This window comes from Devosia enhydra, from assembly GCF_900119845.1.
In the GTDB taxonomy this organism is placed as follows: Bacteria; Pseudomonadota; Alphaproteobacteria; order Rhizobiales; family Devosiaceae; genus FPKU01.
In genome coordinates, this window is sequence record NZ_FPKU01000004.1 from 112,108 (window position 1) to 227,450 (window position 115,343).

Below are 115,343 nucleotides of genomic sequence, written 5' to 3' on the forward strand. Positions count from 1 at the left end.
GGCCGTGCTGCTTCGGCGCTATGTCGCCGCGTCCTAAGGCCCCTACTGTGCTCGGCGTATCGCGCAGGGCATTAATTGGACGGCGGGACAGGTTGGGTGATGAAGCGCAGAAAGGCGTCGCCGAGAGCGGTCGTCATCTTTTGGCCCACGCCCTGCTTCGTCATCATGGCATTCAGGCTTCCTTGGGCAAAACCGTTAGTCTGCAAGTCACCCAGAATGAACTCGAGCGCGTCGCCCGCCAGTCCCATGGTGGCAAATTCCTCAGCGTAAAGGCCCTTAGGAGCACCCATATAGAAGGACTGATAAGCGCGCTGAACGGAGGGTCTGGACATAGGGTCTGACAGAAGTTTCAGGACGTCGATGTGCCCGACAGAGAACTGGTCCAGAGTAGCTAAAAAGCGGCCGCGCACAGCATCGTCGAGTTTAAACCCCGCGGCGGTATTTAGCACCGTGTTCGCAAAGGCGGCACGCTTGGTTTCGCGATGCGTTTTGATGGCCAACGGCGTGGTCTCGATTATGGCAGAGATAAACTCTTCGCTTTCGACTAGCCGCGTCGGAGCCGCGGCCTCAAAGCGGCCCTCGAGGTCTTTCAATCCCTCTGCCAAGCGCTGGTAAAATTCAATCTGGCGTTTCAGCAAAGGGTCAGGGATCGTCCGTTCGGCGAGCTTCTGCGCGCTATAGCCGAGACCAGGAAAAACAATATCCAGAAATCCGAGTGCCGTTTGGCTAACGTGCCAGCCTAGAGCGGTGCGATCCTTTTGAGGATAGCGCCAAGGGTCTTCATCGTCTTCGCCATCTCCCATCTTGTCCTCCTTAGATTTCGATTGTCACAGATTCCCTTGGGCTGGCGCTTATTGCCCTGCTCTTCCGAGGGCCAAGCCGATCTCAGAGATCGCCCCTGCGGCGACGGCGATCCCAGCTACAAGCATGCCTCGATTAATGGCTTCGCCCGTGGTGCTGGCGATGCTGTAGCGCCCCATCAGCTCCATCGGGATAAACTCAAGAGCGAAGGCAAAGCCCAAGGCCGTTTGAAACAGGCCGAGGATGAGGCCCAACCAGGCCCCCATTCTGAGCAAATGGCAGAAGATCAAGGGTCGGTAATCCTAGTGGCAGTGCACGTAGCCAGCCTTGTTGTCCATGTGACAGCACTGGCCCTGCGGTGAACTCTTTCGGCAACCGCCGCCATGAGCCTGTGCAACCACTGTACTGGCAAGCACTGTCGCAACGACCACCGAAATAAAAATGCGCATCGAGATCCCCCATCGAGTGTTGATCGATAAGGTGGTGGTCCTAGGCGTGCGTCAAGAAAGATATCGATGATCACCCAGGCGAGGCTTTGGAAATCCGGGAGCGCAGCAGCCTAGGGCGCTGAGCGACTGCGCGAAGAGACTTTATCGCGCAAGGCTGGATCGGTGTCCCGTCGCAGAGCAGATCACTCCCGTGACCGGACCGTTACCCAGGCGGGCGCATGATCGCTGGCGCCCGGCATGCCACGGACGTCCCGATCGACATCGGCCGAGACCAGGCGACGGGCCACCTGCTTGCTCAGCAGTAGATGGTCGAGGCGCAGTCCCGCATCCCGTTCCCAGCGCTGCCGCATGTAATCCCAGAATGTGTAGATGGTCTCGCGTGGATGCTTCTTGCGCAGCGCGTCAGCCCACCCTTGATCGAGCAGGCGCTGATAGAGGGCCCTGCTCTCGGGCTGCACGAGAGCGTTCTCGTCATAGGAACGGGTCGGGTAAATGTCCCTCGGCTCTGGCACGATGTTGAAGTCGCCGGCCAGCACCACTGGAACCTTCATTGCCTCCAGCTCGGCGGCCCTCGAGATCAGCCGCTCGGTCCATGCCAGCTTGTAATCGTACTTGGGCCCGGGTCGCGGATTGCCGTTTGGAGCATAGAGCGACGCGATCAGAACACCGCCGACGGCCGCCTCAATATACCGGCTGTGACGATCGGCAGGATCGCCCGGAAGCGACGTCGCCGTGACGATAGGCTCTGCGTCTCGTGCCAGTATAGCGACACCATTCCAACGCGGCTCACCGACCCACACCGCGCCATAGCCTGCCGCCTCGATTGCTGCGGCTGGGAACTGCTCATGGCGCGCCTTCAACTCCTGCAGGCAAACGACGTCCGGCTCGGCCGCCTTGAGCCAGGCGAGCAGATTGTCCAGCCGGCGGTTGATGCCATTGATGTTGAACGTCGCAATCTTCATCGCCAAGGAATGGCCGGCAGGCCCGACGGTTGCGTTTCGTGCGGCAGCCTTGTCGTAGGAACGTTTCAAGAACACCCTATGGCCGGGAAGGAGATTCGTATGTCCCGACGCAAAGGCGAGCTCACCACCGGGATGATCGACCGCGATTTCCCGCACCAGGTCTGCATTCCGGCTTCACTGGCACAAGGCCCCGGAACAGGACAGTTCTGCACCTATCATGAGCTCAAGGTCGCGCCGCGCAGGCATTCGGTGGTGTGGCGCGACGAATGGCATGTGGTCTATTGCTTCGCCCGTGCAGATCATGCCGCCATGTTCCGGGCGGCCTTCGATGGCTACCGAATGGATCCGAAAGATCGCGGCCACAAGATCTGGTTCCGCTGGACACCGAAGTCTGAACCGCTCACCTATACCCAAGAGCAGATGATCGCGGACGGGAGCATGTGCAATCTCTACAGCCACACCAGCAACCGGCAGGCGATCATCGACCTGGCGCGGGCTTGGCGCACCACGCCGGAGATTGGCAATCTGCCTCCCCAGCCCGGCATCTTCCCGGACTACGCGGCGCCGATCGTACGCAACACCGGCGAAGGTCGAGAACTGGCTATGGCACGATGGGGGCTCCCCTCGCCCCAGTTCGCACTCAAGGGTCGCAGCACGGATCCAGGCGTGACCAACGTGCGCAATGTCGCAAGTCCGCACTGGCGCCGCTGGCTGGGAGAGGTCAATCGGTGCCTCGTGCCTTTCACCAGTTTTTCGGAATACGAAACCTTGGCTGACGGTAGGAAGGAAGTCGTTTGGTTCGCAATCGACGATCGCCGGCCTCTGGCGTTCTTTGCCGGCATTCACGTGCGCGCCTGGGCCTCCACCCGCAAAAAGGCAGAGGGCGAGGTCACGGCTGACTTGTTCGCCTTCCTCACGAGTGAGCCTAACGCCGAGGTGGCGCCGATCCACCCCAAGGCCATGCCCGTCATCCTGACGACGGACGCCGAGCGCGAGGCATGGATGACAGCGCCATGGGCTGAAGCAGCGGGGCTACAGCGGCCGTTGCCCGACGGTTCGCTGAGGATCGTGGCGAGAGGGAGCAAGGAAGATGGCGTCGTTTGAGGAGATCATCGACGAACTGTTTCCCGACTACCAGGTGGTTACGGTTAGGTCGGACTGGAAAAAGTCGACGCCCGAAGAACATGAGGCGGCGCGCCGGCACCTCGAGGAGCTCGATCGGCAGTTTGAAGCGCGGAAAGCCGCGCAGCAGCAGGGTCGGAATGGATTCGTAACAGCCGGATTGACCCGGTCATGCGAAACCAGTTCAGCGTGCATTAGGAATGCATCATGGCGGACGACAAGAGAAGACGGGCACGCAGGATCGGAAGCGCGTAGCTGCTAACCATCACTGCGAGGTCGAGGATTTCGCGCAGAAGTACCGCATCAGCGCTGCCGATGGGCGAGAGGTTAATTCGGAAGGCCGCGGGCAGCCGCGACCAGGCCAATGAGATCGATTAAGCGATGAAATGGCGTTGAAGTGCGCGCTCCCGATTATGTGGCTCACCCATCGTTGGCTCATGGGAAAAAGCCAAAAGCAGGCTGCCATTTGTCGGTGAATCTGGTTAGCTCTCGACTTCCGAAGATGAGTAGCAGCCAGTGGTTGTGCCGATCAAAGCAGAAGCCGAACCGAAACGGCAGAAGGCGGGCAAGCATTTCCGCCTTCCTTGGGTTAAGGCGGACCCGAGGGAGGTGCTTGTTCATTGCAGCTGGCAGGAGCTAAAGGGCACCTACAAAGTCTCGGAGAGGGATGCGCCGGTTAAGCAAGCTAGGTATGAGGCCGCCAAACGTCGTTTCGATCACGCAGCAGCGGCAGAAATAGTGGGGGAGCTGATAAGCGACGCAATCATCGACCGGGTGATTGATGCGCTCATCACGACGAATATGCCTCCACTGATCGTGGTGCCACACCCGGAATATGATCCCGACGAGCCCAAAAGCTCTCCACTGCCGATCACAAATGCGTTGCCTTTTGCTATCGCGGGCCGTTTGGCAGCCGAACTGGATTGCGAAATTGACAAGGAAATCATTGAGGTAGCGCGTCCAGGCAGGACCGCGTTAAACAGATTCCAACGTTTTCTGTGGCAGCCTCGCTTTCAGGGTGCGGTTAGGTCAGATCGTGCCTATATCCTTGCCGACGATACCTGCACACTAGGCGGCACCTTCGCCGCTCTTCGGCATCACATCGTTGAGCAAGGCGGAACGGTCATCGCCGTGACGGCATTGTCACTAGGGAATGGCGATTGTGTTCCATTTCCTATTGCCGACAGGACCAAGGGCGTGCTTTTGTCGAAATATGGTCCTGAGTTGTCAACCCTATGGAGAGAGGAGATCGGACATGACGAACAATCTCTTACAGAGGGCGAGGGGGCTTTTCTCGTCGATTGGGCCGAAAAAGAACACCCCGGCCGAGACCAGAGCGCCCTACTTCAGCGACTCAGAGATCGCCTCGCTCAAGCAGCAGGCAACGGCGGCTAAGGATGCTGCTATCGCTGAGCAGAAGCAACGCGGCCAAAAGATCAATCCCCGCATAATCGCAGCGAGGAAGGCCGGGGCGACGATTTAGCTGGGTCTAGCATCCTTTGTTTTCGAAGGCGCCTTTGCGGGCGCCTTTGTTGTTTTTGCATTGCGGCGGTGCGGGGTACAGTCCGACATCTGTGACTGTGGGCTGCGCAAGCTGGTGTCCTGGTCATTGAAACGCCGGAGATGGAGTGACGGAACTTAAATGAATGTTCACGATCCCCTTAAACTGCTCGAGTACCTCTTAAGTCTCGGCAGAGAGACCGAATGGCTGGAGTTCAAACGCAACAACGCGGATCCCGATAACATCGGCAGATACGCGTCCGCCCTAGCAAATTCGGCCATGCTGGTAGGAGAGGAACATGGCTACCTCGTTTTCGGGATCGAGGATGTGACCATTGAGCCGGTCGGCACGGAGCTAAGACTTCGGCAACTCAAGGTTGGAAACGACACTTTTCTATATTGGCTTAGTCGGCGGCTTGAGCCTCATATAACGGTAGACATCTGTGAATTTGATAATGACGGCAAACATTTTGAAATACTGATCATTCAACCTGGTTTCCAACAGCCAGTGCGGTTTAACGGCCAAGCGTTTGTGCGGGTTGACACCTCGCTCCAGCCTTTGAATCAATATCCTGATCGCGAACGGTCAATCTGGGCAGCGGCCTCTCGTTTCACCTTTGAAGAGGCAGTCGCCAAGCCGAACCTGTCGACCCAGCAGATACTCAAGGACTTCGAACATACTTCGCTCTTCGAAGCGCTCGGACTAGGCGCCAGGTCGCCGGCTGGCATTGTCGCCACTTTAGAGAGCGAGCAACTCATCAAGAATAACCGACAGGGCGGTTACGACGTCACCAATCTTTTCGCCCTTGTAGCCGCATCAGATTTGAACGAATGGTCAACAGTCGCCAACAAGGCGCCAAGGGTTGTTACTTACAAGGGAAGTAGCAAAATCACAGCCGAGGCAGACGTGACAGGATCTTTTGGATATGGTATCGCGTTTCCTAAAATGCTGGCATATATTATGGATCGCGTTGAACAGAGTGAAAAGATTATTCATGGCGTCAGAAGGAAGCAATTCGCGATTCCAGAGATTGCTGTAAGAGAATTACTTGCGAACGCGCTTATACATCAAGATATGACCAACTCTAACGATGGGCCACTTGTAGAAATATATCCAGATCGGATCAAAATAATTAATCCTGGAACGCCTCTGGTCGATCCAGACCGATTTATTGACTCGCCTCCGAAATCTCGAAACAAAAGGCTTGGTGCGCTGTTGAGGAGGATGGGGCTCTGCGAGGAGAGGGGTAGCGGCGTAGACCGAGCTTTGGCCGCCATTGAAGACGCAATTCTGCCCGCACCCCTATTCCAAGTCGTCGAGGGATTTACCGTTGTCACCGTCTATGGCGCTAAGGCCTTCGCGGACCTTTCCCGTGAGGACCGTGTACGCGCCTGCTACCAGCATGCCTGCGTGGAATTCGAGGCGGGGCGGCAGATGAGCAATAGCTCGTTGCGCAAGCGGTTTGGTCTTACGGATCGCCAGTACCCACAGGTCTCCAACGTCATTAAAGAGGCGTTAGAGTCGGGAAGGATCCGACCGCTGAATGACAATCAAGGCAATCGATATGCGCGATACCTGCCATACTGGGCTTAATGTAATTCGCTCGCTGCAAACCCAACTTTATCCAAGGAAATCATAGGTTTGATATGTATCGCACTCAGCAGATGGCTTGAATGCGGTCGGACCAGCAACGGCCCGGCAAGACCTTGGAGCGTAGTGCCCTTCACTGAGCTCCGCTCTATGACCGCCGAGTAAGGGTCGATATAAGCTCACAGCTCAAGCCGGCACCACCGCTCCGGCAATCACCTGCCCCAGATACTCCGCGGCGCTGACGACAGCCTTCTCCGCCTGATAATCGACCCACTTGCGCTTTCGTCGGGTCATCGGCGCGTGGCAGAACGCGTAGTTCCGGTGTCGCTTCACGCTCCGCCGTAGACGCCTCGCGTTGAAGTGCTCCGGGCACACCTTCCCGCGCAACTTCTCCGGGATCCTCGGGGACGACCAGCCAGGCCTGGGCAGATGCCCATGCGCCCTTAGAAGGCCGGCGAGCGCGTCTCAACGAAAGCCAACCCGCCCCGATACCGATGGGTTGCCAGGGTCTTCTAATTACCATCGGTTCACGGGCCCGAGACGCTCAAATCGGCCGAGTCAGTCGACCCGCCGCTCAGACGCAGTCGGCACGGGCCCGCTTCCATAAGGCGGCGTCGCCTTCGTTTAGCACAGCCAGCAGCGCGAGCTTTTCTCGACGATAGACCCGCCAGAACGCCGGATCCATAGCACGGATGGTGCGCGTGTTGTCGATCAGATCGGCCAGCTTGATCGTCTTCGCTTCCGCAGGGGCCCGCGCGCTGTGCTCGAGGTCTTTCCGCTTGCGAACTGCCCGGTTCCCGTCCTGCAGCTGCGAGACATCCGTCAGCCATCCCACGAGCTCGCCGACGTCGTTCCCGAACTCGGCCTCTATTTCCTCAATCGTCACAGGCGTGTCTTCCACGACGTCGTGTAGGAGCGCCGCGGCAATCATGGCCTCGGTGTGCGGCACCGAGCGAACCAGCTCTGCAACCGCTATTGGGTGAACGATGTACGGCTCGCCCGTATACTTGCGCCTTTGATCGATCGCTCCATGCGCTGCGGTTGCGAAGGCGAGCGCCCGTTCTTCCAGCCATGACCCCATCTCGCACCTCTTCGACCCCAAGCCCCCAATATGCCCGGGGCATTGGCTCTGCGCGATACGGAAAAGGGCCTCCGCTGCGTTCAAAAGTTCCAGCGAGGCGCGATTTTGTACGGCCGGGGGCTGAGCCTGTCGCTCGCTGCGCCGGACTGCCGCCAGGGGGTGGGTCGGGGGCCGGGTGAGGGTCTTCCCATGATGCGAACAGACACCCTCCAGCGCGCCCTCGAGCGCCCCTCGGACTCATCAGCCTGCCATCTTAGTTCAGGCGCCCGTGAGGACGAACGGCATCGACTGGCCAAGCTATCACAGCGCTGGAGGCAGGGCATTGTCTGAAGACGCGCCAGCTGCTCCACGCTCTGCCGGCCGGGCTGGCGTTTCGCAGAGGCCACACATCCGGCCGGCATAAAGCCGCTTGGCAAAGGCGCTGTTCACCGCTCGACGCTGTCCGAAAGGGTATAGGCATGCGAACAGCGAAAAAAGTTACGAAAAGGATGTCCGATAGGATTGACGATGAAAATCGGACATGCTTTCATCGGGCATCAACACAACGGACATGCCTAGGGGAATGAAATGACCGAGTTCACTTACTTCTTCCGCTCCAGTGTCGCCCTCCATGACGCCATTCGCCACAACGACGCTGAGGCGAAGGCTGACGCGCTCGAAGACCTGATCGCCATTTGGCTACACTCGCCAAATCTCAAACTCCGGGCCCGGTGCGCGTCCTTACTTCAGGCCAACGGTATGCAGGCCGACATGGATGAACTCTGCACGCTATGGGCGACTTTTTAGTCGCCCTCCCACCTCGGAGAACTGCCATGCGCACCATCTTCTATGCGCGCGTTTCGACGCGCGACCAGACCATAGGGCACCAGAAAACCCAGGCCGAAGCCGCCGGCTATGTCATCGATGAAGTTGTGACAGACCATGGCGTGTCGGGGGTGTCGACAAGGCTCGCTGAGCGCCCCCAAGGGCGCCGGCTTTTCGATCTTTTGCGGGCTGGGGACACGCTCCTTGTCCGTTGGGTCGACCGATTAGGTCGCGACTATCAGGACGTCAGCGACACAATCCGTGAATTCATGCGGCGCGGGGTGCTGATCCGGACAGTCATCAATGGGCTGGTGTTCGATGGCACCACGAAAGACCCGATGCAACAAGCCGTCAGAGACGCACTAATTGCGTTCATGGCCGCGATCTCCCAAGCCCAGGCCGACGCGTTGCGAGAGGCGCGACTGGCCGGCATTGCCCATGCCAAGGCGCTCGAGGATGCGGGCCGAAAGTATCGCGGGCGCAAACCCAGCTTTTCAAAGGCGCAGTTCCAGACCGTGTGCCGCATGCTGGACGAGGGCGAGGGCGCGTCAGCCATTGCGCGCGCCACCGGGCTGACACGTCAAACCATCCTACGCATCCGGGCCGATCGGGATGGGGCTGCCGCTGCTCTGGCGCTCTGGGACGACTAGAGCCCGACGGGCTTTAGATCTGGCACCAACCCAGAGAAAGGCGAGGCGCACTGTGGCGAGCCCAGAGGCCTTGCCGCTCTGGCGGCTGGCCTGCCGCAGTGGCGACTAGGCGAAGATGCCCTCATCCGTTTCGGCCGGGAGGCCTTTCGCTCGCCGCTCGAGCAAGGCGATCTCCTGAGCCAGTTCTTCAGAGCTCATTTCGTGCGGCTCCTTCGGCCTGTCGTTGGCGTCCTTCCGATCGAACAGCCCGGCCACGCGGAAGAGCGTTGCGGACGCGGTGGCCCGTGCAGGGGCAGGGGCTTTAGGGTCGCGACAGATGGCAAGGGCCGCTTCATAGGCCGCCGTAATGCCCTCAGTTTGGACGCGCTCGAGCAAATCGCGGCGAGCCTCATCGACGCTGTTTCGTCTCATCCGAAGATCCCCAGTTCTTCTATGGTGGCTGCGGTGTCTGCACGCTTGGCCATAAGCGCGGCGGCCTGCTCTTCGAGGCGCCTAATCTTCTCGTCCAGCCGCAGGAGCTCCGGATCGGCGCTGTCTCTCCCGGCCGCATGCGCCAAGGCCGCCTTGGCCTCCTGAGCCTGCCGCTTGCGCTCCCTGTATGATATGCGCGCCGCCTGAGATGGCTGCCTCGCCTCATGCCACTTGCGATAAGCGGCGCGCTCGGCTGGCGTCATGGTGGCAAGGCGCTGGGCCCTCTTCTGCCTGGCTCGCTCAAGATCGTAGAGCTTGCGGTTCAGCTTGTCCTGCCCGCCTGGCGTCTTGCCGTCAGAGAACACCGGCTTGTGCCAGTCCGCACCCTTCGGCGTCTTACCCCCGTGGAAGCGGCAGCGCCCGTTTGCCAGCGCCACCATGCGGCAGGGGCCGCCATGCAATTTCGTCTTCGCCCCGCAACGGGGCCGCGACCAGAACTCCAAAGCCATGGCCCGGGCGATCGGTCTCTGACGTTCCCGCCACTCGCGGGTTTTCCAAAGCGGGTTGCCTTTCTGGCTCACAGCGCACGCTCCGTCGCAGTTGATGTTTGAGGTATGGCAATCTGGACCGGCTGAGTCCCTGACGCCTGGCCTCCGCGATGCTTGCCCATTCGATAGACAAGATGGCTTCCATAACTTTCGGCGCTGTCAGCGCCGAAGCTCAAGCGGGAGGAGGGCGCACCCCTTGCGGGTGCGGTGCGCCCTCTATAGAGCCGCAACACCCGCAAGGCCGCAACCGTTGATTTCATTGGGTTTTTTCCTGCCTTGCAGGTTGCGGGGTGACCCGCAACGACCCGCAACGAGGCGCTTTCGCAACAAATCATTGAAATTGAAAGGAAAATCGTTGCGGGCCGCAACGGAGCCGCAACGGGCTGCAAGCTCATTTGGCCACCGCCTGCGGCTCTACGATGGTCCGCTGTAATTGCCACGGCGCGTTGGTGAGGTGCCCCTTTTTCGCGGCCCGTACTCGGACAATTTGTCCTCTGTGAGAGGTTTGCGCCCCAGGTCCTGCAAGATTGGTGGAAAGCACATGCGTGATCTCTTGGCGCGAAGTCGCGACGGAAAGGCCGGCCTCACGCATACGATCGCCCGCAGGGAATATGATCTCGGACAGGCCGACGGTGTCCCTGTCGTCCATTAGCTGGCTGACGATCTCAGCGATTGCAGTTGCCTTGCTTTCGTCCCTCGGGCGGGCTTTGACAGCGGCAATCAGGGCCTTGGTGTCGACCACCTCGAGCACTGGCGCCTCGTCCCCAGCGATGCGCAGCGCCTCGGCAGGGTTGGCGTCGAAGAGGGCCACGGCATCTGCTGGTCGCATGCCGCTGCCATTGCCGACCGGGCAGCTCTTCCGCTTGAAGACGATCGGATCGGGCGGTTTGCGATCGTGAGACACCTTCGCGTAGTCCAGCCGGATAAGCCCATCGCGAGACGAGACGCCCCAAGCCTTTTCTTCGTCTTCGCCTGTCACGTGCACCAATGTGAATGCGCTGCGAACCTTGCCCACCGCGGCGAAGCCACCGCGCCCGGCCCCCATGTCGCCCTTGGCGCTGCGCGTGTGTTTGGCCGTGTGATGGATCACCATCACTGCCGTCGATAGACGCGACGCCATCCGCGCCAGATACTGGAAGACGGCGTCTTGATCGTCGTTGCTGTTTTCGCTGCCTCCCGTCACCAGGCTAATCTGCGGATCCAGGATCGCGAGCACGGCACCGTGGTCTTGAATGGCCGCCTCGAGCTCAGCAGCGCCGGGCGCCAGCTTCAATGCATCGCCGTCCTTCCGGCGCTCCATCAGGGTCAGCTTCTGCTGGTCAATTCCGGACCATAGGATGATGGGATGGGGCATGGCGCCATCCACGCCGTGGTGACGCTGAGCTGCGGCAAGCCTTCGCTCCATCTCGTCCAGCCGATCTTCAGCGTTGTAGACAATGACGGGCCCCGGCCGGTGCAGCCGCTCCATGGTGATCGGGCGGCTGGTGGCATCTACCCCGCGCAAGATGTCCTCGCGTCCCGTGGCGATCGCCAGAGCGTCCCGAAGTGCAAAGGTCGACTTGTTCACACCAGGTTCGCCAACGCACTGCGCCACGTCTCCGATCGGCAGTCTGGGTTGGATCAGCCAGCGGCGAACCGGAAGCGCAGCGGGCTCGATGCGGCCGGATACGACCTTCAACTGGACCCGGTTCGAAGTGGGAAAATCGCTGGTGTCTTCAGGCTCATCGCCGAGATCCTCGAACCAATCTGACGGGTCGAGCTCGGGTCGTAGCTCCGGAGAATTTACCCAGCACCGCGCAATATCACGCTTCGGATCTTCGCATTCATCGATACGTGGCTTTCCTGGGCTGGTCGCATGCTCCCATACCCAAAGCAGTGCGCCGAACTCATTTATATTCAGGCCGGCCCGTTTCGCCCGGCTGGCCAGCTCGAAACGGGCGCCTGATGCGGACTTGTCGCGGCCCGAGGGCATTCCAGATGTCCAAAGGCGATCAAGCGCGCGATCACGTCGCCTGGCTTCTCCGAAGCGCACGCGCAACTCCGGGTCAAGTTCGGGATAGGTGTCCGCCTGGCCGATAGCGTGAATATCGATCTCGGCCATCGCGGCCTGAATATGGGGGTTCTTGTCGCGCTCAATGTTTGGCAGCGCTGGGGGGTAGACGCGCGCGATCTGCTCGATCGTGAAGCGCCCACCGCTGTTCTCGAGCAACATTGCCCGTTTCTCTACCTGCCCCCTAAGCCGCTTGGCGGGCGATGGAATGTTGAGCGTGCCGGGAAGGCGCATGATGCGATCGATATTCTGCACCGCATCGCCGTCCAGAGCCTGACTTATGCCGGCACCCAGTGCTTCAGCCTCTTCGCCACAGTCTGCGGCGCTCATCTTGTCCGCGAGGATCCAGAACGCCTGCACGCCACCGCCGCTGTCGACCAGCAGGGTAGGTGGGCACTGCTGGCCCTTCAGCGCCTCAGCCTTCGCCAGCAAGCTCGTCCGCTCAGCCTTAAAATGCTCGGCAGGGTCCGCCCCCGCTTCCGGTTTGGCTGGATCGAGATCCAGGCAGACAGCGCGGATCTGCGAGATATGCCTCTTGGCAAGCTTACCGTCCGGCGCCCCGGTCATTGGCTCGTTGACACTGAAATAGAGGTTCCGGCTGCCGTTATGAGCTCGGATGTAAGCTTCGATTTCAGCCCACTGCCCAGGCTCAAAGGTCCGGCCAATCAAGGGAAGCTTGTCCGTAGGATCTATGGCCACGATGTTGTGCCGCCCGTCGGGATCCATATGCTTAAGGAACACGATCGCGTCAGACGCGTCCGCGGCGATCGGTGGGCCGCTGGAAGCCGGCTCGGGCTCATGGGCGGTAACAGGAGCTGATGGCGCCGCGCATATGCGGGCTGCACGTTGTTGGTCAAAGCCGCCCGCCAATTGCGGACGCTGAGCCACTGTGCTATGTATTTCCATGTTCTGTGACGCCTTATTCGGCCGGCTGCCCATGCCAGTGGGCGCCGGCTGCTTTATTTGGTGTTGTCGACGGCGAGGTAGATACTCGGGCGCTTACGCTTTTCGCGCAGCAGCGCGTACAAGCTCTCAGCGGTGATGGCCTGCCTGCCGTTGATCTCCGTGGGGACAAGAGGGCCGAACTGGCGATGGTCGCGTATCCACGTCACCGAGCGACCTGCTATCCGTGCCGCATCTTTTAGAAGAATGGCGGCATCTGAAGACGGCGGGTTGTCCCGTCGAAGAGTTCCCATGGTTCACCTTCGCGATTTGGCGGTTCTGGCACGGTGCGCAAGTTAGGACCGCGAAGCTAGCGTGCTTTTCGTGGGCACTTTCACGCTGCTCGGCGGGCTTGCAGCAGTTTTGACCACTCTTTGATCGCTCGACTGTCGAGCGCGCAGACGGCCGAGATCGACAATCGGGCGGTCGGATCTTGTTCCGCCTCGCGGCGCCAATCGAAGATAAGGCGCGATCGCGTAGCTTTTCGCAGGTGGTGGAGGGTCAAGTGCTCGGGTTTGTAATAATCTCGCGCTCGCAGCCAAACCCCGTTTAGTACAGACCACTCCTGCGCGATTTCTTCTAACGCCGCTGTTTGGACATCCGCTGCCTGCTGAAGTATGCGGGCTCCGTCTTTGAGTACAAAGCTGTTTAGTGCGTTTCGAATGTGGCTGGCGCTGAGATTGCGCTCTCTGCCCATACCTCGGTTCATCAAAGCAGCCGTCATGCCCATAGCCTTCCACGGCTGGCTGGCATCTGGTACGGTCAAGAAGGCCCCGGTAATAATTCGTACAACCGTACTGCGCATTGGTCGCCAGTCTGCATGCGCCAAGCCCGAAGGGCTCTTCCCGTTGTATCGAAGCGCGGCGACTTCATTCCTAGCCAGCGATCCTAGTGCAGCGACAGCTGCGTAGTGACGAAGAAACCGCTGCCCTTCCTCGCTTGCTATGCTTTCGGAAGGTACGAAGGCCTGCAGTAATTGCCGCCCTACATTCTCGTATGCGGCTCGCAGGAACTCGGTGCGCTGTGCGCTATATTCCAGTATAATACTTTCTGAACCATCCGCCGACGGGGGCAAAGGTAGAGGCTCGCCTGTATAGATGCGCCGCTCGGTCTCAGAGAACAGCTCGCTAAGATAATAAAAGTGCGTCGAGGCTGCCTCTTCTGGATACACCTTTTTGCTCATGTTCATGACATCCAGTTCTGCGCCGCGCGGGCCGATCGCTTCGCCCTAGCTGCTGCGCCTTGCTGCGATGGCGTCCACGGCTCTGCGCTTTCCATGAAGCGGATCAGGCTGTCGGTGGGGACCATGGTACGGCCGCCCAGCCGTTTGAATTCCAGCCGCCCTTCGGCCTGCGCCCGGTAGAGCGAAGCGGCCGATAGGCCCGCAATCTCACAGGCCGCGTTCATGTTCTGAAGGGGGCGGGATCGCCAGTCGAGGGTTTCATGCGCCATTTTTCACTCCGAGTTGCTACGGAGTGCAAGTAAGGCATAGTCAAAACTGTTGTAAAGCCGGAATTTAATGCAGGTGCGCAAAGTATTGCCATACAACCTGTATGGCAATACTTGCTTTCTGAGGCGCCAAAACGGAGTAGTCCTAGATAACGCTTTGTTTTGAATATCAAATTTGATAATACAAATTGTCCGATTGGCGCTCAGAACGAGATTTGAGCCCTTCGAGATAAATCTTCTGTGACGTCGACGATGAATGCGGAGTAATGGCGCTCCACCATCTCCGAGCTGGTGTCATGCAAGGCCGCAACGAGGCGAACGGGCAAGCCAGCGCGCAGCCCCCGGACGATTGACGAGTGCCGCAGTGCATAAGGGATGGTGCCTTCTGGCATCTCAGCCTTAGCGCATGCCAATGTCCACGGCTTGTCCATCTCGTGCGCCGTGCCCCAGGCGCGGCGTCGGTCCTTTTCCCATCTCACAGAGCCGATCTTGCGATAGCCCCACCTCTCAAGCAGGGGCGCATCAACCGGCCGCCCGTCTGCTGCCGGGCCCAAGCGGGCCATCACATCGTCAGCTAGAGGGATTGCAACTGGAGGCTTTGCTGTCGCAGCGCGCCCCTTCTTTGAGCTCGGCATCAGGATGCGGCGCTGCTGTTGCTGCAGGGAACCAACGGTAGCCGCTGCCAGCTGCGAAAATCTGGCTCCCGTCGCCGCGGCTAGCAACACCAAGCGGCCGAAATCCCCATCGGGGTCCACGTCGAACGAGGCCGCAACGAGACGCTGGACCTGGGCATCAGAAAGGATCTGCTTTCTCGCTTCACCGGTCACCGTGTGGGCACGCGTGCCGATCCTGATCTCGTCGAGCAGGTTGGCGGGAAGTTCCCGCCGCCTCTCCTCCACGGCCGCGTTCAGCGCCGCGCGGAGATCGTTCAGGAGCCGGTTGACCGTCGAAGCCGCCAAGGGCTCTATCTCCCCGTCCTCTGACTTCGATTTTGCCAGTCCTTCCCGCCACTCTGCGATTGTGCCGGCCCTAAGCCGGGAGAGTGGAGTGGCTGCGAACTTGCTATCTGCCAAAACATGCTTGGTAAGCCGGCCGGTGGCGTTCTTGCCGTCACGGGCAGAGCGGCGCTCCCGCACCTTGCCGTATGCCTCCACCGCCGTTCGGACGGTGGGCCCGGTCGCGTCGCCCGCTCTCGATGCGGCTATTGCGTTGGCCTGCCGCTGGCCCCAGTCCAATGCGGCAGTGACGGCCTGCCGAAATTTGAGGGCGCCCGCCGGAGCGCCGTCGTCATCTGCCAGTCCCAGGCGCTCCTCGAGCCGCTTCTTGTCCAGAATGATCTTTGCAACCCATACCCCGGCGCCGCTCGCGCCCTTACGGTATCCGAGCGACACGCCGCCTCGGCCGCCGCTCACGCCCTGCCAGTATGGGTTCTTTCGAGGCGCCAACTTGGCCCGCTTGGCGATAGTGTCGATCTCTGAAGCCATGTTTCCCACACATACGTCCCACAGTGCCGTGTGGGATAGCATGCAAAGCAGAAAGGGCCAACGCTTGAAAAGCCCGGGATCCCGGTGGATTATGGCTCTATCTTTTATCCAAGGCGCGAGGTATGAGGTTATGTATTGCCTTCACACGGCAGGGGTCACAGGTTCAATCCCTGTCGCACCCACCATCGGTCGATCGCCTGACCCAGGCATTCAGCCCCTCTTTGTGCCTGTCTTACACCCCTTGGTGAGTTGACGGCGCGCGTAACGGCCTTATGCTTAAAGCACTTTTTGCGTGAGGTCCGATGGGCGCCTATATCGTCAGACGCCTTTTGCTGATGATTCCGACGGTGCTCGGCATCATGGCGATCTCGTTCGTCGTGGTGCAGTTCGCGCCGGGCGGGCCGGTGGAACAGGTGCTGGCGCAGATTTCCGGCTCGAGCTCTGGCGCCCTTGGCCGCGTCACCGGCACGGCGGGGGGTGATTTCGAGGGCCAGAGCGCGGCAACGCCTTCGCCTCAGGGCGAGGCCAGCCAGTATCGCGGCTCGCGCGGGCTGTCGCCCGAATTCGTGGCATCGATCGAGCGGCAGTTCGGCTTCGACAGGCCACCGCTCGAGCGGTTCGGCAAGATGCTGTGGGATTATCTGCGCTTCGATTTCGGCCGCTCCTATTTCCGCGATATCGCGGTGGTCGACCTCATCATCGAAAAAATGCCGGTCTCGATTTCGCTCGGGCTCTGGATGACGCTCCTGAGCTACGGCATCTCGATTCCCCTGGGCATCGCCAAGGCGGTGCGCGACGGCAGCCGGTTCGACGTCTGGACCTCGGGCGTCATCATCATCGGCTACGCCCTGCCGGGGTTCCTGATCGCTATCCTGCTGGTCGTGCTGTTTGCCGGGGGCAGCTTCTGGTCGATCTTCCCGTTGCGCGGATTGACGTCGGACAATTTCGCCAGCCTGCCCTGGTACGGCCAGATCCTCGATTATGCCTGGCACATGACGCTGCCAGTGGTGGCGATGGCTTTCGGGGCCTTCGCGACCTCGACGCTTCTGGTCAAGAACTCGTTCCTCGACGAGATCCGCAAGCAATATGTCACCACCGCCCGCGCCAAGGGGCTGACGGAGCGGCGGGTGCTTTACGGACACGTCTTCCGCAACGCCATGCTGCTGGTCATCGCCAGCTTTCCCGCCGCGTTCGTCGGTGCGTTCCTGGGCGGATCGCTGTTGATCGAGACGATCTTCTCGCTCGACGGGCTCGGGCTCCTGGGCTTTGAATCGGTGGTCAACCGCGATTATCCGGTGGTCTTTGCCACGCTCTACATCTTCTCGCTCATCGGCCTCGTGGTCGGGCTCATCTCCGACCTCGCCTATATGTGGGTCGATCCGCGCATCGATTTCGAGGGGCGGGGCGGCTGATGGCTGAGGCTGCGCTGGAGCGGCGTCCGCGTCTTTCGCCCATCAACCAGCGGCGATGGCGGGTCTTTCGCGCCAATGGCCGCGGGTTCTGGTCGCTCATCCTGTTTGCCCTGCTGTTCTTCGTGACCCTCGGCGCCGAATTCGTCGCCAATGATCGCCCGATCGTTGCGAGCTACAAGGGCGAGCTGCTGTTTCCCGCCTTCGTCGATTATCCGGAAAGCAAGTTCGGCGGCTTTCTCGCCTCCACCGCCTGGCGCGATCGCTTCATCATCGAGGAAGTCGAGGCCAATGGCTGGATGCTCTGGCCGCCGATCCGCTTTTCCTATCGCACGGTCGACGAGGCCCTGCCTGTTCCGGCGCCCGCCCCGCCCTTCTGGACAATGGACCGCTCCGAACTCTGCCAGCGCATGCCGCTGGGCGTCGGCGACCCGGGCTGCACGATGGGCAATTTCCACTGGCTCGGCACCGACGATCAGGGCCGCGACGTGGTGGCCCGCCTCATCCACGGCTTCCGCATCTCGGTGCTGTTCGGACTGGTGCTGACCGGCCTTTCCAGCGTCATCGGCGTCGCGGCCGGGGCGGTTCAGGGCTATTTCGGCGGCTGGATCGACCTTCTAGCGCAGCGCTTCATCGAGATCTGGACGGCGATCCCGGCGCTTTATCTGCTGCTGATCATATCGAGCGTCATCGCCCCGAGCTTCTGGGTGCTGCTGGGCATATTGCTGCTGTTTTCCTGGGTGGCACTGGTGGGCGTGGTGCGGGCCGAATTCCTCCGGGGGCGCAATCTCGAATATGTGCTGGCGGCCCGCGCGCTGGGCGTGCCCGATCGCACCATCATGTGGCGCCATGTGCTGCCCAATGCGATGGTGGCGACGCTGACCTTCCTGCCCTTCATCCTCGGCGGATCGATCACGACGCTGACCTCGCTCGACTTTCTCGGCTTCGGACTGCCGGCGGGCTCGCCCTCGCTCGGCGAACTCCTGGCGCAGGGCAAGAACAACCTGCAGGCCCCGTGGCTCGGCATTTCAGGCTTCGTGGTCATCGCGCTCATGCTCTCGCTGCTCGTCTTCATCGGCGAAGCGGTGCGCGATGCCTTCGATCCACGCAAGGCGCTGCGATGACCATGGCGGCGCCCCTGCTTTCGGTCGAAGGCCTCGCGATAGACTTCCGCGATGGCGAGCGGATAACCCCCGCCGTGCGTGGCATCGATTTTTCCATCGCGCCGGGCGAGACGCTGGCGCTCGTGGGCGAATCAGGCTCGGGCAAGTCGGTGACGGCCCTTTCGATCCTCAAACTTTTGCCGCCCAGTGCCGAAGTTTCGCCGGCCAGCCGCGTGCTGTTCGAGGGGCGCAATCTGGCCACGGCCTCCGAGCCGGAACTCCGCGCCGTGCGCGGCAACCGCATTGCCATGATCTTCCAGGAGCCGATGAGTTCGCTCAATCCGCTGCACACGGTGGAGCGCCAGATCGGCGAAATTCTGTCGGTGCATCGCGGGCTGGGCCGGGCGGCGACCCGCGCCCGCACCCTTGAACTGCTGGCGCAGGTCGGCATTCCCGATGGCGAGGCGCGGCTTGCGAGCTTCCCCCATCAACTCTCGGGCGGGCAGCGGCAGCGGGTGATGATCGCCATGGCGCTGGCCAATGAGCCGGCTCTGCTGATCGCCGACGAGCCGACCACCGCCCTCGACGTCACCATCCAGGCCCAGATCCTGTCCCTGCTCAAGCAGTTGCAGCGCCAGCTGGGCATGGCGATGCTGTTCATCACCCATGATCTGGGCATCGTGCGCCGCATGGCCGACCGGGTCTGCGTGATGCAGAAAGGCGAGATCGTCGAGACCGCGCCGACGGCACGGCTCTTTTCCGCCCCCACCCATCCCTACACACAGCATCTGCTCGATGCCCAGCCGCATCCGGCCCCGCTACCCCTGGCGGCCGACGCCCCCGTCCTCGCTGCGGTCAGCGATCTCAAGGTCTGGTTCCCGGTGCGGCGGGGCCTGTTCCGCCGGGTTGTGGGCCATGTGAAGGCTGTCGATGGGGTGAGCTTTTCGGTGCGCGAGGGCGAGACCCTCGGCATCGTGGGGGAATCGGGGTCGGGCAAGACGACGCTGGGGCAGGCGCTGCTCGGGCTCGTGCCCTCGACCGGCGAGATCCGCTTTGCCGGCGCCCCGCTGCCCACCGGCAAGAAGGGCCTGCGCGCGGCGCGACGGCACATGCAGATCGTCTTTCAGGACCCGTTCGGCTCGCTGAGCCCGCGTCTGCCGGTCAGCGATATCGTCGAAGAAGGCTTGCGGGTGCATTTTCCCGCTCTCGACGCAGCCGAGCGCGACGCCAAGGTCGTGGCGGCGCTCGCCGAGGTCGGGCTCGATCCGGCGCAGCGCTTTCGCTATCCGCATGAATTTTCGGGCGGGCAGCGCCAGCGCATCGCCATTGCCCGGGCGCTGGTGCTCGAGCCGCGCCTCATCGTGCTCGATGAACCCACATCGGCGCTCGATGCCAGCGTGCAGGTACAGGTCATCGCGCTTCTGCGCAGCCTGCAGCAGAAAAAGCGCCTCGCCTATGCCTTCATCTCGCATGACCTGCGGGTGGTGCGTGCCTTGTCGCACCGGGTGATGGTGATGCAGGCGGGCCGGGTGGTCGAAGAGGGCGATGCCGAGAGCCTCTTTGCAAGGCCCAGGGCCGACTACACCCGGCTCCTGCTCGCGGCCGCGCTCGACCCCTCGTCGAGCGGGGACGACGACAGGCCCCGGACGGGCTATACTCCCCAAAACTCGGATGGTTCGGAGACCCCATGATCAAGCGGCTGCGTGCATGGCCCCTCGCCCTTTTGACCGCCGGCCTGCTTCTGGCCGCCTGCGACTCGAGCCCCCCGCCATCCCCGCCCGCCAACACCCAATCGGCTCCGGCGACGCCGGCCAACGCGCCAGCGCCCGCCAACAGCACGGCATCGGCTCCCGTCATGCCGTCGAACAGCCCGGCGCCCCCGGCTCCGGGAAATGCAGCGCCGGCAAATGCGGGCCCGGCCGTTCCGCTGGCTCCCGCCAATGCGATGAGCGCGCCACAGCCAGCCGGTCCGCAGACTGCCCCTGCCACAGCGGGTCCGGCGAATGCAGCGCCCTCCGCTCCTCCTGCGACTGCTGCGCCGCCCTCCGCCGGCCCCCAGGCCGACACGGTCGTGCCCGAGGTTTCGCGCATGGCTGTGCCCGCCGCGGCCGCTGCTCCGGCAGGCGACCGCGTCTGGCGACATGCGGTGTCGCTGATGGGCGAGCCGAAAATGCCGGAGGGCTTCGAGCGCTTCCCTTACGTCAATCCCGAGGCGCCCAAGGGCGGGCAGGTGCGGCTTTCCGAACTGGGCAGCTTCGACACCTTCAATCCGCTGCTGCCGCAGGGCGAGGTGGCGAGCGGGCTTGGCCTCGTTTTCGAGCCGCTGATGCGCGCCTCGGACGATGAGGTCTCGACCATGTATGGCGGGCTCGCCGAAGCGCTGTCCTTCCCCGATGATTTCTCGTCGGTGACCTTCCGGCTCAACCCACGGGCGCGCTGGCACGATGGCGAGCCGGTCACGGCCGAGGACGTCGTGTGGTCGTTCGAGCAGGCCATCGCGCTCAACCCGAGCCAGGCCAACTACTATTCCCATGTCGAAAGCGTCGCGGTCACCGGACCGGGCGAGGTCACCTTCACCTTCGACGAGGTGGGCAATCGCGAACTGCCCTATATCGTGGGGCAGGTGCTGGTGCTGCCCAGGCATTGGTGGGCGGCGACGGGTCCCAACGGACAGCCGCGCGCCATCGGCGCGTCGACGCTGGAACCGCCGCTCGGCTCGGGCCCCTACCGCATCGGCGCGTTCCAGGCGGGTCGCTCGGTCGCCTTCGAGCGCGTCCCCGACTATTGGGGCGCCGACGAGCCGGCCAATATCGGGCAGAACAATTTCGGCACCATCCGGTATGAGTACTTCCGCGACACGACGGTCATGTTCGAGGCCTTCAAGGGCGACCAGTTCGACTGGTGGACGGAGAACATCGCCCGGCGCTGGGCGCGGGAATATAATTTCGCCGCCGTCACCGAAGGCCGCGTCGTCCAGGAGCTGTTCGAAAACCCCTATCGCAGCCTCGGCGTGATGGTCGGTTTCGTGCCCAATCTGCGGCTCGAGAAATTCCAGGACCCGCTGGTGCGCGAAGCGCTTTCCTATGCCTTCAATTTCGAGGAGCTCAACCAGATCCTGTTCTTCGGGCAGTATGAGCGCATCAACTCCTATTTCTACGGCACCGAACTGGCGTCGAGCGGCCTGCCGGAAGGCGAGGAACTGGCAATCCTGCAATCGGTACGCGACGGGGTTCCCCCCGAGGTCTTCACCGAGTCCTACACCAACCCGGTCGGCGGCGATGCGAGCCAGCAGCGGACCCTGCTGCGCCAGGGTCTCGCGCTCCTGACCGAGGCGGGTTACCGGCTCGACGGCAATCGGCTCGTGGATGCGTCTGGCCGGCAACTGGCGTTCGAGGTGCTGCTCAACGGACCCACCATCGAGCCCGTCGCGCTGCACTGGCAGACCAACCTGCGGGCCATGGGCATCGAGATGACCATCCGCACCGTCGACAGCGCCCAATATGTGCAGCGCGTGCGCTCGCGCGACTACGAGGTCATCTATGGCAGCTGGGGGCAGTCGCTGTCTCCAGGCAACGAGCAATATGACTATTGGGGCTCGGTCTCGGCCAACGCGCCCGATACGCGCAATTATGGCGGCATCGCCGACCCTGCTATCGACGAGCTGATCCGGCAGGTGGTCTTCGCCGATGACCGCGAGACGCTCGTCGCAGCGACGCGCGCGCTCGACCGGGTGCTGCTGCACCATCATTTCGTGCTGCCCACCTACACCTTGCGCAGCGCGCGCGTGGCGCGGTGGGACCGGTTCAGCCACCCCGAAATCCTGCCCGAATACGATATCGGCTTTCCCGCCACGTGGTGGTGGGACGAGGCCAAGGTGGCGCGCACGGGCGCCCCCCGCTAGCAGCTAGGCGAGACGGACAGGCTGACAAGGAGAAGCGATTTCCGTCTCACGAAACGGGCGCGGGTTTACAGGCGAGAGGGGCTGAGGCCTGCTAGGGGCAGCAGGCTGGCAGGGCGACCGGGGAGGGGCGCACTGCCGGCGTCACCCTCGATGGAGACCCGATATGAGCAAGCCCGTCGCGTTCGATCCGGCCCTTTCCGGCGCCGCTGAGCCTTTCGCACTGTCGCGCCGCAGCGTGCTGCGCATGGCGCTGATGACCGGCGCGATGCTGGCGGTTCCGGGCGTCTTCGCGCAAGGCGCCAGCCCGCAGCGCGGCGGCACGCTCACCATCGGGGCCGATGCCGATCCGATCGGGCTCGACCCCACGACGCTCACGGCCTTCTCGTCCTTTGATTTCACCTCGCTGATCTATTCGGGCCTGCTGCGCTGGACTCCCGACATGCAGATCGAACCCGATCTGGCGGTGAGCTACGAGCAGCCCGACGATACGACCTATGTGTTCAAGCTCCGCGAGGGCGTCAAATTCCACAACGGCCAGGATTTCTCGGCCGAGGACGTGAAATACACCTTCGACCGCATTCTCGATCCGGCGACCGCGAGCCGCCTGCGCACGCAATATTCCAACGTCACCTCGGTGACGGTGATCGATCCGCTGACGGTCGAGTTCAAGCTCGCGACCACCGATGCGGCCTTCCTCAACTACCTTGCCACCAATCCTGACGGGGTCGTGGTGCCGCGCGGCGTCGAAGGCATCAACGAGAACCCGGTGGGCACGGGCCCCTTCGTCTTCCAGTCCTACCAGCCCAACCAGCAGCTGACCCTCACCGCCAATCCCGATTACTACGAAGAGGGGCAGCCCTATCTCGAGACAGTGATCTTCCGCTTCCATCGCGACCAGTCGACCCTGACCTCGGCGCTGCGCTCCAAGGCCATCGACATGACCTGGCTCAAGGATCCGCGCGTTGCCGGGCAGATCGCCCGCACCTCGCCCGATCTCGTTTCGGCGCCGGGGCAAACCTCGCGCACCTTCCCGGTCTGGCTCAACATGAAGGACGGGCCCTTGACCGATGTGCGGGTGCGTCAGGCGCTGAGCCTTGCCACCAATCGCGAGGCCTGCGTCGCGGCGGTGCTCGGCGGATCGGGCAAGGTCGGTGCCATGCTGCCCGAAAGCCAGGTCGGGGGCTATGACGGGGTGTCGGAGCTGCCCTACTACAAGCATGATCCCGAACAGGCCAAGGCGCTGCTCGCAGAGGCGGGCTATGCCGATGGCATCGATCTTGGCGAGTATATCGTGGTCGCCGCCAACCCGCTCGATGTGGCCTGCGCGCAGATCCTGCAGCAGCAATGGGCGGCCGCCGGCATCACGGTGGCCATCAACCCGATGGAAACCGCGCCGCTCCTCGCCATGTGGACGCAGGGCACCTATCCGACTTTGCTCTCGGTTGCGCTCTCCTGGTCGCCCGATCCCGATGCCATCCTGCAGCGCCTCGTTTCCACCGGGGCCTTCGGGCAGGCGCAGGGCATGGCCGATACCGAGCTCGATGCGATGATCACCGCCGCGCGCGCCGAGATCGATCCGGCAGCCCGTGCCGAAAAGCATCAGGAGATCCAGCGTCGCATCGCCGAAAACGCCTATGTGCTGCAGATTTACCAGTATCCGCTGCGCTGGGAACTGTGGTGGAACTACGTTCAGGGCTATGAGCCGCTTGCGGCCAATATCCGCTCCTATGTCCGCACCGCCTGGCGCAGTGCCTGATGCCCTTGAAAGACCACACCGGCGTCGGCGGGGCTGACTAGGCCATGGCCCGCATCATCCTCGTCCGGCTCGGCTGGACGGTCGCGATCCTCCTCGGGGTGTCGCTCATTGCCTTCATGCTGATGCGGGCGCTGCCGGGCGATTTCGTGCTGGCGGCGGCCGGCACGACCTCGGTCTCTCCCGAGGTGCTGGAGACGATGCGGCGGGATCTGGGGCTCGACCGACCGTTGCTCGAGCAGTATTTCGCCTGGCTCGGCAGTGCGCTGCAGGGGGATCTGGGGCGCTCCTTCGTCACCCGCGCCCCGGTGATGCAGGAAATCTGGCCGCGCTTTGTCGTCACCATCCAGCTGACCCTCGTGGCGGCCATCATGGCGATGCTGATCGGGGTGACTACCGGGCTGCTCTCGGCGCGGCTCAAAGGGCATTTCGACTGGCTGGTGCGGGTGATCAACGGGCTCAGCCTCGCGATCCCGAACTTCGTGGTGGGAACGCTGATCGTGCTCTTGGCAGGGCTCTATTTCCCGCAGATCGCGGTCTTCGGCTACACGCCGTTCCTCGTCGACCCCGTCGCCAACATCAAGAGCCTCATCCTGCCCGGCTTTGCGCTGGCGCTGGCCGTGTCGGTGACGATTTCGGAAAATACCCGCGCGGCGGTGCTGGAAGTGGCGAGCCAGGATTTCGTGATGGTGGCTCGTGCGAAGGGGCTCAGGCGCTCTACCGTGCTCTACAACTATCTGGTGCGCAACGCGCTGACACCGATCATCACGGTGACCGGACTTCAGGTCGCGACGCTGCTGGGCGGGTCGATCCTCGTCGAAACCATCTTCGCCATTCCGGGCATGGGGCAGTATCTGTTCGATTCCATCACCAATCGCGACTACCCGGTCATACAGGCCATCGTGCTGATGGCCGCGGCCGTCGTGGTCTTCGTCAACATGCTGGTCGACATCGCCTATGCCCGGGCCGATGCGCGGGTGGCGTTGTGAGCGGCCCGGCGATCGCTGCCGCGCCGGCGCACCGCAAGGTTGGGTTCGCGAGCGGCTATCTGCTGCTCGGGCTGGGGCTCGCCATGCTGGCGGTGATGGTGGTCGTCACCGTGCTGGCGCCCTGGATCGTGCCCTACAATCCCACCCTCACGGCCGGCATCTCGCTGGCCCCGCCCAGCCCCGAGCACTGGCTGGGCACCGACATCATCGGCCGCGACATCCTTTCGCGCCTGATCATGGGCGGGCGAACGACGCTGCTGATCACCGTCGTCGCGGTTACCCTGGCGCTTGCCGCCGGGCTCGTGCTGGGGCTGGTTTCGGGCTATCTCGGCGGCGCCGTCGACGAGGCGATCATGCGCATCCTCGATGTCATCTTCGCCTTCCCGGTGTTCCTGCTCGCCATCGCCGTGGTGGCGGCGCTGGGCCCCACCATCCCCAACCTGATCCTCACCATCGCCATCGTCTACACCCCCGCCATGGCGCGGGTGGTGCGCGGGCCGGTGCTGAGCGTCAAGCAGTGGGACCATGTGGAAGCTGCGCGCAGCATCGGGGTTTCCGATACGCGCATCGTCACCCGCCACATCCTGCCCATCGTCATTTCGCCCGTCGTGGTGGAAACGAGCCTGACGCTGGCGCAGACCATCTTCACCGTCACTGCATTGTCGTTCCTGGGGCTCGGTCCGCCGCCGCCCGATCCCAACTGGGGCGGCATGCTGTCGGAATCGCGCCAGTTCATGGAGCTTGCCCCGATGACGGTGATCGCGCCGGCCGCCGCCATCGTCTTTGCCACGCTCACCTTCATCATCCTCGCTAATGGCCTGCGCGAAGTGCTCGATGTGGGGAGCCGGAGATGAGCGCCGAGCCCTTGCTGTCGGTTGAAAATCTCACCGCCTCGATCGCCACGCGGCGCGAGGTGGTGGAAGCGGTGCGCGGTATCTCGTTTGATATCGCCAAGGGCGAGGCCGTCGGCTTTGTCGGCGAGAGCGGCTGCGGCAAGAGCGTCACCGCGCGCGCCATCATGCGGCTCGCGGCCGAAGGCACGCGGGTTCGGCTCGGCGGCGCGATACGCTTCAAGGGCCGCGATCTTCTGGGCCTCAGCGAGGCCCAGATGCGCGATGTGCGCGGGCCCCAGATCGCCATGGTCTTCCAGGACCCCATGTCCTCGCTCAACCCCGTCATGACCGTAGGCAGCCAGATCGACGACATGCTGATGCGCCACAAAGGGCTCGGCAGGCGCGCCGCGCGGACGCGGACGGTGGAGCTCCTCGCCTCGGTGGGCATCCCCGATCCGGCCCGGCGCGCCGATGATCATCCGCACCAGTTCTCGGGCGGGCAGCGCCAGCGCATCATGATCGCCATCGCCATTTCCTGCGATCCCGAGCTGCTGATCGCTGACGAACCGACGACCGCGCTTGATGTCACCGTGCAGGCGCAGATCCTGAGGCTCCTGATGGCGCTGCGCGAGGAGCGGGGCATGTCGCTGATGCTGATCACCCATGATTTCGGCGTCGTTGCCGGCATGGTCGAAAAGGTCAACGTCATGTATCGCGGCGAGATCGTCGAGGCCGGCAGCGTCGATGCGCTGTTTGGGGCTCCGCAGCACGACTATACCCGCGCGCTTCTGGCTGCCGTGCCGCGCCTCGACAGGGCAGGGGGGCTCGGGTGATGGCGCGTGACTCGAGGCCAGAGGGGCCGATGCCCGAGGGGCCGGTGCTCGAGGTGCGCGACCTCTCCGTCACCTTCCCGGCGCGGGGCGGGGCCGCGCCCGTCATGGCCGTCGATCGGGCGAGCTTTTCGATCGCGCCCGGCGAAACGCTGGGGCTCGTCGGGCAGTCGGGCTCGGGCAAAACCACAACCGGCCGCGCCGTCCTGCAACTCCAGAAGGCAAGCGGGGGGTCGGTGCGGCTCCTCGGTCGAGAGCTTTCAGGCCTGTCGCGGGGCGACCTCAGGCGCATGCGTCGCCATATGCAGTTCGTGCAGCAGAACCCCTATTCGAGCCTGCATCCCCGCCTCACCATCGGGCAGATCCTCTCCGAGCCGCTCGAGGTGCATGGCGCCGTGCCGCGCGACCGGATGGCCGAGCGGGTGGCCGAGCTGCTCGATCTCGTCAATCTCGATCCGGCGATGGTCTCGCGCTATCCGCACGAGTTTTCGGGCGGCCAGCGCCAGCGGATCGTCATTGCGCGGGCGCTGGCGGTCAATCCCGATTTCGTCGTCTGCGACGAAGCCGTCTCGGCGCTCGATGTGCGCACGCAGGCGCAGATCGTGAGGCTTCTGCGCGACCTTCAGGAACGGCTCGGGCTCGCCTATCTCTTCATCGCGCATGATCTTGCGCTTGTGCGCGAACTCGCCCACCGGGTGGCGGTGATGTATTCGGGGCAGATTGTCGAGATCGGCCCCTCCGATCGGGTCTATGCCTCGCCCGGGCACCCCTATACGCGCATGCTGCTCGATGCCATTCCCGTGCCTGATCCGGGGGTCCAGCGGGCCCGCCTGCGCACCGCGCCCAGGGAGATGACCTTCCTCGACCGGACGGCCGGCCCCTGTCGCTTCGGGGAGGATCACGCGGCGACCGGTTCGGCCCCGATGCACGAGATCGGGCCCGGCCACTTCGTCTCGTGCCGCTTCCATCCGGCAGAGACATCCACCGGTCCGGCGCATGCGCGATCTTGACTTCGGAGCCGGTTGCGGGGATAAGCCGGGCCAGACGTGCCGGCCTTGCGCTGGCGCGTAGACTATCCATGGCAATCGCAGCCCGAGGCCAGGCCGGATCGTCCGGCTCCCACTTCCGGGAAAGTCCGCGTCCACAAGGCGCGGCGCCGCAGGGCGCGGACAAGCAGGGACCGGCGTTTGAAGCGCCGGCGAGCATATGAATTTTGCAGTGATCAAGACCGGCGGCAAGCAGTACAAGGTTGCCGCCAACCAGGTGATCAAGGTCGAGAAGCTGGACGCCGAGGTCGGCGATATCGTCACGTTCGACCAGGTTCTGGCCGTGGGCAATGGCGACGAAGCCACTTTCGGCGCCCCGCTCGTCGCCGGCGCGCTGGTTGCGGCCGAATATGTCAGCCTCGACAAGCAGCGCACCGTCATCGTCTTCAAGAAGAAGCGCCGCCACAATTACCGTCGCCGCAACGGCCATCGCCAGCTGCTCTCGACAGTGCGGATCACCGAGATCCTAACCGGCGGGGCCCAGCCCTCCGCCAAGGCCGCGGCGCCCAAGGCTGCCGCCGCTGCTTCGGCCGAGACGAAGGCCGCAAAGCCGGCCAAGGCCGCAAAGGCCGAGGCTTCGGCCGCGGGCTTCAACGATGATCTCAAGCTCATCGGCGGGGTCGGCCCGGCACTCGAGAAGAAGCTGAACGCCGCGGGCGTCACCAGCCTCACGCAGATCGCCGCCTGGGGTGCCGACGATATCGCCAAGTTCGACGCCGAGCTCAACTTCAAGGGCCGCATCGAGCGCGACGAGTGGGTTGCCCAGGCCCAAGATCTGGTTGCCGGCAAGCCGCCGCGCGCCAAGGTCGATCAGGACAGCGCGGCCGCCAAGGCCGAAGACAAGCAGTAAGGAGCCCGCATCATGGCACACAAGAAAGCAGGCGGCTCGTCCCGCAACGGTCGTGACAGCGCCGGTCGTCGTCTCGGCGTCAAGAAGTTCGGTGGCGAGAGCGTCATTCCGGGCAACATCATCGTGCGTCAGCGCGGCACCAAATGGCATCCGGGCACCGGCGTCGGCATCGGCACCGATCACACCATTTTCGCCGTGATCGATGGCACCGTATCGTTCCGAACCCGCGCCAATTCCAAGAGCTTCGTGTCGGTCATTCCGGCAGAAGCCGCCGAATAGCCGGCACGGACCCTTAGGCCCCTGCCGGAGACCAGCTCCCCGGCATGCCGCCCAGGCCACAGACGCATCTGGATTGCAGCAAAGGGGAGCCGGTCAGACCGGTTCCCCTTTCTCGTCTGGAGACACATCATGGCCAGCATCGCCGCACGTAACGCCGCCGCAGCACTCACCACCCGCAATCGCTTGTCCGCCTTTGCAGCTCTTGGCGCATCAAGGCCGGCGCGATGGCAGCAGGCGATGCCGGCAAAAGACCATCCCCACGCTCTTCGGCAGCCCGTCGTGCAATCGCGGCTGGAGCAACCAAGATGGATGTGACGCTTGAGACGCGGCGGCTGGTGCTGAGGCCGCCCCACCCGGCCGATGCAAGGCGCATGGCGAGCTTTCTCGACAATTTCGCGGTGTCGGGAAACCTCTCGCGCGTGCCGTATCCCTATCGGCTCGCCGATGCGCGCGATTATCTGGCCCGCTGGCAGAAGGACGCGCCGGCCGAGGAAACCAATTTCGTCATCGATCTGGATGGCGAGTGCTGCGTCGGCCAGATCGGCTTCCATGGCGACGCGTTCGGCCCGGTGGTCGGCTACTGGCTGGCGCAGCCCTTCTGGAGCCGCGGGTTGATGAGCGAAGCGGCCAGGGCGGCCATCGCGTGGTATTTCGAAACCACCGGGGCGCTGGAGCTGCGGTCGGGGGTCTTCCACTTCAACCGCGCTTCGCTCGCCATTCAGCGCAAGCTGGGCTTCGTGGAAACGGGCATCTCCATGCGGCACTGCCTTGCGCGGGGCGAACAGGTGCGCCATATCGACACCATTCTGACACGCGCCGCCTGGGCGGAAAGAGACGGACAATGAAATTCCTCGACCAAGCCAAGGTCTATGTCCGCTCCGGCGATGGCGGTGCGGGGGCGGTCGCGTTCCTGCGCGAAAAATTCGTCGAGTTCGGCGGCCCCAATGGCGGCAATGGCGGGCGCGGCGGCGATGTCTGGGTGGAATGCGTCGATGGGCTCAATACCCTCATCGACTATCGCTACCAGCAGCATTTTCGCGCCGGCACGGGCGTTCACGGCATGGGCAAGAACCGCACCGGGGCCGATGGTAACGACGTGGTGCTGCGCGTGCCGGCCGGCACGCAGATCTTCGAGGAAGACAACGAGACGCTGATCGCCGACATCACCGAGGTCGGCCAGCGCTTCCGCCTGCTTTCGGGCGGCAATGGCGGCTTCGGCAATGCCCATTTCAAGACCTCGTCCAACCAGGCGCCGCGCCGCGCCAATCCCGGCCAGCCGGGGGTGGAAAAAGGCATCTGGCTGAGGCTCAAGCTCATCGCCGATGCCGGTCTTCTGGGCATGCCCAATGCCGGCAAATCGACGCTGCTCGCCGCTGTCTCGGCCGCGCGCCCCAAGATCGCCGATTATCCCTTCACCACGCTCCACCCCAATCTGGGCGTCGTGGGCGTGGGCGGGCGTGAATTCGTCATGGCCGACGTGCCGGGGCTGATCGAAGGGGCGAGCGAAGGCGCCGGCATCGGCACGCGCTTTCTGGGCCATGTCGAGCGCTGCGGGGTGCTGCTGCATCTGGTCGATGGCACGCAGGAGGATGTGGTGGGGGCCTATCGCATCATCCGCACCGAGCTTGCCGCCTATAGCGAAGTTCTGGCCGAAAAGCCCGAGATCGTCGTGCTCAACAAGATCGACGCCCTCGAGGCCGAAGAGGTCGCCGCCAAGCGCAAGGCGTTGCGCAAGGCGAGCGGCGCCGAAGTGATGGCCATGTCGGGCGCTACCGGCAAGGGCGTCGAGGCGGTGCTGTTCCGCGTGCTCGCCGTCATCGATGGCGGCCCGGCTGCGGCCGAGGAAGAGGCCAGGGCCGAAGCGGCCGGGCCCTGGACACCCTGATGGGCGCGGCCGAGGCGATGAGCGGGCTCGATGACGCGCTGGCCCCGTTCCGGCGCATCACCATCAAGATCGGCTCCGCACTGCTCGTGGATGGGGCGACGGGCAAGCTGCGCACCGCGTGGCTTTCGAGCGTCGCCGCCGATGTCGAGGCCCTGCGGCGCGATGGGCGAGACGTGGTCATCGTCTCCTCGGGCGCCATTTCGCTGGGGCGTCGGCTGCTCGGGCTCTCGGCCCGGTCGCTGACGCTCGACCAGAGCCAGGCGGCCGCCAGCGTCGGGCAGATCGCGCTGTCGCGCGCCTGGCAGGATGTTTTGGGGGAGCACGGCATCGTCGCCGGACAGATTCTTCTCACCCCCAATATCACCGAGGAGCGGCGCTATTACCTCAATGCGCGCACGACCCTCGTGACGCTTCTGGGGCTCGGCGCCGTGCCGATCATCAACGAAAATGACAGCGTCGCCACCTCCGAAATCCGCTATGGCGACAATGATCGCCTTTCGGCCCGCGTGGCGACGATGATCGATTGCGACCTTCTCGTGCTGCTCTCGGATGTCGACGGGCTTTATACCGCCCCGCCCGCCAGCGATCCTGATGCCCGCCACCTGCCGCGCGTGCCCGAGATCACGCCGGAGATCGAGGCCATGGCCGGCGGCGCCGCCAGCCATCTTTCGCGCGGGGGCATGACCACCAAGATCGAGGCCGGCAAGATCGCGACCAAGGCCGGCACGGCGATGATCATAGCAAAAGGTACGGAAGCCCATCCGCTGGCCGCCCTGCGCATGGGCGGGCGCCACACGCTGTTCGATGCGGCGCAGAGCCGGGGACAGGCGCGCAAGCGCTGGATCATGGGCACGCTGGAGTTGCGCGGCGCGCTGCATGTCGATGCCGGCGCGGCCCGTGCCCTTGAAGCGGGCAAGAGCCTCCTGCCCATCGGGGTGACGAGGGTGGAAGGCGATTTCGGCCGGGGCGACGCGGTTGCGATCATCGATCCCGAGGGCCACGAAATCGCGCGCGGGCTCGCCGGGCTCGACAGCGAGGCGGCCCGGCTCGTCCGGGGTCGCCGCTCGACGGCCATGGCCGGCCTCATCGACAGCGTCGACCGCGCCGAACTGGTGCATCGCGACAACATGGTGCTGCTCGCCGGCAGCGAAAGGAGCAGCCCGTGAACGCCCCGCTCGATCTTGCGGCCCTGATGGCCGAAATGGGTCGCAAAGCCCGTGCTGCCGCCTCCGTGCTCGCTCAGGCTTCGGCTGAGGACAAGCAGAAGGCCATTCACGCCGCCGCCGATGCCCTTGATGCAGCGCGCGCAAAGGTGCTCGCGGCCAATTCCGAGGATATGGCGGCAGGGGCCGAGCGCGGCATGAGCACGGCTTTTCTCGATCGGCTGAAGCTCGACGACAAGCGTATCGACGGCATCGTTTCGGCGCTGCGCGTCGTCGCCGACCTGCCCGATCCTGTTGGCACCACCATCGCCGACTGGAGCCGCCCCAACGGGCTCAGGATCTCGCGCGTGCGCACGCCTCTGGGGGTCATCGGCGTCATCTTCGAAAGCCGACCCAATGTCACCGCCGATGCCGGGGCTCTCTGCCTCAAGTCGGGCAATGCCGTGATCCTGCGCGGGGGTTCGGACAGCGTGCGCTCATCGGGCGCCATCCATGACGCGCTTGTTGCGGGTCTCGTTGCGGCGGGGCTGCCGGACGACGCCATCCAGCTCGTGCCCACCACGGATCGCGCCGCCGTCGGCGAGATGCTGAAGGGGCTCAATGGCAGCATCGACGTCATCGTGCCGCGTGGCGGCAAGACGCTGGTGGCGCGCGTGCAGGAGGAAGCGCGGGTGCCGGTATTTGCCCACCTCGAGGGGCTCTGCCACACCTATGTCGATGCCTCCGCCGATCTTGCCATGGCGGTTTCCGTGGTGGTCAACGCCAAGATGCGTCGCACCGGCATCTGCGGCGCCACCGAGACGCTGCTGATCCATCGCGACATCCTCGACACGCATCTGCTGCCCATTCTCACCGCCCTGCGCGAAAAAGGCTGCGAGGTTCGCGGGGATGCCGAGGTGCTGGCGCGCCTGCCCGATGCCGTGCCGGCGACAGAGACCGACTGGCGCACCGAATATGAGGATGCGATCATCTCGGTGAAGGTCGTGGCCGATGTGGGCGAAGCGATCGCCCATATCGAACACTATTCGAGCCACCATACCGAGGCGGTGATCGCCGAGGACCCGGCGGTGGTCGAGCGGTTCTTTGCGGGCATCGATTCGGCCATCCTCATGCACAATGCCTCGACCCAGTTCGCCGATGGCGGCGAATTCGGCTTTGGCGGCGAGATCGGCATCGCCACCGGCAAGATGCATGCGCGCGGGCCGGTGGGCGTCGAGCAGCTCACCAGCTTCAAATATCTGGTGCGCGGCACCGGGCAGACGCGGCCCTGAGTGAGCGGTCCAAGCGCGTGATCGGGGCAGGCGGCTGGCAGGCGATGCGGCCGCCGCCCGCCTTTCCGGGCATGCGGATCGGCCTCTTTGGCGGCAGCTTCGATCCCTTTCACGAGGGGCACCGCCTCGTCGCCATGGAGGCGCTGAAGCGGCTGCGGCTCGATACCGTGTGGATCCTCGTGACCCCGGGCAACCCGCTAAAGGATCGCAGCGGCCTGCCGCCCTTGGCCCAGCGGATGGCCGATGCGCACAGGGTGATCGACCATCCGCGCATCCGCGTCACCGGGTTCGAGGCCGCGCGCGGCTTCACCTATTCCTACGAGACGGTCGCCTGGCTCAGGCGCCGCTATCCCGGCGTCGATTTCGTGTGGATCATGGGAGGCGACAGCCTGCGCAGCTTCCATCGCTGGCAGCGGTGGCGCGACATGGCGCGGCTCGTGCCCATCGCGGTGCATGCGCGGCCGGGCTCCGTGCGCATCGCGCCCCGGTCGCGGGCAGCCCAATGGCTCGATGATGTCCGTATCCCTGAAGACGAGGCGGCGACGCTTGCGGGCAGCACGCCACCGGCCTGGACCTATCTCACCGGGGTGGTTTCGGGGCAGTCCTCGACCGCAATCCGGGCGCGGCGGCTTGCGCTCGGCGGATCGAGTGACTAAATCTTGCGTTTGTGGCACAAAGCGTGACCACCAGAACGGGATTACGACGATCGCGACCGATTCTCGATCTACCGTCAGAGAGCCAGCCAGAGGACTGTTGAGCAATTAATGACCCGTGCCGAAAGCACACGGGCGAAGGCATATCGTTGATGATGCCCTCGTCAAGCGACACTACCGAAGCCATGCCCGCCGCCGCCGGCCCGCGCGAAGCCTCAACTTCGGCCACCCCGGTTCTGGATCTCGTGCTCAAGACGCTCGAGGATGCCAAGGCCGAAGAGACGGTTTCCATCGACATCACCGGCAAGTCGCCCCTGACCGACCATATGGTCATCACGTCGGGGCGTTCGCATCGCCATGTCGGGGCGGTCGCCGATCAGCTGGAGCGCGCCCTGCGCGAGGCCGGCTATGGCAAGCCGCGGGTCGAGGGCCTGCCCCATTGCGACTGGGTGCTGGTCGACGCCGATGATGTGATCGTGCACATCTTCCGGCCCGAAGTGCGCGACTTCTACAATATCGAGAAGCTCTGGTCGGCCGAATTCACCGACTGAGCCGGCTCTTACACGTCGCCTCGTCATACCGGCGAAGGCCGGTATCCAGTTCTGGCGCGAAGGAAACTGGACCCCGGCCTTCGCCGGGGTGACGCCGGCTTCTCAATCGAACAGCCTCAGTGCCGGAAGTGCCTCATCCCCGTGAGCACCATCGCGACACCGGCCGCATCGGCCGCGGCGATGACCTTGTCGTCATTGACAGAGCCACCCGGCTGAATCACCGCCGTGGCACCCGCCGCGATGCAGGCTTCGAGCCCGTCGGGGAAGGGGAAGAAGGCGTCCGACGCCACGACCGAGCCCTTGGTCAGGGCGCCATCGAGGCCGGCGGCGGCGGCGGCATCTTCCGATTTGCGATGGGCGACGCGGGTGGAATCCACCCGGCTCATCTGGCCGGCGCCTATGCCTACGGTCGCCCCGTCGCGTACATAGACGATTGCGTTGGACTTGACGTGCTTGGCTACCACCATGGCCAGCTTCATGTCGGCAGCCTCGGCCTCGGTCGGGGCCTTTTTCGTCACCACCTTCCACTCGGCATCCTCGACATTGCGATTGTCGCGGCTCTGCACGAGCAGCCCGCCCGCCACCGAGCGCACCACGACGCCATCGGCGCGAGGATCGGCGATGCCACCGGTGAGGAGCAGCCGCAGGTTCTTTTTCATGCGGATGATCTCGATAGCCTCGTCGCTGGCGTCGGGGGCGACGATCACCTCGGTGAAGACCTTGACGATCTCCTCGGCGGCGGCGCGGTCGAGCGGCCGGTTCACCGCGACGATGCCGCCAAAGGCCGAGACAGGATCGGTGCGCAGCGCCTTGCGATAGGCCTCGACAACGTCGCCGCCGGTAGCGACGCCGCAGGGATTGGCGTGCTTGATGATGGCGACGGCTGCGGTTTTAGCGGGATCGAACTCCGACACCAGCTCGAAGGCAGCGTCGGTGTCGTTGATGTTGTTGAACGACAGCGTCTTGCCCTGAACCTGCCGGGCTGTGGCGACACCTGGCCGATCCTCGCCCGTGGCATAGAAGGCGGCCCATTGATGCGGGTTCTCGCCATAGCGCATCATCTCGCGCAACTGGCCCGAGACGCTGCGCCAGGGGATGTCCTTGTAGTCGAGTTCGCGGGCAAACCAGCTTGAGATCGCCGCATCGTAGGCCGCGGTGCGGGCATAGGCCTTGGCCGCGAGCTTGCGGCGCAGGGCCAGCGGTACGCCGCCCTCCTGCCGCAGTGCCTCGAGCACCGGAGCGTAGTCGTCGGGGTCGACGATCACGGTCACATGGGCGTGGTTCTTGGCGGCCGAGCGGATCATCGCCGGCCCGCCGATATCGATGTTCTCGATGATCTCGTCATAGCCGGCGCCGCGCGCCACGGTGGCTTCGAAGGGATAGAGATTGACCACCACGAGGTCGATCGGCCCGATGGCGTGGTCGCTCATCGCCTGTTCGTGGGTGGCATTGCCGCGAATGCCGAGGATGCCGCCATGCACCTTGGGGTGGAGCGTCTTGACCCGCCCATCCATCATCTCGGGGAAGCCGGTGAGGTCGGCCACGTCGCGCACAGCCACCCCGGTCTCGGCGATGAGCTTGTGCGTACCCCCGGTCGAGACCAGTTCGACACCCAATTGGGCGAGCGCCTTGGCGAAATCGGCCATTCCCGTCTTGTCGAAAACGGAAAGCAGGGCGCGCGACACGGGCGCGGTGGAGGAATCGGTCATGGCAGCCTGCCGTGCTCTCTTGAGGATGGGGAGGCGCTTAGCACGGGAAAGGCGATGAAGAAACCATCGCGTCGCGTCTTGCGATCATTCCTGCAGGGTGAAGACCCAGCTCACTTCGGCGCCATCGGCCACCAGCGTCTCGAGTACGATCTGCCTCGTGCGGTGGAAGCCGAAATAGGCCGACTGGCGCACCGAATCCTCGATGCGCAGGTCGGCGCCTTCCAGAGGAAGCTCCAGACCATGCCGGAGGCCAGCTGCAATTGCAGCATGTCGTCGGCTTCGAAGACCTCAGTGCCCTGGCCCAGATGGAAGCGGATGGCGCAGGCGCCCGAGATGCGGCCGTTGCGGCCGCGCGTAAAGCGGTCCTGCCCGACAAGCGTCTTGCCCTCCGGCATCAGGGTCAGGCGCCGCTCGACGGTGACCCCGAACCGATCCTGCCAGCCATGGCTCACGAGCGACAGCGTCTGTTCGGGAACGTCGATCCTGAGGTCGGGCGCGGCGCCGACGGGCATCAGCCGCCCGGTCATCGGGCCCGATGTGGCGATACTGGCGGCCGAAACCGCGTTGATGGTGGGGGCCGAGTGGGCAATGCCCTGCCGGAAGATCGAGGTGTCGCCTTCAAGATCAGCCGGGGCTGGGCCGCAATTGCCCACCACCAGCTCGCGGCCATGGCTGAACTCGAACGCCAGCGCACCGGCATGGGCTTCGCAGGCAAATTCGGGCTCGGGGACAAGCCCGCTATCGGCGACCACGATCGAGCGGCCTTCCACGAGCCTGCCGAACCCCCCGAGCGCCACGCTGGTGCGGGCCCGGGTCGGGCTCTGGGCCTGCACCGCCACGATCTGGTCATGCGGCAATTGCCCGGTGCCGTTGAAATAGCCCGGTTCGCCTGTGCCGAGCGAGATCGCGTCCATGGCGCGGAACATCTTTTCGATGCTGTCGCTCAGCGTATGGGCATAGGCTTGATGATGCCGGTTGAGTGCCTGGTCGATGGTGATCAATTCCATCAGCACCATCAGCTGGATCTTGGCGCTGCGCGAGCGATGCAGCCCATCCTCGCAGAACTGCTGGTCGATGAGGCGGGTCACGCGCCGCAGCCGCGCCGGCAGTTCCTCGCGCCGGCGTTCATCGGCGACCGCGACGCCGGCAAGCGCGATGGCTGCCAGCAGCGCGTCGACCGGGTCGGTTGCGAGAACGCCGCGCAGCTTGAGCGACTGAATCTGCATCGAGAGCGAACGGCCGATGGCATTGACCTGATCGGGCCGGGCGGCTTCGACGAGAATATTGTAGTGCCGGATCCAGTTCAGCACGCGGCGGGCGCAGAGCGAAGGCTTCCAGCTGTCGCGGCTGAAGCGGCCATCCCGGCCGATCCAGTCCATCGCCAGGGTGGTGGCGAAGCGCCGTTCTTCTTCGGTCCGCGAGTCGCGGAAGTGGCGCAGCCAGGCGAAGGAATGCAGGTCATCGAGCCAGTCGGCATGCCCTACCGGCATCCCGAAAGGGGAAACGCCATGGGTATCGATGAGCTTGGAGGCGAGCAGGTAGCGGCCTGCCATCATCTCGAGCACCGTCTCGCGGTCGCTCGGCCGGATTTCGCCCAGCGTACCGACCAGATCGGCATCGGACGGGCCGGTCCAGCTCCAGCGGACGACAGGGGTGGTCGCGGCCCAGTCAGCCGTACCGAGCAGCCAGCGGCGTGCGACAAATCGCATGGAATTCGCCAAGAACGCCGCCCTCACGCCTCACAAGACTGATCGATCGTCTCCCCGGCGCGTGGCGCGCAATCGGAGACCCTTCTCTTGCCCGCCGCGCTCCTGTTCGTCAACCGCGCCTGAAGCGTGCGACATGGAAGCCGTCGAGCGTGCCGCCCTTTTCCCCAACGATGAGGCCGGGATGGGAGCGCAGTGTCCCATCTGCCTGCAGCGCACCAGCTGGCCATTCGCCTTCGCCTGCGGTGATGGGCATGGGAACGAGGCCGGCCGCCTCGGCGGCCTCGCGCTGCGCATCGCCCTCTTCAGGTTCGAGCGAACACACGCAATAGACCAGAACTCCGCCCGGATTGAGGCATTTGGCGGCCTGCGCGATCAGCCTGCGCTGCAGCGCGGCGCGGTCGGAAATGTCGGCGGGGCGCTTCTGCCACAAAAGCTCGGGGTGTCGGCGGAAGGTCCCGGTGGCCGTGCAGGGGGCATCGAGCAGCACGGCGTCGAAGCGTTCATCGGGTTCGAAGGCGAGTGCGTCGGCGGCGATGATCTCGGCCTCATAGCCGAGCCGATCGAGATTGCTTTTGAGCCTCTCGAGGCGCGTTTCGTCGGCGTCGAGCGCCGTGACACGGTAGCCCGCCTTGATCAGCTGCGCCGTCTTGCCCCCGGGTGCGGCGCAGATATCGAGCACGCGCGCGCCGGCTGGCAGGTTGACAAGGCGGGCGGGCAGGGCGGCCGCGGCGTCCTGCACCCACCATCCGCCCTCGGCAAAGCCGGCAAGCTCCGCCAAAGGCCTGTCGCGTTCGGAGAGCCGGATGGTGTCGCCATAGAGCCGATCGGCACCCAGAGCCATGGCCGCCGCCTCTGGATCCTTGGCGGTGATATCGAGAGGGGCGCCTTCGATCAGGGCCTGCGCGAAAGCGGCAATCGCCGCATCGCCATAGGCCTTGGCCCAGCGCTTGCGCAGCCATTCGGGGATCAACAGCTGAGGGTCGAGCCCGGTGAACTCGGCGGTTCTGGCCTGGGCCCTGCGGAGCACGGCGTTCGTCAGGCTCGCAAGATGCCGGCTGCGCGGATCGCGTCGCATGGCTTCGACCCCCAGATGCACGGCACTGTGGGCGCCGGTCTCGGGCATGAACAGAAGCTGCGCCAGCGCCAGCCGGAGAATGGCGGCGAAATTGCCCGATTTCTTGGGCATGCCGCGTTCGAGCAGCGCGGCCAGCACATGGTCGAGATGACCGTGGCGCCTCAGCGCTACCGTCACCATGCGATTGGCGAGGGCACGGTCTCGGGGGTCGGCAATGTCGGATTGATCAAGGGGCGCGAAATGCGCCCCTGCGAGAACCTCACCCAGTCGATCGGCCGCCTTGATCCTGAGACCGAGGCCGGGAGGCAGGCCTGGGGCGGCGCTCAACCCCAGGGACCGGAATTGCCGCCACCATTGCCGCCTGTGGGCGGGATGCGCCAGCCGCTCTGCGTGCCGGGCGTCGAGGCCGGGCGCGGGGCTGCGGCGCGCGGGCTTGCGGGCGCCGCCGCGACGCGACCAACCCCCGCTGCGGCCAGCTTCTGCAACTGCGCGATGCGGTTGGCGACGTTGGGATGGGTGGAAAACAGATTGTCCATGCGGGCGCCCGAAAGGGGATTGGCGATATACATATGCGCCATGGCCGGATTGCGCTCGGCCGCGACGTTGACAGTGCGCTGGGCCATGCGCGTGATCTTGTCAAGCGCCGAAGCCAGCGCCAGCGGATCGCCCGAAATCTCGGCGCCATCCTTGTCGGCTTCATATTCGCGCGTGCGGCTGATCGCCATCTGCACGACCATGGCCGCGAGGGGGGCGAGAAACACCATCAGCAGGGCCCCGATGCCGCCCAGCGGATTGTCGCGATTGTTTCCGCCGCCAAAGAACAGCCCGAACTGCGCCAGCATGGAGATCGCGCCGGCCAGCGTTGCGGTCATCGTCATGATCAGCGTGTCGCGGCTGCGGATATGGGCCAGCTCATGGGCCACCACGCCGGCGACTTCGCGGGTCTCGAGCGTGCGCAGGAGACCGGTCGATACCGCGACCGCGCCATTCTTGGGGTCGCGGCCGGTGGCGAAGGCGTTGGGCTGGTCGCTCTCGATCACGTAGATGGCAGGGGTCGGGATACCGGCCCGCTGCGACAGCGTATCGACCATATGATAGAGATCTGGCGCCGATCGCCGGTCGACAGGCCGCGCGCCCTGCATGCGCAGCACCATCTTGTCGGAATTCCAGTACGCAAAGAGATTGGTGCCGGCCGCCACCATGAAGGCGATCGCCATGCCGCTCGTTCCGCCGATGAAATAGCCGACGGCCATGAACAGGGCCGTCATGCCCGCCAGAAGCACCGTCGTCCGCAGGAAATTACCCATCTGGTTTGCGTTGACCTCTCGATCGCTGAAGGCGCCTTCTTGTCGCGCCCGATTGCAAATAGGATGGGGTGCCACAAGGTTCCGCACAAGACCCAGCCTCGCGACCATACCAAGGACAATACAGATGACCGATGCCCTGCAGGATCCTGACGATCAGCATCCAGACGATCAGCCCGCACGCCCGCCGCTGAGCCCCGCTGCGCAGCGGGCACTCGATGAAGCGGCCGCCCGTCGTCGCGCGCTCGACGCGGCGATGGCGCAACGGCCCGAGGAAAAAGGCGGGCGCGGCGGGCTCGACCCCATCCGCTATGGCGACTGGGAGATCAAGGGGCTCACGGCTGACTTCTGACCGTCCCGCGCATCACCGCGGTGGCAGCCACTTTTTTTCGATCCGGCAGGCGACCGTGTAGGCCGGGTCAAAGACGTTGCCCACATCATAGCGCACGACCTGCCCCATGAGGTGGCTGGCCGCTGTGGCCGAAAGCCCGTAATCGCTGGTCAGCCAGTCGAGCATATCGGTGGTCGCGTGCTGCAGCGCCTGGTCGAGCGGCCGGGCATTGCCGACCGAAAAGATGTGATCGGCATCTTCCCCGCGCGGCCACACGAGGCGACGGCCTTTCTCGACGCTCAGGCACACCTCGACCTCGAAGCTCGTCTCGATGCCGGTGCCGACGATCTCTCCATCGCCCTGCACGGCGTGGCCGTCGCCGAGAAAGAACAGGGCACCCGGCACCGCCACCGGAAACCATGCGGTGCTGCCGGGCCCGAAGCGCCGATAGTCCATGTTGCCGCCATTGCGGTCACTGGTGGCCGTCGAAAAGGCCTGCCCCAGCGCCGGCGCGACGCCAAAGCACCCCAGCATGGGTTCGAGCGGCAGCACCAGATGGTCGAGCCCTGCCACGGCTTCGTCCAGTTGCACGGTGCCGGCCTCCGCGTCGATCCGCCAGTTGACCCGCTCATTGGCCGGCAGGCTTCGCACCCGATCGGGATCGACGACATTGGCGGCGAGCGACGACCGCGTCCAGCCGAGCGGCCGGCTGGGCGTCATGCGGATGATATCGACGCGAAGCGCGTCGCCGGGTTCCGCGCCCGCGACCGCGATCGGCCCCACCATCGGATTGGGTCGTGACGCACGCGCTACCGACTGCGCATCGGTGCCCGCAGCATCGAGCGTCGGCACGATCAGGATATCCCCCGAGGCGACGGTCAGAACGGGGGGCAGTGTGCCCAGAACGTTCGACCAGCGGTCGGGCGTGAAGCGGTGCGTTGCCATGTCCTGTCCTTGCTCGTCCTGCCGGTCGCGCACGCTTCGCCTGACTGTCGAGCGGGACTTGCAGATGACGCGGTTTCCGGTTCCATGCTGAAAGAAGATTGCGATTCGATGCAAATGGAGTGGTCATGAAACGCACATTGCTGCCCGTCCTCGTGGTACTGGCGCTCGCGGCGCCCGCACTGGCCCAGCCCGTCGATCAGTGGAAGGTCTATGAAGAGGGCGTTGCCCTGCTCGAAGGCAAGAACGGTCCGGCCGACCCAAGGGGCGCGGCGGAGCGCTTCGAGCAGGCCGCCAAGCTCGGAAATGCGTGGGCGCAGTTCAAGCTCGGCGAGCTCCTGATGGATGGCAATGGCGTCGGCAAGGACCAGAAGCGGGCGCTGGAGCTCTTCACCACCGCAGCCGATGCCGGCAATCCCTGGGCCCAGTTCAAGCTCGGCGACGTTTACGTCGAGGGTACGCTCGTCACGAGGGACGAGTCCAAGGCGCGTGCACTCTTTGAATCGTCGGCCAAGGAAGGCAATGCCTGGGCCCAGTTGCGCCTCGGCGAAATGTATATGGACGGACGTGGCGGCCCCAGAGACCGCGCGCGCGCCGTGGCGTTGCTCGAGGCGTCGATGGAGCAGGGCAACACCTTCGCGATGATGGTGCTGGGCAATCTGCTGCTCGACAGCTCGCCCAGCCGGGGCAAGACCTTGCTGCGTCAGGCTGCCGATGCTGGAAACGAGGTTGCACTGCGCCGGCTGCGGCAGCTCAACACCGGTCTTTAAGATCCTCTTAACGCAACATGTGTTGCAATCATGCATCGTTGCGAGAAGGTCACACCATTTGCGTCGCCGGTGATTGCGAATCCGGAGCCTAGGTCGTAGGCATTGCAGTGCAATTCCATGGGGGCGTGGGGCATGCTGCACTTTAGTCCGGCTCAGGCTGGACAATTTTCCGATGAGGACAGGAGCGGCCATTCGGTCGCTCGCGTCGTTTTCGGGCAGCGTGCTGAACCCAGCCTCCGGCCGGGCGCCGTCAAATTCGCCATTTCGATTTCGGTTGTCCTGATCGTCGTGCTTTTGGGGCACGTGGCGCTCAATCCGCGGATCGATGAGGTCACCAAGGGCCTTTATATCGTCCTGTTCTGCGGCCTTTATTATTGCTGCCTCGCCTATCTCATCAATCGCTACGGGGCGGCAAAGCGCGAAGTGCTGGCCGCTGCTGCGCCATCATCGGCCATGCCTCCCGAGGATGGTCCCTCGGTCACCGTGCTCGTGCCCTCGTTTCGCGAGGAGCGGCGCGTTCTCCTCGCCACCGTCCTGTCGGCAGCACTGGCGCGCTATGGCGATCGCCGCGTGGTGGTGCTGCTTGATGACCCCCCGTTCGATGCCGCCCGTCCCTCAAGCCTCAAGGCCGTCGAGGATGCTCGTGCATGGCTCGCTGAGCCGATGGCTGGCCTGCGGGTGGCGGAAGGGCAGTGGCAGGAGCGCAAAGCGGCTGGCCTCTTCGATGCCGCCGCCGAGGGCGTTGCCATTGCTGCGACCTATCGTTCGGCGTCAGCATTCCTCGACGGGCTGGCAGAGCGGCTCAAGCGCGATGCCGAAGCGGAATTCGTGCATGTCGATGGTTTCCTGATCGAATCCGTCGTCCTGTCCCTCAGCCGCCACTACAGCGGCGAGGCTGATGCCATCGCTGCAGCCGAGCTGAACTCGGCAATGGCGGATCGCCATTACCAGAGGCTGGCACGGCTCTTTTGCGACGATATCTCGGTCTTTGAGCGCAAGCAGTTCATCAACCTGCCGCATGCGGCAAACAAGGCGATGAACCTCAATGCCTATCTGGGCCTGATGGGCAATGCCTACCGCTTCGAGTCCGGCCGCGAAGGAACATCGCTGGTGCGGATCGGGGCATCGGAGCCGGCCGATCTCATCGTCCCCGAGCCCGATTATGTGCTGACGCTCGATGCCGACAGCGTCATCCTGCCCGATTATCTCGTAGCGCTGATGGGCGTCATCGAGGTCGATCCGGCGATCGGTGTCATCCAGACGCCCTATCGCGCCTTCCCCGGCTCCCGATCGGCCGTCGAGCGCGTCGCCGGCGCGACCACGGACATGCAGTATCTGGTGCATCAGGGGTCGAGCCATTTTTCGGCCGGCTTCTGGGTTGGTGCCAATGCCCTGTTGCGCCGCTCCGCGCTCAAGGCCATCGCAACCGAGCAGCGCGAGCGCGGCCATGCGCACCAGGTCTTCATCCAGGACCGGACGGTGATCGAGGACACCGGGTCCACCATCGATCTTCTGGGCAAGGGCTATCGGGTCCACAACCACTTCGAGTCGCTCGCCTATAGCGCCACGCCGGCAGATTTTGGCTCCCTCGCGGTTCAGCGTGAGCGCTGGAGCAATGGTGGCCTGATCATTTTCCCCGATCTCTGGCGCCAGGTCGGCTTCGGCGGGTTGCGGCGACGTGGCCTCGAACTGGTGTTGCGCAGCCATTATCTGCTCTCGCCCGTCGTGGGCAACACGGCCGTGTTCCTGCTGATGATCCTGCTCAGCACCGACACGCGCAACCTGCTGCTGATGCCCTTGGCCATGGTGCCGTATTTCGTCATCTACGGGCTCGATCTCAGGCGCAGCGGCTACCGGTTCGCCGATATCTTCTCGGTCTCGGCGCTTAACCTCATGCTCCTGCCTGTCGGCTTTGCCGGCATCTTGGCCTCGATCATGCAGATGGCGACGGGGCGCAAAGGCCGGTTCCGCAGAACCCCGAAGGTTGCCGGGCGCACGCGCGTGCATTGGTTCCACATCGTGTTTTCGGGCGGACTCGTTGCTCTCATGGGGTTTTACCTCTTCGATGGCATCGCCTCGGGCGCGGCTCTCGAAAGCATCTTCCCGGCGATGAACCTGGCCTTGCTCGGCTACGGGTTCGTGCGCTTCATCGGGCCGGTGCAGGCCGTCGGTGATCTTGCCGCCGCTGCATTCGAGCCGTTCCGGCCACTGCTTTCCACGCAGCGGACCCGCCGGCACCTTGCCGCCGGCGCGCTCGGGCTCGTGGCCTCGCTTGTTCCGCTTTCGCTCGGGCCGGCCTTTTCGGGGCAGGACAGCAGCGCCCTGCTCTTGCGCGCCGATGCGGCCACCCCGCTCGACCAATCGCGCCTCGGCCCCGAAATCAGGCCCCTCGCGTTGCCGCCGCCGCGGGAGAGACCGCGATGAAACGACCCTTTTCTCCGCCTTCGCCGCCGTCTGCTCAGCCGCTCTTCAAACGCCCGATCCGCAGGATCCAAGACGAAGGAAACGACACAATGAATCGTCGCTCGGATGGCCTGCGTGTGAGCACTGTCAGCCTTTCCTCGGTGGCTCTCCTGTCCTCGGCCAGCCTCGCGGCGCTGATGCTTGGGGTGGCGCCCCTGCGCGCCGATGACGCGTGCGTGCTTTCGGCCGGCGTGCTCACCTGCTCGGGCGACCAGAGCGACGGCATCAGGCGGCTTGAAGGCAGCACCCGCTTTGACACCCTCGTGGTCAATTCCCTCAACCGCGACATTGCTCCGGCTGAGTATTCCGGCATCAGGATCGACTGGGACGATCCCATCGCTGCCGAAGTCGACACCGGCAGCTTTGCCATCCGGGCCGGCGGGCAGGGCGCCAGCGGCATTGTGCTCAACAATTACGGCACCGGTGGCGCCAGTCTCGATTTCAAGGGCACCGTCGTGTCATCGAAAGGCGCCGGCATCAAGATCATGGCCCCCGGCGATGCGTCCTATATCGGCACCGGCAGCGTCTCGTCCGATGGAACCGGCATCACCGTCAAGAGCGAGTCCGACGGATCGGCCAGCCTCGATCATACCGGCGCCATCACCTCGCAGACCGGAAGCGGCGTCCTCGTCACCGGCTCGGACGATGTGTTCGTCAAGACGCGCGGCGTGATCGAGGCTGACGACAATGCCATCTTCGCCAAGTCCTATGGCAACGATCAGTCGACGGTGACGGTCGACCATGCCCAAGGGTCGCTCACGTCCTATTCCGGATACGGCATCTATGCGCTTTCCGCCTTCGACGGGGTTACCGTCACGGTCGTGGGCGATATCTCGTCCATGGCGGATGGCATCTATGCCAAGGCCGCGGGCGTTGCCGGCGATGCCATCGTATCGAGCACCGGCACGATCATTTCCGATGCCGGGCTGGGCATTTACGCGCTGTCGGCCTATGGCAAGACCAGCGTGACCAGTCGCGGCAATGTCACGTCGTTTTACAGCGGCATCTACGCCAAAGCCGACAGCAGCGCGGACGCCGTCATTGACAGCGAGGGCGATGTCCTGTCCGAGACCGAGGCAGGGCTGGTCGCCATCTCCGCCAATGGCAATGCCAAGATCGACAGTACCGGTGCCGTGACCGCTGAGCTGGATGGCCTTTATGCGCGTGCCAATGGCGATGTCACCATCGACACCAATGGGGCGATTTCGTCCACCAATGGGCGCGGCATCGATGCCGAAAGCGGCAATGGTGGTGTCGTCGTCACGAGCGTGGGGGCCATCGGCGCAAAGCTCGAAGCCATTCGCGTCAAGACCGGCAGCAATGATGTGACGGAGCTGGCCTCTGTCAATTCGACCGGAAACCTCAAGTCCTCGGCCGATCGTGGCATCGAGGTCATAGCGGCACACCAGTCGATCGACATCGTTTCGCGCGGCGCCATCCAGTCGGCGCTCGAGGGGATCCACGCCACCGCGGGTGGAGACAGTGCCACCATCAGCATCGACACCATCGGTGCGATCACCTCGTCGAACGATATCGGCATCTTCGCCGAAGCGGCCAAGGGCGGCGTCGAGATCGTCTCGCAGGGCTCGATCGGGTCGAGGAAGGCCGGCATTCATGCCGTCACCGGCAGTGATACCGCCAGCGTCAGCGTCGATACCGACGGCAACATCACCTCGCTCGATGGCGTGGGCATCTATGCCAAGTCGGCGCGCGGCTCGGTGGATGTCCAGTCCGAGGGCGTGATTGCCGCCAAGCAATCGGGCATCCATGCCGAAAGCGGCGGCGACGAGGATGCCGAGGTCACCGTGACCAATATCGGCAAGATCACGTCAACCAACGCCTACGGCATTTTCGCGACTGCAGCCCGGCTCAAGGTTTCCGTCGACAATACCGGTGAGATCGTCTCCAAGAAGGATGGCATCCGGGCCATCAGCACCGGCGGATCGGTCGAAGTCGATCAGACGGGCGACATTTCGGTGACCGAAGGCGCCGGTATCTATGCATACAATACCGGCGATACTGTCAGCGTCATCATGGATGGCGACATCACCGGGGGCGCCTATGGCATCTTCGGCATGAACGAAGTCACCGACGTCTCGATCACGTTCAAGGCCGATGGCACGATTTCGGGCGCATCCGAGGCGGGCGTCTATCTTTACGGCATCACCACCACGAGCTTCGACAATTACGGCACCATCGATGGTGGCGCGGGCGTTGTGGTCGAAACCGATGGCTGGGCCACCAACACCGTCAACAATTACGGCACCATGATCGGCGATTTCGACATGGTGAAGGGCCTCACGAACCGGCTCAACAACATGAGCACCGGGCTCATGGAGCTCGGTACGGCCGTGACCCTCAACAGCGCCGGCATCCTGACCAATGCGGGCACGGTCGCACCGGGAGGAAACGGGGTGATCACCACCACGGTCCTCACCGGCAATTTCGTTCAGACCGGCACCGGCCTCATGAACATGGATGTTGATTTCCTGACCAACGAAGCCGATCTCATCGATGTTTCGGGAACCGCCACTCTGGCCGGCCGGCTGGGCATTGTCGTCGCCGATGTGGGCGATCTGGTGCCGATGACCTTCACGCTGCTGACGAGCCAGTCCTACGGCACTCCCGACCTTGATTTCGAGCATAACCTGGTGCTCACCAACATCGCGCTCGATGCTGATGTGCTGTTCGAGGGCGGAACCGATGTGCGGGTTCGGGTCAATGGCCTCGATTTCGGCGGCGGGCCCGATACCAGCGGCTTCAACACCGACATCACCGATGCGCTGACCAGCAGCTTCGAGCAGGGTTCGCCCGATCTGGCGCCACTGTTCACCGCCCTCGTCAATATCCAGGACGTCGAGGAGTACGCGGAGGCCATCGAGCAGCTCTCGCCCGAAATCACCAGCCAGTCCAATGGGGGAACGCCGTCCAGCGTTCCGGGCTTCGCCGATCGCCTGCTCAGCTGCCGTGTTCAGGATGGCGCCTATGCCTTCAACGCGGAAGGCGAATGCGTGTGGATGAGCTCGTCGGCCACCCGGTTCGATCGCGATGCGACCGCCGACAGCCTGAGCTATCGCCAGACGGCCATGGCTCTTTCCGCCGGCGCGCAGAAGGCATTTTCGCCTGAAATCCGCATCGGCGGCGCGGTGGGCTATGTCCATTCGAGCGGCGCCAACAGCGGCGGGAGCACGGCCCGTTCTGATCGGCTCCAGGCCGGCGTGGTCGTCAAGTATGACCGGGAGGCCACTCTTCTGGCCGCCGGGCTGACAGCGGGCATCGGCGCCACGGATACGACCCGCCTCGTCACCATCGGCAATCTCTCCGAGACGCTCGAAGGCGAAAGCACCAACGGGTTCGTGGCGGCACGCCTGCATGCGGCCCACACCTTTGCGAGCAAGACTGCCTATCTCAAGCCGCTGGTTGATCTTGACCTGATTGGCACCTCTTATGGCGGCGTCGTGGAAACGGGCGGTTCGTCTGCTCTTGCCATCGATGCCAGCACCCATCTCACGGCGATTCTGGCACCGGCACTCGAGATCGGGGGTGAGTTCGATGTGGGGATGGGGGCCGTGGCGCGTCCCTTCGTGCGCGGCGGCGTCAGCTATTCGAGCAATCCCGATATCGTCACCACGGCCCGCTTCGCCGGTGGCAGCCCCGATAGCTTCACCACCACCAGCAACAGCGACGCGCTTCTGGGCAAGCTCTCGGTGGGTGTGGATTTCGTCAGCGAAAACAATGCGTCCATGCGGTTCTATTATGATGGCGCCTATGGCGAAACGACCCGTCAGCACAGCGTCGGCATGAAGGCCAGCGTCGCGTTCTGACCCGATCGCCAGACCCTTTTTGAAGCGCCGGGGATCGATGGTCTCCGGCGCTTTGCTTTGTGCACAGGGGGCGTTGACTCTCGGCTTGATGTGAGTCCAAAATAGAACAAAACAGGAACTAAAGGCATGGACCGATCTCATGATGTTCGTGCCCTTCGAACCGTTCTGGCCCGCCTCGATCCTTCGGTCGGGGACGGGGGTGCCGATGCTTTGCCGCGCTTTGCCCTCGGCGTTCCAGGGCTCGATGCGGATCTGGGCGGCGGGCTGGTGCGGGGTGGGCTGCACGAAGTGTTTGCCCAGGGGCCGATGCCGGCGGCTGCCGGCTTTGCCGCCGGGCTGGCCTTGCGGGCGGCTGCCGGCAGGCCGCTGGTCTGGATCCGGCAGGCGCATGTGGGTGCCGAAGCGGGCGAACTCTACGCCCAGGGGCTGGCCGAAATGGGCATCGATCCTAGCCGGATGGTGCTGGTGCGGGTCAAGGATATGGCGGGAGTGTTGCGGGCGGGGAGCGAGGCGCTCGCCTGCAAGGCCCTTGGTGCGGTGGTGATGGAATCATGGGGACAATCGCGTCATCTCGACCTCACGGCCACGCGCCGGCTGGGGCTTGCCGGGGCCGAAACGGGCGTCACGCCCCTGATGCTGCGCGTCGCCGCCGATCCCATTCCAAGCGCCGCGCAAAGCCGCTGGCAGGCCGGCGCTGCGACCTCGCGCGATCTGCCGGGATTGCCTGGCCTGCCGGCTTTTGCCGTGGAGCTCTTGCGCCTGCGCAGTGGGGCAAACGGGCGGGCCTGGCGTTTGGAGTGGGATCATGAGGCCCACAGCTTCCGCGAGCAGGCGCTATCTGGCGGTGTGGTTTCCCTTCCTCTCGACAGACCGGCTGCACAGGCAGGCGGCGCAGTCTGGCGGCAGGCCGGATGACGCTCCTCTCGTCATCGTCGGCAAGAGCGAGAATGCCCTGCGCATCGTCGCCTCCGACCTCGCGGCGGTAAAGATCGGGCTCGTGCCGGGCCTCAGCTTTGCCGATGCCCGCGCGCGCGTCCCGCAGATGCAGGTGGCCGATCACGATCCGGAAGGCGATGCGGCCCTCATCGAACGCATCGCCGACTGGGCCGATCGCTACACGCCCGTGCTGGCGATCGATCCGCCGGACGGGCTAATGCTGGAAATCGGGGGCTCGGTGCATCTCTTCGGTGGCGAAGCGGCGCTCCACGCCGATCTTTCCGCCCGCCTCGAAACTATGGGCCTTGCGCTGCGCAGTGCCATCGCCGGCACGCGCGGTTCGGCCCGCGCCATGGCCCGGTTCGGGCCGGGGGGCATCGTCCCGCCGCGCCAGGAGGCGGCTGCAACCGCGCGCCTGCCGGTCGAGGCGCTCGAAGTTGAGCCTTCAACGGTGCTGGCGCTCAAGCGCGCCGGAATGCGCCGCATCGCGGACCTGGCGGAGCGGCCGCGCAAGCCTCTGGCGGCGCGTTTTGGGGCAGACCTCACAACCCGTCTGGCCGGGCTTCTGGGCGAAACCGATACCCCGCTTACCCCCCGCCGGCACCTGCCGGCCTTTCTCGCCGAGATGCGTTTTGCCGATCCCATCGGGCTTCTCGAGGATATGTCGGCCGCACTCCTGGCGCTTTCGCACGATCTCTGCATGCGGCTCGAGCGGCAGGGGCAGGGCGGGCGGGCCTTCGAGGCGAGTTTTTTTCGGGCCGATGGCACGGTGCGCAGGCTTTCGCTCCTTGCGGGCCGGCCGCTGCGAAAGGCCGAGCCCCTGCACCGGCTGATCATGATGCGCATCGAAGGCCTGACCGATCCCATCGATCCCGGTTTCGGTTTCGACATGATCCGGCTTTCCGCCCTTGCCGGCGATGCAGCGCCGCCGATCCAGTCGCGCCTCGATGGTTCGGAAGAGGCCGAGGCGGCGCTGGCCGAACTCATCGACCGGCTGGCGGCGCGCTTTGGCGCCGATGCGGTGGAGCGGCTGGTGCCCGGCAATGCCAATGTGCCCGAGCGCGCGGGGTTCGCCGTGCCGGCGCTTTCGGACATCAAGGGCGCCGGGCCGTGGCGAAGGCCGATGCAGGGCGCCCCGCCGATGCGGCCGCTCTTTCTCTTCTCTCGCCCGCAGGCGGTTGAAGTCGTAGCCGAAGTGCCCGACGGTCCGCCTCGCCGCTTCCGCTGGCGCAAGGTTCTGCACGAGGTGGTGGCGAGCGAGGGGCCCGAACGCATCGCGCCCGACTGGTGGCTGCCGGGCAAGGACCGGCGCACACGCGATTATTTCCGTGTCGAGGACAGCGTCGGCCAGCGTTTCTGGCTCTTCCGCTACGGGCTTTATGGGCGCGAGACCACCGATGTGCGCTGGTTCATCCATGGGGTTTTCCCGTGAGCGGCTTTGCCGAACTGATCGCGGCGAGCAATTTCTCCTTCCTGCGCGGCGCCTCGCATGCGCAGGACATGGTGCTGGCCGCGCTGCTCTTAGGCCATTCGGGCCTGGGGCTTGCCGATCGCAATACCGTGGCCGGCGTGGTGCGGGCCCATGCGGCGCTGTGCGACCTGCGCGAGGGGGTGCTGCCTTCCAAAAAGGAGCGGGAGGGCTCGGGCCCCGGCGAATATGTGCGGGTGGCGTCCGACGCTAACCTGCCGTTTTCGCTCGACGAACTGGTGCGACGGGCCGGAGACTTCCGCCTCGCCGTCGGCACGCGGCTGGTCTTTGCCGATGGCACCCCCGACATCGTCGCCTATCCGCAGAACCGCGCCGGCTGGGGCCGTCTCTGCCGGCTGCTCTCCAAGGGCAATCTTAAGGGGGAGACCAAGGCCAATTGCGTTCTGAGCTTTCCCGACCTGCTGTTTTCCTGCGAGGGACTGCTGCTGATCGTCGTGCCGCCCATGGGCGCGCCGCCCGAGGCCATCGAGCCGATCCTTCCGGCACTGCGTGCCGCGGCGCCCGGTGCCCTATGGATCGCCGCAACCTTGGCCCATCGTGGCACCGACCGGCGCCGGCTGTTGCGGCTTAAGGCCTTGGCCGGCCGACACAATCTGGCACTCATCGCGAGCGTCGATGCGCTTTATCACAGCCCCGACCAGCGCGATCTTCAGGATGTGATGACCTGCATTCGCGAAGGCGTCACGATCGAGACCGCCGGCACGCTGCTCGAGGCCAATGCCGAGCGGCACCTGAAATCGGCAGCCGAGATGGCCCGGCTGTTTCGCGACTGTCCAGAGGCGCTGGCCGAGCCCGAACGGCTCCTCTCGCGGGTTGAGTTCAGCCTCGACCAGCTGCGCTACACCTATCCCGAGGAATCGACGCCGCCCGGCCATACGGCCCATCAATGGCTTGAGAAACTGACATGGCAGCGCAGCGCGATCCGCTATCCCGATGGCATTCCGGCAAAGGTTGAAAAGCTTCTGCATCAGGAGCTGCAGCTGATCGCCGAGCTCGACTATGCCCATTATTTCCTCACCATCAATGATATCGTCCGAGTGGCCGAGGACAAGGGCATATTGTGCCAGGGGCGTGGATCGGCTGCCAATTCAGCCGTATGTTATGTGCTTGGAATTACATCGGTCGATCCCAGCGTCAACGACCTGCTGTTTGCGCGTTTCCTGTCCAAGGAGCGCAAGGAGCCGCCCGATATTGACGTCGACTTCGAGCATGAGCGGCGGGAGGAGGTGATCCAGCACATCTATGACTATTACGGTCGCCAGCGCGCGGCGATTGCCGCCACGGTGATCAGCTACAGGCCGCGCAGCGCCATCCGCGAGGTGGGCAAGGCGCTGGGGCTGTCAGAAGATATCACGACGCGGATCGCCTCGACCGTCTGGGGCAGCTGGTCGAGCGAAAAGCTCCCCTCCGACCATATCCGGCAGGCCGGGCTCGACCCCGACAACCCGATGATCTTCAAGGCGGTGCAACTGGCGACGCGGCTCCTGCGCTTTCCGCGCCATCTCTCCCAGCATGTTGGCGGGTTTATCCTCACCCAGGGGCGGCTGGACGAATATGTGCCGATCGGGCCTGCTGCCATGAAGGATCGGACATTCATCGAATGGGACAAGGACGACATCGACAGGCTCGGGATGATGAAGGTCGATGTGCTGGCGCTCGGCATGCTCACCTGCATCCGCAAAGGCTTCGACCTGATCGCCGCCCATCACGGCCGACGGCTCGACCTGGCGGCGATCGGGCAGGATGGGGACGACAAGGAGCCGGTCTACGAGATGCTGCAAAAGGGCGATTCCATCGGGGTGTTCCAGGTCGAAAGCCGGGCCCAGATCAACATGTTACCGCGCTTGCGCCCGGCGAAATTCTACGACCTCGTCATCCAGGTCGCCATCGTCCGACCCGGCCCGATCCAGGGCGACATGGTGCATCCCTATCTGAGGCGCCGGGACGGCATCGAAGAGCCCGAATATCCTTCCCCAGGGCCGCCGCATGATCCAGACGAGCTCAGGAACGTGCTCAAGCGCACGCTCGGGGTCCCGCTTTTCCAGGAGCAGGCGATGAAGATCGCCATGGTGGCGGCCGAGTTTTCCGATGTGGAGGCCAACCGGCTGCGCAAGGCCATGGCCACCTTCCGCCACAACGGCACGATGGGCGAGTTCCAGGCCCTGATGGTCGATCGCATGGCGGCGCGCGGCTACGATCGGGCGTTTGCCGAGAGATGTTTCAACCAGATCAAAGGCTTCGGTGAATATGGCTTTCCCGAGAGCCATGCCGCCAGCTTTGCCCGGCTGGTCTATGTCTCGGCCTGGATCAAGTGCTATTACCCCGCCGCCTTTGCCTGCGCGCTGCTCAATGCCCAGCCCATGGGGTTTTATGCCCCGGCCCAGATTGTGCGCGATGCCGAGGACCATGGCGTGCCGGTGCGGGCGGTGGATATCAATGACAGCCTCTGGGACAACCGGCTGGAGGATGGCGAACCGGACTGGCCGTCGCTGCGGCTTGGCTTTCGGCAGATCGACGGGTTCCGGCAGGACTGGGCGAACACCATCGTTGAGAAAAGGGGCACAGGTTACGCAAGCCTCGAGGATCTCTGGCGAATAACCGGCCTGCCGCATCGCGCCATAACGCTTCTGGCCGATGCCGATGGCTTCCGATCGGTGGGGCTCGACCGGCGGCAGGCGGCCTGGGAAGCGCGGCGGCTGCCCGATGACGAGCCGCTGCCGCTGTTTGCGGCGGCCGATGCGCGGGAGCTGGCGGAGGAGCCGGATATGGACCTGCCGGCGATGCCTTTGGCCGAGCATGTGATTGCGGACTACCAGACGCTGCGGCTCTCGCTCAAGGCGCACCCGCTGGCCTTCCTGCGAAAAACCCTTTCAGAGCAAAGGGTTGTGAGCTGCGAGGGGCTGGGTGATTTGCGCGATGGAGCACGGATTCGCGTGGCGGGGATTGTGCTGGTGCGGCAGCGGCCGGGGAAGGGGAATGCGATCTTCATGACGCTGGAGGATGAGACGGGGATTGCCAACTGCCTGATGTGGGCCAACCGTTTCGAGCGCTACCGGCGGGCGGTGATGGCGGCCCGGCTGGCCATTGTGGAAGGGCAGATTCAGAAGAGTTCACAAGGGGTTATCCATGTGATGGCGAGCGCGGTGATCGATGCCTCCCCGCTGCTCGACCAGCTGTCGGCCACCCACAGGGCGGCGCCGGAATGGACGCGGGCCGATGAGGTGAAGCACCCGCAGGTGCGGCGCGGGCACCCGCGCGACACACGCATCATCCCTAAATCCCGTGACTTTCACTGACAAACACGTGCGAAACACGTGACATCACGTTCCCGGCGCCTGTTGGGGCTCAAATGCGCAAAATTATTCCTCTCAGGTGACGGTGAACTGCCCCATCATGCCGGCATCCTCATGCTCGAGGATGTGGCAGTGGAACATGTAGGGGAAGCGCGCGGTGGCTTCGTGATCGAAGCGCATGATGAGGCTGGAGGCGCCGCCCGACAGCAGCACCGTATCCTTCCAGCCCGAATTCTGCGCCAAAGGCGGGCCGCCGCCGCCCGAGGATTCCACCTGGAAATGGACGCCATGGATGTGGAAGGGGTGCTCGACCCCGCCGCCGCCCGAAACGATCCAGCGCTCGATGGTGCCGCGCCTGATCTCGAAATCCATGCGGTCCATGCGATAGGCGCGGCCGTTGATGCGGAAATCATCGAAGATGAGCCCGCTGACCGCCGGACCCTGCCCGTGGATGGGCACGCCGGTGGGGCCGGTGGCGGTGGCGTGCCCGGCATGGCTTGCATGCCCGGCATGGCCGGAATGATCCATGCTGCCGCTGGGCTGGTGGCCGGGCGACTGCACCTGGCCCGATGAATTGCCGCCCATATCGAGCGAGATCTGCCGGGTGATGATGCCATCGGGGGCAACCAGCGGCGCGATGGCGTCGCCGATGCGATCGGGCACGCGAGAAATGCGGACGGGCAGGGTATCGTCGATCGCAAAGCGCAGCACGGTCATCGACAGGCCGCGGGCGCTCATCAGCACCGGGGCGGGGCCTTGCGAAAAATCGACGAGGATCTCGGCCCGCTCGCCGGGGGCGAGGGGCAGATAGGTCATCTCGATGGGGGCCGGCAAAAGCCCGCCATCGGTGCCCACGAGATGGAAGGGGCGGGTATCGTTGAAATGGAGCGAATAGATGCGGGCGTTGGAACCGTTGACGAGCCGCAGGCGGACGAGGCCCGGCGGCACGCCGGCGATGGGCGAGGGCTGGCCGTTGACCAGCACGCGATTGCCCAACAGCCCGTTGAGAATATCGGCATAGGTGGGGTTGTAGATCATCCGCCCTTCGGGGTCGAAGCGCCGATCCTGCAGGAGCAGCGTCAGGTCATCGACGCCATAGGTGGAGGGCAGGCCGCGCGCGTCGTCGCGCCCATCGGTATAGTGGATGACCCCGGCGAGCCCGGAATAGACATGCCGCGCCGTGGCCCCATGGATATGGGAATGGTACCAGAGCGTGGCGGGGCCCTGATCAAGGCTCATGGGGGTGATGAGCTGCCGGCCCGGCGCGATGGCCGTGTGGGGGCCGCCATCATGCTCGCCGGGCACCAAAAGCCCGTGCCAGTGCACGGTGACGTCTTCATCAAGGCTGTTGTCGAGCGTGGCTTCGAGCCCGCCCGAGCGCATCAGGATGGTGGGGGCCAGAAACCCCTGGTTGAAGCCCCAGGTGGTGCTGGGCGCGCCGCCGGCAAAACGGGTGAGCCCGCTCTGCGCGGTGAGCGCCACGCGGCCCGTGGCGGTGGTATCGAGCAGCGGCGGCATCAATAGGCGCTGGCGCGCCGGCAGATCGGTGGCCGCAACAGCCTGGCCCATGGACAGCCCTGGCCGCATGCCCATGGCAAGCCCGAGCCCGCCAAGGCTGGCTGCGCCGGCCAGCGCGAGCAGGCGCCGTCGTCCTATCCTCATCAAATCCCCTCCCGCCGCCTCTCCCCAGGCGACGGGGCAGGATGGCGCAATTTTTCGCGGCGAGCTAGGGGTGGGGGGCCGGCTATCCACTCTTCAAATTCGAGGCAGGGAGTGCCCTACAGCGGCTAGCAGAAGATCTAGCCAACGAGCCTTTTAGCCAAGCTTTCCAGCGTGATGGTTTCGAACTCCGCGCCGCTAATCGCATGGACCTCGGCAGACAAGATAGGATGAGGGATGCCACCTCGGCTCCAGTCAATCTTTTTGTCGAGAGTTACAAGTGTAACACGCCGATATGCTACGCCATCCTTCTTTAGTTCCGCCAAGCCAAGAAGTAGGTCTGCCCATACGAAAAAATCACCATCGCCACCATCTTTAAAACCAGGTGGCGTTTTCGTTCTCTTGCGTACTTCGGCCGACGCTGCAATAAGCGAGCGGCTGACAAATGGAACGCGTGCCTTTTCTAACAAAAGATCAACAAAAAGCTTGGTTTTTCGGGCCGTGTTGTCATCAAATATATATCCATATTCATCGTCAAACTCACCTATTAATTTTCTGAATCTTTCTGAATAATCGCCAAAACGCTCGTCAAAATCCCCAATTGTATCACTCAAATCCTTAAATTTTTTCTGAACAGCTGATGATATAGAATCGACACCAAGGAACTGGTTATTCCAAAACTCCTGTATAACTTGGCCCGGAAGTATCAATTGTCCAGAAAACTGAGACCTTAGGTAGTCTACAATATCATCACACTTACTGTGTTTGCTCATCCTCAGTAAGACGTTCGCATCAAACGCGACCACAGTCTCCGCATGATCGCGCTCGATCAGCTCGAATTTCAGAGCTGATGAAAGCGACTGCAACGCCTTGATTTCCGTGGTCCTATCGAGCAGAGCACAAACTTGCGCAACGCATTCTTCTCCCCTCCCCGCGGCATTAAGCATCGTACCAGATCCGGCCAGCCTCATTAGCCAACTCCGACCCCACCCTCTCGACCGCTGGAACATCCCACTTCACCAATTGCTCTAGAGTTTCTGTCCACTCTCCAGCCGCGGCTTCATTCAGCATGGTGTTTCTGAACGTCGCCCAATCCAGTACAAATCTAGGCCGTTTCTCGACCTTTGAGATTATAGTGTTTCCAATGGTTGACGCCCAATAGCTTCCTTCGTCCTCGCCCATATCGTCAAACTCAGCTGACTTTGTCCAAATAAAATGAAGAAATCCACTCGGATCCGGCGTAATAGTTTTTTGTATAATTGAACGCCGAAGAAATGTTAATACATTTTTATTTAACGACCTCTTCTTTATCTGACTTACAAATTCGTCACGTGTCGGATTTAGATCTCTAAGAAGGTCGATCATAACCGTCCAGCTTCTCGAATCATGAATCGCCTTAGCGGCCTCACCTAACCTTCTCTCAACATTGCCAGTGCCGAGATTTCCAACCACGATGCGTCTAACAACCAGTTTTAGGATCCATTCCCTGCCAGCCTGCGCGTCTGGAACATCAGCGCATGCTAAAAGGATTGGCCGTACAGTTAACACGTTCAAACTATTTAGAGCTGAAAATACCCCTAGGGCATCGAAATCAGCCGGACCTGCGGATGTGGGGTCTATCATTTGCATATACAGCGGCAGATTTCTCTCTAGGTGCGACATTATCTCATTAGGTCGAGGTGGGGTACGATCGCCCATTTGCCTTCGATTGGCGAGAAATCCATAAAGATCTTTAGGTAGAATATAGCCACTTCTAACTGTAACGACGTGCCTAATATACTGTACAAAATTATTAGCGCCTTCGGTCGAGAACTGTTTTGCAATCAATTGCCATTGGTCGTAGCGGGCAACCTCGTCGCCACCCGCCTGACTCAAAATGTAATTCTTAAGCAAATCGGCGGTAGTTAGATCTCGGCCGCGAGTGTTCACTACTTCATATACTTGATAAGCGGCTTCAGCAGTGGGGTGCAGAAAGACAGCAAAGTAGAGCCGATTTGTAAGGAAATCGGTCCATTTACCTAGTCGTTTGAAAGGATCAATTCGCAAATCCTCTCGGAGATGCCGCGAGAGTAAATCATAAGATGCGCAAATTTTTGCAGAAACGGATGAATCGTCATCAATATCTGGCGGCCGATTCCCCGTTTCCAGAATTATCTTGAACGTATTATCATCAGCCTTGTCTGTGAGCTTTACCCTGCGAATTTCTTCATCGGTCTGATAGTCGATCGAGCGTAAAAAGCTTGCTCGTATGCGGTCGGCCAGTGCCTTGCGGTCGCTTCGAATTGCCTCGTGAAATATGGCATTTGCAAGAAGACTTAGGGTTATTATACGTTGCTGCCCGTCTACTACTCTTTTTCGGCCTGAATCCTCATTCTCCTTTGGAGTTGTAAGAATAATAAGGCCGAGAAAATATGACTCAGCGTCTAGGCTGCTTCTGAGATCAGACCAGAATTCGTTAACTTCATCGTTTCCCCATGAATATTCTCGTTGGAAGCGAGGAATGTCAAATATGTTGTTAGAGAAAATTGCTCCAGCGTTGCTTGCGCTAGCATTAAGAGGTGTATCCAATGGTTCCTCGCGAACAACCCGATCAGAAGTCTATCATTGCATGCCGAACTTCGTCGAGCAACCATACACAGGTGCAAACCTGTTCACCCTGCGAACTACGAATTTCCGCGATAGGTCTCCTTAGTCCGACTGCTAGGGCTGAAATAATCAGATAGTCGTTTTTAATAGCTTGAGCGCCCGATGCAGTGATACGCCAGCGCGCTTTACACCGCCGACACACTGCTACCACCCGGCAAGCTGTCCACTGCCGTAGGCCCCTCAGGATCCCCTTATGACACGCTCGCCGCGCCGGAGTTCTCGTTCGCAACATCCTTCGTCGACCGTGAAGGCTCCGGCTTCGCGGCCCGGTCCGGCTGCGCCGGTTGGCGGCGAGGAAGAGGCTGCGGGGGCGGGAGGGCTTTTTCTTGTGGCGGTGCCGGGGCTGGAGGCGCTTCTGGCCGAGGAGGCGCGGGGGGCGGGGTTTGCGGGGGTGGAGGTGGTGCCCGGCGGGGTGAGCCTTCCGGGGGGCTGGCCCGAATTGATGCGCGCCAATCTCGTCTTGCGCGGGGCGACGCGGGTGCTCTGGCGCATCGGGCAGTTCCGCGCGCTGCATCTGGCGCAGCTCGACAAACGGGCGCGGCGGATCGACTGGGCGGGCCTCCTGCGATCGGATGTGCCGGTGGCGGTGGAGGCGGCGTGCCGGCGCTCGCGCATCTATCATGCCGGGGCGGCGGCGCAGCGCGTGGCCACCGCGATCAGCGAGGCGCTGGGCGCGCCCATTGCCGAGGATGCGCCGGTGCGGGTGATGGTGCGGATCGAGGATGATCTCGTGACCCTCAGCATCGATACCACGGGCGCCTCGCTGCACAAGCGCGGCTTCAAGGAAGCGGTGAACCGCGCGCCGATGCGCGAGACCATGGCGGCGCTGTTTCTGCGGGCCTGCGGGTTTTCCGGGCAGGAGCCGGTTTATGACCCCATGTGCGGCTCGGGCACCTTCCCCATCGAGGCGGCCGAAATCGCCGCCGGGCTGTTGGCGGGGCGGGCGCGGGGCTTTGCGTTCGAGCATCTGGCGGGGTTCGATGCCGGGCCCTGGGCACGGGTGCGGGGCGGGGCCTCGGGGGCGGCCGGGGCGGCGCGGCCGGGGCTCGTGTTTTCAGGCTCGGATCGAGATGCGGGGGCCATCCGCATGAGCCTCGAGAATGCCGAGCGCGCCGGGGTGGCCGGGCTGACGCGGTTTTCCGTGGCCGAGATCGGCGAGATCGTGCCGCCCGAGGGGAAGCCGGGGCTGGTGATCGTCAACCCGCCCTATGGCGGGCGCATCGGCGAGAAGGGGCCGCTCATCGGGCTGCATCGCGAGATGGGCCGGGCGCTCAAGGCGCGGTTTTCCGGCTGGCGCGTGGGCATCATCACGGCCGACCGGCAACTGGCCGAAGCCACCGGCCTCACCTTCCTGCCCCCCGGCGAGCCGGTGCTGCATGGCGGGATCAGGGTAACGCTCTATCGCACGGGGGTGCTGGGGTAGGGGCTCTTCACCTCTCCCTTTGGGGGAGAGGTCGGCCGAGGGGCGGGTGAGGGTGCCTTGCGATGGCGCGTGGGGCAAGGCCCCCTCACCCTGGCCCTCTCCCCGGCGGGGAGAGGGGACGATGGAGCCGAGGCAATTGTGCTCGGCCCTCGTGCTTCGAGACGCCCCTGCGGGGCTCCTCAGGGTTAGGGCCTCCGTTGTCAGGGTTAGGGCCTCCGTCGTCAGGGTTAGGGCCTCCGTCGTCAGGGTGAGGGCCTGCCCCCCGCACGATTGGCGATGAGGTCGTCGACGACGGAGGGGTCGGCGAGGGTGGAGGTGTCGCCGAGCGAGGAGACGTCGTTTTCGGCGATCTTGCGCAGGATGCGGCGCATGATCTTGCCCGAGCGCGTCTTGGGCAGGCCGGGGGCGAACTGGATGATGTCGGGGGAGGCGATGGGCCCGATTTCCTTGCGCACCCAGTTGCGCAGCTCGACCATCAGCGCGTCGGATTTTTGCGCCCGGGCCATCAGCGTCACGAAGCAGTAGATGCCCTGGCCCTTGATGTCGTGCGGATAGCCGACGACGGCGGCCTCGCTGACCTGCGGATGAGCGACGAGCGCGCTTTCGATCTCGGCGGTGCCCAGCCGGTGGCCCGAGACGTTGAGCACGTCGTCGACGCGGCCGGTGATCCAGTAATAGCCATCGGCGTCGCGGCGCACGCCGTCGCCGGTGAAATAGCGGCCCTTGTAGGTCTCGAAATAGGTGGAGACGAAGCGCTGGTGATCGCCCCAGATGGTGCGGGCCTGGCCCGGCCAGCTCTCGGTGATGCAGAGCACGCCCTCGGCCTTGGTCTCATCCTGCACCTTGCCCTCGGGCGAGAGCACCTGCGGCGCGATGCCGAAAAAGGGCTTTGTCGCCGAGCCCGGCTTGGTGGGGGTTGCGCCGGGGAAGGGGCAGATCATGTGGCCGCCGGTTTCCGTCTGCCACCACGCATCGACGATCTCGCAGCGGCCCTTGCCGACGCGATTGTAATACCAGAGCCAGGCTTCGGGGTTGATGGGCTCGCCCACGGTGCCGAGCAGCCTGAGGCTCGGCATGTCGTGCCTGTCGACAAAGCCATTGCCGGCCCCCATCAGCGAGCGGATGGCGGTGGGGGCGGAGTGGAAGATGTTGACCTTGTGGCGCTCCACCACCTGCCAGAAGCGGCTGGCATCGGGCCAGGTGGGGATGCCCTCGAACATCAGAGTGGTGGCGCCATTGGCGAGCGGACCATAGACGATATAGCTGTGCCCCGTGACCCAGCCGACATCGGCGGTGCACCAGAAGACCTCGCCGCGCCTGTAGTCGAAGCTCAGCTCATGGGTGAGCGCGGCATAGGTGAGGTAGCCGCCGGTGGTGTGCAGCAGGCCCTTGGGCTTGCCGGTGGAGCCGGAGGTGTACAGGATGAAGAGCGGGTCTTCGGCATTCATCGGTTCGGGGTCGCAGACCGGTTCGACGCCCGCCGCCGCCTCGTGCCAGAAGACGTCGCGGCTGCCCTTCATGGCGATCTCGCCGCCAGTATTGCGCACGACGAGCACTTTCGAGACGCCGGGGCAATCCATCAGCGCCTTGTCGACATTGGCCTTGAGCGGCACCGACTTGCCGCCGCGCCGGCCTTCGTCGGCGGTGATGACGAGGGCGGAATCGCAGTCATTGATGCGGCCGGCGAGCGAATCGGGGGAGAAGCCGCCGAACACCACCGAGTGGATGGCCCCGATGCGGGCGCAGGCGAGCATCGCATAGGCCGCCTCGGGGATCATCGGCAGATAGATGGTGACGCGATCGCCCTTCCTGACGCCCAATGATTTGAGCACATTGGCGCAGCGGCAGACCTCTTCGTGCAACTGGCGATAGGTGATGTGCTGGGCCGCATCGCCGGGATGGTCGGGCTCCCAGATGATGGCGGTGGTCTCGCCATGATCGGTGAGGTGCCGGTCGATGCAGTTGGCCGAGACGTTGAGCATCCCATCCTCGAACCAGCGGATCGAGACATTGGGATAGGCAAAGCTCGTGTTCTTGATGCGGGTGGGGAAGCGCATCCAGTCGAGACGCCGGGCCTGTTCGGCCCAGAAGCCATCGGGATCGGACAGCGAGCGGGCATAGTCCGCGTCATAGCGCGCGGCCGTGACGAGAGTGCGCGCGACGGCCTCGGGATGGGGCGCAAAGACCTGCGGCGCGGCCGGGGTGTGGGCAACGGTCAAGGCGACCTCCTGGGGATCGCGGGAAAGCGGAGTGGGCCGGATGCCTCAGATGGCGAGGTATTCCTGCCGCAATTCGGCATTGTCGAGCACGTCCTGCGCCGTGCCGGTGAAGGCGACCTCGCCGGTATCGAGGATCACGGCGCGATCGGCGAGCTTGAGGGCGGCCACCGCATTTTGCTCGACGATGATGGTGGTGATGCCCAGCGTCTTGATCTCGTTGAGGATGCCCTCGATCTCGTGGACGATGACGGGGGCGAGGCCCTCATAGGGTTCATCGAGCAGGAGGAGCTTGAGATCGCGCGCCAGCGCGCGGGCAATGGCCAGCATCTGCTGTTCGCCGCCCGAAAGGGTGGTGCCCTCCTGCCGGCGGCGCTCGGCCAGCCGCGGAAAATGACCGTAGATGCGATCGAGCTCCCAGCCTCGGCCGGGCGCGACCTGGGCGAGGGTGAGGTTTTCCTCCACCGTCAGCCCCTGGATGATGCGCCGATCCTCGGGCACGAGCTGGATGCCGGCGCGGGCCGCCTGGAAGGCCCGCATCTGGTGGAGAGGCTGGCCATCGAGCCAGATCTCGCCGGCCTGCAGGGCGGGATCGTCGAGCCGGGCGATGGCGCGCAGTGTCGAGGTCTTGCCGGCCCCGTTGCGCCCGAGCAGAGCGAGAATTTCGCCATGGCGGATCTCGAAGGAGACGCCCTGCACGATATAGCTCTCGCCATAATAGGCGTGGATGTCGCGCACCGACAAAAACGCGGCCGAAGACGGGGAAGCTGCCTTGGCGGGGCCTGGCTGCATGGTGGTTGGGTTGGCGATGGCGTTCATCAATGCGCTCCCCCGAGATAGGCTTCCTGCACGCGCGGATCGCCGCGCACCGCCTCGGGCAGGCCCTCGGCGATGATGCGGCCGCCGGCGAGCACGGTGATCTTGTCGGCCAGCGAGAACACCACATGCATGTCGTGTTCGATGATGATCTTGGTCATCCCGCGGCTCTTGATCTTTTTCAAAAGCTCGATGGTGGTGTTGGTGTCGTGCCGGCTCATGCCGGCGGTGGGTTCGTCGAGCAGCAGCAGGCGCGGCTTCTGGATCAGGCACATGGCGAGCTCGAGCCGCCGCTTGTCGCCGCGCGAAAGGGCCCCGGCATGGGCCTCGCGGCGGCCCACGAGCCCCACATCATCGAGCATGGCGAGGGCTTCGTCGCGGATTTCGGCCTCGCTCTCGACCGAGCGGAACATGTTGATGCGGAAGGCGCCGTCGCGGCGGGCGAAGGCCGGCGTCATGACGTTCTGGAGCACCGAGAGATCGGCGAAGATCTCGGGGGTCTGGAACACGCGGGCGACGCCGAGCTGGTTGATCTCGTGCGGCTTCTTGCCGGTGAGAATGGTGCCATCGAAGACCACCGCGCCGCTGGTGGGGGCGAGGCGGCCGATGATGACATTGAGCAGTGTCGACTTGCCGGCCCCGTTGGGGCCGATGATCGCGTGGGTCTTGCCCTCCTCGACCTGGAGGTCGATGTCGGCCAGGGCATGCAGGCCCCCGAAGCGCTTGTGGACGTCTGCAACGTGCAGAACGACGTTTTCGGGGGTCTTTGTCGCGGCAGGCGCCTTGGGCTGAGCCGGCTGGGCGGTCGGGATGGTGGTCTGCATCATCGGCTCCTATTCGGCGGCCTTGGGGGCGAGGCGACGCTCGCGGGCAGTGCCGTCGCGATCGGCCTTGCTGAAGCGGGCGGCGATGCGGCGTACCCCCTCCATGATGCCGCCCGGCAGGAACACCACGATCAAGACGAAGACGAGACCCAGGGTGAGGTGCCAGCCATCGCCGACGAACTTGCTCGAGACGGTGACGGCGATCTCGCGGGCGCCTTCGGGCAGGAAGGAGAAGAAGGCCGACAATATGTTGTCGTTGAAGGACGAGAAGATGTTTTCGAAATATTTGATGATCCAGGCGCCCAGCACCGGGCCGACCAGCGTGCCGACGCCGCCCAAAATGGTCATCAGCACCACTTCGCCCGAGGCGGTCCAGCGCATGCGCTCGGCCCCCGCGAGGGGATCGGTGACCACCAGCAGCGCGCCGGCGAGACCTGCCAGCATGCCCGAGATAACGAAGGCGGTGAGCGTATAGGGCCGCGTGTTGAAGCCGGTATAGTTCATGCGGTTCTGGTTGGACTTGATGCCCTTGAGCATCATGCCGAAGGGCGAATTGGTGATCCGCATGGCAAGGAAGAAGGTCGCCAGGAGGAAGATCGCCGAGAAGAAGAAGCCGTTCCACCCCGAAAGCGAGAAGCCGAAGAGGCTCGGCACGGGCTGGGCCACGGGGGCTTCGAAGAACAGCCGGTCGAGCACGCGCGGATCGGCAATGGCCATGCGCAGGCCGGTCTCGCCATTGGTAATCGGGGTCAGCACCGAATAGGCGAGGTTGTAGCTCATCTGCGCAAAGGCGAGGGTGAGGATGGAAAAGTAGATGCCCGAGCGCCTCAGCGACACAAAGCCGATGGCGAGCGCGAAGACGCCGGCGATCACCACCGCGAAGATGATGGCGGGCAGCGCATTGGTCGAGAGCAGCTTGAACGACCACATGGCGGCATAGGAGCCAACCCCGAAAAACGCGGCATGGCCGAAGGAGAGATAGCCGGTCAACCCGAACAGGATGTTGAAGCCGATGGCGAAGATGCCGAAGATCATGAAGCGCTGCAGCAGGTCCGGATAGGCCGCCCCGAAGGGCTGGGCCAGGATCGGCAGCAGCAGCACCACGGCGGCAAAGCCGAAGAATAGGATGAGATCCCTGCGGGACATGAAGGTGGTCATTTCAGGCCTCCATCATGCCGCGCCGGCCGAGCAGCCCGCGGGGACGCAGCAGCAGGATGACGACGGCAACGAGGTAGATGATGATCTGGTCGATGCCCGGCACGATCGCCTTCACCTGGGTCATCGAGGCGAAGGATTGCAGGATGCCGAGCAGGAAGCCGGCAGCCACGGCACCGGGCAGCGAGCCCATGCCGCCCACCACGACCACGACGAAGGAGATGACGAGGAAATCCATGCCCAGCGTGTAGTTGGGCGGCAGCAGCGGGGTGTACATCACGCCCGCCATGCCGGCGACGACGGCGGCGATGCCGAACATGATGGTGAAGCGCCGGTCGATATCGATGCCGAGCAGCCCGACGGTCTCGCGATCGGCCATGCCGGCGCGCACCACCATGCCGAAGGTGGTGAATTGCAGGAAGGCGAACACCGCCCCGATGATGAGCAGCGAGAAGACGAAGTAGATCAGCCGCCACAGCGGATAGGTGATGACATTGGCCTGCATGCCGAAAAAGGCGCCGATATCGGCAGCCCCGCGCAGATCGGTCGGCATGGGCTGGGGAATGGGGTTGGGCCCGAAGGTGGCCTTGACGATTTCGGCGAGCACGATGGCGAGGCCGAAGGTGACGAGGATCTGCTCGGCATGCGGGCGCTTGTAGAAATGCTTGATCAGCCCGCGCTCCATGGCAACCCCGATGATCAGCATCACGGGGATGGCGAGCAGCAGCGAGATGGGCACCGAATAATTGACCAGCACCGCGCCGAAATCGCCGAACCAGGCCTGCACCACCGGCGCGCGCACTTCGAGCGGCTGGCCCCAGGGGGAGAGCCGGGTCGGATCGAGGGTGACGGTTTCGAGGGTGAGCAGGCGCCGGAAGGCGACCGCGCAGAAGGCGCCGAGCATGAACAGCGCGCCATGGGCGAAGTTCACCACGCCCAGCGTGCCGAACACCAGGGTGAGCCCGAGGGCGATCAGCGCATAGGCGCTGCCCTTGTCGAGCCCGTTGAGAAGCTGAAGAAAAATGACCTCGAACATCGCCGGGTTCCCGATTGCCGCGGGGGCGCCGGCCCGAGGGCCGATCCTGCGCCGCGTGCCCGGCGCGCGTGCTGCCGGGCCCTTTTATGAGAAAAGCCCGCCCTGCCTTGCGACAGGGCGGGAAGGTCTGCCTGAGATCAGGTGCAGAGCGGGGCCGGTTCGGCCGGGCCCAGATCGCCGCCGAACATGGCGGGATCGTATGTGGAGTCTTCGCGACTCACTTCCTGCACGACGTTGAGCACGTCGAACTGGCTGGTGGGGTTCTCGTTGCCGCGCACCACGAGCACCGACTTCATGCACTGGTGGTCTTCGGCGCGGTAGAGCGTCGGGCCATTGCCCATGCCGTCGAACTCGTGGCCCTCGAGGGCCTTGATGACCTCGGGCGGATAGAAGGTGCCGGCGCGTTCCACCGCATCGGCATAGAGCAGGGCCTGCACATAGGCGGTGTGGGCGGCCTGGGACGGGGGCGAGCCATAGGCGGCGCCAAAGGAGCGGGTGAAGGCCTGCGAGCCCTCATCCTGCAGCGCCCAGTGCCAGTTGGAGGTGCCGAAGATGCCCTTGACGTTCTCGCCGGCGCCCTTGGCCATGAGCTCCGAGATCAGCGGGGTGACGATCTCGAAATTCTTGCCGTTGGCCTGGCGGTCGCGCATGCCGAACTGCACGGCCTGGGTCAACGAATTGACCATGTCGTTGCCGTAGTGGTTGAGGATCAGCACGTCGGCGCCCGAATTGAGCACAGGCGTCAGGAACTGGCTGAAATCGCCGGCCCCGAGCGGGGTCAGCACGGTCTGCACCGTTTCCCAGCCCAGCGCTTCTGTGGCGTTCTTGATCGATTCCTGCTGCGTCCAGCCCCAGGTGTAGTCGGCGGTGAGGTGATAGGCGCGGCGCTCGTTGCCATATTCCTTGCCGAGCACGGGGCCCAGCCCGATGCCGGACTGGTAGGCGTTGAAGAAGTGGCGGAAGCCGTAGCGGCGCTTGTCCTTGCCGGTGGTGTCGTTGGAGTGGGTGAGGCCGGCCATGAAGATGACGCCCATCTCCTGGCAGAGGCTCTGCACCGCGATGGCCTCGCCCGAGGACGAGCCGCCGGTGATCATGATGGCGCCGTCGCGCTCGATCATGCGAGTGGCGCCAGCGCGCGCCACGTCCGACAGGGTCTGGCTGTCGGAGGTGACGTATTCGACCTTCTTGCCCAGGATGCCATTGCCCTTGAGGGCGGTGGGCTTCAGCACATTGATGAGCCCGCCATCGCCCTCGCCATTGAGGTGCTTGATGGCCAGCTCATAGGCCTTCTGCTCGTCGGCACCCTCTTCGGCATAAGCGCCGGTGAGCGGCAGGTTGAGCCCGAAGGTGACGGTTGCGCCGGTGGGGTTGTTGCAGAATTCCTGCGCCCAGGCACCCTTGGAAAAGATCAGCGGCGAGACGCCGGTTGCCAGGATGCCGGCCATGCCGGTCTTGATGAGCCTGCGACGGCTCATCCCATTGCTGGGTCGAAACATTGATGTCCTCCTCATGGAGCGGGGACCGGTTATCCCGAGTGTTCTCACCGCCTGGACGGGACTATTCGACGGCTGGAAAATGACTTCAATAGCCCATTGTTAAGTCAGCGTTTTTTTGTAAATTGTTGAACTGAAGCGCCCGGATGTCCGTCAATGTTTTGACAGATGCGGGGCAGGGGAGGGTCTGGGCATGCGCGCGCCGATGGGCATCCGCATCTCGTCGCGGCGCAAGGGGCTGGGTCTGTCGCAGGCCGGGCTGGCCCGCACCGTGGGCATTTCTGCCAGCTATCTCAACCTCATAGAAGCCAACAAGCGGCAGGTGGGCGGGGCGCTTCTGCAGCGCATCGCGGCAGCGCTCGATCTTGATCTCGACGAGCTGACGGGAGAGGCCGAGCACCGACTGCTGCACGAGGTGGTGGAGGCCTTTGCCGACCCCGTTCTTGCCGGCAGCGGGGCCGGGCCGGAGGCGGCGCGCGACCTCGTCGCCACCCGGCCCGACATCGCGCAGGTGGTGGCGCGCCTCCACCGGGCCCATGACGCGGCGATGGACAGCGTCGCCTCCTATGCCGACCGGCTGCGCGCCGACCCGCTGCTGTCGCAGCTTCTGCACCGCATCCTCTCGGGCATCACCGCGATCCGGTCGGGGGCAGAGATTCTCGAGACGGTGCCGGATCTGTCGGAGGACGAGCGGCAGCGTTTCGTTGCCACCATCGCCCGCGAGGCGCGGGGTCTCGGCGCGGTGGCGCAGAACCTGATCGGGCAGTTCGACCAGACCTCGAACGCCGCCGATTTCGCCTCTGCGCGCCGGGCGGTCGACGACATGATCTTTGCCCAGGGCAATTACTTTCCCGGGCTCGAGGCGGTGGCGGAGGGCCTGCGGGCGCGCATTGCGACGGCTGATGGCGGGCTGGCCGAGGCGGCGATGGTTGATCGGCTCGCTTCCATTCACGGGGTGATGGTGGAGCGGGTGGCCGAGGGGCGCAACGGGCGCGCCTTCGGTTTCGATGCAACGCGCCGGGCGCTCTGGTTCCGCAACACGGTGACGCAGTCCACCCGCCGGTTCCAGATGGTGCAGCTGCTCGCCGAGCTCGAGGAGGCGGCGGTGCTCGATGCCGAGAGCCAGAGGCCGGGGCTGGGCTCGGCGCTCGCGACGGGCGGGGCGCGTCGCTATCTCGCCGCCTATCTCGCGGGAGCGACGCTGTTTCCTTATGAGCGGTTTTTGGCCGATGCGCAGGCGGTGCGCTACGACATCGACGCGCTGGCCGAACGCTTTGGCGCGAGCTTCGAGCAGATCGCGCATCGGCTGGTGACGCTGCGGCGTCCGGGTCGCTCCGGCCTGCCCTTCGGGTTCCTGCGCGCCGATCCGGCGGGGCGGCTCTCCAAGCATTTCCCGCTGCCCGGGCTGTTGCTGCCCAATAGCGGGCATGCCTGCCCGCTCTGGGCGATCTATGCCGCGTTCCGGTCGCCGGGGCAGGTGGTGCGGCAGGTGGCGCGGTTTGCCGATGGCTCGCGCTTCCTGTTCGTGGCCAAGGCGGTGTCGCGGCGCAGCGCCGGGTTCGCCGACCAGGCGCTGCCGCACTCGATCCTCATCGTCACCGACATCCTGCATGCCGACGAGACGGTCTATGGCGACGGGCTCGATCTGGGCGACACGCGGCTCGACATGCCCGTCGGCCCCACCTGCCGCCTCTGCACCCGCACCGAGTGCCCCAGCCGCCAGGAAGCGCCCTGGGCCCCGGGCGGTGAACGCGTGCCGCCCTCGCTTGTGGCGGGGTGACCTCTGCTGGTGTGCCCGGCCCTCGTCCTTCGAGACGCCTCTGCGCCGAGCCATTCGCGCATAGCGCTCATGGCCTTCCTGCGCTCCGGTCGCTCCACTGGAGCGCCCGGACCCTACGGGTCGCTTGGAAGCCTCAGGATGAGGACCTGCGTAAATTACGGGAGAGACCTCATGGTGAGGAGCGGCTGCAGCCGCGTCTCGAACCATGGGGGCGGGGAGCGCTGAGCAAGCGACCCGCCGGGTTCGCGGCTCCTCTGTATGACCATCCAGGTCCCCCAAATAGAACCGAAATAGTTCTGCGCCACGACCGGGCTTGGCGAATGGCGCGCATTGGGCTTAACTGGTGGGGGTACCCCTTTGGAGGAAGGGGTGGAGGAAAGATTTGGGCACAGATATTCTGGTCGCCGAGGATGAACCGGGCATCCTCGAGGCGCTGAGCTTTGTTTTGCAGCGGGCCGGGTGGACGGTTCAGTCCGTTACCGATGGCGATGCGGTGCTGTCGGCCGTGCGCCGCGAGCGGCCGCGCGTCCTCGTGCTCGACATCATGCTGCCCAAGCGCTCGGGCTTCGAGGTACTCAAGCAATTGCGCGCCGACGTCTTGACCCGCGCCCTGCCGGTGCTGGTGCTGACCGCACGCGGCCAGCAGCAGGATCGGCGCATTGCCGAGGAGCTGGGAGCGGACCGGTTCGTGACCAAGCCCTATTCCAATGTCGAGGTGGTGGACGCGGTGCGGGCACTGCTGGTCGACCGGACCGAGACCGGGGCGCGGTGAGGAGAGCCGGCCCGTGACGCGCCGCAAGCTCGTGGCCGCCGCCTTTTTCTTCACCCTGTTCGGGGTGCTCGGCTTCCTGCCCCCGATCATCGCGCTCTTCCGCTTCGATGCACGGCCCTTCGGGGTGCCGGTCGAGGCGGTCTATGTCTTCGTGCTCTGGGGCTTGCTGGTTCTGGGGGCGCGCTGGTTCAGCCGGGCCCTGCCCGAGGACGGGACGCAGGCCGCCCAGCGGCCGGGCGAGGAGCCATGAGGCGCGCCGCGCGGGCGGTCGAAACGCGCGGAGGCCCGCTGCCGTGACGCTGACCGCCGATCTCGTGATCGCCACCGCCGTGGCCTATGTGGGCCTGCTGTTTCTCGTCGCCTTCATCGGGGACAGCCAGACGCGCAGCAAGCCGGGCGGGCTCTTGCGCTCGCCCTTCGTCTATACGCTCTCGATCTCGGTCTATTGCACGAGCTGGACGTTTTACGGCGCGGTGGGATCGGCGGCGCGCAACGGGCTCGAATTCGCCACCATCTATCTGGGCCCCACGCTCGTGTTCATCGGCTGGTGGTTCATCCTGAGGCGGCTGGTGCGCATCAGCCACGACCAGCGTATCACCTCGATCGCCGATCTCCTGTCGTCGCGCTTCGGCAAGTCGAGCCGGCTCGGGGTGCTGGTGACGGTGCTCGCGGTGATCGCGATCGCGCCCTATATCGCCTTGCAGCTCAAGGCGGTGACCTCGTCGATCGAGGCGATTGCCGGGGCCTCCGAATATGGCCGAGGCAGCCTCGAGGGCTGGGACGAGGTGGGGCTGGCCTTCGGGGTGGCGGCCGGCATGGCGCTCTTCACCATCCTTTTCGGCACGCGCAATGTCGATGCCAAGGAGCAGCATCATGGCGTGGTGGCGGCGATCGCGCTCGAGGCGGTGGTCAAGCTCACCGCGCTGATCGCTGTGGGGCTTTTCGTGCTCTATGCCGGTGGCGGGCTCGAGCCGATCTTTTCGGCCGCCGCGGCTTCGGGCCACGATATCCATGCCAGCCAAACCTTCGGGGATCGCTGGATCGCCTCGCTGCTGCTCGCGGCCGCCGCCATCATCTGCCTGCCGCGCCAGTTCCAGGTGACGGTGGTGGAAAATTCCGACGAGAGCCATCTGCGCACCGCCAGCTGGGCGTTTCCGGCCTACATGCTGGCGATGAGCCTCTTCATCCTGCCCATCGCGCTTTACGGGCTGTCGACGCTGCCCTCGGGGTCGAACCCCGACATGTTCGTGCTGACCCTGCCGCTCGCCGCCGGGCAGGACGGGCTGGCGCTCTTTGCCTTCATCGGCGGGTTCTCGTCTGCCACCTCGATGATCATCCTTGAATCCATCGCGCTCTCGATCATGGTCTCGAACCATATCGTGGTGCCGGTGATGCTGCGGCTGTCCGCCGATGACGGGGCGGGGGACGGGCTGGGGGTGCGGCGGCTCATCCTCAATGCGCGGCGCATTTCGATCATCCTCATCCTGCTGCTGGGCTTTTCCTATTTCTACCTGACGCGGGGGTCCGATGCGCTGGCGCCCATCGGGCTCATCTCGTTCACAGGGGTGGCGCAGTTCCTGCCCGCGATCCTTGCCGCGCTCTTCTGGCGGGAGGCGTCGGGCAAGGCGGCGATCGCGGCGATCGCGACGGGCTTCGTGGTCTGGCTCTGGGCGAGCTTCATGCCCTCCTTCGCCTCCTCCTCTCCGCTCGTGGCCATGATCATGGCCGAGGGGCCGTTCGGCATCGACTGGCTGAGGCCGCAGGCGCTGTTCGGGCTCGACCATCTCGATCCGCTCGCCCATGCGGTGTTCTGGAGCCTGTTGCTCAATTCGGCGGTGCTGGTCATAGGTTCGCTGCTCACCAGCCAGTCGGCGCTCGAACATGTGCAGGCGACGCTGTTCTTGAACGCGACGCGGCGGACCCCGACCGAGACGAGCCCGCTGCGCGGCTCGGCCACCGCCGACGACCTGTTCCTCGTGGCGCGGCGGGTGCTGGGCCACGCGCGGGCGGTGGCGCTGTTTTCGGAGGAGGCGCGCCAGACCGGCATGCCGTGGACGACGCTGGAGCCGAGCCCTGCTTTCATCCACCGGCTCGAACGCGAACTGGCCGGCTCGATCGGTTCGGCTTCGGCGCATGTAATGCTCTCGAAAGTCGTCTCGGGCGATGCGGTGTCGCTCGAGGAGGTGATGCAGATGGCCGATGAGACCCAGCAGGCCATCGAGCATTCGCAGGCGCTCGAACGGGCCTCGGCGCAATTGCGGGCCACGGCCGAAAAGCTCGAAAATGCCAACCGGCAGCTGCGCAAGGTGGATCTGCAAAAGGACGAATTCCTCAGCCAGGTGAGCCATGAGGTGCGCACCCCGATGACGGCGATCCGGGCGTTTTCGGAAATCCTGTTGAGCGAAAAGGACCTCGATCCGGTCTCGAGCCGGCGCTTCATGTCGACCATCCACCGCGAAAGCCTGAGGCTGACCTCGCTGCTCGACGAAATCCTCGATCTTTCGGCGCTCGAACGCGGCGAGCGCATGTGGGAGGCGCGGGTGGTGGATGCCGAGGCGGCGCTCGATCAGGCGCTGCGGGTCTGCGATGCGCTGGCGCGGCAGAACGGCACGCGCATGGCGCGGGGCGAGCGGGCCGGCAGGGCGATGGTCTCGGCCGATCCGGACCGGCTGAGCCAGGTGCTGATCAACCTGATTTCCAACGCGATCAAATACAACACCACCCCCGATCCGGTGGTCGAGGTGCGCTCCTTTGTGGGCGAGGGGGTCTACAGCATCGAGGTGGTCGATAACGGGCCGGGCATTCCCGAGGAGGAGCGGCCGCGCATCTTCGACAAGTTCTATCGCGGCCGGCAGGGCGAGGCGGTATCGTTTTCGGGCGCCGGGCTGGGGCTGCCGATCAGCCGCGAGATCGTGGCGCGCATGCAGGGCACGCTGGAGCTGGTGGATGGACCGGGCCCCGGCGGCGCCTGCTTCCGCGTGCGTCTGCCGCTGGCGCCCGCAGAGGCCGAACCGGAAATTGCCACGTCGTGAGATTGCGGCACGCATCAAAGCGGCTTGCGTCCCATCCATATATCCAGTAATCTGGATGTATGGATACAGAAGATGCACTCGCGGTGCTTGCCGCGCTGGGTCAGGCCACCCGCCTTGAAACCTTCCGCCTGCTCGTGAGGCATGAGCCCGAGGGGCTGCCGGCCGGCGAGCTGGCGCGGCTGGCGGGCGTGCCTCAGAACACCATGTCGGCGCATCTGTCGAGCCTGGCGCGGGCCGGGCTTGTCTCGGGCCAGCGGCAGAGCCGCTCGATCATCTATCGGGCAGACCTCAAGAGGCTTGAGGGGCTGACCCTGTTTCTGCTCACCGATTGCTGCGGCGGGGACCCTGCGCTCTGCGCGCCCATCGTCGCGGCGCTTACCCCCTGCTGCACACCAAAGGATGGCCAGGATGTCTGCTGACCGCGTCTATTCGGTCCTGTTTCTCTGCACCGGCAATTCCGCCCGCTCGATTTTGGGCGAGGCGCTGCTCAATCATGTCGGGGCGGGGCAGTTCCAGGCCTATTCGGCGGGCAGCGCGCCCAAGGGGCAGGTGCATCCGATGGCGCTCGAGGTCTTGTCGCGTGCCGGCATCTCGACCAACGGGCTGCGCTCGAAATCCTGGGAAGAGTTCGCCGTGCCGGGCGCCCCGAAGATGGATTTCGTCTTCACCGTCTGCGACAACGCCGCCGGCGAGGCCTGCCCTATCTGGCCGGGCCAGCCGATGACGGCCCATTGGGGCATCGAGGACCCGGCGGCCGTCACAGGCCCCGAGTTCCAGCAGCGGGCGGCGTTTGAAGAGGCCATGGGCTTCATGCGCAACCGCATCGCCGCCTTCGTCAACCTGCCGCTCGCCTCCATCGACCGCATGGCGCTCTCGAGCAGACTGCGCGGCATCGGCGCCATGGATGGCGCGACCAACCGGGCAGAGACGGCCTGAGCATGTCGGTTTTCGAGCGCTACCTGACCCTCTGGGTCTTTCTCTGCATCGTTGTGGGGGTCGGGCTGGGACATTTCCTGCCCAATCTCTTCCAGGCGATCGGCGGGCTGGAATTTGCCAGCGTCAACCTTCCGGTGGCGGTGCTGATCTGGCTGATGATCATCCCCATGCTGCTGCGCATCGATTTTAGCAGCCTGTCGCAGGTGACGCGGCACTGGCGCGGCATCGGGGTAACGCTGTTCATCAACTGGGCGATCAAGCCGTTTTCGATGGCGCTGCTGGGCTGGCTGTTCATCGGCTGGCTGTTCCGGCCGCTGCTGCCGGAGGATCAGATTTCCTCCTATATCGCCGGGCTGATCATTCTGGCGGCGGCGCCCTGCACGGCGATGGTGTTCGTGTGGTCCAACCTCACCCGCGGCGAGCCGCTCTTCACGCTCTCGCAGGTGGCGCTCAACGACGCGATCATGGTGATTGCCTTCGCGCCCATCGTCGCGCTGCTTCTGGGCCTTTCGGCCATCACCGTGCCCTGGGCGACGCTGGTGCTGTCGGTGGTGCTCTATATCCTCGTGCCGGTGGTGATCGCGCAGTTGCTGCGCCGCCATCTGCTGGCACGGGGGCAGGGGCGGCTCGATGCTGCGCTCAATCGCCTGCAGCCGCTCTCGATCATGGCGCTGCTGGGCACGCTGGTGCTGTTGTTCGGCTTCCAGGGCGAGCAGATCATCAGCCAGCCGCTGGTGATTGCACTGCTTGCCGTGCCGATCCTGATCCAGGTCTATTTCACCGCCGGGCTGGCCTATATCCTCAACCGGGTGGCCGGCGAGCAGCATTGCGTGGCCGGGCCCTCGGCGCTGATCGGGGCCTCCAACTTCTTCGAGCTGGCGGTGGCAGCAGCGATCAGCCTCTTCGGCTTTTCCTCGGGCGCGGCGCTTGCAACCGTGGTGGGCGTGCTGGTCGAGGTGCCGGTGATGCTTTCGGTGGTGTGGATCGTCAACCGCTCAAGGGGCTGGTACGAGCGCGGCGCGCGGGTGCGGCTCAAGGCCTGAAGCCTCGCGAAAAGCCCCGCCGGCCCGGTCACGTTTGCGCCCGGCGCCGGCAAATTCCGCCGCGCGAAACCGGGCTTTCTTTACTTGGCTGGGGACGCATGCTTTTTTCGGCTCACTGGACGACAGAGCCAAGACGAAAAGGCAGAGCAATGGACGTAGGCGGAGAACAGCAGGCCCGGGCGTTGAATTCATTGAGTTTCGACGAATCGTCGTCGGTGATCTCGAAGAATTCGCGTTATGTCGCCGGCGGCGTCAATAGCAACTTCCGGCTCGGCATGGCGCCTGGTCCGCTGGTGTTCAAGCGCGGTGAAGGGGCCTATCTTTTCGACGTCGATGGCAACCGGCTGATCGATTATTACTGCGGCATGGGCGCCATGGTGCTGGGCCACAGCCCGGCCGGCGTGCAGGCCGCGGTGAAGGCCCAGGTGGATGAGGGCATCCTGTTTGCCGGCCAGAGCGAGGTGGAATTCGAAGCCGCCCGCATGATCTGCGAGCGCATTCCCTCGGCCCAGCGCATCCGCTTCGGGTCCTCGGGCTCCGAGGTGGCGCAGGCGGCGATGCGGCTGGCCCGCGCCGCCACCGGGCGCAGCAAGATCATCAAGTTCGAAGGCCATTATCATGGCTGGTTCGACAATGTGCTGTGGTCGACCGCCCCGGCGCTCGCCGATGCCGGCCCGGCCGAGGCGCCGGTGCCCGTCGGCGGCAGCAGGGGCCAGAGCCGGCTCGATCTCGAGGATCTCGTAATCCTTGGCTGGAACGATCTGGCGGCGCTCGAGGCCCGTGTCTCCAAGGGCGACATCGCCGCGGTGATGATGGAGCCGGCCATGTGCAACCAGGGCGCCATCTCCCCGGCGCCCGGCTATCTCGAAGGCGCGCAGGCCATCTGCCGCAAGCACGGCACGCTGCTGGTTTTCGACGAGGTGATCACCGGCTTCCGCCTCGGGCGCGGCGGCGCGCAGGAGCGGTTCGGGGTCACGCCCGACATCTCGCTTTTTGCCAAGGCCATCGCCAATGGCTTCCCGGTGGCGGCGATCGTCGGGCGGGCCGATCTCATCGACATGTTCGCGACCGGCGGGGTTCTGCATGGCGGCACCTTCAACGCCCAGCCCGTGGCCATGGCGGCGACGGTGGCGACGCAGGCGGCGCTGACCCCCGAGCATTACGAAAAGAGCAGCGTCTTCGGCGTCAGGCTGCGCGAGGGCATGCGCGAGGAACTGGCGGCCGCCGGCATCAAGGCGCAGGTCACCGGCTTCGAGCTGATGTTCCACGTCGCCTTCGGGCTCGACGCACCGGCCAAGACCTATCGCGACCTGGCGCGGGCCGACAAGGCCGGCTATGCGCGCTTTACCCTGGCACTCCTGAAGCAGGGCGTGCGCGCGCTCGAACGCGGCGCGTGGTTCGTCTCTTCCGAGCACAATGACGATGTGGTGGACCAGACCTTGGCCGCCGTGCGCATCGCGGCGCGCGAAGTGGCGTCGACGCTCAAGGGCTGACGTTTTTTCGGCACGATCGACTGGGTTTGGGGATGGGGGCGATGCGGTCGCCCCCATTTTCTTTTGAGCGGTTCAAGCCTCAGCTGCGCCCGATGAGCCGGGGCCAGAAGAGGCCGGTCCGGTTGCGATAGGCGACATAGTCGGCCGCCATGCCGGTGCGGGCGAAGAGATTTTCCTCGAACCGCGCCGCCACCGTATAGGCGATGACGACGATGACCAGCGGCACGAGCCCCAGCCAGCTCCAGGCGGCAATGGTCCAGCCGGCCCAATAGAGAATGTAGGAGGTGTAGAAGGGGTGGCGCACCAGCGCATAGGGCCCGGTCGACACCAGCGTCGCGGGCGCGCCCTCATCGAAGACATAGCGCAGGCTGGCGGCGCGCGAGGCCTTCACCGCCCACCAGAAGAGCGCGAGGCTCAGGAGTTCGAGTCCGAGCCCCAGCACCTGGGCGGACGCGGGCTGCTCGACCGTCCAGGTGAGGACGAGGAACCAGAGCGCGCAGAGATTGGCCATGATGGCGATGCCCATGGCGCCGCGATTGATGGTTTTGGACACGAAATGGCCGCGCAGCGCCCAGATGTGCTGGGCGAAAATGGCAAGGCTCACGGCCGTTACAAGAAGATCGAGCGCCAGACCCATGGCGTTGCTGCCCCCGCATCAGGAATTGGTTAACCATATCGCGAAAGCCGGTCTTAGGCGCTGGCGGGTCATGGTGGCGCGATAAAGCCAATGCGCGTGAGCTTCCATGACAGCCGGCGACTTCACGATCCGTGCCCTCGATATCGACCTTAGCGTTCGCCAGTCGGCGGGGAAAGGCTTGCCGATCGTGCTCGTGCACGGATCGGGAGCGTCCAAGGCGGTGTTCGACCGGCAATTCTCGAGCCCCCTGAGCGATCTCTTCCGTCTCGTGGCCATCGATTTGCCGGGGCATGGGCTGTCGGAAAATTCTCCCGATGCGAGCCATTATACGCTGGGCGGCTTTTCGCGCAGCGTCGGGGCGGTGATCGATGCGCTCGGGCTCGAGCGGGCGCTGATCTTCGGCTGGTCTCTGGGCGGGCATGTGGCGATCGAGCTGGCCCAGAGCCATCCCGCCATTGCCGGGCTGATGGTTTCGGGCGCGCCGCCCTTCGGCAAAGGGCCGATCTCGCTATTGCGCGCCTTCCAGATCCATCGCGACATGCTGCTGGCGGGCAAGGAGATGTTCACCCCGGCCGATTGCGAGCGCTGGCTGCGCATGTGCTACGGGCCCGTGCCCTATCCGGCGGCGCTGAGCGATCTCAAGCGTACCGACGAGCGGGTGCGCCCGACCATCGCGCAATCGCTGCGCAAGCCCGAGGGGCCCGACCAGAAGACCATCGTGGAGGACCTCGCCGTGCCGGTGGCCTTCGTCAATGGCGGGCGCGACCCCATCGTGCGGCTGTCGTTCTTTGAGAGTTTCGAGATGCCGACCCTGTGGCAGGGCCCGCATGTGATCGCCGAAGCCGGGCATGCCGCCTTCCGCGAGGCGCCCGAGACCTTCAATGCGCTGCTGCACCGGTTTGCCATGGACGTGACCATCGCGGAGCTGCGGCAGGACCGCGCCGAGCGCCAGAGCGCGCGGGGACGGGGCTGAGCGCCAAGGCCGGCGTGGGTCGTGGCGTCCCAGCAGCGACTGGAGGATAGGCCATGGCCCATTTCTGCCTCATCGCGGTAACCGCGCCCGACGAGACGCTGGAGGCCGCCATGGCGCCCTTCAGGATCGAGGATGATGAACAGGGCCGCAAGCCGCATTTCACCTTCAAGGCGGCCCCCGGCGGTCCGCCCGACCCGGAGACGGGCCACTCGGGCTTCTGGCACAATCCGGATGGCCGGTGGGATGGCTTTGTGCGCGGTGGGCGCTGGTGGGGGCTGGTCTCGGCAGGGCCGTGGGGCCCCGAGCACTTCGATGAGGCTTCTTACGAAACCGCCAACAGCTGCATGGGCGCGGTGCTGGGCGAACGGCTGCTCGACCGGCCCGAGCGGCTGGCCGAAATCCACGCGCTGCTGATCGACGGGCGCTGGACGGAGGCGGGGCGCTTCCAGTCAATGGGTGCGTGGCGGGCCTTCGTGCGGCAGGCGCTGGGGCAGGTGCGCGCCGATGCGCAGGTGAGCGTCATCGACTGCCACTGCTGAGGCTTGCATTAGCCGAAATCGTATCGGCCGCCGTCGCGGGTTTCGGACCAGCCGAGCTGGCGGCGCAGGATATCGATGAACATCATGGTGTAGAGCGGCGGGATGCGGCCGCGCGCGATCATCAGCGAGATGGTGGCGGGCTTGATGATGCCGCCGGCCAGCGGCACCCAGACCAGCCGCTTGTCCTCGAGGTCGCGCTCGACGCCCATGGCGGTGAGGAAGGCGATGCCGATGCCGGCGCGCACCAGCGCCTTCAGCATGCCGGGGCGTTCGGCGGTGGCCACGATGCGGCCCGGCGCGCTGCCACCCTGGAAGAGAATCGACAACCCTGAATGCAGCATCCAGTCGCGCCCCGGCACCACGAGCGGGTAGGGGGCGCAATCGGAAAGCGTCACCCTGTCGAGGCTCGACAGCGGATGGCCGGGCGGGCAGATCACCCCGAGCGGGGAGGTGACGGAGGCGACGATTTCGGCGCGCACGTTGTCCGAGACGTCGAAGGCCAGCGCCACATCGGCATCCTTGGCGAAGAGCTCGGAGGTGATGCGGTGGTTGTCGCCCGAGATCAGCGAATAATCGACATGCGGGAAGCTCGCCTGCAAGGTCTTGAGGGCGGTGGGGATGACCTCCTCGGTGAAGCTTTCGGCCGCCGCGATGCGGATGGTGCCGCGCACCCCGTCGCGCAGGCCCCCGACCTCCTGGCGCAGAAGCTGGGCCTCGCGGTTCCAGCGGCGGACATAGGCGAGCACGACTTCGCCGGCGGCGGTGGGGCGGATGCCGCGCGGCAGGCGCTCGAACAGCGGAATGGCCAGCTCCTCCTCGAGTTGCAGCAATTGCCGGTTTACCGCTGATGAGGCGACATGCAGCGTCTCGGCCGCCTTGCGGATCGAGCCGTGGCGCACGGCTTGATCGAAATAGATGAGCCCGGTGCGCAGCATGGCCATGGCGGACATCCTCCCGTTACGCTTTTCGGAGCGCGCTAAAAATTCGTGCGGTCAGCGCAAAAATTGCTGCTGGTCGGAGGCCACAATGCCTGCTTAGCATGGGTTTCGGCAAGTGCCGCAGGTCGCTCGATGTCAATCGGGTGACGGGCAGCGCGCGCTTGAAACGCGCAGTACGAGAACGAGGCGACAGGTGGCATCAATGTTGCTCGACCCAGACGCTCGCGGGCAGGCCGGCAGTACGGCCGAGGCTATCGGCATCGAGAATGTGTCGATGTCGTTCCAGGGCCGGCAGGGCCCGGTGGAGGCGCTGCGCGGCATAAACCTCACCATTCCGCAGAACCGCTTCATCTCGATCGTCGGGCGCTCGGGCTGCGGAAAATCGACGCTCCTGCGCATCATTTCCGGGCTCATCCCGCAAAGCGCCGGCACCATCAGGGTGATGGGGCGCTCGACCCAGGACTACCAGAAGGAGAAGAAGTTCGGCTTCGTCTTCCAGGAAGCGAGCCTTTTCCCCTGGAAGACGGCGCGCGACAATGTGCGGCTGCCGCTCGATGTCATTGGCATCGGCACGCCCGCCGAGCGGGCGGCGCGGGCCGACGACCTCCTCAGGCTCACGCGGCTTGAGGGCTTTGCGGATCATTATCCGGCCCAGCTTTCGGGTGGCATGCGGCAGCGCGTATCGATCGCCCGCGCGCTCTCCTACGAGCCCGAAATCCTGTTGATGGACGAGCCCTTCGGGGCGCTCGACGAATTCACCCGGCGCGAGATGCATGACGAATTGATCCGCATCTGGCAGACGCGGCCGGTGACCGTGGTGTTCGTCACCCATTCGCTCTCCGAAGCGCTCTATCTCTCGGATGCCATCGTGGTGATGGCGCCCCGGCCGGGGCGGATCAAGGCCGTGGTACCGGTGGCCCATCCGCGCCTCGCCGACCCCGACATGCGCCACCATCCCGATGTCATTGCCCAGACCCGCGACCTCGAAAGGCTGATCCATGAGCAGTGATGCGATGGCGGCGCCCGCCGCATCCTCCGGGCGGGGCAGCGCGGCGCTCGCCAAGCTGCGCGAACTGGGCCCCTCCATCGGGCTCTTCCTCCTCGTCGGGGTGATCTGGGAGGCGTCGGTCAAGCTCTTTGCGGTGCCGGCCTATCTGCTGCCGGCCCCGAGCGTCATCGGCACGCGCATGTGGGCGACCCGCGTGATGCTGTGGGAGAACCTCGCCTCGACCATGACGGCGGCGGTGCTGGGCTTCATCCTGGGCACGGCCATCGCGGTGGGGCTCGCCATCGTCTTTTTGTATTCGCGGACGGCGGAACGGGCGCTCTTTCCCTGGGCAATCACCATCAAGACCATCCCGATCCTCGCCATCGCGCCTCTGCTCACCATCTGGCTGGGCTTCGGGCTGGCGCCCAAGGTGGCGATCGCGGCGCTAATCTGCTTTTTCCCCACCCTCGTCAACACCGTCAAAGGCCTCAGGACGGTCGATCGCAACGCGCTCGAATTCATGGCGGTGATCGGGGCGAGCAAGGGCCAGACCTTCCGCCACGCCCGGCTCTTTGCGGCGCTGCCCTATACGTTCGCGGCCGCCAAGATCAGCTCGAGCGCCGCGGTGATCGGGGCGATCGTCGCCGAGTTCACCGGCGCCAATCTGGGCATCGGCACGCTGATCGTCACGGCCGGCTACCAGATGGATTCGGCGATGCTGTTTGCCGCCATCATCACCTCTTCGCTTGCGACCATCGTGCTGTTTTACGCGGTGATCCTGCTCGAAAAGCTCTGCCTCTACTGGCCCGAAGCCAGAATGGACGCCTGATTTTTCCCATCCCCCTCACGGAGACGCTCGACCCATGAAACGCACGGTTACCGCCTTCGCCATGCTCGGCCTTCTCGCCGGCACCGCCCTCACCGCCCAGCCTGTGCTGGCGCAGGACATCAGCTTCCGCCTGCCCTGGATCCTCAACGTGCAGGGCGCCGGCTATGTGATGGCCAAGGAGAAGGGCTTCTATGAGGAGGAGGGGCTCAACGTCGAAATCATGCCGGGCGGCCCCAATCTCAACTCCACCGCCCTCGTGGCTTCGGGGGCCAACACCTTCGGTTCCAACGACGTCAATGGCGTGATCTTCGGGGCCAACCAGGGCATGGATCTCGTGATCGTGGGCGCCTGCTTCCAGCGCCATCCGGCCGGGGTGATCACGCTCGCCGAGGCCAATATCAACGAGCCCAAGGATCTCGTGGGCAAGACGCTGGCCTATAACGAAGGCGGGCCGTGGACGCTGACCCAGGCGATGCTCGCCAAGGCCGGCGTGGCGCTCACCGACATCAACCTCGTGGTCTCGCCCTCGACCGAGCTTCTGATCAACAAGACTGTGGACGCCAAGACCGGCTTTACCGTCAACGAGCCCATCGCGGTGGAGCTTGCCGGCCTGCCGACCAAGGTGCTGCTGCCGTCGGACTATGGCGTCAACACCTATGCCGAGGCGATCTTTACCACCAAGGCCTATGCCGAGGCCAATCCCGAAGTGGTGCGCAAATTCCTCGCCGCCACCCGCAAGGGCTATGACTACGCCTATGCCAACCAGGAAGAGACGGTGGCGGCGGTGGTGGCGATCAACACCCAGCTCGACCCGGTGCAGCAGGCCGAGCAGCTGAGGCGCCAGGAAGCCTATGTCTATACCGACTTCACCAAGGCCAATGGCGCCTGCGCCTTCGATGGCGCGGTGGTGAGCGACACCATGGACGTGATGAAGGAGTTCGCCGGGCTCGAAACCACGCTCGATCCGGCAACGCTCTTCACCACCGAATACCTGCCGCAGTAAGGCGGCAATCTTCCCCCGAACACGACACCTGAAGCCGGGGCGGCGCCAGCGCCGCTCCGCACCCCCTTCTGCGCTTTGGAGATATCAATGAACCACCAACACACGCCCATCCATCCGGGCGGGGTGCAGATGCATCTCAAGACCAAGCCGGGCGATGTGCCCCGCTATGTGCTGACCCCCGGCGATCCCGGCCGCGTGCCAGTGATCGGGGAGGCGTGGGACAGCTATGAGGAAGTGGCCCATTTCCGCGAATATCGCACCGCGCGCGGCACGATCGATGGCGTCGATATCGCCGCCTGCTCGCATGGGGTGGGCGGGCCTTCCACCGACATCGCCATCGTCGAATTGTCCAATTGCGGCGCCGATACCTTCATCCGCGTCGGCTCGTGTGCTGCGCTCCAGCCCGAGATCGCCCCGGGCGACCTCGTGATCGCCACGGGCGCATTGCGGCTGACGGGCACCGTCGATGCCTATGTCGACAAATCCTACCCCGCCGTGGCCGACCACGAAGTGCTGATGGCGCTGATCCAGGCGGCGGAGGAGCTGGGCGAGACCTATCATGTGGGGCTCGCGGCCAGCGTCGACAGCTTCTATGCCGGGGAAGTCAACCCGATGCCCAAGGGCTTCTGGCAATCCAGGATGGACAATACCATCGAGGACCTGACCCGCGCCAAGGTGGCCAATTTCGAGATGGAAGCGGCGACGATCTTCACGCTCTGCCAGCTCTTCGGGTTCCGCGGCGGCATGATCTGTTCGGTGGGCGCCAACCGCGTCACCCGCCAGCGCGCCGACTCCGCCGATTCCATCAAGCGCTGCGCCAGGGTCGCGACCCGCGCCGTGCGCATCCTCGCCGGCTGGGATGCGCTCAAGGCCGAAAAGGGCAAGGCGCATTTCTATCCGGGGCTGGTTTCGGGTTCATGACGCCGATCATCTTCGATACCGATCCGGGGGTGGACGACACGGCGGCGCTGCTCTTCGCCCACGCCCATCCCGCCATCGAGATCGCCGCCATCACCACGGTGTTCGGCAATGCCGATATCGAGACGGTGACGCGCAATGCCGCCCATATCGCTGGGCGCTTCGGCATCGGCGCGCCGGTGGCGCGCGGGGCTGGCGTGGCGCTTCGTCGCGAGAGCGGTCCGCCGCCGGCCCATGTGCATGGCGACAACGGGCTGGGCAATGTCGCTCTGCCCGCAACCCCGCTCGCCCCCATCGATCCGCGTCCGGCCCATCGGCTTATCATCGATCTCGTCCGCGAGAGGCCCGGCGAGATCGAGATCGTGGCGGTGGGGCGGATGACCAATCTGGCGCTGGCTTTGGCCGAGGCGCCGGAGATCGTCGATCTGGTCGCCGGCATCACCATCATGGGCGGTGCCTTCGGGGTCGATGGCCCCAACGGCAACGTCACACCGGTGGCCGAGGCCAATATCATCGGGGACCCGCATGCGGCCGACATCGTCTTCACCGCGCCCTGGCGGGTGCGGATGATCGGGCTCGACGTTACGCGGCGCACCATCATCACGCCCGAGGGCTTTGCGCGATTGCGGGCCGAGGGCGGGGCGGCCGGCGCCTTCATCGCCGATGTGTCCGAGCACTATATGGGCTTTCACGCCCGCTTCGGGGTCACCGGCTGCTATGTGCATGACAGTTCGGCGATCGCGGCGGTGATTGCGCCCGAACTCTTCACCTTCCGAGAGGGCCCGGTGCGGGTGGTGGCCGAGGGGATTGCCGAGGGCCAGACCATCCAGCGCGATCCGGCGGTATTTTATCCCCCCGGCGCGTGGGACGGGATGCCGAGCCAGCAGGTTGCTGTGGAGGTGAAGGCCGATGCGGTGGTTGCGCTGATGCTCGATACGCTTTGCGCAGCCGCGTGACCGGCTTGCCAATCTGGAACGAACCGACGATCCTCCGTCCGCACATTTCGGCCGGAGGATCGCTATGCCGCTCTACGCCCTCGACGGGATCGCACCGACCCTGCCGGCCGGCTTTTGTTTTGTGGCCCCGACGGCGGTGCTGGTGGGCAAGGTGATCCTCTCGGACAATGTGGGCGTGTGGTTCGGCGTGGTGGCGCGTGGCGATAACGAGGCCATCACCATCGGGCCCGACACCAATGTGCAGGAAAATGTCGTGCTGCACACAGACATGGGCTTTCCGCTCACCATCGGGGCGGGTTGCACCATCGGGCACAAGGCGATGCTGCATGGCTGCACGATCGGCGAGAACACGCTCATCGGCATGGGTGCGACGGTGCTCAACGGGGCGCGGATCGGGCGTAACTGCCTTATCGGCGCCGGCGCGCTCATCACCGAGGGCAAGGAGATCCCCGACAACAGCCTCGTGGTCGGCGCGCCGGGCAGGGTGGTGCGCCAGCTCGACGAGGCAGGCATCGAGAAACTGCGCCGCTCGGCGAAAAGCTATGTCGAGAACGCCCGGCGCTTTGCGTCGGGGCTGGTGCTGGTCAGCGATGGCAAGCCGGAATTCGAGCCCGCCTGAAAAGCCTCAGGGCGGGGCTGAGTAGTAGGTGCACTCGACGTCAAAGCAATAGTCGAGCAGTTCGCCCTGCGCGACGAGGCCGGCGATGTCGGGCACATCCCAGGTGACGCCGGACCGATCCCGCGCCTTGAGGCTCTGGGCCCCCATGTCGACGCGCACGCCTGCCATCAGCCGGTGATCGACCGCGATGCGGGTGTCGGAGGGGATCGACTGGTGGTTGATGCCGATCTCGTAGCTGCCGAAATAGCTCAGCGGCGAATCGTCGGGGCGGAAATCGCCCGAGACCTTGACCGATCCGATGGTGGTGGGCACCTGCACGGAGGGTCGGTTGAAGGTGTAATAGGTGATCTCGCCCGCCCCATAGAGGGCTTCGGCGGACAGGCGGATGTTCTCGGTGGGGAAATAGCGCAGCACGCCGCGCACGAAGGCGAAATCGCCATAGTCGCGCGCCACTGCACCCGAAAGATTGGGCGGCTCGCCCATGTCGAAGGCCATGCCCGCCTGCCCGTAAAGGGTAACATCGCCGAGATAGGCCTGGGCCTCGATGCCGGCGAGCCCATAGGGCACTGATGTGGTGTAGCCGTCGCTCCAGCGCACGGTGGTGCCCTGCAGGGCCCCGAAGACTGCGGCCGAGGCGCGGGCCGGGTCGCGCCAGGCCAAGTGCAGCGCGCTGTTGTACCAGCCCTTCTGGATCGAAAGATCGGGCGCGATATCGAGGGTGCCCGACGCCATGATCTCGAAATCGGCCTGGAGCGCCACGGCAGCGCCAAGCCAGTGATGCAGCTGCCCACCGGCTCCGGCAAGGAACGTATCGGCATTGCCGAAATCATTGCCGGAATTGTCGAGCCGCTTGCCGAGGACCCCGCCAAAGGCGGAAACGATCCCGCTCGTGGGGGTGACCCCGACGGGTTGGGCCAGCGCGCCCGAAATGGATGCCAGCGTGGCAAGACCCGCCACTAGAGCGCAAAACCGCTTCGTCATGTCCCCCACCATCACACGGCGCGACAGCGGCACAAGGTTAACAGAAGCTTGCAACCTATGCGAAGCGATTTATCGCCCGTGCCCCCGGAGTTTTCGTCGATACCCCGGGGCGGCGCTGCCTCAGTGACCCAGCACCTTTTCCATGGCGCGCTTGTCGTTGCGCAGCGAGAGCGTGTCCATGATGGTTTCGCTTGCTTCGTTGAGGCCATTGATCTCCACCGCGATACCGGCGCGGCGGAATTTCAGCACCGCCTTGTCGATGGCGTTGACCCCGGTCAGGTCCCAGATATGGGCGTGGGTGAGATCGATGCGGACCCGCGCGACGGGCTCGGCGAAATCGAGCGCATCGAGGAAGCTTTCGGCCGAGGCGAAAAACAGCTGGCCGCTGACGGCATAGACCCGCTCCTGCCCGTCTGGCGAAAGGGCGGAGGTGACGGTAAACTGGGTCGCGACCTTCCAGGCAAAGAACAGCCCCGAGAGCAGCACGCCGACACCCACCCCCAGCGCCAGGTTGTGCGTGCCGACAACGGTGATGACCGTGGCGAGCATCACGAGGCTGGAGCGGCGCGGATGCTTGCGCAATTCGTTGAGCGAGCCCCAGCTGAAGGTGCCGATCGAGACCATGATCATGATGGCCACGAGCGCCGGCATCGGGATCAGCCCCACCCAGTCGCCCAGCACCAGCAGCAGGAACAAAAGGAACGCGCCGGCCGTGAAGGTGGAGAGCCGCGTGCGGCCGCCCGATTTCACATTGATCACCGACTGGCCGATCATGGCGCAGCCGGCCATGCCGCCGAAAAGGCCGCTCATGATATTGGCGATGCCCTGGCCGACGCTCTCGCGGTTCTTGTCGCTTTTTGTGTCGGTCATCTGGTCGACGATGGAGGCGGTGAGCAGGCTTTCGAGCAGGCCCACGGCCGCAACGGCGATCGAATAGGGCAGGATGATGAGCAGCGTCTCGAGGGTCAGCGGCACATCGGGGAAAAGCAGCACCGGCAGCGCATCGGGCAGGGCGCCGAGATCGGCGACGGTGCGGGTATCGATGCCCATCAGCATGGCTGCTGCCGTCAGCACGAGAATGCAGACAAGCGGGGAGGGAATGGCGCGGGTCAGGCGTGGAAAGAGGTAGATGATCGCAAGCCCGGCCGCGATCATCACATAGCTCTGCCAGGTGACGCCGATGAGTTCGGGCAGTTGCGCCATGAAGATCAGGATGGCGAGGGCGTTGACGAAGCCGGTCATCACTGAGCGCGACACGAAGCGCATGATGGCGCCGACGCGCAGCCAGCCCGCCACGATCTGGATGATGCCGGCCAGCACCGTGGCTGCGAGCAGGTATTGCAGACCATGCTCGCGCACCAGCGAGCCGAACAGCACGGCGGTGGCGGCGGTGGCCGCGGAGATCATCGCCGGCCTGCCGCCGGCAAAGGCGATGACGATGGCGATCACCACCGAGGCATAGAGCCCGACGCGCGGATCGACCCCCGCGATGATCGAAAAGCCGATGGCCTCGGGAATGAGGGCCAAGGCGACGACGATGCCGGCAAGGACATCGGAGCGGACATTGGAAAGCCAGTCGCGGCGAAGCGTTTGAACAAAGGTCATGAGAACATCACGATAGAACCAGCAACCGGCGCGCAGGGCGGGCCGGACAAGAACGGGGTTTGCTGGAGTGTCCGGCGGATCGGCGGCCGGAAGAGCCACCCGGAATCGCACCGGGTCCGAGATGATTGGCCACGATGTGCCAGATCGGTGGCGCGGGATCAACCCGTCGCGGCGTCGAACCGTTCCTCAGACGATGAGGCGCGCGACGGGCAGTCGCAGCCGCGGCGGCGTCCTGCCGCGCGGGGGCACGCCGATGCGAAAGAGCGAGATCAGGCGATTGCCGTCATGGATGCCGGCATTGCGGCGGATCTCGGAGGCCGCCTCCGGCTGGGCGAGCAGCGCCGGCATCGGCCAGGCCTGGAACCCGAGGTCGGCCAGTTCGAGCAGCCGGTAGAGCCAGGCCCGGCCCGCGGCGAGTGGGGATTCGAGGCTCGGGCGGGCAAAGAGCAGGATGGCGGTGGCGGTCTCGCTGCGCTGGCTTTCGGCAAAGAGCCGCTCGGTGAGGCGCAGGGCGTCGGCCAGCGGCGCGGCGCGGGGCGAGAGCGCCAGCCGCGCCAGCCGGGTGCCCAGTCTCGAAAGCCCGAGCGCGCTGGCGGGAATGCCATCGACCAGCGGCTCGTCGGGCGCGCCGAGGCGCAGCCAGCGGCGGAATTCGGCGCGATAATCGGGCTCGCCCAGAAGCCTGAGCAGGGCCCCGTCATTGCGCTCGGCCAGCCGGCCGATCTCGGCGCGGTCGAGCACCAGCACCAGCCCCTCATGCAGGCGGGCCCAGTCGAAAAGGTCGCGGGCCTGGTCGGGATTGGCGCGGGCGAACCCGTCATGCCAGGTAAAGCGCCTGTCCATCAGCGGCGCGAGGGGATGGGGCGCGGTGCTCTCGCCCAGATGCAGCCGCGCCACCGGTTCGAGGCCGGGCACGGGCGAGGCGGGCGCCCCGCGGTCGAAATGCTGGGTGCGCGCAACCCCGAGCCCGAGTTCGGACAGCGCCAACACCGTGGCTTCGAGCGCCGCGCCGCAGGCGAGCCGCATGTCGAAGCCGCGCGGGTCGGCGATCGACAGGCGTCGCGACGGGTCGGCCAGGATCCATACCGTGCCCTCGGCATCGAGGTGCCAGCGGGCGGGCTGGGTGTTCATGGGTGAGGGCGAAAGGCGCGCGCGCTCCACCACGCGTTCGAGCGCCTTGGGCTTAAGGCGCACCGTCATTGCGGGCGCCCCGTGCTCTGCATGGGGATAGGGCCTTCGGGCATGGATGCTCCGCAACCGGCTTGCTCCCGCTGCGGCGCGGCCCGGACTGCCGGGAGGCCCCGAAGGGAAGCGGTTGGTCGGCTGGAGAAAACAGTCTCCATGAAAGAGTTTCGCACAGAGGCGAAAGCAAATTGTTAACGCTGGCACGTCTTGGCCGCGATAAAGCTTCATTCGCCAAACCCGATAAGAGGCCATTAAGATGGCGGCCCCTAGGGTCATTGTGCGGCACCTTGGGCTGTAACGGAGCATGCCATTGCGCGGCTGGGGCGCTACGCTTGACGACTGGCGGCGCTGGGCGGGAACGCCCGGCGGGATGGGTGCCTTTGTCGCGCTGCTCGTGGTGATCGGGGCGGCGCTGTTTGCCGACCATCAGAACCGCGTTCTCTACGAGGCGCAGGTGACGGCCGAGGTGCAGGGCCAGTTGAGCCTCGTGCGCGCCCGGCTAGAAGGCAACATCATCAGCAATATCCAACTCGTGCGCGGCTTCGTATCGGTGCTGGCAACCGAACCTGAAATGGATGGCGCGCGCTTCGACAGGCTCGCTGCCTCGACGCTTTCGGTGGAGAGTCAGCTCCGTCACCTCGCCGTGGCCCCGGACATGGTCGTTTCGATGATCTATCCGCTTGCCGGCAACGAGGCGGCGATGGGCGCCGCTTACCGCGACATTCCCGGACAATGGGATGCGGCGCGGCGGGCCCGCGACAGCGGCGAGATGGTCCTGGCCGGTCCCGTCGATCTATTGCAGGGCGGGCGCGGACTTGTGGCGCGCTTCCCGGTCTTCGTGCCGCGCGAGATCACCGGGGCCGAGCCGCGCTTCTGGGGCATCGTCTCGGCCGTGATCGATCTCGACCGGCTCTATGCCGACAGCGGCATCGGCGCGCTCGCCGGAACGCTCGACATCGCCATCGTGGGCGGGGATGGGCTCGGGGCCGGGGGCGCGCAGTTTTATGGCGATCCCAGGGTGCTGGCGAGCAACCCGGTGGTCGAAACCGTCACGGTTCCGGGGGGCGCCTGGCAACTGGCCGCCATTCCCGCAGGCGGATGGCAGAGCGTGCCCGAAAGCGCCTGGCTCTTGCGCCTTCTGGCGCTGATCGGGGGCACCATGGTGATCGGGCCCATCGTGGTCTCGAGCCGGCTGCTTGAGGAGCGCCAGCAGAATGTGGGGCGGCTCAAGGCCAGCGAGGCCGAGCAGCGCCGCCTGTCGCAGCGCCTGGGGCTGGCGCTCGACAGCTCGCAGGTGGGGGTGTGGGAATACGACATCGCCTCGGCGACGCTGCTTTGGGACGGGCGCATGAACGAGCTCTACGGCCTGCCCGCCGATGGCGAGCGGCGCGATTATGCAAGCTGGCGCGGGGCGCTCCATCCCGACGACGCGGCGCGGGCCGAACGCGAGTTTGCCGAAGCGATTTCCGGGCGTGGCCCCTATAATTCGCAGTTCCGCGTGCGCCATACCGATGGTTCGGTGCGCCATCTGCGCGCCATCGGGCGGCTCTTCGAGCCCTATCCGGGCGAGCACCGCATGCTCGGCGTCAATTGGGACGTCTCGACCGACATGCTGCTGCATGAGGACCTGCAGCGGGCCAAGCAGCTGACCGAAGCGCGCAACGCCGAGCTCGAAATCGCCAAAGCGCGCATCGAGCACAATGCGCTCCATGATTCCCTCACCGGCCTGCCCAATCGCCGCTATCTCGACGAGGTGCTGGCGGGTGGCATCGCGCGCTCCGACACGGTGGACGACCATGTGGGGCTGCTCCATATCGATCTCGACCGCTTCAAGCAGATCAACGATACGCTCGGCCATGCGGCAGGCGATGCGATGCTGGTGCATGCCGCCGCCGTGCTCAAGCAGACCGTTCGGGCCGATGATTTCGTGGCGCGCATCGGGGGCGATGAGTTCGTCGTGCTCTGCGTCACCGATGGCGGGGATGCGGCGCTGGCGGCGCTCGCCGATCGCATCCTGGCGCGGATGCGCGACCCCATCGACTATCGCGGGCATGAGTGCCGCTGCGGGGTGAGCGTCGGGATTTCGAGCGAACCGCGCACCCATGCCGACGGCCAGCAGATGCTGGTCAATGCCGATATCGCGCTCTATCGCGCCAAGCGGCGGGGGCGCAACCGCTACGAGTTCTTCACCGAGGCCCTCCAGGCCGAGGTCATCACCAACAAGCGGATGGCCGACGACATTCTCAAGGGGCTCGAGCGGGGCGAATTCGTGCCGTATTTCCAGCCCCAGTTCGACGCCTGGACCCTCGACATCAGCGGCGTGGAGGCCCTGGCGCGCTGGAAGCACCCCACCGAGGGGCTGATCGCGCCCAACCGCTTCCTGCCCGTGGCCGAAGACCTCAACGTCGTGGCCACCATCGACCGGATGATCCTCGAACAATCGCTCAAGCATCTGGCGAACTGGCAGGCGCAGGGGCTCAACATCCCCACCGTGTCGGTCAACGTCTCGGCCAAGCGGCTGCAGGAAGAGGGCCTGACCGACGGGTTGCGCGACCTCGGCATCAAGCCGGGCACGGTATCGTTCGAGCTGGTGGAATCGATCTTTCTCGACCAGACCGAGGATATCGTCCTGTGGAACATCGAGCAGATCAAGGCGCTCGGCATCGATGTGGAGATCGATGATTTCGGGTCGGGCTATGCCTCGATCGTGAGCCTGCTCAAGCTCAAGCCGCGCCGGCTCAAGATTGATCGGCAGCTGGTGATGCCCATCGTCGACTCCGATGCGCAGCGACATCTCGTGGCCTCGATCATCGATATCGGCAAGTCACTCGATATCGGCATCGTCGCCGAGGGCGTCGAGACCATGGCGCATGCGGCGATCCTGCGGGCGCTGGGCTGCGAGTTCCTGCAAGGCTATGCGCTGGCCAGGCCGATGGCGGCCGAAGCGCTGCAGGGCTTCGTGGTCGGGCAGTCCTGGCGGCCGCAGAGCTGGCGGGCGGCCCGGCAGGGCGTATCGGCCTGAGGCAACGCCGCGCCGGCGAAAATTCCGCCGCGCCTCATTGTTTTGCCGCAGTTTTTCGGTCTCTCGGCTTGTGCGGCCGATGGGACTGGACCATCCTCGGGTCTCCCGCCGCTCGCCCGCGCCGTCGCGCTCCCGGAGCCTGCCATGCCCCATGAGACCCCGCTGATATCGACGATCGTCGCGGGGCTGGTGCTGGCCTTCGTGCTGGGCGCCATCGCCAACCGGCTGCGCATGCCTCCGCTCGTGGGCTATCTGATCGCCGGGGTGGTGGTGGGGCCCTACACGCCCGGTTTCGTCGCCGATGCCGAACTCGCCACCGAGCTCTCGGAGATCGGCGTCATCCTCCTGATGTTCGGGGTGGGGCTGCATTTTTCGCTCAAGGACCTGCTGTCGGTCCGAGCCATCACCATACCGGGCGCGGTGGCGCAGATCGGGGGCGCAACGCTGCTCGGGCTCGGTCTGGCGCTCCTGATGGGCTGGAGCGTCGGGGCCGGGTTGATCTTCGGGCTGGCGCTCTCGGTGGCGTCCACCGTTGTGCTGCTCAAGGCGCTGCAGGACCGGCGCCTCATCGACAGCGAACGCGGCCGGATCGCGGTGGGCTGGCTGATCGTGGAAGATCTCGCCATGGTGCTGGCGCTGGTGCTGATCCCGGCCATTGCCTCGGTCTCGGGGGCGAGCGAGGCCGAGCTGCACGACCCCTTCGTGAGCTTCGTGGAGCGCACGCTCAATACCGAACTCGGCATCGTCGGCATCCTCGCGGTCACCGTGGTCAAGATCGCGGCTTTCGTGGGCTGCATGCTGGTGATCGGGCGGCGGCTCATTCCGCTGGTACTGCACGCGACCGCCCATACGGGCAGCCGCGAACTCTTCCGGCTCGCGGTGCTCGCCATCGCGCTGGGCGTGGCGGCGGGGGCAGCCTATCTCTTCGGGGTGAGCCTGGCGCTTGGCGCCTTCTTTGCCGGCATGATCCTTTCGGAGAGCGAGCTCAGCCATCGCGCCGCGCAGGAGAGCCTGCCGCTGCGCGATGCCTTTGCGGTGCTGTTCTTCGTCTCGGTGGGCATGCTGTTCGACCCCTGGACGCTGGTCAACAATCCGCTGCCGGTGCTGGCAACGCTGTTCATCATCCTCATCGGCAAGTCGGTCTTTGCCTTTCTCATCGTGGTGGCCTTCAAGCGCCCCGTGGGCACGGCGCTGACGATCTCGGCGAGCCTTGCGCAGATCGGGGAATTCTCCTTCATCCTCGCGGCGCTGGGCGTGGGCCTCGGCATTCTCCCGCCCGAGGGCCGCGACCTGATCCTGGCCGGCGCCATCATCTCGATCATCCTCAACCCGGCAATGTTCTGGGGCATCGACATCATCCGCCCGATGCTGGAGGGGCGGTTCCGCCTGCAACCTGCCGGACCGGTCGAGCCGAGCTTTGCCGATGCGACCCTCACCGGCCTCGACGTCACCCCCGACGGGCCGGTGACGCGCCAGCCGGTGCCCGACCATGTGCCGTCCCCGCAGGACGAGGATATCGAAAAGACCTCCGCGCCGACGCGGCTCATCGGACACACCATCGTGGTGGGCTATGGGCGCGTAGGGTCGGTGGTGAGCGCCGGGCTCAAGGGGCGCGGCGAGCCCTTCCTCGTGATCGAGGATGCCGAGGGACGGATCAATGCCGCGCGTGCCGAGGGCATCGAGGTCATCGTGGGCAATGCCGCCTCGCGCGGCGTTCTCGCGCTGGCCAATGTCGAGGGCGCGCGCACGGCCATCGTCGCCATTCCCAATGCCTTCGAGGCGGGGCAGGCGGTGGAGCAGGCCCGCCGACTCAACCCCGCGATCCGCATCATCGCGCGCGCCCATTCGGATGAGGAGCTGAGCCATCTCGACCATCTGGGCGCCGATACGGTGATCATGGGCGAGCGCGAGATCGGGCTCGGCATGCTGGGCTGGCTCGATGGCAGCCATGAAGATGCCGTCGCAGGCCGTGAACCGCCCACCACACCCGGTCCCGAGCCCGTGGCGGCCGCGATCCTCCCGGAGGCGGAGGCGCCCCCGAGCGCGGTGATCGCGCCAGTCCCTGCCGAGCCGGAGCCGATCATGGCCCCGCCTGCATCCACCTTCGAACCCGAGGCCCCGCCCTCATCGCTGACGCACTCGGCGGCGGAACCTGCGACGGCCGACGATGGTGCAGTCGATCTTACGCCGCCCGAGGTCGTCGCGATGCCCGCGCCGCCGCCGGTCGAGCCACGCGCCGTTCTGCCCGGCGTCGATGTGCCCGGACTGTCGCCCGACCCCCTCGTGCCGCCTGCGCCGCCCTTGCCGGTTGACGTGCCGGTCGAGAGCGCCGATAGCATCGGTCCGGCGGAGCCGGTCGAGGATGACACGGCTGCTCCCCGCATTCCTCCCGTCAGATCCGAACCAAGGGACCCCTGAGGCGCCGGCATGATCTCGCAAAAGGCCAAATATGCGATGCGGGCGCTGGTGGCGCTCAGCAAGGCACCGGCAGACCAGCCGTTGCTGATTTCGGATATCTCGCGCGATCAGTCGATCCCCAAGAAATTCCTCGAGCAGATCCTGCTCGATCTCAAGCGCGCCGGCATCGTCATGAGCCGGCGGGGCCGGCTGGGCGGCTATGTGCTGCTGCGCTCGGCCGAGCAGGTGACCTTTGGCGAAGTGCTCCGGCTGGTGGATGGGCCGATCGCGCCCCTGCCATGCCTCTCCAAGATCGCCTATCGGCGCTGCACCGATTGTGCCGCAGAGGCCGATTGCGAAATCCGGCACGTCTTTGCGCGCGTCACGGCCGCCACCCGCGCCGTGCTCGATTCCACCACGTTGGCCGATGCGGTGCGCAGTATCGCCGCCGCCGATACCGGCCTGCCCGAAAGCGCGGGCGCCTCGCCCGCCGTCGAGATCGCCGGACCCGAGACGCCGCGCCCGCCGCGATCCGAGCCCCAGACCCGCGCCGAGCCTGTTGCCCGCGCCGAGCCTGAAACCCGGCCGGACAAAATGCCGGCCTGACAAGGCTCCTGTACATCTCCCTTTCCGTGCAACCCCGGCCCTGAAACGAATTTTTCAGCGCCGGGTGGGAACGCGCATTTTCATCGCTTGTTAATCTCGATAGAGTCGATAGTGTATCGGCAGTTTCCTCGAGGAGGCCGCGATGAACCGGACTGTTGCGTTTTTTGCCTATGGCGCGCTGGCGCTGTCCCTGGCGCTCGGTTTTATCGTCACCACGCTGCAACCCGACACCATGATGCAGCTGGCGGGCACGAGCTCGCATATCTCTGCGCGTCTCGACTGAGGCTTGCGGGCGGGGCAGGGGCCCTGCACACTCACCGGCATGGACCGGACCGAACGACTCTTTTCCATCATCGACGAGCTGCGCCAGCGTCGCCACCCCGTGACAGCGGCGGAGCTCGCCGCGGCGCAGGGCGTGTCCGTGCGCACGCTTTATCGCGATATCCAGGCCCTGATCGGGCTGGGTGCGCCCATCGATGGCGCCGCCGGCTTGGGCTATGTGCTGCGCCCCGGATTCTTCCTGCCGCCGATGAGTTTTGACGCCGACGAGCTCGAGGCGCTGGTTCTGGGCGCGCGCTGGGTCGAGGGCCGCCCCGATGGCGAACTCGCCGCCGCTGCGCGCCGCGCGCTCGGCAAGATCGCGGCCGCCGCCGATGCCGATCTGCGCGATCGCATGGCCGAAACCGGCCTCTGGCCCATGCGCCACGGCCCGCCCCGCGCCGATGCGCCGGTGCTCGGGATGCTGCGCGGCGCCATGCGGCGCGAAAAGGCGGTGCGGCTCGGCTATGAGGATGAGGCGGGGCGCACGAGCGCGCGGCTGATCTGGCCGATCCAGCTGGCGTTTTACGACGAAAAGCAGATCGTTGTCGCCTGGTGCACGCTGCGGCAGGATTTCCGCAGCTTCCGCATCGATCGCATCCAGACCGCCGAGGAAACCGCCGAGCGCTATGGCCGCCGGCGCGCCGTGCTCGCGCGCGACTGGCGCGATCGCTTCTCGGATGAAGGCTTCACCCACCACCCGCCGATCTGAGGGGCTTCGCGACCCGCGTCTTCGAACGCTGTCAGGTGAGCGCCGCTTTGCCCTTGCCATCCCGGGCCGATGGCTCTAAGGTTCGCTCCACATCACAGGGGTGCTCCGGACTGCCGGGGCTGAGATTGCGGAAGCACGTATCCGCGGACCCTCAAGCTGATCTGGGTAATGCCAGCGGAGCGAGGAGAGCCATGTTCATCGGCGCGCAGATTTCCCTTTATCCCATGACGTCCGATTTCGTCGGGGTCATCACCACTTCCCTTTCGGCGCTCGACCCGTGGCGCGGCCAGCTGCGCATCGAGACCGACGATATCTCGACGCTTCTGGTCGGTCCGCCCGAGGCGGTGCTGCCCGCCATACGCGATCTCTTCGTGGCCGCCGCCAAAACCGGCGTGCATGTCACGCTCCACGCCACGCTCTCGCGCGGTTGTCCCGGCGAGCCCGACGATCCGATGTGCCACACCGCCGTGCTCACCGGCCCGCTGGCGCCCATCGAGGAGCGCAAGGCCCTGGCCCATGAGGCCGTTGGCCGCGCGCCGGTGCTCGACCAGGCGGTTTCGGCGCAGTTCTCGCTCTACACGCTGGGCATCGACCAGCACATGACCGAGATCTATGGCTGCATCGATTTCCTCAAATCCTCCGGGGTCTTCGATCGCTCCAAGAATTTCTGCACGCGCCTCCACGGCGATGCGGGGGCGGTGATGGCCACGCTCGAGCAGGCCTTCCTGCGCTTCGGCCCGCCCCAGGGCCATGTCACCATCGACCTGACGCTTTCGGCCAACAGCCCCAGCCCGCGCTGAGCGAGGGCCGCGTCATGTCGAGCCTTTCGCGCCTTGGCCGGGCCCTGCCGGCCGTCATCGCCATTGCCGGTCTTGTGCTGGGGTGGGAAGCTTATGCGACGCTGTCGGGCATTTCGCCCACCGCTCTGCCTCCGCCTTCGCGCGTTCTGATGCAGGCCTTCGAGCACCGCGCGGTGCTCTGGGCCAATACCCTGCCGACGCTGCAGGCGACGCTGTTCGGCTTTGCCGCCTCGCTCACCGCCGCCTTTGTCTTTTCGGTGCTCATCGACTTTTCGCTGACGCTGCGGCGGGCGCTGCTGCCGGTGTTCATCATCAGCCAGACCCTGCCGATGATCGCCATCGCGCCGCTCGTCGTGCTGTGGTTCGGCTTCGGGCTCGGGCCCAAGATCGGGCTCGTGGCGCTCGTCACCTTTTTTCCCATGCTGGTGGCGCTGTTGCAGGGCTATCGCTCGACCGAGCCGGAACTCGAAGAACTGCTCTCCTCCATGGGCGCCTCGCGCTGGCGGGTCTTCCTCACCGCGCGCCTGCCGACATCGCTGCCCTATTTCTTTGCCGGGCTCCGTGTCTCGATCACCTATGCCGTGGTTGCGGCGATCTTTTCCGAATATGCCGGGGCGGCGCGGGGGCTGGGCATCTACATGCTCAACGCCAAGAACAATTTTCGCCCCGACCTCGTGCTCGCCGCCGTTCTGGTCAGCGCCAGCCTCACGCTTTTGCTCTTCGGGCTGACCGTGCTCATCGAGCGTCGGGCGCTGCCCTGGACGCGGCTGGGGGAGAGGAGATGACCCCGCGCCTCGCCATTTCCGGCCTCACCCGGCGCTTCGGCGATCTCGCCGTGCTCGATGGCGTTACTCTCGATGTGGCGCCCGGCACCTTCGTCTCGCTGCTCGGGCCCTCGGGTTCGGGCAAATCGACGATCCTCAAGCTCCTGACCGGCGCGCTCACCCCCGATGCCGGCACCATCGCCTTTGATGGGCGGCCGCTGTTGGAAGCCGGCCGCCCCTTCGCCTTCATGCCGCAGCGCGACGCGCTGATGCCCTGGCGCACCATCATCGACAATGTCGCGGTGGGGCTCGAGATCGCCGGGCTGTCGCGCAAGGCGGCACGCCAACAGGTGGCGCCCTTTTTCGAACCCTTCGGACTTTCGGGCTTCGAGCGGCATTTCCCCGCGCAGCTTTCGGGCGGCATGCGCCAGCGCGCAGCCCTGATGCGCACCATCGTGCAGGACAAGCCGATGCTGCTGCTCGACGAGCCCTTCGGCGCGCTCGATGCCCTCACCCGCGTCGGCATGCAGCGCTGGCTCGAAACCATGTGGGGCCGCCATGCCTGGACGGCGCTGCTGATCACCCATGACGTGCGCGAGGCGGTGCTGCTGTCCGATCGCATCTATGTGCTTTCGGCGCGCCCCGCCCGCATCGTGCACCAGATCGACATCGACCTGCCGCGCCCGCGGGCCGTCGGCCCGGATGTGGCCGCCATCGAAGCGCGCCTCCTCGACCACCTCCTCACCCAGCACAGGGATTGACCCATGCGCCTCCTGCTCCCCGTCGCCATCGCCGCCTTCATCGCCACCCCCGCCCTTGCAGAGGAGGTGACCGTCGCCCTCGACTGGACGCCCAATACCAACCATATCGGGCTCTACGTCGCCGAGGCGCTGGGGCTTTACGAGAAGGCCGGGCTCGATGTGACCATCCTGCCCTATTCCGATACGGCCTCGGGCACGCTGGTCGCCAACGGCATCGCGCAGTTCGGCGTTCTGAGCGCCGTGGGCTTTTTCACCCAGAAGGCGGCGGGCGCCGATCTCGTCGCCACCTATGGCGTGGTGCAGACCGAAACCGGCCGTGTCGTCTTCCTTGCCGACCGCGAAGAGATCCAGAGCCCGAAAGATCTGGACGGGCTCGTCTATGGAGGCTTCGGCAGCGCCTGGGAGGAGGCGCTGATTTCCACCATCATCAAGGCCGATGGCGGGGAGGGCAGCTTCGAGACGGTGACGCTCGGCACTTCGGCCTATGACGCCCTCGCCAACCGCGCGGTCGATTTCACCCTCGAAGTCTATACCTGGGAAGGTGTGAAGGCCGAACGCGACGGCCCGGCCCAGCGCGCCTTCCGCTATGCCGATTTCGGCGTGCCCGACCAGCACACCACCTTCATCGGCGCAACCGGCGCCTGGCTTGAGGCAAATCCCGAAACTGCCACCGCCTTCATCTCCGCCACCCGCGCCGGCTATGCCCATGCGGTCGAAAACCCCGACGAAGCCGCCGACATCCTCGTGGCCGCGAGCGATGGCTTTCTCACCGACCGGGATTTCGTCCGCGCCTCGCTCGAGGAACTGATCACCGGCAACTATCTCAAGGGCGTCGACGGCGCCATCGGCACCATCGACGCCGGCAAGATCAACGCCATCGGCAGCTTCTTCTTCGATGCCAAGATGCTGCGCGACGGCAACGGCACCCCGCTCGCCGATAAGCCGGATTTTTCGGCGTGGTACTCGAACGCCTATCTGGGTGAGTAGGCGGATCCTTGAGCCCTCAGGGTCCTCACCCTGAGGAGCCTCGCCAGAGGCGTCTCGAAGGGCGAGGGCCGCCCGCTCCGCGCTCCCCGCCCCCCAGCCCCTCACTCCGCAGGCGGGCGCGCCGGGACGATGTCGGGTTCGGGCGGGGCGTCTGCGGTGAGCTTGGTGCGGATGCGGCCCAGCGGGTGGAAGAACTTGCCGCCCGCCATCAATATCGCCGGCAAGACGAAGAGATCGCCAAGAACGGCCAGCGCCAGCGTGATCACGAAGAGCGTGCCAAAGAGCGCCACCTGCGGCAGGGCCGAGAACGCCACGATGGCGGTGCCGGCGCACAGGATGATGGTGGTGGCCACGATCGCCCCGCCGATGCGCAACAGCGTATGGCGCACCGCATCGACATGGTCGCGACCCTCCTCCCGTCGCCCGTGCAGATAATGGGAGAGGAAATGCACCGTGTCGTCCACCGCGATGCCGAAGGCGATGGTGAGCGCGATCACCGTGGTCAGCTGCAAGCCGGCGCCTGAGAAATAGAGCCACGCTTCCGTGCCCAGCACTGGAAACAGGTTGGGAATGGCCGAGGCCAGCGCCACCCGGAACGACTGGAAGGCAAAGCCGATCAGCGCCAGGTTGACGATGACGCTCAGCGTCAGGTCAAGCTGCAGGCTGCGCACGATATTGTCTGTGGCAAAGGTGGTGAGGATGCGAAAGCCCCCCACCTCGGCATCGGGCACGCCGGCTTCGTAGAGCCCGCGCTCGATCTTGGTCACGAGGTCCTTGAGCACGTCGGATTCGATGATCGTGGGCATGAAGCCGGTGATCAGCGCCTGCGAGCCATCGGGCGTGATGAAGCGGTTGCGCAGGAACGGCCCCACCGCATCGAGCACGGTTTCGCGTGAGAAGCCGGCATCGGTGTAATGGGTGAAGCTGGCCGCCGAGATCACCTTGTTCTCGCCCAGCTCGGCCTCGAGCAGGTCGTGCACGGTCTTGACGCGCAGATAGTCGGCGTCGCCCAGATCGGGATTGTTCTCGAGCAGCGGCACGCGGATATAGATCGGCGCCACCCCGCCGACGCCGGCATCGATCTCCTCGGCCGCCGAGAGCGCCGACGAATTGCTGGCGACGAAATCCTCGAAGGAAAAGCGCGGCTGGATCAGCGTGTAGGGGATGAGCAGCAGCACGGTAACGACGATCGCTAGCACCGCGATGGGCCGGCCGAAGCGCGAGGCGAGGAACCAGGAGGCCGGCAGCGGCGCCGTCAGCACGAAGCTCGGCGTCTTGGGCATCTTGAGCCCCAGCCGCACCGCCGTCTTGAGCAGCAGCGGCAGGAAGGTCATGACCGACAGGAACAGGAGGAACGACCCGATCGTGCCGGCGATCGAGAATTCGCGGATACCCTGGCCCGCCGTCAGCGACAGGGAGGCAAACGAGACGAGCGTCGTCAGCATGGTGAGCGCGGTGGCCGGGCCCACGAGGCGCACCGTGGCTTCGACCGCCTTGTTGGGGTCCATGCCGTCGCGCCAGTAATTGAGCCAGTTGAACACGAAGAACATGCTCTCGGCAAAGGCGATCACCAGCACCAGCGTCGTCACGATGATGGTGAGGAACGAGAACGAGCCGAAGACCATCAGGATCGTGCCCATGGTCCACATCACCGCCACGAAGGGGGTGAGCGACACGAGGATCGCCGCCCAGATCGAGCGCAGCGCCACGAGCGCGATCAGCGCGCCGAGCGAGAAGCCGTAGACGGTGAACTTGACCTGGTCGTCGACCGCCGCGTTCAGCATCTCCGATGTCCAGATCGGCGGGCCGGTCAACTCCACCTGGATATCGGCCGACTGGTAGCGGGCAGCGATGCCGCGCAACTCTTCCAGCATGCCCTTGGTGCCGCCATGGGCGGTCATTTCGGGGTTGGGGAACATGATCATCACCAGCCCCGAAAGGTCGGGTGTGATGAGGTTGCGCATCATCGGGTCGTTCTGCTGCAGGTCGGAAAGCGCCGCTTCCACCTCGGCGCCTGTCGTCATGCCCTCGGGCACCGCCGGCACCGAACCGCCCGCGCCATCGGGCCGGCGCAGCGAGAAGGGCGAGAGCGTGCCCACCGCATAGCTCGAGAGCTCGATGTCGAAGGCCAGTTCGCGCAGCCGCTCGAGCACCTCGGGGTCGCGCAGTTTGGGCGAACTCACGAGGAAATAGATGTCGTTCTCGAAGGTCCCGAAGGTCTCCGACAGCGCCGCATAGGCGTCGTATTCATGGCCCGAATGGGCATAGACGCGCAAAAGATCGCCATCGACATTGGCCTTGGGCACGAAGGCTGCCGTGAGGATGGTGAAGGCGAGCACGAAGATCGCCATCAGGCGCGGACGCCTGATGGTCAGCAAGCCGAAAACCTCCAGCCCGAAGCCGATTGAGCGATCGAAGAGGATATGGTCGCGCACTCGGCGCAGGGCGGAGGCGATGGTCATGCGCGTTCGCCGCTCCGCATCGATTCGATGGCTTCGCGCTCGCCCTGCAAGGCAATGCGGCATAATTGCCAGCTCAGCCACAGCGCGGGGATGGCCAGCACGATGCCGAAGCCCCAGAGCAGCAGGCTTGCATTACCCACGAGATGGCCGAGGGAACTCGCCAGCATCCAGGCGAGCACGCCATCGGCGAGCCAGAGATAGACGAGGATGAGCAGGATGGCGGGCAGGGCGCCCGCGAGCAGGCGGCCGGTGGTCGGCGCCGGAGGAGAGATATGAGGCATGATGATGCCGCTTTCGCTTGAGCGTCCGTTCCGGCGGCTTGGCGCAGGCTTGGGGACGCAAAGGTCACTGATCGGGGAGACATCGGGCCATGGTGGGCCCGTCGATCAGGCGCGCAGCGGTGGCGCGCAGGCGAAAAACGGCACGAAGAGCGCCGGATGCACGGCGATCGCGGCCCGCAGCGCCGGCGGACCGGCGGCTTCGAAACAGGGCGGATAGGCCGTTTCGGGCGGCAGCAGCGCCAGCGGCTCGTCGCCATCGGCGCTTCGCGTCGTCGAGCGCGTATCGAGCCCCGGGGCCAGCGGCTTGAGGCTCGTGAACGAGCCATCGATGGGCCGATAGCTGTTTTCGGGCACGTAATGGTCGCCCGCCACCGGCAGCATGCGGGTTTCCGCATTGGCCGGATGGGTGACGCCCAGCTGCGCGATCGCCAGCGTGACGATGAGGGCAAGCAGCAGCAAGAGGCGTGAAACCAAGCGCGACGATGCCGCCCCCGGCCCGAGGCTGGGGTCGATATCCGGCACTGGCGCGACACTGCGGCTCATGGGCGGAAACTACGCTGCTCCCGGCCGGCCCACAAGCGCCTCATCCCTGGTAGCCGATGCGGCGCGAGATCAGGTTGGCGTGATAGGTGACGATGCTGGCGAGCCCCGGCACGTCCTCGTGGCGGATCTGCAACGCCGGTCCCGAGACCGAAACCGCCGCGAACACCTTGCCATGCTGGTTGCGGATCGGCGCGCCGACGCAGCGCAGCCCCGGCTGGTGCTCGCCATCATCGATGGCATAGCCGCGCTCGCGGGTGGCGGCGAGGTCGGCCCGCAGCGCCGCTTCGTCGGTGATGGTCTGCTCGGTGTAGCGGGTGAACCCCATCGCCGCGAGGCGCGCCAGCATCTCCTCGGGCTGCCAGGCGAGGATCGCCTTGCCCACGCTGGTGCAATGGGCCGGCGCGTTTTCGATCACCGTCAGTGGAAAGCCCGTGTCGCTCGAGGGCTCGGCGCGGTTGATCACCACGGCGCGCAGCCCGTCGAACACGGCGAGATGGATGGCCTGGTCGGTCAGGCGCTTGAGCGAATCCACGATGCCGCGCGCTTCGCGGTTGAGATCGAGATTGGCGAGATAGATATTGCCGAACTCAAAGAGCCGCACGCCCAGCCGGTAGCGGTCGCGCTCGCGATCCTGCTCCACGAAGCCCACTTCGCGCATCGACGCGAGCAGCCGGTGCGTGGTCGAGCGGGGAAAGCCGGTTTCGGCACAGATCTCAGCCAGCGACAGGGCCCTGTTGGTGGTGGAAAAGCAGTCGAGCACCGCCACCACCTTCACCAGCGATTTCAGCCCTTCATCGCCCGAGCGCGACGGCTTGGTCACAGCTCCGGCCGGCTTGCCCGCGATCTCGTCCACCGTTTCGCCCCTGGCGTCTCATCATCGTCCCGAGGCTGCCCGGGCGCTGTCCCGAATAGCGGAATAGCGCCCGGATGGCAAGGCTCGTGGGGGTCGGTGAATTGCCCGAGAGACGTCAGGGAGGCGACCGCTTTGAGTTGCCCGAGAGACCTCATGGTGAGGAGCCCCGCAGGGGCGTCTCGAACCACGAGGTCGGGCAGCATTGCACTTTCCCACCTCCGGGTCATTCCCGTGAAAGCAGGAACCTCTGTTTCACGATGCCGCCTCTCAAACGGAAGGTCCCGCTTCTGGAGCAACGGCGGTGAAGGAAGGAGAGATGGGGGCACCCGGCCCTCGTCCTTCGAGACGCCCCTGCGGGGCTCCTCAGGATGAGGACCTCCGTGAATGTGCAAGAGACCTCATGGTGAGGAGCGGCCATAGCCGCGTCTCGAACCACGAGGTCGGGCACCGGATCGTCGCGGCCCAACAGGCCCCCAACCCTCAGAGCCCCATTTCGCCCTGCAGGGCATCGATGCGCTTTGACGCCTCGGCCTTTGAAAGCCCCTCGGCGAACGCGTCGGGCTTGTGCGCCTGCTCCGAGAGCGTCTTGAGATAGGACGCCTGCGCATCCGTCATCGGATCATCGCCCGTGGTCCAGTCATCGGGATCCTTCTCGAGATTGGAATGCGGACCCGGCTCGACCTTGGCATTGGCATCGGACATGTCAGAACTCCAGATATGCAGATGTTCTCACAATGTTCGCATTGCGCAGGGGTTCCCTCGCCCCTAATGCGCCCCGTCCCAGTCCCGCGCCGCGTGGGCATCCACGCGGATCGGCACGGTGAGGTGCACGGCCGGGACCGCGGCGTTTTCCATCACCTCGCGGATCACTGGAATGGCGGCGTCCTCGGTGCCTTCGGGCACTTCGAAGATCAGTTCGTCATGCACCTGCAGCAGCATGTCGGCGGCGATGCCGGCGCGCTTGAGGGCCGGTTCCATGCGGATCATGGCGCGGCGGATGATGTCGGCGGCCGAGCCCTGGATCGGGGCGTTGATAGAGGCGCGCTCGATGAAGGCGCGTTCGGAGGGGTTGCTGGAGGTGGCGTTGGGGAAGGGGATGCGCCGGCCGAACAGCGTCGTCACATGCCCGTCCGCCTTCACCCGCCGCTTCTGGGCGTCCATATAATCCTTGATACCGGGGAATTTGGCGAAATAGGCCTCTATATAGGCCCGCGCCTCCGAGCGCTCGATCGAGAGCTGGTTGGCAAGCCCGAAGGCCGAGATGCCGTAGATGATGCCGAAATTGATCGCCTTGGCCCGCCGCCGCACTTCGGACGGCATGCCCTCGATCGGCACGCCGAACATTTCGGACGCCGTCATGGCATGGATGTCGAGTCCCTCCTCGAACGCATCCTTGAGCGCCTGGATATCGGCGATATGGGCCAGAACGCGCAGCTCGATCTGCGAATAGTCGGCCGAGATCAGCATCTTGCCCGGCGCCGCCACGAAGGCGGTGCGGATCTTGCGGCCATCCTCGGTGCGCACGGGGATGTTCTGGAGGTTCGGCTCGTTCGATGAGAGCCGCCCTGTCAAAACCGCCGCCTGGTGGTAGGATGTGTGCACGCGGCCCGTGCGCGCGTTGATATAGCCGGGCAGCGCGTTGGTATAGGTGCCCATGAGCTTGGTCAGCTGGCGCCATTCCACCACGGCGCGGGCGAGCGGCACCCCCTGCAGGGCGAGGTCCTCGAGCACGTCGGCGCCGGTGGCCCATTGCCCGGTCTTGGTCTTGGTGCCGCCGGGCAGCGCCATCTTGCCGAAGAGGATTTCGCCCAGTTGCTTGGGCGAACCGAGATTGAAGGGCTCGCCCGCCAGCTCCTGCGCCTCGGCCTCGAAGGCGGCGGCGCGCTGGGCGAAATCGCCCGAAAGCCGCGCGAGAATGCCGCGATCGACCGAAATGCCGCGCCCTTCCATCCGCATCAGAACCGGGGAAAGCGGCCGCTCCAGCGTCTCGTAGACGGTGGTGGCGTTTTCGGCCACGAGGCGCGGGCGCAACACGTGCCAGAGCCTGATCGTCATGTCGGCATCCTCGGCGGCATAGCGGGCCGCTTCGGGGATGGGCACCTGCGCGAAGGTGATCTGGCTCTTGCCGGTGCCGATCAAATCCTTGATCGGGGTGCCCGAATGGCCGAGCCAGGCCTGCCCCAGCGCTTCCATCGAATTGTTGCGCGCCCCGTCGAGCGCATAGGCCATCAGCAGCGTGTCATCGATGGGCGCAAGCGTGATGCCGTAGCGCACCAGCAACCCCATGTCGTATTTCACATTGTGCCCGATCTTGAGGATCGAACGATCCTCGAAAAGGGGCTTCAGCGTCGCGAGGGTCTCGCGCATGTCGAGCTGGCCCTCGGCCCGCCCGCCCCCGAACATGTCGCTCTCCCCACCGGCATGCCCGAGCGGAATGTAGCAGGCATGGCCGGGCCGGGTGGAAAGCGAAATGCCCACGAGGTCGGCCTGCTGGTTGTCGAGCCCGGTGGTTTCGGTGTCCACCGCCACATGGCCCATGGCGCGTGCGTCCGCGATCCAGTCTGCCAGCCGCTCGCGGCTCACCACGATCTCATAGGCATCGGTGGCAAAGGGCAGGGCGCGGATGCGCTCGGCCTCCGCCGCGGCAAGGCGCACCGGCGTATCCTCGCCCGACGCGCCGGCGACGCCGGTGCCGGCCGAAACCTCCGAAGGGGCGGCTCCGGCCGTGGTGGCGCTCGTGCCTGTGGGCGCGGCATTGGCGGCCCTCAGTTCCGGATCGGCCTCCCAGGCATCCGGGTCTGCCCCGATCAGCCCGGCGATGCGGCGGGTGAAGGTGGAAAATTCCATCGCTTTCAGGAACGGGAAGAGCTTGCCGGGCGCGATCGGCTCGCGCACCAGCGCATCGATGGGCAACTCCACCGGCACATCCTGCGACAGCGTCACCAGCCGGCGCGAGACGCGCGCCAGCTCGGCATTGTCGATCAGCTTCTGCCGCCGCGCCGGCTGCTTGATCTCGGTGGCGCGGGCGAGCAGGGTTTCGACGTCGCCATAGGTGTTGATGAGTTCGGCCGCCGTCTTCACCCCGATGCCGGGCACGCCGGGCACATTGTCCACCGCGTCCCCGCACAGCGCCTGCACCTCGACCACCTTTTCGGGGGCAACGCCGAATTTCTCGAACACCTCGTTGGGCCCGATCCACCGGAGGGGCGGCTGGCCGGGCCGGGGCAGGGTATCGAGCATGCGCACCCGCCCCTCGGCATCGATCAGCTGCATCAGGTCCTTGTCGGAGGAGACGATGGTGGCCCGCCCGCCGGCCTGTCGCGCCATCACGGCATAGGTGGCGATGATGTCGTCGGCCTCCCAGCCCTCCATCTCGATGCAGGGGATGGAGAAGGCCCGGCTCGCGGCGCGGGTGAGCGGAAACTGCGGCACCAGTTCTTCGGGCGGGGGCGGCCGGTGCGCCTTGTAGTCGGGGTAGAAATCGCTGCGGAAGCTCTTGGCCGAATGATCGAAGATCACCGCCATATGGGTCGGCGCGTCCTCGCCCTTCAGATCTTCGGTCAGCTTGTGGAGCATGGTGCAGAAGCCCGAGACGCAGCCCACCGGCAGACCGTCGGATTTGCGCGTCAGGGGGGGCAGGGCGTGGAAGGCGCGGAAGATGAAGGTCGAGCCATCGACGAGGACGAGATGCATGAAGGCGATTCCGGGCTGAGCGCAGCGTTTGGCGAGAACTTTAGAGCATCATCGCCGCCCGCGATATGGCCGAGGCGCTGCGCCGGAGAGATCGATCCCCGACGGCATCTGCCCTGTCGTCAGCGTGCCGTTGCCCGCACCAGCTCCGCCCAATCGTAGCGCTCACCCAGATAGGCCGACCCTTCCTTGGACAGATGTCCGCTATCGCGGTAGATGAAGCGACCCTCCTGCACCACGTCGCAGAGCCCGTAAGAGCAGATCATGTCCGAGAGCCAGATGATCGGCAGGTCGGGCTCGATCGCCTCGAGAAAAGCCAGCGCGTCCGGGCGCGGCGACTTGCCCAGAAGCCTTTGCAGCGAGACAAGCAGGGTCTGGTCGCCGTGGCCGTCGCGGGTGAAGAAGTCGCAATGATCCTCGCCATAGCCAAAGAGCGCCGCGCCCGTCAGGCAATTGCCGACATTGAAGCCGGGGGATGGCGTGGGTGAAATCAGCACCACGCGCGCCCCCGTGCGCCGGATTCGCTCGAGGGTCGCGGACGTTGCCGCGATGATCCGGGAGATCCGCTCGGCCTCGGGGACCTCGATGCCGTCGCGGCCGATCGCGCCGTCCTCGACGATGCCGAAGGGCGAGGACAGCACGACATACCGGACCGAAGGATTGGCCTCGAGCCACGCCATCACCTGGTCGTTGAAGGCAAAGCAGCCAGCCCGCCAGTCAGCATCATAATCGGCCCGGAACAGGCTCATATCGAGCAGCGGCGCACAGGAGGATTTCGATTGCTGCTGGAGCTTTAGCCCCGCTTCGCTCGCGATCAGGCCCGGTGCCAGGTGCATGGCGTAACTGTCGCCCCAGAGCAGGAATTCCGGATCCTCTGCCGTCCGGCAGTTCGGCGATTCCGAGAACTTGTCCTCGCAATCGTGATGCAGCCCGAAATTGATCGCCACGCGCGCTTCAAGGGCCGGCACGTCCTGCTCGATCGTCGCAAACCGCATCGGCGCGCCGTTCTGGAGATGGCCCCAGAGCCCGAAACCGCCAAGCGCCAGAAGACCCACGGCAGAAGACGCAAAGATGGTCGCCCGGTTGAAAATCTGGCGCGCCCTGCGCTGCCGGAACGGCGTCTCGACCAGCAGCCAGGTGAGATAGGCCAGCACGAAGCTCGCGATACTGAGCCCGATCATCATCGTGTCGTCGGTGCGCGGAAAGCGGATGCGCGCAAAGGCGAACAGCGGCTGGTGCCAGAGATAGGCGCTGTAGCTCAAAAGCCCGATGCCCACGAGCACGCGGTTGGACAGGAGCCGCCCGACGAGGGTTTCCTGCCCGGCAAAAAGGATGATCATCGCCGTGCCCAGCACGGGTATCAGGGCCCAGAGCGAGGGAAACGGGATCTGCCCGTCAAACAGCACCGCCGCGCCCGCGATCCCCATCAACCCCAGCGCAGCCAGCGCCCCGCGCAGGCGGGCACTCGCGACCAAGGGCTCGGGCCGCGCCAGGGCGAAGGCGCAGAGCGCGCCGATGCCCAGTTCCCAGGCGCGGGTCGGCAGCAGGTAGAAATTGGCCGATGAAAAATGCCGCCAGCCATATTCCGCGAGTGCGAGGCTGGCAACGCTCAGGAGCACGAGAACCGCGAGCGTCGCCTTGCGCGAGCGTGGCAGCAGCCCCATCAGCAGCAATGGAAACAGGATGTAGAACTGCTCTTCCACAGCCAGCGACCAGGTGTGGAGCAGCGGATTGAGATCGACGGCCGGCGCAAAATACTCAGCACCGCCGATGAAGAAGATGTTCGAGTAAAACAGCGCGACTGCGATCAGGGCTTCGGAAAAATACTTGAACTCCGCCGGCAGCATCCAGAGCCAGGCGAAGGGGATGCAGCAGGCGCACACGAAGATGAGGGCGGGCAGGATGCGCCGGGCGCGACGCTCGTAAAAGCTAAGGAGCGAGAACCGCCCCTCCGAGATTTCCGTCATCAGGATCGTCGTGATCAGGTAGCCGCTGATCACGAAAAACACGTCCACCCCGACAAAGCCTCCCGAAAACGGGAAGAAGCCGGCATGGAAAAAGATGACAGGTAGAACCGCGACGGCGCGCAGCCCGTCGATCTCGGCGCGATATTTCATCTGATGTCTGAACTGCCCCAACCGCGCGCAGTCTGGGTCCTAATGCCGGAGAGTTCAAGAGCGGGCGTCGGCCTCCGCCGCACGCCCGCCTTATGGGAGCTACTTCTTCTTGCTGCGTTCGGAAATGAAGTCGGTCACCGCGAACAGCACGCCCGAGAGGACGAAGGTGAAGTGGATGGCGATCTTCCAGGCCAGCTGGCTGTCATTATAGCTCTCGCTGACCAGGAACGCCTTCAGAAGCTCCACCGCCGATATCGCGACGATGGCGCCGATCAGCTTCAGTTTGAGATCGGCAAAGCCCACCTGGCCCATCCAGGCCGGCCGGTCCTCGTGATCATTGGTGTTGATCCGCGAAACGAAACTCTCATAGCCGCTGAAGACGATGATGAGCAGCAACACCGCGATCAGGGCCGTGTCGACCAGCGTCAGGATGGAGATCACCACGTCATAGTCGGACGTCGTCCAGATATTGAGGACCAGATCGAGCAGCTCCTTGAGGAACTTGAAGAGCAGCACGACCATCGCCACCAGGAGGCCGATAAAGAACGGCGCCAGGATCCAGCGGCTGGTAAAGATCAGTGTTTCGATGGCCCGTTCCAGTGCCGCCATGATGCGCTTTCCTCAAGACCGACAGGTTAAAGACCAGGCGTGCCGGCGACGCTGAGGCCCTTTGGCAGGGGGCCGGATCCAGTGCCGCGCACCTCTAGAGCGATGCCGTTCGGCAGGCAAGCGGAGAGGTGGGGCAGGGGCCCCATGTCCACACTGCCAAAAGCCCGCGCCAATCACACCACCAGCCCTGCGCAAGCCTTGCGCCCTTGCCTTCCGGCCGCGAAAGGCCCAGTTACAGCGTCCAAGAAGGAACACCAGCTCATGGCGCGCAAGCCCAATTACGATTTCGAACGCAGGGAACGCGAGCGGCTCAAGGCGCTCAAGGCTGCGGCACGCGCCGAAGCCAAGCTCAAGCCGCCCGTGGATGAGGCCCAAGCCCCGTCCCCCGACGACGAAACGCCCGGGCACTAGCCCGTGGCGCCCCAGGATCCGGCACGCTCGGCCCTGCCGCCGTTTTTTGCCGACCAGATCGCCGAAAGCGAAATCGCGCTCCATCCCGCGCGCATCGATGGCGTGCATCGCGATCGTCTGAGCGCGCTTATCGCCGGCACGCAGGTGGCCCTGACCCTGCCGCCCCGCGCCGATACCGGCGCCTTCGCGGTGGGCGACTGGGTGCTGGTCGAGCCCCTGACGCATCTGCTTATCCGCAGGCTCGAGCGCAAGAGCCTGTTACAGCGCCCCGCCGAGGGCCGCAGGCCGACCCAACTGGTGGCGGCCAATATCGATACGCTGTTCATCGCCGCCTCCTGCAACGCCGATTTCAATATCGCCCGGCTCGAACGCTATCTGGCGCTCGCCAACGATGCCGGCACCGATCCCGTCATCGTCCTCACCAAATCCGACCTTGCCGAAGACCCAGGGACCTTCATCGCGCAAGCCACCGCGCTCCAGCGGCAACTGCCCGTCGTCGCGCTCAATGGCAAGGCGCCCGATGCCGTCGCAATGCTCGCCCCCTGGTGCACGCCGGGAGCCACCGTGGCGCTCGTCGGCTCGTCGGGCGTGGGCAAATCCACCCTCGTCAATGCGCTTGTAGGGCAGGCCGAAGCGCCCCAGCAGACGGGCGCCGTGCGCCAGAGCGATGCGCGGGGCCGCCACGTCACCACGTCGCGCTCGCTGCATGCCATGGCCGGGGGCGGCTGGGTCATCGATACGCCGGGCATGCGCAGCCTGCATGTGCAGGATGTGCGCGAGGGCATCGATACCCTCTTTGCCGAAATCACCGAACTGGCGCCCGCCTGCAAGTTCCGCGACTGCAGCCATGATCACGAGCCCGGCTGCGCCGTACGCGCCGGCGTCAAGGCCGGTACGGTCGACCCCGAACGCCTCGCCCGCTGGCGCAAGCTGCAGGACGAAAACCGCGCACCGGCACGGCGTTGACGCGGCGATCCCTCACCCTACGCTATACCGCGCGAAGCTGACGCCATTGTCGAAATTGCGCTGCTCGGTACGGGTGAGCTTGAGCACGCTGTCGCGCAGCGGAAACATCGGGGTGCCACTGCCCACCAGAACCGGCACGGTATAGATGTTGATCTCGTCCACCAGCCCCATGGCGAGGCAGTGGGCGGCAAGGCCGGGGCCCGAGACCCCGATCCTGCCCTCGGTCGACGCCTTGAGCGCGCGCAGCGTCTCGGCATCGAGCGATCGCAGCAGCCGCGTGCGCGGCGTCGTCACTGTTTCGAGCGTGGTTGAAACCACGATCTTTTCGGCTTTCTGCCAGGCGCGGCCGAAATCGCGCTCGGCGGGTTCGGCCTTCGGATCGTCGGCGAGCTTTTCCCAAACCGCCATCATCTCATACATGCGCCGGCCATAGAGCGCGATGGTCTCGCGCGCCTGCTCGGCCTCGGCGAAGCGGTGCACCGCCTCGTTGATCTGGCCCCATTCGAAATCGCCTCTGGCATCGTTGATGAAGCCATCGATCGAAGCCATCATCGAGTAGACGACGTCGCCCATACTTCGCCCTCCTCTCAGGCCGCCTGCGGCAGGCCGGGGCCGGCGGCCACGTCGCGCCGGGGCGGGGGGAAGGCGAGCGCGATGATCGCCGCCATCACGCCCACCGCCGCCGAGGCGATGTAGAGCCAGTGATAGGTGCCATAGGTGTCAAAGAGCCATCCCCCGCCCACCGGGCCGAAGGCCATGCCGATGCTCGAGACCATGGTGGCCGCGCCCAGAACCGTTCCCATCACATGGGGCCCGAAATAATCGCGCGCCAGCACCGAATAGAGCGGCATCACTCCGCCATAGGCCATGCCCAAAACCACCGCCAGCATGTAGAACTGGTTGATTTCGCTGACATAAATATAGAAGTAGATGCTGATGGCCTGCAGCGCGAGGCCCGCCACCAGCACGCGCTTCACCCCCAGCCGGTCGGCAGCGATGCCGAAGGCGAGGCGCCCGAAGAGCCCGGCGATCCCCTCGACACTGTAGATGCTGGCCGCCGCCAGCGCCGAGGCGCCGCACAGCATGGCATAGCTCACCGTGTGGAAGATCGGGCCCGAATGGGCCGCGCAGCAGAAAAAGAACGTCGCTGCGAGCACGATGAATTGCGGTGTCCTCAGCGCCGCAAAGGCGTTGCGCGGCGGGGGCTCCTGCGGGGCCACATCGGTCCCGGGGCTGGGCGCCGCCGCCTGCGCCTCGGGGGCGCGGCGGATGAGCAGGCCCGCCGGCACGATCAGTGCCGTGGCGATGATCGCGGTCAGCATCATCGCGGTGCGCCAGCCCTGCGCCTCGATCAGCACGGTGGCCAGCGGTGTCACGATCATCGGCGCCACGCCCGCGCCCAGCGATACCAGCGATACGGCAAGGCTGCGGTTCTTTTCGAACCAGCCCACCGTCGTTGCCATCAGCGGGGCAAAGAACGCACCGCCCGAGGCCCCAACCAGCCCGCCATAGGCGATCTGGAACATCAAAAGATCTGTGGTGCGCGAGGCGAGGAACAGCCCCACGCCCAGGATCACGGCCGCGATCATCACCACCGGCCGCGCCCCGATCCGGTCGGTCAGCATGCCCCAGATGAAGCCGGCCACCCCCATCACGATGAACCCGATGGTCATCGCGCCCGAAATCCCGGCCCGCGTCCAGCCGGTCTCAGTGGCGATGGGCGCCAGATAGACGGGCAGCGCGAACAGCGCCCCCATTGCCACGCAGGTGATCAGCGCCCCCGCTGCCACGATCACCCAGCCATAATGCCGTTCCATTCCCGCTCTCCTCCCGAGCCCGTTCCTGCCAGCACGACGAGGCAGGATGAGGCAGATCGACAGGAGGCGCGATAAAAAACCGCGCCGGACCGATTGCCGATCGCAATCAGCCTAGCGCGGTCAAAACCGATTGTAAATCGCAAGTAGAATTGCGGAGGGCTGACTGCTACTCCGGCCGCTTGCGGGCCCGCGGCGCATCGCCGGCTCCCGATCCGTCCGGCTTGCTGCGCGGCTTGGGCTTGCCCTTGTCCTTGTCGGGCCGGGTCTTGTCGGCCTTTTTCGGCTTGGCGCTTGCCGTCTTTGCATAGGGCTTGCTGCCCGCCGGCTTGGCCCAGTCCGAACGCGCCGGTCCGGGATTGTCGGAGGGCTTCTTCTCGTATGGCTTTTTGGCGTAGGCCTTTTTTTCGTAAGCCGGCTTGTCCGAAGCAGCCTTGTCGAAGGGAGTCTTGTCGAACGACGCCTTGCCATAGGGCTTCCTGACGGGGCGCTCGTCGGCAGCCCTCTCGGTCGGCGCGTCCGAAGCCCAGGGCCGCCCGGCCCCCTCGTCTGCGGCGCGCGGTTCGCGCGGCTTGCGGGCCGGGGCTGCCGCTTCGGGCGCACCCTCCTGCTGCGGGCGGATGCGCACGCCTTTTTCCAGCGCGCCCTTGCGTGACACCTGCTCGGCAAAGTCCGGCGCCGCATCGGCCGCGATCTCGAAGCGCGTCTCGGTCTCGTCGATGCGGATGGCGCCAACCTCGCGCTTGGTCACCCCACCGGCCTTGCAGATCATCGGCAAGAGCCATTTGGGGTCGGCCCGGTGCTTGCGCCCCAGCGACAGGGTGAACCACGCGCCATCGGCAAAATCGCCGCCCCGCTCGGGCCTGCCACGCTGATGGCTCCGGTCCTGCCCGCCGCCCTCGAGCGCGTCCGACCAGTCGAAGCGCTGGCCCAGCTCCAGCCGCTCGCCGCGTTCGGGGCGCTCGGTCCGCTCGGCGCGGTCCTTGCGCGTCCGCTTCTCGCGCGTCAGCGTCAGGGGCAGCACGGTAACCTCTTCGGGTACCGGCCGGCGCTTGAGCTCCTGGCGCACGAAGGCGGCCGCCAGCTGCTCGGGGCCCACTTCGGCGAGGAGCTTTTCCACCAGCGCGGCTTCTGCCTCCTCGGGCGGCGCCTCGGTACGGGCGGCGGCCACGATGTCGGTCTGGTAGCGCGTTTCGATATCGGCGATGGTGGGCGGGGTGCGCAGCGTCGCGGTCAGCCGCGCGAGCGAAAGCACGCGCGTTGCGGCGGCGCGCCGGTGCTCGGGCACGATCAGCACGCACACGCCCTTGCGCCCGGCCCGGCCGGTGCGGCCCGAGCGGTGCAGAAGCGTTGCCGGATTGCCCGGAATGTCGGCATGGATGACGAGCCCCAGATTGGGCAGGTCGATGCCGCGGGCTGCCACGTCGGTTGCCACGCACACCTGCGCGCGCCCGTCGCGCATCGCCTGCAAGGCGCTCGAGCGCTCCGACTGCGCCAGTTCGCCCGAGAGCGCCACGGACGAAAAGCCGCGATTGGCGAGCCGCGCGGCCAGATGCTTCACCGCCTCGCGCGTGTGGCAGAACACCAGCGCGCTGTCGCTCTCCGAGCCCAGCAGCGTGTTGATGATGGCGTGTTCGCGCTCGTCGCGCGCCACCAGCATCATCTGATACTCGATATCGGCGTGCTGGGCGTCGGGCGCGCTCACCGCCACGCGCACCGCATCGCGCTGATAGGTGGCCGCCAGTTCGGCGATGCCCTTGGCCACTGTGGCCGAGAACATCAGCGTGCGCCGCTCCTCGGGAGCAGCGGCCAGAATGAATTCGAGATCGTCGCGAAAGCCCAGGTCGAGCATCTCGTCGGCTTCGTCGAGCACGATGGCGCGGATCGCCGAAAGGTCGAGCGCGCCCTTGCTGATATGGTCGCGCAGACGGCCAGGCGTTCCCACCACGAGGTGCGCGCCGCGCTCCAGCGCCCGCCGCTCGGCGCGCAGGTCCATGCCACCGACGCCGGTCGCCGTGCGCATGCCGGCGGCCGCATAGAGCCAGTCGAGCTCGCGCCGCACCTGCATGGCCAGTTCGCGCGTCGGCGCGATCACCAGCCCCAGCGGCGCGCTCGGTGCGTCGAAAACACCGGCATCGCCCAGAAGCGTCTGGGCGATGGCGAGCCCGAAGGCCACCGTCTTGCCCGATCCCGTCTGCGCCGAAACGAGGAGATCGGCGGTTTCATGGGCCGGGGCGAGCATCGCCTCCTGCACCGGGGTCAGCGTCGTATAGCCCTGCGCTTCAAGCGCGGTGGCGAGCGCTGCGGGAATGCTGGCCGGCAGCGGGGCCGGCGCGTCTTCAGTCGTCATGGATTAAACCTTCGTGAACGCGCGGCATACCAGCTTATGCGGGGTTTGGGCAGCCTTTGATTGCATCGCGTTCCTGCGATGAGCGCAGGTCGCGCAGATCATAAAGAGATCACCACCGCGCCGCGCTTGCGCCCGCTATCGACGCGGGCATGCGCCTCCCGCATCTGCGCAAAGGCAAAG

Annotated in this window: 98 protein-coding genes, 2 pseudogenes and 1 other annotated feature (1 of these 101 running past the window's edge); of the genes and pseudogenes, 58 read left to right on the forward strand and 42 right to left on the reverse strand. The window is 65.2% G+C overall.

Annotated elements, in window-relative coordinates; all coding sequences use genetic code 11:
- Nucleotides 1-71: 71 nt before the first annotated feature.
- The 3 genes from BT183_RS19050 to BT183_RS19060 all read right to left on the reverse strand — a co-directional run bounded on the left by BT183_RS19050 (nucleotide 72) and on the right by BT183_RS19060 (nucleotide 2,212).
- Entirely contained in the window at nucleotides 72-803 is a 732-nt protein-coding gene (locus tag BT183_RS19050; RefSeq protein ID WP_072346574.1) for a hypothetical protein, read from the reverse strand.
- 48 nt (nucleotides 804-851) lie between these two features.
- Complete coding sequence (locus BT183_RS19055) at nucleotides 852-1,055, reverse strand: hypothetical protein (RefSeq protein ID WP_143145907.1); 204 nt, start codon at nucleotides 1,053-1,055, stop codon at nucleotides 852-854.
- 377 nt (nucleotides 1,056-1,432) lie between these two features.
- Nucleotides 1,433-2,212, reverse strand: a complete 780-nt coding sequence (locus tag BT183_RS19060) for an exodeoxyribonuclease III (protein ID WP_072346578.1) — start codon at nucleotides 2,210-2,212, stop codon at nucleotides 1,433-1,435.
- A 438-nt stretch (nucleotides 2,213-2,650) separates the two neighbouring features.
- On the opposite strand from BT183_RS19060, the gene BT183_RS19065 reads away from it, so the two are divergent.
- The 3 genes from BT183_RS19065 to BT183_RS19075 all read left to right on the forward strand — a co-directional run bounded on the left by BT183_RS19065 (nucleotide 2,651) and on the right by BT183_RS19075 (nucleotide 6,428).
- Entirely contained in the window at nucleotides 2,651-3,316 is a 666-nt protein-coding gene (locus tag BT183_RS19065; RefSeq protein WP_072346965.1) for an SOS response-associated peptidase, read from the forward strand.
- 534 nt (nucleotides 3,317-3,850) lie between these two features.
- Nucleotides 3,851-4,729: a phosphoribosyltransferase gene (locus BT183_RS20600; RefSeq protein ID WP_143145908.1), complete on the forward strand. Its 879-nt coding sequence runs from the start codon at nucleotides 3,851-3,853 to the stop codon at nucleotides 4,727-4,729.
- Nucleotides 4,730-4,976: 247 nt separating this feature from the next.
- Nucleotides 4,977-6,428 (forward strand): ATP-binding protein, encoded by a 1,452-nt coding sequence (locus BT183_RS19075; RefSeq protein ID WP_072346582.1) that lies wholly within the window; start codon nucleotides 4,977-4,979, stop codon nucleotides 6,426-6,428.
- A 183-nt stretch (nucleotides 6,429-6,611) separates the two neighbouring features.
- On the opposite strand, the gene BT183_RS20865 is transcribed toward BT183_RS19075, so the two are convergent.
- Nucleotides 6,612-6,758 (reverse strand): hypothetical protein, encoded by a 147-nt coding sequence (locus BT183_RS20865; RefSeq protein WP_177282637.1) that lies wholly within the window; start codon nucleotides 6,756-6,758, stop codon nucleotides 6,612-6,614.
- A 241-nt stretch (nucleotides 6,759-6,999) separates the two neighbouring features.
- On the reverse strand, nucleotides 7,000-7,506 hold the full coding sequence (locus tag BT183_RS19080) for an HD domain-containing protein (RefSeq protein WP_072346967.1): 507 nt from the start codon (nucleotides 7,504-7,506) through the stop codon (nucleotides 7,000-7,002).
- Nucleotides 7,507-8,073: 567 nt separating this feature from the next.
- Here BT183_RS19080 and BT183_RS19085 point away from each other — a divergent pair.
- Together BT183_RS19085 and BT183_RS19090 are read left to right on the forward strand one after the other, a co-directional pair.
- A complete protein-coding gene (locus tag BT183_RS19085; protein ID WP_072346584.1) occupies nucleotides 8,074-8,292 on the forward strand; it encodes a hypothetical protein in 219 nt (72 codons plus the stop codon).
- Nucleotides 8,293-8,318: 26 nt separating this feature from the next.
- On the forward strand, nucleotides 8,319-8,960 hold the full coding sequence (locus tag BT183_RS19090; RefSeq protein ID WP_072346586.1) for a recombinase family protein: 642 nt from the start codon (nucleotides 8,319-8,321) through the stop codon (nucleotides 8,958-8,960).
- A 105-nt stretch (nucleotides 8,961-9,065) separates the two neighbouring features.
- Here the strand turns inward: BT183_RS19090 and BT183_RS19095 are convergent, their stop codons facing one another.
- From BT183_RS19095 to BT183_RS19115, 6 genes are all read right to left on the reverse strand, one after another.
- Nucleotides 9,066-9,371 carry a hypothetical protein gene (locus tag BT183_RS19095; protein ID WP_072346588.1) on the reverse strand — a complete coding sequence of 102 codons (306 nt, stop codon included), beginning with the start codon at nucleotides 9,369-9,371 and terminating at the stop codon, nucleotides 9,066-9,068.
- A complete protein-coding gene (locus BT183_RS19100) occupies nucleotides 9,368-9,952 on the reverse strand; it encodes a hypothetical protein (protein ID WP_143145909.1) in 585 nt (194 codons plus the stop codon). Before BT183_RS19100 ends, BT183_RS19095 begins: the two co-directional genes overlap by 4 nt.
- Nucleotides 9,953-10,310: 358 nt before the next feature.
- A complete protein-coding gene (locus tag BT183_RS19105) occupies nucleotides 10,311-12,875 on the reverse strand; it encodes an AAA family ATPase (RefSeq protein WP_177282639.1) in 2,565 nt (854 codons plus the stop codon).
- A 370-nt stretch (nucleotides 12,876-13,245) separates the two neighbouring features.
- Nucleotides 13,246-14,094: a hypothetical protein gene (locus BT183_RS20605; protein WP_143145910.1), complete on the reverse strand. Its 849-nt coding sequence runs from the start codon at nucleotides 14,092-14,094 to the stop codon at nucleotides 13,246-13,248.
- A gap of 2 nt (nucleotides 14,095-14,096) precedes the next feature.
- Nucleotides 14,097-14,363 (reverse strand): helix-turn-helix domain-containing protein, encoded by a 267-nt coding sequence (locus BT183_RS19110; RefSeq protein ID WP_072346594.1) that lies wholly within the window; start codon nucleotides 14,361-14,363, stop codon nucleotides 14,097-14,099.
- Nucleotides 14,364-14,563: 200 nt separating this feature from the next.
- Nucleotides 14,564-15,844: a tyrosine-type recombinase/integrase gene (locus BT183_RS19115; RefSeq protein WP_072346596.1), complete on the reverse strand. Its 1,281-nt coding sequence runs from the start codon at nucleotides 15,842-15,844 to the stop codon at nucleotides 14,564-14,566.
- A gap of 302 nt (nucleotides 15,845-16,146) precedes the next feature.
- On the opposite strand from BT183_RS19115, the gene BT183_RS19125 reads away from it, so the two are divergent.
- The 18 genes from BT183_RS19125 to rsfS all read left to right on the forward strand — a co-directional run bounded on the left by BT183_RS19125 (nucleotide 16,147) and on the right by rsfS (nucleotide 34,360).
- Nucleotides 16,147-17,256: a microcin C ABC transporter permease YejB gene (locus BT183_RS19125; RefSeq protein WP_072346598.1), complete on the forward strand. Its 1,110-nt coding sequence runs from the start codon at nucleotides 16,147-16,149 to the stop codon at nucleotides 17,254-17,256.
- The gene (locus tag BT183_RS19130; protein WP_084603702.1) at nucleotides 17,256-18,377 is read left to right on the forward strand and encodes an ABC transporter permease; all 1,122 of its coding nucleotides are present in this window, start codon (nucleotides 17,256-17,258) and stop codon (nucleotides 18,375-18,377) included. The genes BT183_RS19125 and BT183_RS19130 overlap by 1 nt, the downstream gene beginning before the upstream one ends.
- Nucleotides 18,374-20,047 carry an ABC transporter ATP-binding protein gene (locus tag BT183_RS19135; RefSeq protein ID WP_072346602.1) on the forward strand — a complete coding sequence of 558 codons (1,674 nt, stop codon included), beginning with the start codon at nucleotides 18,374-18,376 and terminating at the stop codon, nucleotides 20,045-20,047. Before BT183_RS19130 ends, BT183_RS19135 begins: the two co-directional genes overlap by 4 nt.
- A 398-nt stretch (nucleotides 20,048-20,445) precedes the next feature.
- Nucleotides 20,446-22,257, forward strand: a complete 1,812-nt coding sequence (locus tag BT183_RS19140; RefSeq protein WP_072346604.1) for an extracellular solute-binding protein — start codon at nucleotides 20,446-20,448, stop codon at nucleotides 22,255-22,257.
- Nucleotides 22,258-22,420: 163 nt separating this feature from the next.
- Nucleotides 22,421-24,013, forward strand: coding sequence for an ABC transporter substrate-binding protein (locus BT183_RS19145; RefSeq protein ID WP_072346606.1), 1,593 nt, complete (start codon nucleotides 22,421-22,423; stop codon nucleotides 24,011-24,013).
- Nucleotides 24,014-24,057: 44 nt separating this feature from the next.
- Nucleotides 24,058-24,999, forward strand: a complete 942-nt coding sequence (locus BT183_RS19150; protein WP_072346607.1) for an ABC transporter permease — start codon at nucleotides 24,058-24,060, stop codon at nucleotides 24,997-24,999.
- Nucleotides 24,996-25,853, forward strand: a complete 858-nt coding sequence (locus tag BT183_RS19155) for an ABC transporter permease (RefSeq protein ID WP_072346609.1) — start codon at nucleotides 24,996-24,998, stop codon at nucleotides 25,851-25,853. The genes BT183_RS19150 and BT183_RS19155 overlap by 4 nt, the downstream gene beginning before the upstream one ends.
- Nucleotides 25,850-26,665, forward strand: coding sequence for an ABC transporter ATP-binding protein (locus BT183_RS19160; protein ID WP_072346610.1), 816 nt, complete (start codon nucleotides 25,850-25,852; stop codon nucleotides 26,663-26,665). Before BT183_RS19155 ends, BT183_RS19160 begins: the two co-directional genes overlap by 4 nt.
- Complete coding sequence (locus BT183_RS19165; protein ID WP_072346612.1) at nucleotides 26,665-27,672, forward strand: ABC transporter ATP-binding protein; 1,008 nt, start codon at nucleotides 26,665-26,667, stop codon at nucleotides 27,670-27,672. Before BT183_RS19160 ends, BT183_RS19165 begins: the two co-directional genes overlap by 1 nt.
- 196 nt (nucleotides 27,673-27,868) lie before the next feature.
- A complete protein-coding gene (locus BT183_RS19170; RefSeq protein ID WP_072346614.1) occupies nucleotides 27,869-28,558 on the forward strand; it encodes a 50S ribosomal protein L21 in 690 nt (229 codons plus the stop codon).
- A gap of 12 nt (nucleotides 28,559-28,570) precedes the next feature.
- Nucleotides 28,571-28,837 carry a 50S ribosomal protein L27 gene (gene rpmA / locus BT183_RS19175; RefSeq protein WP_072346616.1) on the forward strand — a complete coding sequence of 89 codons (267 nt, stop codon included), beginning with the start codon at nucleotides 28,571-28,573 and terminating at the stop codon, nucleotides 28,835-28,837.
- A 129-nt stretch (nucleotides 28,838-28,966) separates the two neighbouring features.
- Nucleotides 28,967-29,152 (forward strand): hypothetical protein, encoded by a 186-nt coding sequence (locus BT183_RS20870; RefSeq protein ID WP_177282641.1) that lies wholly within the window; start codon nucleotides 28,967-28,969, stop codon nucleotides 29,150-29,152.
- Nucleotides 29,143-29,682, forward strand: a complete 540-nt coding sequence (locus BT183_RS19180; RefSeq protein WP_072346618.1) for a GNAT family N-acetyltransferase — start codon at nucleotides 29,143-29,145, stop codon at nucleotides 29,680-29,682. Before BT183_RS20870 ends, BT183_RS19180 begins: the two co-directional genes overlap by 10 nt.
- Complete coding sequence (obgE, locus tag BT183_RS19185) at nucleotides 29,679-30,722, forward strand: GTPase ObgE (protein WP_072346619.1); 1,044 nt, start codon at nucleotides 29,679-29,681, stop codon at nucleotides 30,720-30,722. Before BT183_RS19180 ends, obgE begins: the two co-directional genes overlap by 4 nt.
- 17 nt (nucleotides 30,723-30,739) lie before the next feature.
- Nucleotides 30,740-31,888 carry a glutamate 5-kinase gene (gene proB, locus BT183_RS19190; protein ID WP_072346969.1) on the forward strand — a complete coding sequence of 383 codons (1,149 nt, stop codon included), beginning with the start codon at nucleotides 30,740-30,742 and terminating at the stop codon, nucleotides 31,886-31,888.
- 26 nt (nucleotides 31,889-31,914) lie between these two features.
- The gene (locus tag BT183_RS19195) at nucleotides 31,915-33,156 is read left to right on the forward strand and encodes a glutamate-5-semialdehyde dehydrogenase (protein WP_072346971.1); all 1,242 of its coding nucleotides are present in this window, start codon (nucleotides 31,915-31,917) and stop codon (nucleotides 33,154-33,156) included.
- A gap of 17 nt (nucleotides 33,157-33,173) precedes the next feature.
- Nucleotides 33,174-33,812, forward strand: a complete 639-nt coding sequence (locus BT183_RS19200; RefSeq protein WP_342078985.1) for a nicotinate-nucleotide adenylyltransferase — start codon at nucleotides 33,174-33,176, stop codon at nucleotides 33,810-33,812.
- 182 nt (nucleotides 33,813-33,994) lie between these two features.
- Entirely contained in the window at nucleotides 33,995-34,360 is a 366-nt protein-coding gene (gene rsfS, locus BT183_RS19205) for a ribosome silencing factor (RefSeq protein ID WP_072346972.1), read from the forward strand.
- 116 nt (nucleotides 34,361-34,476) lie between these two features.
- On the opposite strand, the gene purH is transcribed toward rsfS, so the two are convergent.
- The 4 genes from purH to htpX form a co-directional block, all read right to left on the reverse strand.
- Nucleotides 34,477-36,069 carry a bifunctional phosphoribosylaminoimidazolecarboxamide formyltransferase/IMP cyclohydrolase gene (purH, locus tag BT183_RS19210; protein ID WP_072346623.1) on the reverse strand — a complete coding sequence of 531 codons (1,593 nt, stop codon included), beginning with the start codon at nucleotides 36,067-36,069 and terminating at the stop codon, nucleotides 34,477-34,479.
- 110 nt (nucleotides 36,070-36,179) lie between these two features.
- The gene (locus tag BT183_RS19215) at nucleotides 36,180-37,778 is read right to left on the reverse strand and encodes a heparinase II/III family protein (RefSeq protein ID WP_072346625.1); all 1,599 of its coding nucleotides are present in this window, start codon (nucleotides 37,776-37,778) and stop codon (nucleotides 36,180-36,182) included.
- 109 nt (nucleotides 37,779-37,887) lie between these two features.
- Nucleotides 37,888-39,180, reverse strand: coding sequence for an RsmB/NOP family class I SAM-dependent RNA methyltransferase (locus BT183_RS19220; protein ID WP_084603704.1), 1,293 nt, complete (start codon nucleotides 39,178-39,180; stop codon nucleotides 37,888-37,890).
- Nucleotides 39,177-40,160 (reverse strand): zinc metalloprotease HtpX, encoded by a 984-nt coding sequence (htpX, locus tag BT183_RS19225; protein ID WP_072346628.1) that lies wholly within the window; start codon nucleotides 40,158-40,160, stop codon nucleotides 39,177-39,179. Before htpX ends, BT183_RS19220 begins: the two co-directional genes overlap by 4 nt.
- A 124-nt stretch (nucleotides 40,161-40,284) precedes the next feature.
- Between htpX and BT183_RS19230 the strand changes: the two genes are divergently transcribed.
- A complete protein-coding gene (locus BT183_RS19230) occupies nucleotides 40,285-40,509 on the forward strand; it encodes a DUF1674 domain-containing protein (RefSeq protein ID WP_072346630.1) in 225 nt (74 codons plus the stop codon).
- Nucleotides 40,510-40,521: 12 nt separating this feature from the next.
- Here BT183_RS19230 and BT183_RS19235 read toward each other — a convergent pair whose 3' ends face one another.
- A complete protein-coding gene (locus BT183_RS19235) occupies nucleotides 40,522-41,433 on the reverse strand; it encodes an acetamidase/formamidase family protein (RefSeq protein WP_072346974.1) in 912 nt (303 codons plus the stop codon).
- A gap of 125 nt (nucleotides 41,434-41,558) precedes the next feature.
- On the opposite strand from BT183_RS19235, the gene BT183_RS19240 reads away from it, so the two are divergent.
- The 6 genes from BT183_RS19240 to BT183_RS19265 all read left to right on the forward strand — a co-directional run bounded on the left by BT183_RS19240 (nucleotide 41,559) and on the right by BT183_RS19265 (nucleotide 54,208).
- The gene (locus BT183_RS19240; RefSeq protein ID WP_072346632.1) at nucleotides 41,559-42,200 is read left to right on the forward strand and encodes a tetratricopeptide repeat protein; all 642 of its coding nucleotides are present in this window, start codon (nucleotides 41,559-41,561) and stop codon (nucleotides 42,198-42,200) included.
- 132 nt (nucleotides 42,201-42,332) lie between these two features.
- Complete coding sequence (locus BT183_RS19245; RefSeq protein WP_072346634.1) at nucleotides 42,333-44,624, forward strand: glycosyltransferase family 2 protein; 2,292 nt, start codon at nucleotides 42,333-42,335, stop codon at nucleotides 44,622-44,624.
- A gap of 89 nt (nucleotides 44,625-44,713) precedes the next feature.
- Nucleotides 44,714-48,487: an autotransporter outer membrane beta-barrel domain-containing protein gene (locus BT183_RS19250; RefSeq protein WP_072346636.1), complete on the forward strand. Its 3,774-nt coding sequence runs from the start codon at nucleotides 44,714-44,716 to the stop codon at nucleotides 48,485-48,487.
- 126 nt (nucleotides 48,488-48,613) lie between these two features.
- Nucleotides 48,614-49,402 (forward strand): ImuA family protein, encoded by a 789-nt coding sequence (locus tag BT183_RS19255; RefSeq protein WP_072346638.1) that lies wholly within the window; start codon nucleotides 48,614-48,616, stop codon nucleotides 49,400-49,402.
- On the forward strand, nucleotides 49,293-50,855 hold the full coding sequence (locus BT183_RS19260; protein ID WP_177282643.1) for a Y-family DNA polymerase: 1,563 nt from the start codon (nucleotides 49,293-49,295) through the stop codon (nucleotides 50,853-50,855). Before BT183_RS19255 ends, BT183_RS19260 begins: the two co-directional genes overlap by 110 nt.
- Entirely contained in the window at nucleotides 50,852-54,208 is a 3,357-nt protein-coding gene (locus tag BT183_RS19265) for an error-prone DNA polymerase (protein ID WP_072346639.1), read from the forward strand. The genes BT183_RS19260 and BT183_RS19265 overlap by 4 nt, the downstream gene beginning before the upstream one ends.
- 72 nt (nucleotides 54,209-54,280) lie before the next feature.
- Here BT183_RS19265 and BT183_RS19270 read toward each other — a convergent pair whose 3' ends face one another.
- From BT183_RS19270 to BT183_RS19275, 3 genes are all read right to left on the reverse strand, one after another.
- Nucleotides 54,281-55,867 carry a multicopper oxidase domain-containing protein gene (locus BT183_RS19270; RefSeq protein ID WP_072346978.1) on the reverse strand — a complete coding sequence of 529 codons (1,587 nt, stop codon included), beginning with the start codon at nucleotides 55,865-55,867 and terminating at the stop codon, nucleotides 54,281-54,283.
- Between the two features lie 137 nt (nucleotides 55,868-56,004).
- Nucleotides 56,005-56,811 (reverse strand): PIN-like domain-containing protein, encoded by an 807-nt coding sequence (locus BT183_RS20610; protein ID WP_177282645.1) that lies wholly within the window; start codon nucleotides 56,809-56,811, stop codon nucleotides 56,005-56,007.
- Nucleotides 56,804-58,432, reverse strand: coding sequence for a DUF262 domain-containing protein (locus tag BT183_RS19275; RefSeq protein ID WP_072346641.1), 1,629 nt, complete (start codon nucleotides 58,430-58,432; stop codon nucleotides 56,804-56,806). Before BT183_RS19275 ends, BT183_RS20610 begins: the two co-directional genes overlap by 8 nt.
- Nucleotides 58,433-58,838: 406 nt before the next feature.
- On the opposite strand from BT183_RS19275, the gene BT183_RS19280 reads away from it, so the two are divergent.
- Nucleotides 58,839-59,933, forward strand: coding sequence for a THUMP domain-containing class I SAM-dependent RNA methyltransferase (locus tag BT183_RS19280; RefSeq protein ID WP_072346643.1), 1,095 nt, complete (start codon nucleotides 58,839-58,841; stop codon nucleotides 59,931-59,933).
- A 242-nt stretch (nucleotides 59,934-60,175) separates the two neighbouring features.
- Here the strand turns inward: BT183_RS19280 and acs are convergent, their stop codons facing one another.
- The 6 genes from acs to BT183_RS19310 all read right to left on the reverse strand — a co-directional run bounded on the left by acs (nucleotide 60,176) and on the right by BT183_RS19310 (nucleotide 67,476).
- On the reverse strand, nucleotides 60,176-62,152 hold the full coding sequence (gene acs / locus BT183_RS19285; protein ID WP_072346645.1) for an acetate--CoA ligase: 1,977 nt from the start codon (nucleotides 62,150-62,152) through the stop codon (nucleotides 60,176-60,178).
- Between the two features lie 45 nt (nucleotides 62,153-62,197).
- Nucleotides 62,198-62,941, reverse strand: coding sequence for an ABC transporter ATP-binding protein (locus BT183_RS19290; RefSeq protein WP_244545407.1), 744 nt, complete (start codon nucleotides 62,939-62,941; stop codon nucleotides 62,198-62,200).
- A 26-nt stretch (nucleotides 62,942-62,967) separates the two neighbouring features.
- Nucleotides 62,968-63,789 carry an ABC transporter ATP-binding protein gene (locus BT183_RS19295; protein ID WP_084603738.1) on the reverse strand — a complete coding sequence of 274 codons (822 nt, stop codon included), beginning with the start codon at nucleotides 63,787-63,789 and terminating at the stop codon, nucleotides 62,968-62,970.
- Nucleotides 63,790-63,798: 9 nt separating this feature from the next.
- A complete protein-coding gene (locus BT183_RS19300) occupies nucleotides 63,799-64,947 on the reverse strand; it encodes a branched-chain amino acid ABC transporter permease (RefSeq protein ID WP_072346648.1) in 1,149 nt (382 codons plus the stop codon).
- A gap of 1 nt (nucleotide 64,948) precedes the next feature.
- Nucleotides 64,949-65,980: a branched-chain amino acid ABC transporter permease gene (locus BT183_RS19305; protein WP_072346650.1), complete on the reverse strand. Its 1,032-nt coding sequence runs from the start codon at nucleotides 65,978-65,980 to the stop codon at nucleotides 64,949-64,951.
- Nucleotides 65,981-66,117: 137 nt separating this feature from the next.
- Entirely contained in the window at nucleotides 66,118-67,476 is a 1,359-nt protein-coding gene (locus tag BT183_RS19310; protein WP_072346652.1) for a substrate-binding protein, read from the reverse strand.
- Between the two features lie 190 nt (nucleotides 67,477-67,666).
- Between BT183_RS19310 and BT183_RS19315 the strand changes: the two genes are divergently transcribed.
- The 8 genes from BT183_RS19315 to BT183_RS19350 all read left to right on the forward strand — a co-directional run bounded on the left by BT183_RS19315 (nucleotide 67,667) and on the right by BT183_RS19350 (nucleotide 76,529).
- A complete protein-coding gene (locus BT183_RS19315; RefSeq protein WP_072346654.1) occupies nucleotides 67,667-69,253 on the forward strand; it encodes a helix-turn-helix domain-containing protein in 1,587 nt (528 codons plus the stop codon).
- 382 nt (nucleotides 69,254-69,635) lie between these two features.
- Complete coding sequence (locus BT183_RS19320; protein WP_072346656.1) at nucleotides 69,636-70,025, forward strand: response regulator transcription factor; 390 nt, start codon at nucleotides 69,636-69,638, stop codon at nucleotides 70,023-70,025.
- A 13-nt stretch (nucleotides 70,026-70,038) separates the two neighbouring features.
- Nucleotides 70,039-70,275, forward strand: a complete 237-nt coding sequence (locus BT183_RS19325; protein ID WP_072346657.1) for a hypothetical protein — start codon at nucleotides 70,039-70,041, stop codon at nucleotides 70,273-70,275.
- Nucleotides 70,276-70,318: 43 nt separating this feature from the next.
- Nucleotides 70,319-73,057 (forward strand): sensor histidine kinase, encoded by a 2,739-nt coding sequence (locus BT183_RS19330; RefSeq protein ID WP_072346659.1) that lies wholly within the window; start codon nucleotides 70,319-70,321, stop codon nucleotides 73,055-73,057.
- A gap of 59 nt (nucleotides 73,058-73,116) precedes the next feature.
- Nucleotides 73,117-73,476, forward strand: coding sequence for an ArsR/SmtB family transcription factor (locus BT183_RS19335; RefSeq protein ID WP_072346662.1), 360 nt, complete (start codon nucleotides 73,117-73,119; stop codon nucleotides 73,474-73,476).
- Nucleotides 73,466-73,993 carry an arsenate reductase ArsC gene (locus tag BT183_RS19340; protein WP_072346664.1) on the forward strand — a complete coding sequence of 176 codons (528 nt, stop codon included), beginning with the start codon at nucleotides 73,466-73,468 and terminating at the stop codon, nucleotides 73,991-73,993. Before BT183_RS19335 ends, BT183_RS19340 begins: the two co-directional genes overlap by 11 nt.
- 2 nt (nucleotides 73,994-73,995) lie before the next feature.
- Nucleotides 73,996-75,036, forward strand: a complete 1,041-nt coding sequence (gene arsB / locus BT183_RS19345; protein ID WP_072346666.1) for an ACR3 family arsenite efflux transporter — start codon at nucleotides 73,996-73,998, stop codon at nucleotides 75,034-75,036.
- 191 nt (nucleotides 75,037-75,227) lie between these two features.
- Nucleotides 75,228-76,529: an aspartate aminotransferase family protein gene (locus BT183_RS19350; RefSeq protein WP_244545398.1), complete on the forward strand. Its 1,302-nt coding sequence runs from the start codon at nucleotides 75,228-75,230 to the stop codon at nucleotides 76,527-76,529.
- Between the two features lie 79 nt (nucleotides 76,530-76,608).
- Here the strand turns inward: BT183_RS19350 and BT183_RS19355 are convergent, their stop codons facing one another.
- Nucleotides 76,609-77,166: a methyltransferase family protein gene (locus BT183_RS19355; protein WP_072346670.1), complete on the reverse strand. Its 558-nt coding sequence runs from the start codon at nucleotides 77,164-77,166 to the stop codon at nucleotides 76,609-76,611.
- 106 nt (nucleotides 77,167-77,272) lie between these two features.
- Between BT183_RS19355 and BT183_RS19360 the strand changes: the two genes are divergently transcribed.
- Nucleotides 77,273-78,139, forward strand: coding sequence for an alpha/beta fold hydrolase (locus BT183_RS19360; RefSeq protein WP_072346671.1), 867 nt, complete (start codon nucleotides 77,273-77,275; stop codon nucleotides 78,137-78,139).
- A gap of 53 nt (nucleotides 78,140-78,192) precedes the next feature.
- Entirely contained in the window at nucleotides 78,193-78,678 is a 486-nt protein-coding gene (locus BT183_RS19365; protein ID WP_072346673.1) for a hypothetical protein, read from the forward strand.
- 8 nt (nucleotides 78,679-78,686) lie between these two features.
- Here the strand turns inward: BT183_RS19365 and BT183_RS19370 are convergent, their stop codons facing one another.
- Nucleotides 78,687-79,619 (reverse strand): LysR family transcriptional regulator, encoded by a 933-nt coding sequence (locus BT183_RS19370; RefSeq protein ID WP_177282647.1) that lies wholly within the window; start codon nucleotides 79,617-79,619, stop codon nucleotides 78,687-78,689.
- 199 nt (nucleotides 79,620-79,818) lie between these two features.
- Between BT183_RS19370 and BT183_RS19375 the strand changes: the two genes are divergently transcribed.
- The 6 genes from BT183_RS19375 (at nucleotide 79,819) to BT183_RS19400 (ending at nucleotide 84,929) form a co-directional block, all read left to right on the forward strand.
- On the forward strand, nucleotides 79,819-80,625 hold the full coding sequence (locus tag BT183_RS19375) for an ABC transporter ATP-binding protein (protein WP_072346677.1): 807 nt from the start codon (nucleotides 79,819-79,821) through the stop codon (nucleotides 80,623-80,625).
- Entirely contained in the window at nucleotides 80,615-81,433 is an 819-nt protein-coding gene (locus BT183_RS19380; protein WP_072346679.1) for an ABC transporter permease, read from the forward strand. Before BT183_RS19375 ends, BT183_RS19380 begins: the two co-directional genes overlap by 11 nt.
- Before the next feature lie 34 nt (nucleotides 81,434-81,467).
- Nucleotides 81,468-82,436 (forward strand): ABC transporter substrate-binding protein, encoded by a 969-nt coding sequence (locus tag BT183_RS19385; RefSeq protein WP_072346681.1) that lies wholly within the window; start codon nucleotides 81,468-81,470, stop codon nucleotides 82,434-82,436.
- A gap of 87 nt (nucleotides 82,437-82,523) precedes the next feature.
- Nucleotides 82,524-83,357 carry a nucleoside phosphorylase gene (locus BT183_RS19390; protein ID WP_072346683.1) on the forward strand — a complete coding sequence of 278 codons (834 nt, stop codon included), beginning with the start codon at nucleotides 82,524-82,526 and terminating at the stop codon, nucleotides 83,355-83,357.
- On the forward strand, nucleotides 83,354-84,310 hold the full coding sequence (locus BT183_RS19395; protein ID WP_072346685.1) for a nucleoside hydrolase: 957 nt from the start codon (nucleotides 83,354-83,356) through the stop codon (nucleotides 84,308-84,310). The genes BT183_RS19390 and BT183_RS19395 overlap by 4 nt, the downstream gene beginning before the upstream one ends.
- A 64-nt stretch (nucleotides 84,311-84,374) precedes the next feature.
- A complete protein-coding gene (locus tag BT183_RS19400; RefSeq protein ID WP_072346687.1) occupies nucleotides 84,375-84,929 on the forward strand; it encodes a gamma carbonic anhydrase family protein in 555 nt (184 codons plus the stop codon).
- 6 nt (nucleotides 84,930-84,935) lie between these two features.
- On the opposite strand, the gene BT183_RS19405 is transcribed toward BT183_RS19400, so the two are convergent.
- The 3 genes from BT183_RS19405 to BT183_RS19415 form a co-directional block, all read right to left on the reverse strand.
- Complete coding sequence (locus BT183_RS19405; RefSeq protein ID WP_143145913.1) at nucleotides 84,936-85,910, reverse strand: hypothetical protein; 975 nt, start codon at nucleotides 85,908-85,910, stop codon at nucleotides 84,936-84,938.
- Between the two features lie 120 nt (nucleotides 85,911-86,030).
- A complete protein-coding gene (locus tag BT183_RS19410; RefSeq protein WP_072346691.1) occupies nucleotides 86,031-87,515 on the reverse strand; it encodes a SulP family inorganic anion transporter in 1,485 nt (494 codons plus the stop codon).
- A gap of 65 nt (nucleotides 87,516-87,580) precedes the next feature.
- Nucleotides 87,581-87,636: a sequence feature (sul1 is cis-regulatory element that is thought to sense ions involved in sulfur or methionine metabolism; They are found in Alphaproteobacteria), on the reverse strand.
- A gap of 65 nt (nucleotides 87,637-87,701) precedes the next feature.
- Nucleotides 87,702-88,715, reverse strand: coding sequence for a nitroreductase family protein (locus BT183_RS19415; protein ID WP_072346693.1), 1,014 nt, complete (start codon nucleotides 88,713-88,715; stop codon nucleotides 87,702-87,704).
- A gap of 295 nt (nucleotides 88,716-89,010) precedes the next feature.
- Between BT183_RS19415 and BT183_RS19420 the strand changes: the two genes are divergently transcribed.
- The 9 genes and pseudogenes from BT183_RS19420 (at nucleotide 89,011) to BT183_RS19455 (ending at nucleotide 99,067) form a co-directional block, all read left to right on the forward strand.
- The gene (locus tag BT183_RS19420) at nucleotides 89,011-91,722 is read left to right on the forward strand and encodes a bifunctional diguanylate cyclase/phosphodiesterase (protein WP_342078987.1); all 2,712 of its coding nucleotides are present in this window, start codon (nucleotides 89,011-89,013) and stop codon (nucleotides 91,720-91,722) included.
- Between the two features lie 144 nt (nucleotides 91,723-91,866).
- Nucleotides 91,867-93,744: pseudogene (locus tag BT183_RS19425) on the forward strand (cation:proton antiporter domain-containing protein); the annotation flags it as partial.
- A 405-nt stretch (nucleotides 93,745-94,149) separates the two neighbouring features.
- A pseudogene (locus tag BT183_RS19430) lies at nucleotides 94,150-94,575 on the forward strand (RrF2 family transcriptional regulator); the annotation flags it as partial.
- A 292-nt stretch (nucleotides 94,576-94,867) separates the two neighbouring features.
- On the forward strand, nucleotides 94,868-95,008 hold the full coding sequence (locus BT183_RS20875) for a hypothetical protein (protein ID WP_177282649.1): 141 nt from the start codon (nucleotides 94,868-94,870) through the stop codon (nucleotides 95,006-95,008).
- A gap of 39 nt (nucleotides 95,009-95,047) precedes the next feature.
- Nucleotides 95,048-95,755, forward strand: coding sequence for a helix-turn-helix transcriptional regulator (locus BT183_RS19435; protein WP_072346699.1), 708 nt, complete (start codon nucleotides 95,048-95,050; stop codon nucleotides 95,753-95,755).
- Nucleotides 95,756-95,946: 191 nt separating this feature from the next.
- Complete coding sequence (locus BT183_RS19440) at nucleotides 95,947-96,555, forward strand: YkoF family thiamine/hydroxymethylpyrimidine-binding protein (RefSeq protein WP_072346700.1); 609 nt, start codon at nucleotides 95,947-95,949, stop codon at nucleotides 96,553-96,555.
- A 14-nt stretch (nucleotides 96,556-96,569) separates the two neighbouring features.
- Entirely contained in the window at nucleotides 96,570-97,340 is a 771-nt protein-coding gene (locus tag BT183_RS19445) for an ABC transporter permease (RefSeq protein ID WP_072346702.1), read from the forward strand.
- On the forward strand, nucleotides 97,337-98,080 hold the full coding sequence (locus tag BT183_RS19450; RefSeq protein WP_072346704.1) for an ABC transporter ATP-binding protein: 744 nt from the start codon (nucleotides 97,337-97,339) through the stop codon (nucleotides 98,078-98,080). The genes BT183_RS19445 and BT183_RS19450 overlap by 4 nt, the downstream gene beginning before the upstream one ends.
- Nucleotides 98,081-98,083: 3 nt before the next feature.
- Entirely contained in the window at nucleotides 98,084-99,067 is a 984-nt protein-coding gene (locus tag BT183_RS19455) for an ABC transporter substrate-binding protein (protein ID WP_072346706.1), read from the forward strand.
- Between the two features lie 101 nt (nucleotides 99,068-99,168).
- Here the strand turns inward: BT183_RS19455 and BT183_RS19460 are convergent, their stop codons facing one another.
- From BT183_RS19460 to BT183_RS19495, 8 genes are all read right to left on the reverse strand, one after another.
- Nucleotides 99,169-101,529 (reverse strand): efflux RND transporter permease subunit, encoded by a 2,361-nt coding sequence (locus BT183_RS19460; RefSeq protein ID WP_072346708.1) that lies wholly within the window; start codon nucleotides 101,527-101,529, stop codon nucleotides 99,169-99,171.
- Entirely contained in the window at nucleotides 101,526-101,810 is a 285-nt protein-coding gene (locus tag BT183_RS19465) for a hypothetical protein (protein ID WP_072346710.1), read from the reverse strand. Before BT183_RS19465 ends, BT183_RS19460 begins: the two co-directional genes overlap by 4 nt.
- Before the next feature lie 105 nt (nucleotides 101,811-101,915).
- Nucleotides 101,916-102,353 (reverse strand): hypothetical protein, encoded by a 438-nt coding sequence (locus BT183_RS19470; RefSeq protein WP_143145914.1) that lies wholly within the window; start codon nucleotides 102,351-102,353, stop codon nucleotides 101,916-101,918.
- Nucleotides 102,354-102,393: 40 nt separating this feature from the next.
- Nucleotides 102,394-103,206 (reverse strand): IclR family transcriptional regulator, encoded by an 813-nt coding sequence (locus BT183_RS19475; protein WP_244545399.1) that lies wholly within the window; start codon nucleotides 103,204-103,206, stop codon nucleotides 102,394-102,396.
- Nucleotides 103,207-103,686: 480 nt separating this feature from the next.
- Complete coding sequence (locus BT183_RS19480) at nucleotides 103,687-103,908, reverse strand: DUF3072 domain-containing protein (protein WP_072346714.1); 222 nt, start codon at nucleotides 103,906-103,908, stop codon at nucleotides 103,687-103,689.
- Between the two features lie 63 nt (nucleotides 103,909-103,971).
- On the reverse strand, nucleotides 103,972-106,899 hold the full coding sequence (gene polA / locus BT183_RS19485) for a DNA polymerase I (RefSeq protein ID WP_072346716.1): 2,928 nt from the start codon (nucleotides 106,897-106,899) through the stop codon (nucleotides 103,972-103,974).
- Nucleotides 106,900-107,018: 119 nt separating this feature from the next.
- The gene (locus BT183_RS19490) at nucleotides 107,019-109,013 is read right to left on the reverse strand and encodes an acyltransferase family protein (RefSeq protein WP_072346718.1); all 1,995 of its coding nucleotides are present in this window, start codon (nucleotides 109,011-109,013) and stop codon (nucleotides 107,019-107,021) included.
- A gap of 99 nt (nucleotides 109,014-109,112) precedes the next feature.
- Nucleotides 109,113-109,622, reverse strand: a complete 510-nt coding sequence (locus BT183_RS19495) for a TIGR00645 family protein (RefSeq protein ID WP_072346720.1) — start codon at nucleotides 109,620-109,622, stop codon at nucleotides 109,113-109,115.
- A 261-nt stretch (nucleotides 109,623-109,883) separates the two neighbouring features.
- Between BT183_RS19495 and BT183_RS20880 the strand changes: the two genes are divergently transcribed.
- Both BT183_RS20880 and rsgA read left to right on the forward strand, forming a co-directional pair.
- Nucleotides 109,884-110,033, forward strand: a complete 150-nt coding sequence (locus tag BT183_RS20880) for a hypothetical protein (RefSeq protein ID WP_177282651.1) — start codon at nucleotides 109,884-109,886, stop codon at nucleotides 110,031-110,033.
- Between the two features lie 3 nt (nucleotides 110,034-110,036).
- Nucleotides 110,037-110,999, forward strand: a complete 963-nt coding sequence (gene rsgA, locus BT183_RS19500; RefSeq protein ID WP_072346722.1) for a ribosome small subunit-dependent GTPase A — start codon at nucleotides 110,037-110,039, stop codon at nucleotides 110,997-110,999.
- Between the two features lie 12 nt (nucleotides 111,000-111,011).
- Here rsgA and BT183_RS19505 read toward each other — a convergent pair whose 3' ends face one another.
- From BT183_RS19505 to BT183_RS19520, 4 genes are all read right to left on the reverse strand, one after another.
- Nucleotides 111,012-111,572: a dihydrofolate reductase family protein gene (locus BT183_RS19505; RefSeq protein WP_072346724.1), complete on the reverse strand. Its 561-nt coding sequence runs from the start codon at nucleotides 111,570-111,572 to the stop codon at nucleotides 111,012-111,014.
- 14 nt (nucleotides 111,573-111,586) lie between these two features.
- A complete protein-coding gene (locus BT183_RS19510) occupies nucleotides 111,587-112,816 on the reverse strand; it encodes an MFS transporter (protein ID WP_072346726.1) in 1,230 nt (409 codons plus the stop codon).
- 166 nt (nucleotides 112,817-112,982) lie between these two features.
- The gene (locus BT183_RS19515; RefSeq protein ID WP_072346728.1) at nucleotides 112,983-115,163 is read right to left on the reverse strand and encodes a DEAD/DEAH box helicase; all 2,181 of its coding nucleotides are present in this window, start codon (nucleotides 115,161-115,163) and stop codon (nucleotides 112,983-112,985) included.
- Nucleotides 115,164-115,261: 98 nt separating this feature from the next.
- Nucleotides 115,262-115,343: the final stretch of an NAD(P)-dependent alcohol dehydrogenase gene (locus BT183_RS19520; protein WP_072346730.1), read on the reverse strand. Its footprint extends 875 nt past the window's final position; the window shows 82 of its 957 coding nt (coding positions 876-957); the start codon falls outside the window, past its right edge; its stop codon occupies nucleotides 115,262-115,264.

Bases quoted from the DNA above. Each gene is read 5' to 3' on its own strand.
- BT183_RS19050 (WP_072346574.1), bottom strand. From the start codon at position 803: ATGGGAGATGGCGAAGACGATGAAGACCCTTGGCGCTATCCTCAAAAG.
- BT183_RS19060 (WP_072346578.1), bottom strand. From the start codon at position 2,212: ATGAAGATTGCGACGTTCAACATCAATGGCATCAACCGCCGGCTGGAC.
- BT183_RS19065 (WP_072346965.1), top strand. From the start codon at position 2,651: ATGTGCAATCTCTACAGCCACACCAGCAACCGGCAGGCGATCATCGAC.
- BT183_RS19075 (WP_072346582.1), top strand. From the start codon at position 4,977: ATGAATGTTCACGATCCCCTTAAACTGCTCGAGTACCTCTTAAGTCTC.
- BT183_RS19080 (WP_072346967.1), bottom strand. From the start codon at position 7,506: ATGGGGTCATGGCTGGAAGAACGGGCGCTCGCCTTCGCAACCGCAGCG.
- BT183_RS19085 (WP_072346584.1), top strand. From the start codon at position 8,074: ATGACCGAGTTCACTTACTTCTTCCGCTCCAGTGTCGCCCTCCATGAC.
- BT183_RS19090 (WP_072346586.1), top strand. From the start codon at position 8,319: ATGCGCACCATCTTCTATGCGCGCGTTTCGACGCGCGACCAGACCATA.
- BT183_RS19095 (WP_072346588.1), bottom strand. From the start codon at position 9,371: ATGAGACGAAACAGCGTCGATGAGGCTCGCCGCGATTTGCTCGAGCGC.
- BT183_RS19105 (WP_177282639.1), bottom strand. From the start codon at position 12,875: ATGGAAATACATAGCACAGTGGCTCAGCGTCCGCAATTGGCGGGCGGC.
- BT183_RS20605 (WP_143145910.1), bottom strand. From the start codon at position 14,094: ATGAGCAAAAAGGTGTATCCAGAAGAGGCAGCCTCGACGCACTTTTAT.
- BT183_RS19110 (WP_072346594.1), bottom strand. From the start codon at position 14,363: ATGGCGCATGAAACCCTCGACTGGCGATCCCGCCCCCTTCAGAACATG.
- BT183_RS19115 (WP_072346596.1), bottom strand. From the start codon at position 15,844: ATGGCTTCAGAGATCGACACTATCGCCAAGCGGGCCAAGTTGGCGCCT.
- BT183_RS19125 (WP_072346598.1), top strand. From the start codon at position 16,147: ATGGGCGCCTATATCGTCAGACGCCTTTTGCTGATGATTCCGACGGTG.
- BT183_RS19130 (WP_084603702.1), top strand. From the start codon at position 17,256: ATGGCTGAGGCTGCGCTGGAGCGGCGTCCGCGTCTTTCGCCCATCAAC.
- BT183_RS19135 (WP_072346602.1), top strand. From the start codon at position 18,374: ATGACCATGGCGGCGCCCCTGCTTTCGGTCGAAGGCCTCGCGATAGAC.
- BT183_RS19140 (WP_072346604.1), top strand. From the start codon at position 20,446: ATGGCTGTGCCCGCCGCGGCCGCTGCTCCGGCAGGCGACCGCGTCTGG.
- BT183_RS19145 (WP_072346606.1), top strand. From the start codon at position 22,421: ATGAGCAAGCCCGTCGCGTTCGATCCGGCCCTTTCCGGCGCCGCTGAG.
- BT183_RS19150 (WP_072346607.1), top strand. From the start codon at position 24,058: ATGGCCCGCATCATCCTCGTCCGGCTCGGCTGGACGGTCGCGATCCTC.
- BT183_RS19160 (WP_072346610.1), top strand. From the start codon at position 25,850: ATGAGCGCCGAGCCCTTGCTGTCGGTTGAAAATCTCACCGCCTCGATC.
- BT183_RS19165 (WP_072346612.1), top strand. From the start codon at position 26,665: ATGGCGCGTGACTCGAGGCCAGAGGGGCCGATGCCCGAGGGGCCGGTG.
- BT183_RS19170 (WP_072346614.1), top strand. From the start codon at position 27,869: ATGAATTTTGCAGTGATCAAGACCGGCGGCAAGCAGTACAAGGTTGCC.
- rpmA (WP_072346616.1), top strand. From the start codon at position 28,571: ATGGCACACAAGAAAGCAGGCGGCTCGTCCCGCAACGGTCGTGACAGC.
- BT183_RS20870 (WP_177282641.1), top strand. From the start codon at position 28,967: ATGGCCAGCATCGCCGCACGTAACGCCGCCGCAGCACTCACCACCCGC.
- BT183_RS19180 (WP_072346618.1), top strand. From the start codon at position 29,143: ATGGATGTGACGCTTGAGACGCGGCGGCTGGTGCTGAGGCCGCCCCAC.
- obgE (WP_072346619.1), top strand. From the start codon at position 29,679: ATGAAATTCCTCGACCAAGCCAAGGTCTATGTCCGCTCCGGCGATGGC.
- proB (WP_072346969.1), top strand. From the start codon at position 30,740: ATGAGCGGGCTCGATGACGCGCTGGCCCCGTTCCGGCGCATCACCATC.
- BT183_RS19195 (WP_072346971.1), top strand. From the start codon at position 31,915: ATGGCCGAAATGGGTCGCAAAGCCCGTGCTGCCGCCTCCGTGCTCGCT.
- rsfS (WP_072346972.1), top strand. From the start codon at position 33,995: ATGCCCGCCGCCGCCGGCCCGCGCGAAGCCTCAACTTCGGCCACCCCG.
- purH (WP_072346623.1), bottom strand. From the start codon at position 36,069: ATGACCGATTCCTCCACCGCGCCCGTGTCGCGCGCCCTGCTTTCCGTT.
- BT183_RS19215 (WP_072346625.1), bottom strand. From the start codon at position 37,778: ATGCGATTTGTCGCACGCCGCTGGCTGCTCGGTACGGCTGACTGGGCC.
- htpX (WP_072346628.1), bottom strand. From the start codon at position 40,160: ATGGGTAATTTCCTGCGGACGACGGTGCTTCTGGCGGGCATGACGGCC.
- BT183_RS19230 (WP_072346630.1), top strand. From the start codon at position 40,285: ATGACCGATGCCCTGCAGGATCCTGACGATCAGCATCCAGACGATCAG.
- BT183_RS19235 (WP_072346974.1), bottom strand. From the start codon at position 41,433: ATGGCAACGCACCGCTTCACGCCCGACCGCTGGTCGAACGTTCTGGGC.
- BT183_RS19240 (WP_072346632.1), top strand. From the start codon at position 41,559: ATGAAACGCACATTGCTGCCCGTCCTCGTGGTACTGGCGCTCGCGGCG.
- BT183_RS19245 (WP_072346634.1), top strand. From the start codon at position 42,333: ATGCTGCACTTTAGTCCGGCTCAGGCTGGACAATTTTCCGATGAGGAC.
- BT183_RS19250 (WP_072346636.1), top strand. From the start codon at position 44,714: ATGAATCGTCGCTCGGATGGCCTGCGTGTGAGCACTGTCAGCCTTTCC.
- BT183_RS19255 (WP_072346638.1), top strand. From the start codon at position 48,614: ATGGACCGATCTCATGATGTTCGTGCCCTTCGAACCGTTCTGGCCCGC.
- BT183_RS19260 (WP_177282643.1), top strand. From the start codon at position 49,293: ATGAGGCCCACAGCTTCCGCGAGCAGGCGCTATCTGGCGGTGTGGTTT.
- BT183_RS19270 (WP_072346978.1), bottom strand. From the start codon at position 55,867: ATGAGGATAGGACGACGGCGCCTGCTCGCGCTGGCCGGCGCAGCCAGC.
- BT183_RS20610 (WP_177282645.1), bottom strand. From the start codon at position 56,811: ATGCTTAATGCCGCGGGGAGGGGAGAAGAATGCGTTGCGCAAGTTTGT.
- BT183_RS19290 (WP_244545407.1), bottom strand. From the start codon at position 62,941: ATGCAGCCAGGCCCCGCCAAGGCAGCTTCCCCGTCTTCGGCCGCGTTT.
- BT183_RS19295 (WP_084603738.1), bottom strand. From the start codon at position 63,789: ATGCAGACCACCATCCCGACCGCCCAGCCGGCTCAGCCCAAGGCGCCT.
- BT183_RS19300 (WP_072346648.1), bottom strand. From the start codon at position 64,947: ATGACCACCTTCATGTCCCGCAGGGATCTCATCCTATTCTTCGGCTTT.
- BT183_RS19305 (WP_072346650.1), bottom strand. From the start codon at position 65,980: ATGTTCGAGGTCATTTTTCTTCAGCTTCTCAACGGGCTCGACAAGGGC.
- BT183_RS19310 (WP_072346652.1), bottom strand. From the start codon at position 67,476: ATGTTTCGACCCAGCAATGGGATGAGCCGTCGCAGGCTCATCAAGACC.
- BT183_RS19315 (WP_072346654.1), top strand. From the start codon at position 67,667: ATGCGCGCGCCGATGGGCATCCGCATCTCGTCGCGGCGCAAGGGGCTG.
- BT183_RS19335 (WP_072346662.1), top strand. From the start codon at position 73,117: ATGGATACAGAAGATGCACTCGCGGTGCTTGCCGCGCTGGGTCAGGCC.
- BT183_RS19340 (WP_072346664.1), top strand. From the start codon at position 73,466: ATGTCTGCTGACCGCGTCTATTCGGTCCTGTTTCTCTGCACCGGCAAT.
- arsB (WP_072346666.1), top strand. From the start codon at position 73,996: ATGTCGGTTTTCGAGCGCTACCTGACCCTCTGGGTCTTTCTCTGCATC.
- BT183_RS19355 (WP_072346670.1), bottom strand. From the start codon at position 77,166: ATGGGTCTGGCGCTCGATCTTCTTGTAACGGCCGTGAGCCTTGCCATT.
- BT183_RS19360 (WP_072346671.1), top strand. From the start codon at position 77,273: ATGACAGCCGGCGACTTCACGATCCGTGCCCTCGATATCGACCTTAGC.
- BT183_RS19365 (WP_072346673.1), top strand. From the start codon at position 78,193: ATGGCCCATTTCTGCCTCATCGCGGTAACCGCGCCCGACGAGACGCTG.
- BT183_RS19370 (WP_177282647.1), bottom strand. From the start codon at position 79,619: ATGGCCATGCTGCGCACCGGGCTCATCTATTTCGATCAAGCCGTGCGC.
- BT183_RS19375 (WP_072346677.1), top strand. From the start codon at position 79,819: ATGTTGCTCGACCCAGACGCTCGCGGGCAGGCCGGCAGTACGGCCGAG.
- BT183_RS19380 (WP_072346679.1), top strand. From the start codon at position 80,615: ATGAGCAGTGATGCGATGGCGGCGCCCGCCGCATCCTCCGGGCGGGGC.
- BT183_RS19385 (WP_072346681.1), top strand. From the start codon at position 81,468: ATGAAACGCACGGTTACCGCCTTCGCCATGCTCGGCCTTCTCGCCGGC.
- BT183_RS19390 (WP_072346683.1), top strand. From the start codon at position 82,524: ATGAACCACCAACACACGCCCATCCATCCGGGCGGGGTGCAGATGCAT.
- BT183_RS19395 (WP_072346685.1), top strand. From the start codon at position 83,354: ATGACGCCGATCATCTTCGATACCGATCCGGGGGTGGACGACACGGCG.
- BT183_RS19400 (WP_072346687.1), top strand. From the start codon at position 84,375: ATGCCGCTCTACGCCCTCGACGGGATCGCACCGACCCTGCCGGCCGGC.
- BT183_RS19405 (WP_143145913.1), bottom strand. From the start codon at position 85,910: ATGACGAAGCGGTTTTGCGCTCTAGTGGCGGGTCTTGCCACGCTGGCA.
- BT183_RS19410 (WP_072346691.1), bottom strand. From the start codon at position 87,515: ATGACCTTTGTTCAAACGCTTCGCCGCGACTGGCTTTCCAATGTCCGC.
- BT183_RS19415 (WP_072346693.1), bottom strand. From the start codon at position 88,715: ATGACGGTGCGCCTTAAGCCCAAGGCGCTCGAACGCGTGGTGGAGCGC.
- BT183_RS20875 (WP_177282649.1), top strand. From the start codon at position 94,868: ATGAACCGGACTGTTGCGTTTTTTGCCTATGGCGCGCTGGCGCTGTCC.
- BT183_RS19435 (WP_072346699.1), top strand. From the start codon at position 95,048: ATGGACCGGACCGAACGACTCTTTTCCATCATCGACGAGCTGCGCCAG.
- BT183_RS19440 (WP_072346700.1), top strand. From the start codon at position 95,947: ATGTTCATCGGCGCGCAGATTTCCCTTTATCCCATGACGTCCGATTTC.
- BT183_RS19445 (WP_072346702.1), top strand. From the start codon at position 96,570: ATGTCGAGCCTTTCGCGCCTTGGCCGGGCCCTGCCGGCCGTCATCGCC.
- BT183_RS19450 (WP_072346704.1), top strand. From the start codon at position 97,337: ATGACCCCGCGCCTCGCCATTTCCGGCCTCACCCGGCGCTTCGGCGAT.
- BT183_RS19455 (WP_072346706.1), top strand. From the start codon at position 98,084: ATGCGCCTCCTGCTCCCCGTCGCCATCGCCGCCTTCATCGCCACCCCC.
- BT183_RS19460 (WP_072346708.1), bottom strand. From the start codon at position 101,529: ATGACCATCGCCTCCGCCCTGCGCCGAGTGCGCGACCATATCCTCTTC.
- BT183_RS19465 (WP_072346710.1), bottom strand. From the start codon at position 101,810: ATGCCTCATATCTCTCCTCCGGCGCCGACCACCGGCCGCCTGCTCGCG.
- BT183_RS19470 (WP_143145914.1), bottom strand. From the start codon at position 102,353: ATGAGCCGCAGTGTCGCGCCAGTGCCGGATATCGACCCCAGCCTCGGG.
- BT183_RS19480 (WP_072346714.1), bottom strand. From the start codon at position 103,908: ATGTCCGATGCCAATGCCAAGGTCGAGCCGGGTCCGCATTCCAATCTC.
- polA (WP_072346716.1), bottom strand. From the start codon at position 106,899: ATGCATCTCGTCCTCGTCGATGGCTCGACCTTCATCTTCCGCGCCTTC.
- BT183_RS19490 (WP_072346718.1), bottom strand. From the start codon at position 109,013: ATGAAATATCGCGCCGAGATCGACGGGCTGCGCGCCGTCGCGGTTCTA.
- BT183_RS19495 (WP_072346720.1), bottom strand. From the start codon at position 109,622: ATGGCGGCACTGGAACGGGCCATCGAAACACTGATCTTTACCAGCCGC.
- BT183_RS20880 (WP_177282651.1), top strand. From the start codon at position 109,884: ATGGCGCGCAAGCCCAATTACGATTTCGAACGCAGGGAACGCGAGCGG.
- BT183_RS19505 (WP_072346724.1), bottom strand. From the start codon at position 111,572: ATGGGCGACGTCGTCTACTCGATGATGGCTTCGATCGATGGCTTCATC.
- BT183_RS19510 (WP_072346726.1), bottom strand. From the start codon at position 112,816: ATGGAACGGCATTATGGCTGGGTGATCGTGGCAGCGGGGGCGCTGATC.
- BT183_RS19515 (WP_072346728.1), bottom strand. From the start codon at position 115,163: ATGACGACTGAAGACGCGCCGGCCCCGCTGCCGGCCAGCATTCCCGCA.